This window comes from Paracoccus sp. NFXS7, assembly GCF_040148865.1.
Taxonomy (GTDB): domain Bacteria; phylum Pseudomonadota; class Alphaproteobacteria; order Rhodobacterales; family Rhodobacteraceae; genus Paracoccus; species Paracoccus marcusii.
Map to the genome: position 1 here is coordinate 785,371 of NZ_JAKEKV010000001.1, position 111,229 is coordinate 896,599.

Annotated in this window: 110 protein-coding genes and 1 tRNA gene (2 of these 111 running past the window's edge); 53 read left to right on the forward strand and 58 right to left on the reverse strand. The window is 68.7% G+C overall.

The genetic code is table 11. The annotated features are described in order from the left end of the window. The 6 genes from LZ686_RS03870 to LZ686_RS03895 form a co-directional block, all read right to left on the reverse strand. On the reverse strand, positions 1 to 604 hold the 5' portion of the coding sequence (locus tag LZ686_RS03870; protein ID WP_046001028.1) for a carbohydrate ABC transporter permease. The gene continues 266 nt to the left of window position 1, outside the view; 604 of the gene's 870 nt are visible here — the first part of the coding sequence; its start codon is at positions 602 to 604; its stop codon lies off the left edge, out of view. A gap of 69 nt (positions 605 to 673) precedes the next feature. After that, a complete protein-coding gene (locus LZ686_RS03875) occupies positions 674 to 1,999 on the reverse strand; it encodes an ABC transporter substrate-binding protein (RefSeq protein ID WP_127898966.1) in 1,326 nt (441 codons plus the stop codon). Between the two features lie 132 nt (positions 2,000 to 2,131). Next, positions 2,132 to 3,088, reverse strand: a complete 957-nt coding sequence (locus LZ686_RS03880) for a sugar-binding transcriptional regulator (RefSeq protein WP_046001030.1) — start codon at positions 3,086 to 3,088, stop codon at positions 2,132 to 2,134. Beyond that, positions 3,085 to 3,735 (reverse strand): HAD family hydrolase, encoded by a 651-nt coding sequence (locus LZ686_RS03885; RefSeq protein WP_045982113.1) that lies wholly within the window; start codon positions 3,733 to 3,735, stop codon positions 3,085 to 3,087. The genes LZ686_RS03880 and LZ686_RS03885 overlap by 4 nt, the downstream gene beginning before the upstream one ends. 63 nt (positions 3,736 to 3,798) lie before the next feature. Next, positions 3,799 to 8,418 (reverse strand): DUF3320 domain-containing protein, encoded by a 4,620-nt coding sequence (locus tag LZ686_RS03890; protein WP_349547041.1) that lies wholly within the window; start codon positions 8,416 to 8,418, stop codon positions 3,799 to 3,801. A gap of 156 nt (positions 8,419 to 8,574) precedes the next feature. Beyond that, positions 8,575 to 10,509, reverse strand: a complete 1,935-nt coding sequence (locus LZ686_RS03895; RefSeq protein ID WP_349547042.1) for a TonB-dependent receptor domain-containing protein — start codon at positions 10,507 to 10,509, stop codon at positions 8,575 to 8,577. 200 nt (positions 10,510 to 10,709) lie between these two features. Between LZ686_RS03895 and phnC the strand changes: the two genes are divergently transcribed. From phnC to phnE (LZ686_RS03915), 4 genes are all read left to right on the forward strand, one after another. Next, positions 10,710 to 11,528 (forward strand): phosphonate ABC transporter ATP-binding protein, encoded by an 819-nt coding sequence (gene phnC, locus LZ686_RS03900; protein ID WP_127898970.1) that lies wholly within the window; start codon positions 10,710 to 10,712, stop codon positions 11,526 to 11,528. A 19-nt stretch (positions 11,529 to 11,547) separates the two neighbouring features. Next, the gene (gene phnD, locus LZ686_RS03905) at positions 11,548 to 12,447 is read left to right on the forward strand and encodes a phosphonate ABC transporter substrate-binding protein (protein ID WP_139598413.1); all 900 of its coding nucleotides are present in this window, start codon (positions 11,548 to 11,550) and stop codon (positions 12,445 to 12,447) included. Positions 12,448 to 12,509: 62 nt separating this feature from the next. Beyond that, a complete protein-coding gene (gene phnE / locus LZ686_RS03910) occupies positions 12,510 to 13,355 on the forward strand; it encodes a phosphonate ABC transporter, permease protein PhnE (RefSeq protein ID WP_349547043.1) in 846 nt (281 codons plus the stop codon). Further along, positions 13,352 to 14,665 (forward strand): phosphonate ABC transporter, permease protein PhnE, encoded by a 1,314-nt coding sequence (gene phnE, locus LZ686_RS03915; RefSeq protein WP_349547044.1) that lies wholly within the window; start codon positions 13,352 to 13,354, stop codon positions 14,663 to 14,665. The genes phnE (LZ686_RS03910) and phnE (LZ686_RS03915) overlap by 4 nt, the downstream gene beginning before the upstream one ends. Here phnE (LZ686_RS03915) and phnF read toward each other — a convergent pair. Continuing rightward, complete coding sequence (gene phnF / locus LZ686_RS03920; RefSeq protein ID WP_127898974.1) at positions 14,662 to 15,369, reverse strand: phosphonate metabolism transcriptional regulator PhnF; 708 nt, start codon at positions 15,367 to 15,369, stop codon at positions 14,662 to 14,664. The two genes, phnE (LZ686_RS03915) and phnF, sit on opposite strands and share 4 nt — an antisense overlap. 87 nt (positions 15,370 to 15,456) lie before the next feature. Between phnF and phnG the strand changes: the two genes are divergently transcribed. From phnG to phnN, 8 genes are read left to right on the forward strand one after another with little or no spacing between them, the layout of a single operon-like run. Next, a complete protein-coding gene (phnG, locus tag LZ686_RS03925) occupies positions 15,457 to 15,894 on the forward strand; it encodes a phosphonate C-P lyase system protein PhnG (protein ID WP_349547045.1) in 438 nt (145 codons plus the stop codon). Continuing rightward, complete coding sequence (gene phnH, locus LZ686_RS03930; RefSeq protein WP_349547046.1) at positions 15,891 to 16,439, forward strand: phosphonate C-P lyase system protein PhnH; 549 nt, start codon at positions 15,891 to 15,893, stop codon at positions 16,437 to 16,439. Before phnG ends, phnH begins: the two co-directional genes overlap by 4 nt. Further along, complete coding sequence (locus tag LZ686_RS03935; protein ID WP_349547047.1) at positions 16,439 to 17,506, forward strand: carbon-phosphorus lyase complex subunit; 1,068 nt, start codon at positions 16,439 to 16,441, stop codon at positions 17,504 to 17,506. Before phnH ends, LZ686_RS03935 begins: the two co-directional genes overlap by 1 nt. Continuing rightward, complete coding sequence (locus LZ686_RS03940) at positions 17,503 to 18,102, forward strand: HAD family hydrolase (protein ID WP_339817056.1); 600 nt, start codon at positions 17,503 to 17,505, stop codon at positions 18,100 to 18,102. Before LZ686_RS03935 ends, LZ686_RS03940 begins: the two co-directional genes overlap by 4 nt. After that, the gene (locus LZ686_RS03945) at positions 18,099 to 18,959 is read left to right on the forward strand and encodes an alpha-D-ribose 1-methylphosphonate 5-phosphate C-P-lyase PhnJ (RefSeq protein ID WP_349547048.1); all 861 of its coding nucleotides are present in this window, start codon (positions 18,099 to 18,101) and stop codon (positions 18,957 to 18,959) included. Before LZ686_RS03940 ends, LZ686_RS03945 begins: the two co-directional genes overlap by 4 nt. Beyond that, positions 18,956 to 19,714, forward strand: coding sequence for a phosphonate C-P lyase system protein PhnK (phnK, locus tag LZ686_RS03950; RefSeq protein WP_349547049.1), 759 nt, complete (start codon positions 18,956 to 18,958; stop codon positions 19,712 to 19,714). Before LZ686_RS03945 ends, phnK begins: the two co-directional genes overlap by 4 nt. A 2-nt stretch (positions 19,715 to 19,716) precedes the next feature. Further along, the gene (gene phnL / locus LZ686_RS03955) at positions 19,717 to 20,400 is read left to right on the forward strand and encodes a phosphonate C-P lyase system protein PhnL (RefSeq protein ID WP_349547050.1); all 684 of its coding nucleotides are present in this window, start codon (positions 19,717 to 19,719) and stop codon (positions 20,398 to 20,400) included. Beyond that, positions 20,397 to 20,924: a phosphonate metabolism protein/1,5-bisphosphokinase (PRPP-forming) PhnN gene (phnN, locus tag LZ686_RS03960; protein WP_349547051.1), complete on the forward strand. Its 528-nt coding sequence runs from the start codon at positions 20,397 to 20,399 to the stop codon at positions 20,922 to 20,924. Before phnL ends, phnN begins: the two co-directional genes overlap by 4 nt. On the opposite strand, the gene LZ686_RS03965 is transcribed toward phnN, so the two are convergent. Continuing rightward, the gene (locus tag LZ686_RS03965) at positions 20,900 to 21,565 is read right to left on the reverse strand and encodes a DUF1045 domain-containing protein (RefSeq protein ID WP_349547052.1); all 666 of its coding nucleotides are present in this window, start codon (positions 21,563 to 21,565) and stop codon (positions 20,900 to 20,902) included. The two genes, phnN and LZ686_RS03965, sit on opposite strands and share 25 nt — an antisense overlap. 95 nt (positions 21,566 to 21,660) lie before the next feature. On the opposite strand from LZ686_RS03965, the gene LZ686_RS03970 reads away from it, so the two are divergent. Continuing rightward, positions 21,661 to 22,797 carry an alpha-D-ribose 1-methylphosphonate 5-triphosphate diphosphatase gene (locus LZ686_RS03970; protein ID WP_046001046.1) on the forward strand — a complete coding sequence of 379 codons (1,137 nt, stop codon included), beginning with the start codon at positions 21,661 to 21,663 and terminating at the stop codon, positions 22,795 to 22,797. A gap of 33 nt (positions 22,798 to 22,830) precedes the next feature. Here LZ686_RS03970 and LZ686_RS03975 read toward each other — a convergent pair whose 3' ends face one another. After that, positions 22,831 to 24,336, reverse strand: coding sequence for an ABC transporter substrate-binding protein (locus LZ686_RS03975; RefSeq protein WP_349547053.1), 1,506 nt, complete (start codon positions 24,334 to 24,336; stop codon positions 22,831 to 22,833). Positions 24,337 to 24,557: 221 nt separating this feature from the next. Here LZ686_RS03975 and LZ686_RS03980 point away from each other — a divergent pair, with 221 nt between their 5' ends. From LZ686_RS03980 to LZ686_RS03995, 4 genes are all read left to right on the forward strand, one after another. Then, positions 24,558 to 24,986: a MarR family winged helix-turn-helix transcriptional regulator gene (locus LZ686_RS03980; protein WP_045983896.1), complete on the forward strand. Its 429-nt coding sequence runs from the start codon at positions 24,558 to 24,560 to the stop codon at positions 24,984 to 24,986. After that, entirely contained in the window at positions 24,983 to 26,590 is a 1,608-nt protein-coding gene (locus LZ686_RS03985) for an efflux MFS transporter permease (RefSeq protein ID WP_349547054.1), read from the forward strand. Before LZ686_RS03980 ends, LZ686_RS03985 begins: the two co-directional genes overlap by 4 nt. Further along, the gene (locus LZ686_RS03990; protein WP_127898987.1) at positions 26,587 to 27,612 is read left to right on the forward strand and encodes an HlyD family secretion protein; all 1,026 of its coding nucleotides are present in this window, start codon (positions 26,587 to 26,589) and stop codon (positions 27,610 to 27,612) included. The genes LZ686_RS03985 and LZ686_RS03990 overlap by 4 nt, the downstream gene beginning before the upstream one ends. Positions 27,613 to 27,877: 265 nt before the next feature. Then, complete coding sequence (locus tag LZ686_RS03995; RefSeq protein ID WP_139598401.1) at positions 27,878 to 28,807, forward strand: bile acid:sodium symporter family protein; 930 nt, start codon at positions 27,878 to 27,880, stop codon at positions 28,805 to 28,807. 7 nt (positions 28,808 to 28,814) lie between these two features. Here the strand turns inward: LZ686_RS03995 and LZ686_RS04000 are convergent, their stop codons facing one another. Continuing rightward, positions 28,815 to 29,300, reverse strand: coding sequence for a cell wall hydrolase (locus LZ686_RS04000; protein ID WP_304614124.1), 486 nt, complete (start codon positions 29,298 to 29,300; stop codon positions 28,815 to 28,817). A gap of 217 nt (positions 29,301 to 29,517) precedes the next feature. Here LZ686_RS04000 and LZ686_RS04005 point away from each other — a divergent pair, with 217 nt between their 5' ends. The 11 genes from LZ686_RS04005 to recR all read left to right on the forward strand — a co-directional run bounded on the left by LZ686_RS04005 (position 29,518) and on the right by recR (position 41,959). Further along, positions 29,518 to 30,999, forward strand: a complete 1,482-nt coding sequence (locus LZ686_RS04005) for a sugar ABC transporter ATP-binding protein (RefSeq protein WP_349547055.1) — start codon at positions 29,518 to 29,520, stop codon at positions 30,997 to 30,999. Positions 31,000 to 31,049: 50 nt separating this feature from the next. Continuing rightward, a complete protein-coding gene (locus tag LZ686_RS04010) occupies positions 31,050 to 32,057 on the forward strand; it encodes an ABC transporter permease (protein WP_337960264.1) in 1,008 nt (335 codons plus the stop codon). Positions 32,058 to 32,103: 46 nt separating this feature from the next. After that, complete coding sequence (locus LZ686_RS04015) at positions 32,104 to 33,096, forward strand: substrate-binding domain-containing protein (RefSeq protein ID WP_127898990.1); 993 nt, start codon at positions 32,104 to 32,106, stop codon at positions 33,094 to 33,096. A gap of 62 nt (positions 33,097 to 33,158) precedes the next feature. Further along, on the forward strand, positions 33,159 to 33,914 hold the full coding sequence (locus LZ686_RS04020; protein ID WP_304613605.1) for a GolD/DthD family dehydrogenase: 756 nt from the start codon (positions 33,159 to 33,161) through the stop codon (positions 33,912 to 33,914). Beyond that, positions 33,911 to 35,677, forward strand: a complete 1,767-nt coding sequence (gene dhaL / locus LZ686_RS04025; protein ID WP_349547056.1) for a dihydroxyacetone kinase subunit DhaL — start codon at positions 33,911 to 33,913, stop codon at positions 35,675 to 35,677. Before LZ686_RS04020 ends, dhaL (LZ686_RS04025) begins: the two co-directional genes overlap by 4 nt. A 57-nt stretch (positions 35,678 to 35,734) precedes the next feature. Beyond that, on the forward strand, positions 35,735 to 36,397 hold the full coding sequence (gene dhaL / locus LZ686_RS04030) for a dihydroxyacetone kinase subunit DhaL (protein ID WP_217845553.1): 663 nt from the start codon (positions 35,735 to 35,737) through the stop codon (positions 36,395 to 36,397). Then, on the forward strand, positions 36,394 to 38,415 hold the full coding sequence (locus tag LZ686_RS04035) for a bifunctional sugar-binding transcriptional regulator/dihydroxyacetone kinase subunit DhaK (protein ID WP_349547057.1): 2,022 nt from the start codon (positions 36,394 to 36,396) through the stop codon (positions 38,413 to 38,415). Before dhaL (LZ686_RS04030) ends, LZ686_RS04035 begins: the two co-directional genes overlap by 4 nt. A 91-nt stretch (positions 38,416 to 38,506) precedes the next feature. Next, positions 38,507 to 39,166, forward strand: coding sequence for an HAD family hydrolase (locus tag LZ686_RS04040; RefSeq protein WP_349547058.1), 660 nt, complete (start codon positions 38,507 to 38,509; stop codon positions 39,164 to 39,166). A 55-nt stretch (positions 39,167 to 39,221) separates the two neighbouring features. Beyond that, complete coding sequence (locus LZ686_RS04045; RefSeq protein WP_349547059.1) at positions 39,222 to 41,006, forward strand: DNA polymerase III subunit gamma/tau; 1,785 nt, start codon at positions 39,222 to 39,224, stop codon at positions 41,004 to 41,006. 3 nt (positions 41,007 to 41,009) lie between these two features. Then, positions 41,010 to 41,354 carry a YbaB/EbfC family nucleoid-associated protein gene (locus tag LZ686_RS04050; protein ID WP_045982936.1) on the forward strand — a complete coding sequence of 115 codons (345 nt, stop codon included), beginning with the start codon at positions 41,010 to 41,012 and terminating at the stop codon, positions 41,352 to 41,354. Positions 41,355 to 41,359: 5 nt separating this feature from the next. Next, positions 41,360 to 41,959 (forward strand): recombination mediator RecR, encoded by a 600-nt coding sequence (gene recR / locus LZ686_RS04055; protein ID WP_349547060.1) that lies wholly within the window; start codon positions 41,360 to 41,362, stop codon positions 41,957 to 41,959. Between the two features lie 96 nt (positions 41,960 to 42,055). Here the strand turns inward: recR and LZ686_RS04060 are convergent, their stop codons facing one another. The 4 genes from LZ686_RS04060 to LZ686_RS04075 form a co-directional block, all read right to left on the reverse strand. Beyond that, positions 42,056 to 42,508 (reverse strand): Hsp20 family protein, encoded by a 453-nt coding sequence (locus tag LZ686_RS04060; protein WP_045982934.1) that lies wholly within the window; start codon positions 42,506 to 42,508, stop codon positions 42,056 to 42,058. Between the two features lie 114 nt (positions 42,509 to 42,622). Beyond that, positions 42,623 to 43,918: a glycolate oxidase subunit GlcF gene (glcF, locus tag LZ686_RS04065; RefSeq protein ID WP_046001058.1), complete on the reverse strand. Its 1,296-nt coding sequence runs from the start codon at positions 43,916 to 43,918 to the stop codon at positions 42,623 to 42,625. Then, positions 43,918 to 44,955, reverse strand: coding sequence for an FAD-binding protein (locus LZ686_RS04070; RefSeq protein WP_349547061.1), 1,038 nt, complete (start codon positions 44,953 to 44,955; stop codon positions 43,918 to 43,920). Before LZ686_RS04070 ends, glcF begins: the two co-directional genes overlap by 1 nt. After that, a complete protein-coding gene (locus LZ686_RS04075) occupies positions 44,945 to 46,402 on the reverse strand; it encodes an FAD-linked oxidase C-terminal domain-containing protein (protein ID WP_349547120.1) in 1,458 nt (485 codons plus the stop codon). Before LZ686_RS04075 ends, LZ686_RS04070 begins: the two co-directional genes overlap by 11 nt. Positions 46,403 to 46,493: 91 nt before the next feature. Between LZ686_RS04075 and LZ686_RS04080 the strand changes: the two genes are divergently transcribed. After that, entirely contained in the window at positions 46,494 to 47,270 is a 777-nt protein-coding gene (locus LZ686_RS04080; protein WP_046001060.1) for a DUF599 domain-containing protein, read from the forward strand. Here LZ686_RS04080 and LZ686_RS04085 read toward each other — a convergent pair. Together LZ686_RS04085 and LZ686_RS04090 are read right to left on the reverse strand one after the other, a co-directional pair. Next, positions 47,176 to 48,375: an MFS transporter gene (locus tag LZ686_RS04085; RefSeq protein WP_045982930.1), complete on the reverse strand. Its 1,200-nt coding sequence runs from the start codon at positions 48,373 to 48,375 to the stop codon at positions 47,176 to 47,178. The genes LZ686_RS04080 and LZ686_RS04085 overlap by 95 nt on opposite strands. Before the next feature lie 99 nt (positions 48,376 to 48,474). Next, complete coding sequence (locus LZ686_RS04090; RefSeq protein WP_245008437.1) at positions 48,475 to 48,873, reverse strand: hypothetical protein; 399 nt, start codon at positions 48,871 to 48,873, stop codon at positions 48,475 to 48,477. 54 nt (positions 48,874 to 48,927) lie between these two features. Here LZ686_RS04090 and LZ686_RS04095 point away from each other — a divergent pair, with 54 nt between their 5' ends. Further along, a complete protein-coding gene (locus tag LZ686_RS04095; RefSeq protein ID WP_347917217.1) occupies positions 48,928 to 49,704 on the forward strand; it encodes an alpha/beta fold hydrolase in 777 nt (258 codons plus the stop codon). Here LZ686_RS04095 and LZ686_RS04100 read toward each other — a convergent pair. The 4 genes from LZ686_RS04100 to LZ686_RS04115 form a co-directional block, all read right to left on the reverse strand. After that, a complete protein-coding gene (locus LZ686_RS04100) occupies positions 49,701 to 50,000 on the reverse strand; it encodes a hypothetical protein (RefSeq protein WP_349547062.1) in 300 nt (99 codons plus the stop codon). The two genes, LZ686_RS04095 and LZ686_RS04100, sit on opposite strands and share 4 nt — an antisense overlap. 43 nt (positions 50,001 to 50,043) lie before the next feature. After that, positions 50,044 to 50,406, reverse strand: a complete 363-nt coding sequence (locus LZ686_RS04105) for a cell division protein ZapA (RefSeq protein ID WP_045982928.1) — start codon at positions 50,404 to 50,406, stop codon at positions 50,044 to 50,046. A gap of 1 nt (position 50,407) precedes the next feature. Further along, on the reverse strand, positions 50,408 to 50,878 hold the full coding sequence (locus tag LZ686_RS04110; RefSeq protein ID WP_052715294.1) for a hypothetical protein: 471 nt from the start codon (positions 50,876 to 50,878) through the stop codon (positions 50,408 to 50,410). Between the two features lie 104 nt (positions 50,879 to 50,982). Beyond that, positions 50,983 to 52,752, reverse strand: a complete 1,770-nt coding sequence (locus LZ686_RS04115) for a BCCT family transporter (protein ID WP_349547063.1) — start codon at positions 52,750 to 52,752, stop codon at positions 50,983 to 50,985. Positions 52,753 to 52,957: 205 nt separating this feature from the next. Here LZ686_RS04115 and LZ686_RS04120 point away from each other — a divergent pair, with 205 nt between their 5' ends. From LZ686_RS04120 to ade, 5 genes are all read left to right on the forward strand, one after another. Beyond that, positions 52,958 to 53,614: a potassium channel family protein gene (locus LZ686_RS04120; protein ID WP_045982927.1), complete on the forward strand. Its 657-nt coding sequence runs from the start codon at positions 52,958 to 52,960 to the stop codon at positions 53,612 to 53,614. After that, positions 53,611 to 54,957, forward strand: a complete 1,347-nt coding sequence (locus LZ686_RS04125) for a TrkH family potassium uptake protein (protein WP_349547064.1) — start codon at positions 53,611 to 53,613, stop codon at positions 54,955 to 54,957. The genes LZ686_RS04120 and LZ686_RS04125 overlap by 4 nt, the downstream gene beginning before the upstream one ends. Before the next feature lie 45 nt (positions 54,958 to 55,002). Continuing rightward, positions 55,003 to 55,590 carry an imidazoleglycerol-phosphate dehydratase HisB gene (gene hisB, locus LZ686_RS04130; RefSeq protein ID WP_349547065.1) on the forward strand — a complete coding sequence of 196 codons (588 nt, stop codon included), beginning with the start codon at positions 55,003 to 55,005 and terminating at the stop codon, positions 55,588 to 55,590. Further along, complete coding sequence (gene hisH, locus LZ686_RS04135; protein ID WP_349547067.1) at positions 55,590 to 56,219, forward strand: imidazole glycerol phosphate synthase subunit HisH; 630 nt, start codon at positions 55,590 to 55,592, stop codon at positions 56,217 to 56,219. The genes hisB and hisH overlap by 1 nt, the downstream gene beginning before the upstream one ends. A 61-nt stretch (positions 56,220 to 56,280) precedes the next feature. Beyond that, a complete protein-coding gene (gene ade, locus LZ686_RS04140) occupies positions 56,281 to 57,975 on the forward strand; it encodes an adenine deaminase (protein WP_349547068.1) in 1,695 nt (564 codons plus the stop codon). Between the two features lie 37 nt (positions 57,976 to 58,012). Here ade and LZ686_RS04145 read toward each other — a convergent pair whose 3' ends face one another. Beyond that, entirely contained in the window at positions 58,013 to 58,600 is a 588-nt protein-coding gene (locus tag LZ686_RS04145) for a (d)CMP kinase (protein WP_349547069.1), read from the reverse strand. Between the two features lie 276 nt (positions 58,601 to 58,876). On the opposite strand from LZ686_RS04145, the gene LZ686_RS04150 reads away from it, so the two are divergent. Continuing rightward, on the forward strand, positions 58,877 to 59,569 hold the full coding sequence (locus tag LZ686_RS04150; RefSeq protein ID WP_349547121.1) for a helix-turn-helix transcriptional regulator: 693 nt from the start codon (positions 58,877 to 58,879) through the stop codon (positions 59,567 to 59,569). Between the two features lie 187 nt (positions 59,570 to 59,756). Here the strand turns inward: LZ686_RS04150 and tsf are convergent, their stop codons facing one another. After that, entirely contained in the window at positions 59,757 to 60,668 is a 912-nt protein-coding gene (gene tsf / locus LZ686_RS04155) for a translation elongation factor Ts (protein WP_127899006.1), read from the reverse strand. Between the two features lie 83 nt (positions 60,669 to 60,751). Continuing rightward, positions 60,752 to 61,534, reverse strand: a complete 783-nt coding sequence (gene rpsB / locus LZ686_RS04160; RefSeq protein ID WP_045982920.1) for a 30S ribosomal protein S2 — start codon at positions 61,532 to 61,534, stop codon at positions 60,752 to 60,754. 261 nt (positions 61,535 to 61,795) lie between these two features. Between rpsB and eda the strand changes: the two genes are divergently transcribed. Both eda and LZ686_RS04170 read left to right on the forward strand, forming a co-directional pair. After that, a complete protein-coding gene (gene eda, locus LZ686_RS04165; RefSeq protein ID WP_045982919.1) occupies positions 61,796 to 62,437 on the forward strand; it encodes a bifunctional 4-hydroxy-2-oxoglutarate aldolase/2-dehydro-3-deoxy-phosphogluconate aldolase in 642 nt (213 codons plus the stop codon). Positions 62,438 to 62,439: 2 nt separating this feature from the next. After that, complete coding sequence (locus tag LZ686_RS04170) at positions 62,440 to 63,636, forward strand: MFS transporter (protein ID WP_349547070.1); 1,197 nt, start codon at positions 62,440 to 62,442, stop codon at positions 63,634 to 63,636. 2 nt (positions 63,637 to 63,638) lie between these two features. On the opposite strand, the gene xseA is transcribed toward LZ686_RS04170, so the two are convergent. Next, positions 63,639 to 65,222: an exodeoxyribonuclease VII large subunit gene (xseA, locus tag LZ686_RS04175; RefSeq protein WP_349547071.1), complete on the reverse strand. Its 1,584-nt coding sequence runs from the start codon at positions 65,220 to 65,222 to the stop codon at positions 63,639 to 63,641. 62 nt (positions 65,223 to 65,284) lie between these two features. Here xseA and purD point away from each other — a divergent pair, with 62 nt between their 5' ends. Further along, positions 65,285 to 66,541: a phosphoribosylamine--glycine ligase gene (gene purD, locus LZ686_RS04180; RefSeq protein WP_349547072.1), complete on the forward strand. Its 1,257-nt coding sequence runs from the start codon at positions 65,285 to 65,287 to the stop codon at positions 66,539 to 66,541. 63 nt (positions 66,542 to 66,604) lie between these two features. On the opposite strand, the gene LZ686_RS04185 is transcribed toward purD, so the two are convergent. After that, a complete protein-coding gene (locus LZ686_RS04185; protein ID WP_045982951.1) occupies positions 66,605 to 67,624 on the reverse strand; it encodes a ribose-phosphate pyrophosphokinase in 1,020 nt (339 codons plus the stop codon). A gap of 84 nt (positions 67,625 to 67,708) precedes the next feature. Between LZ686_RS04185 and LZ686_RS04190 the strand changes: the two genes are divergently transcribed. Both LZ686_RS04190 and LZ686_RS04195 read left to right on the forward strand, forming a co-directional pair. Next, positions 67,709 to 68,305 (forward strand): 2-hydroxychromene-2-carboxylate isomerase, encoded by a 597-nt coding sequence (locus LZ686_RS04190; protein ID WP_045982952.1) that lies wholly within the window; start codon positions 67,709 to 67,711, stop codon positions 68,303 to 68,305. After that, positions 68,302 to 69,078 carry an alpha/beta fold hydrolase gene (locus tag LZ686_RS04195; RefSeq protein ID WP_349547073.1) on the forward strand — a complete coding sequence of 259 codons (777 nt, stop codon included), beginning with the start codon at positions 68,302 to 68,304 and terminating at the stop codon, positions 69,076 to 69,078. Before LZ686_RS04190 ends, LZ686_RS04195 begins: the two co-directional genes overlap by 4 nt. Here the strand turns inward: LZ686_RS04195 and LZ686_RS04200 are convergent. The 7 genes from LZ686_RS04200 to LZ686_RS04230 form a co-directional block, all read right to left on the reverse strand. Further along, the gene (locus LZ686_RS04200; protein ID WP_045982954.1) at positions 69,075 to 69,422 is read right to left on the reverse strand and encodes an H-type lectin domain-containing protein; all 348 of its coding nucleotides are present in this window, start codon (positions 69,420 to 69,422) and stop codon (positions 69,075 to 69,077) included. The genes LZ686_RS04195 and LZ686_RS04200 overlap by 4 nt on opposite strands. A gap of 102 nt (positions 69,423 to 69,524) precedes the next feature. After that, a complete protein-coding gene (locus LZ686_RS04205) occupies positions 69,525 to 69,974 on the reverse strand; it encodes a F0F1 ATP synthase subunit epsilon (RefSeq protein ID WP_045982955.1) in 450 nt (149 codons plus the stop codon). Positions 69,975 to 69,983: 9 nt separating this feature from the next. After that, on the reverse strand, positions 69,984 to 71,408 hold the full coding sequence (gene atpD, locus LZ686_RS04210; protein WP_045982956.1) for a F0F1 ATP synthase subunit beta: 1,425 nt from the start codon (positions 71,406 to 71,408) through the stop codon (positions 69,984 to 69,986). A 21-nt stretch (positions 71,409 to 71,429) separates the two neighbouring features. After that, positions 71,430 to 72,302 carry a F0F1 ATP synthase subunit gamma gene (locus LZ686_RS04215; RefSeq protein WP_349547075.1) on the reverse strand — a complete coding sequence of 291 codons (873 nt, stop codon included), beginning with the start codon at positions 72,300 to 72,302 and terminating at the stop codon, positions 71,430 to 71,432. Positions 72,303 to 72,313: 11 nt separating this feature from the next. After that, the gene (atpA, locus tag LZ686_RS04220; protein ID WP_045982958.1) at positions 72,314 to 73,849 is read right to left on the reverse strand and encodes a F0F1 ATP synthase subunit alpha; all 1,536 of its coding nucleotides are present in this window, start codon (positions 73,847 to 73,849) and stop codon (positions 72,314 to 72,316) included. Beyond that, on the reverse strand, positions 73,849 to 74,415 hold the full coding sequence (locus tag LZ686_RS04225; RefSeq protein WP_045982959.1) for a F0F1 ATP synthase subunit delta: 567 nt from the start codon (positions 74,413 to 74,415) through the stop codon (positions 73,849 to 73,851). Before LZ686_RS04225 ends, atpA begins: the two co-directional genes overlap by 1 nt. A gap of 114 nt (positions 74,416 to 74,529) precedes the next feature. Beyond that, positions 74,530 to 75,462 carry a methyltransferase domain-containing protein gene (locus tag LZ686_RS04230; RefSeq protein ID WP_349547076.1) on the reverse strand — a complete coding sequence of 311 codons (933 nt, stop codon included), beginning with the start codon at positions 75,460 to 75,462 and terminating at the stop codon, positions 74,530 to 74,532. Between the two features lie 57 nt (positions 75,463 to 75,519). On the opposite strand from LZ686_RS04230, the gene gloB reads away from it, so the two are divergent. Both gloB and clpA read left to right on the forward strand, forming a co-directional pair. Next, on the forward strand, positions 75,520 to 76,266 hold the full coding sequence (gloB, locus tag LZ686_RS04235) for a hydroxyacylglutathione hydrolase (RefSeq protein ID WP_349547077.1): 747 nt from the start codon (positions 75,520 to 75,522) through the stop codon (positions 76,264 to 76,266). A gap of 216 nt (positions 76,267 to 76,482) precedes the next feature. Continuing rightward, complete coding sequence (clpA, locus tag LZ686_RS04240; RefSeq protein WP_127899013.1) at positions 76,483 to 78,807, forward strand: ATP-dependent Clp protease ATP-binding subunit ClpA; 2,325 nt, start codon at positions 76,483 to 76,485, stop codon at positions 78,805 to 78,807. A 163-nt stretch (positions 78,808 to 78,970) separates the two neighbouring features. Here the strand turns inward: clpA and LZ686_RS04245 are convergent, their stop codons facing one another. The 4 genes from LZ686_RS04245 to LZ686_RS04260 are packed head-to-tail and all read right to left on the reverse strand — an operon-like array spanning position 78,971 to position 84,795. Beyond that, the gene (locus LZ686_RS04245) at positions 78,971 to 79,612 is read right to left on the reverse strand and encodes an aminotransferase class IV (RefSeq protein ID WP_349547078.1); all 642 of its coding nucleotides are present in this window, start codon (positions 79,610 to 79,612) and stop codon (positions 78,971 to 78,973) included. Then, the gene (locus tag LZ686_RS04250) at positions 79,573 to 80,703 is read right to left on the reverse strand and encodes an aminodeoxychorismate synthase component I (RefSeq protein WP_349547079.1); all 1,131 of its coding nucleotides are present in this window, start codon (positions 80,701 to 80,703) and stop codon (positions 79,573 to 79,575) included. Before LZ686_RS04250 ends, LZ686_RS04245 begins: the two co-directional genes overlap by 40 nt. After that, complete coding sequence (mfd, locus tag LZ686_RS04255; protein ID WP_349547080.1) at positions 80,700 to 84,182, reverse strand: transcription-repair coupling factor; 3,483 nt, start codon at positions 84,180 to 84,182, stop codon at positions 80,700 to 80,702. The genes LZ686_RS04250 and mfd overlap by 4 nt, the downstream gene beginning before the upstream one ends. 40 nt (positions 84,183 to 84,222) lie before the next feature. Further along, a complete protein-coding gene (locus LZ686_RS04260) occupies positions 84,223 to 84,795 on the reverse strand; it encodes a hypothetical protein (protein ID WP_046001078.1) in 573 nt (190 codons plus the stop codon). Between the two features lie 94 nt (positions 84,796 to 84,889). On the opposite strand from LZ686_RS04260, the gene hemB reads away from it, so the two are divergent. Both hemB and LZ686_RS04270 read left to right on the forward strand, forming a co-directional pair. Next, positions 84,890 to 85,885 carry a porphobilinogen synthase gene (gene hemB / locus LZ686_RS04265; protein ID WP_252929511.1) on the forward strand — a complete coding sequence of 332 codons (996 nt, stop codon included), beginning with the start codon at positions 84,890 to 84,892 and terminating at the stop codon, positions 85,883 to 85,885. A 70-nt stretch (positions 85,886 to 85,955) separates the two neighbouring features. Then, positions 85,956 to 86,582 carry a lipid-binding SYLF domain-containing protein gene (locus LZ686_RS04270; RefSeq protein WP_349547081.1) on the forward strand — a complete coding sequence of 209 codons (627 nt, stop codon included), beginning with the start codon at positions 85,956 to 85,958 and terminating at the stop codon, positions 86,580 to 86,582. On the opposite strand, the gene LZ686_RS04275 is transcribed toward LZ686_RS04270, so the two are convergent. From LZ686_RS04275 to LZ686_RS04285, 3 genes are all read right to left on the reverse strand, one after another. Further along, on the reverse strand, positions 86,579 to 87,292 hold the full coding sequence (locus LZ686_RS04275) for an intradiol ring-cleavage dioxygenase (protein WP_295169990.1): 714 nt from the start codon (positions 87,290 to 87,292) through the stop codon (positions 86,579 to 86,581). The two genes, LZ686_RS04270 and LZ686_RS04275, sit on opposite strands and share 4 nt — an antisense overlap. A 66-nt stretch (positions 87,293 to 87,358) precedes the next feature. Beyond that, entirely contained in the window at positions 87,359 to 88,009 is a 651-nt protein-coding gene (locus LZ686_RS04280) for a GntR family transcriptional regulator (RefSeq protein ID WP_045982968.1), read from the reverse strand. 25 nt (positions 88,010 to 88,034) lie between these two features. Beyond that, positions 88,035 to 88,730, reverse strand: coding sequence for a M48 family metallopeptidase (locus tag LZ686_RS04285; RefSeq protein WP_349547082.1), 696 nt, complete (start codon positions 88,728 to 88,730; stop codon positions 88,035 to 88,037). Positions 88,731 to 88,827: 97 nt separating this feature from the next. On the opposite strand from LZ686_RS04285, the gene LZ686_RS04290 reads away from it, so the two are divergent. Together LZ686_RS04290 and LZ686_RS04295 are read left to right on the forward strand one after the other, a co-directional pair. Further along, a complete protein-coding gene (locus tag LZ686_RS04290) occupies positions 88,828 to 89,145 on the forward strand; it encodes an FYDLN acid domain-containing protein (RefSeq protein ID WP_045982970.1) in 318 nt (105 codons plus the stop codon). A 190-nt stretch (positions 89,146 to 89,335) separates the two neighbouring features. Next, a tRNA-Ala gene (locus LZ686_RS04295) sits at positions 89,336 to 89,411 on the forward strand. Between the two features lie 44 nt (positions 89,412 to 89,455). On the opposite strand, the gene LZ686_RS04300 is transcribed toward LZ686_RS04295, so the two are convergent. From LZ686_RS04300 to LZ686_RS04315, 4 genes are all read right to left on the reverse strand, one after another. Beyond that, a complete protein-coding gene (locus tag LZ686_RS04300; RefSeq protein ID WP_349547083.1) occupies positions 89,456 to 91,258 on the reverse strand; it encodes a hypothetical protein in 1,803 nt (600 codons plus the stop codon). 106 nt (positions 91,259 to 91,364) lie between these two features. Then, positions 91,365 to 92,495 (reverse strand): glycosyltransferase 61 family protein, encoded by a 1,131-nt coding sequence (locus LZ686_RS04305; protein WP_217845530.1) that lies wholly within the window; start codon positions 92,493 to 92,495, stop codon positions 91,365 to 91,367. Positions 92,496 to 92,707: 212 nt separating this feature from the next. Next, a complete protein-coding gene (locus LZ686_RS04310; protein WP_349547084.1) occupies positions 92,708 to 93,220 on the reverse strand; it encodes a GNAT family N-acetyltransferase in 513 nt (170 codons plus the stop codon). A 110-nt stretch (positions 93,221 to 93,330) separates the two neighbouring features. After that, positions 93,331 to 94,038: a GntR family transcriptional regulator gene (locus LZ686_RS04315; protein ID WP_349547085.1), complete on the reverse strand. Its 708-nt coding sequence runs from the start codon at positions 94,036 to 94,038 to the stop codon at positions 93,331 to 93,333. A gap of 198 nt (positions 94,039 to 94,236) precedes the next feature. Between LZ686_RS04315 and LZ686_RS04320 the strand changes: the two genes are divergently transcribed. Then, complete coding sequence (locus LZ686_RS04320; protein ID WP_148911941.1) at positions 94,237 to 95,448, forward strand: CaiB/BaiF CoA transferase family protein; 1,212 nt, start codon at positions 94,237 to 94,239, stop codon at positions 95,446 to 95,448. Next, the gene (locus LZ686_RS04325) at positions 95,445 to 96,335 is read left to right on the forward strand and encodes a hydroxymethylglutaryl-CoA lyase (protein ID WP_349547086.1); all 891 of its coding nucleotides are present in this window, start codon (positions 95,445 to 95,447) and stop codon (positions 96,333 to 96,335) included. Before LZ686_RS04320 ends, LZ686_RS04325 begins: the two co-directional genes overlap by 4 nt. Positions 96,336 to 96,374: 39 nt before the next feature. Here LZ686_RS04325 and LZ686_RS04330 read toward each other — a convergent pair whose 3' ends face one another. Genes LZ686_RS04330 through dctP form a run of 3 tightly spaced genes read right to left on the reverse strand, consistent with a single transcriptional unit; the run spans position 96,375 to position 99,203 of the window. Continuing rightward, positions 96,375 to 97,643: a TRAP transporter large permease gene (locus tag LZ686_RS04330; protein ID WP_349547087.1), complete on the reverse strand. Its 1,269-nt coding sequence runs from the start codon at positions 97,641 to 97,643 to the stop codon at positions 96,375 to 96,377. After that, entirely contained in the window at positions 97,640 to 98,197 is a 558-nt protein-coding gene (locus tag LZ686_RS04335) for a TRAP transporter small permease (RefSeq protein ID WP_045982976.1), read from the reverse strand. Before LZ686_RS04335 ends, LZ686_RS04330 begins: the two co-directional genes overlap by 4 nt. Before the next feature lie 10 nt (positions 98,198 to 98,207). Next, complete coding sequence (gene dctP, locus LZ686_RS04340) at positions 98,208 to 99,203, reverse strand: TRAP transporter substrate-binding protein DctP (protein WP_127899028.1); 996 nt, start codon at positions 99,201 to 99,203, stop codon at positions 98,208 to 98,210. Positions 99,204 to 99,555: 352 nt separating this feature from the next. Here dctP and LZ686_RS04345 point away from each other — a divergent pair, with 352 nt between their 5' ends. Continuing rightward, positions 99,556 to 99,834 (forward strand): SH3 domain-containing protein, encoded by a 279-nt coding sequence (locus tag LZ686_RS04345; RefSeq protein ID WP_045982978.1) that lies wholly within the window; start codon positions 99,556 to 99,558, stop codon positions 99,832 to 99,834. Positions 99,835 to 99,840: 6 nt separating this feature from the next. On the opposite strand, the gene LZ686_RS04350 is transcribed toward LZ686_RS04345, so the two are convergent. The 11 genes from LZ686_RS04350 to purC form a co-directional block, all read right to left on the reverse strand. Then, positions 99,841 to 100,827, reverse strand: a complete 987-nt coding sequence (locus LZ686_RS04350) for a methylenetetrahydrofolate reductase (protein ID WP_349547088.1) — start codon at positions 100,825 to 100,827, stop codon at positions 99,841 to 99,843. Next, on the reverse strand, positions 100,824 to 101,399 hold the full coding sequence (locus tag LZ686_RS04355; RefSeq protein ID WP_349547089.1) for a methylenetetrahydrofolate reductase C-terminal domain-containing protein: 576 nt from the start codon (positions 101,397 to 101,399) through the stop codon (positions 100,824 to 100,826). The genes LZ686_RS04350 and LZ686_RS04355 overlap by 4 nt, the downstream gene beginning before the upstream one ends. Before the next feature lie 385 nt (positions 101,400 to 101,784). Further along, positions 101,785 to 102,927: a glycine cleavage T C-terminal barrel domain-containing protein gene (locus LZ686_RS04360; protein ID WP_349547090.1), complete on the reverse strand. Its 1,143-nt coding sequence runs from the start codon at positions 102,925 to 102,927 to the stop codon at positions 101,785 to 101,787. Positions 102,928 to 103,097: 170 nt separating this feature from the next. After that, positions 103,098 to 103,595, reverse strand: a complete 498-nt coding sequence (locus tag LZ686_RS04365; RefSeq protein WP_127899031.1) for an Lrp/AsnC family transcriptional regulator — start codon at positions 103,593 to 103,595, stop codon at positions 103,098 to 103,100. A gap of 84 nt (positions 103,596 to 103,679) precedes the next feature. Further along, positions 103,680 to 105,011 carry a glutamine synthetase family protein gene (locus LZ686_RS04370; RefSeq protein WP_046001093.1) on the reverse strand — a complete coding sequence of 444 codons (1,332 nt, stop codon included), beginning with the start codon at positions 105,009 to 105,011 and terminating at the stop codon, positions 103,680 to 103,682. Positions 105,012 to 105,015: 4 nt separating this feature from the next. Further along, on the reverse strand, positions 105,016 to 105,840 hold the full coding sequence (locus LZ686_RS04375; protein ID WP_349547091.1) for an ABC transporter permease: 825 nt from the start codon (positions 105,838 to 105,840) through the stop codon (positions 105,016 to 105,018). After that, complete coding sequence (locus LZ686_RS04380; protein WP_045981982.1) at positions 105,837 to 106,718, reverse strand: ABC transporter permease; 882 nt, start codon at positions 106,716 to 106,718, stop codon at positions 105,837 to 105,839. Before LZ686_RS04380 ends, LZ686_RS04375 begins: the two co-directional genes overlap by 4 nt. 50 nt (positions 106,719 to 106,768) lie before the next feature. Next, positions 106,769 to 107,503, reverse strand: coding sequence for a transporter substrate-binding domain-containing protein (locus LZ686_RS04385; protein WP_045981983.1), 735 nt, complete (start codon positions 107,501 to 107,503; stop codon positions 106,769 to 106,771). 23 nt (positions 107,504 to 107,526) lie between these two features. Next, entirely contained in the window at positions 107,527 to 108,324 is a 798-nt protein-coding gene (locus LZ686_RS04390) for an ABC transporter ATP-binding protein (RefSeq protein WP_127899034.1), read from the reverse strand. A gap of 93 nt (positions 108,325 to 108,417) precedes the next feature. Next, complete coding sequence (gene purS / locus LZ686_RS04395) at positions 108,418 to 108,657, reverse strand: phosphoribosylformylglycinamidine synthase subunit PurS (RefSeq protein WP_045981985.1); 240 nt, start codon at positions 108,655 to 108,657, stop codon at positions 108,418 to 108,420. Between the two features lie 14 nt (positions 108,658 to 108,671). Then, positions 108,672 to 109,433 (reverse strand): phosphoribosylaminoimidazolesuccinocarboxamide synthase, encoded by a 762-nt coding sequence (gene purC, locus LZ686_RS04400; RefSeq protein ID WP_045981986.1) that lies wholly within the window; start codon positions 109,431 to 109,433, stop codon positions 108,672 to 108,674. Positions 109,434 to 109,564: 131 nt separating this feature from the next. On the opposite strand from purC, the gene LZ686_RS04405 reads away from it, so the two are divergent. The 3 genes from LZ686_RS04405 to LZ686_RS04415 all read left to right on the forward strand — a co-directional run bounded on the left by LZ686_RS04405 (position 109,565) and on the right by LZ686_RS04415 (position 110,594). Further along, on the forward strand, positions 109,565 to 109,879 hold the full coding sequence (locus LZ686_RS04405; protein WP_046001099.1) for a DUF1476 domain-containing protein: 315 nt from the start codon (positions 109,565 to 109,567) through the stop codon (positions 109,877 to 109,879). Between the two features lie 172 nt (positions 109,880 to 110,051). Continuing rightward, complete coding sequence (locus LZ686_RS04410) at positions 110,052 to 110,210, forward strand: hypothetical protein (RefSeq protein WP_349547092.1); 159 nt, start codon at positions 110,052 to 110,054, stop codon at positions 110,208 to 110,210. Positions 110,211 to 110,222: 12 nt separating this feature from the next. After that, a complete protein-coding gene (locus tag LZ686_RS04415; RefSeq protein WP_349547122.1) occupies positions 110,223 to 110,594 on the forward strand; it encodes a cytochrome b in 372 nt (123 codons plus the stop codon). On the opposite strand, the gene LZ686_RS04420 is transcribed toward LZ686_RS04415, so the two are convergent. Beyond that, positions 110,591 to 111,229 carry the end of an MATE family efflux transporter gene (locus LZ686_RS04420; protein ID WP_349547093.1) on the reverse strand. Its footprint extends 660 nt past the window's final position, so the window shows 639 of its 1,299 coding nt (coding positions 661–1,299); the start codon falls outside the window, past its right edge; its stop codon occupies positions 110,591 to 110,593. The genes LZ686_RS04415 and LZ686_RS04420 overlap by 4 nt on opposite strands.

Here is a 111,229-nt window from a genome sequence, read left to right on the forward strand (position 1 = left end):
GGATGAACCGGCTGACGGCGCCCGCGCCGTCCATCTCGGCCGCCTCCATCTGTTCGCCGTCCAGCGATTGCAGGGCGGTCAGCAGGATCAGCGTCGCGAAGGGCAGCCATTGCCAGGCCACGATGATGATGATCGAGGTCAGCGGATATTGCGCGAACCAGTCCACCGGCTGCACGCCGATGGCGCGCGCGATGTCGGCAAAGACCCCATAGGACGGGTGCATGATCATGTTCTTCCAGATCAGCGCGGCCACCGGCGGCATCACGAAGAACGGAGAGATGATCAGGATCCGCACGATCCCCTGCCCGAAGATCGGCTTGTCGATCAGCAGGGCGATCGCGATGCCGCCGATGACGGTGATCGCCAGCACGCCCAGCACCAGGGCCAGCGTGTTCCAGATCGCGTCGAAGAAGGCCGGATCGGTGTAGAAATACTGATAGTTGAACCACCCTGCCCAGCTGACGGAGGCCGGGTTCAGCAGGTTGTAATTCAGGAACGAGTAGTAAAGCGTCATCCCCAACGGGACGATCATCCAGATCAGCAGCAGGATGATGGCAGGTGCGCGCATCAGGCGCGCAAGACTTGCGGTCTGGCGGGTGGCCATGGCTTGCGTCCTTTTGGGGGAAAGCGGGGGTGCGCCGCCCCGCATGTCGGGGGCGGCGCGGGTCGCGGCTTATTTGGGATAGCCCGCGCGCGCCATTTCACGGGCGGTGCTGGACTGCGCCGCCGCAAGGGCGTCCTCGGCCGACATCTGGCCTGCCAGCGCCGCCGAGAAGGTCTGTCCGACCGCCGTGCCGATGCCCTGGAATTCCGGGATCGCGACGAACTGGCCGCCGGTATAGGGAATGTCCTGGACCGACGATTTCTGCGTGTCGGCGGCGTTGATCGATTCCAGCGTCATCGCCGCGAACGGAGCCTCGGCCTGATAGTCGGGGTTCTCGTACAGCGACGTGCGCGTGCCCGGAGGTGCGGCGCGCCAGCCCTCGGCCTCGGCCACCATGTTGGTGTATTCCTGGCTGGTCGCCCAGGCCACGAAGGTCTTGGCCGCGTCCTGCTTCTGGCTGGAGGCCGGGATGGCCAGGTTCCACGCCCACAGCCAGTTGCCGTGGTTGTCGACGCCTTCCTTGTTGGGGAACTGCGCAAAGCCCACGCTGTCCGCGACGGTCGAATCCTCGGGGTCGGTCACGAAGCTTGCGGCGACGGTCGCGTCGATCCACATGCCGCACTTGCCCTGCTGGAACAGCGACAGGTTCTCGTTGAAGCCGTTCGACGACGCGCCCGGAGGTCCGTATTCGTTCATCAGCGTCAGATAGTCGGTCAGCGTCGCCTGCCATTCGGGGCTGTCGAACTGGGGCGCCCATTCCATGTCGAACCAGCGCGCGCCATAGCTGTTGGCCATGGCGGTCAGGAAGGCCATGTTCTCGCCCCAGCCCGGCTTGCCGCGCAGGCAGATGCCATAGACCTCGTTCTCCTTGTCCGTCATCGCCTTGGCGGCGGCGGTGATGTCGGTCCAGGTCGGGTTGTCGGGAATGGTCACGCCCGCAGCCTCGGCCAAGTCGGTGCGGTACATCACCATTGCCGATTCGGCATAGAACGGCGCGGCGTACAGCGTGTCGTTCACCGACAGGGCGGCGCGCACGGCGGGGACCAGGTCGTCCACGTTGTAGCTTTCGGGAAGGTCGTCCAGGGGCGTCAGCCAGTCCTGCGCCGCCCAGATCGGAACCTCGTAGGTGCCGATGGTCAGCACGTCATACTGCCCGCCGCTGGTGGCGATGTCGGTGGTGACGCGCTCGCGCAGGATGTTCTCCTCCAGCGTGACCCATTCCAGCTGGATGTTCGGGTTCGCCTCGGTGAAGGGCGCGGTCATCTGCTGCATGCGGATCATGTCGCCGTTGTTCACGGTCGCGATCGTCAGGGTCACGTTGTCCTGCGCGGCGGCCATGCTGCCGACGGCGCACAGGGCCGTAGCGCCCAGAAGGGCGCGGAATGTCGTGGTCATGTAGTCCTCCCTTGGCAGTTGGGCATTTGCCCTTCCGATGGGCATATACTCGCGCCGTATTGCGAATCTGTCAACGCAGATTCCCCGCCGCAGTGCAGCGAGGGTGTAAAGGCTTGACGACAGTGCAGTTCTTCAGGCCAGCAGGCGTTCCGCCGTCGCCTCCGAGGTGATCAGGCCGTTGATCAGCCCCCCCACCATCGCCGCGCGGATGGCCGGCAGCTTGGCCTGTCCCGAGGCGACGGCGATCACCGGACGGTCGCTCCCGCAGGGCAGCGGCGCCGACGCCACGCGGCGGTTGAAGTCGCAATCGATCACCTGGCCCCGGGCGTCATAGACCCAGCTGGTGATCTCGCCCACGGCACCGGCGCGGGCCAGCTGCGCCATTTCGGCCTCGCTCAGGAAGCCGTCGACATGCAGCGGCGCGGTCATGTCCATCTGTCCGATGCCCACCAGCGACAGGTCGGCGCGGGCGCACAGGTCGATGGTGTTGCGGGCGGCCTGCTGTCCCTGCATCGCCGCCAGTTCCGCCGCGTCGCGCGCCAGCACCGGCAGCGGATAGGGAAAGTGCGGCGCGCCGATGCGCTCTGCCAGCCGGATGGTGGCGTTGTAGGGGGTGGCCGACCCGTCCTCCATCATGTTGCCGAGGCGGGACACGACGACATGCTGGGGACAGGTCATGCGGGGCAGCTGTTCCACCGTGGCGCGCAGGTTGCGCCCGGTGCCCAGGCTGACGATCCGCCGTTCGGGCGATTTCAGCACGCGTTCCAGATGCGCGGCGGCGGCGATGGCGATGCCCGCCAACAGGTCCGGCGCCTCGGGGTCCGAGGGCGCAACCTCGGCGGTCAACAGGCCGAACCGGTCCTGCAGCGCGCGCGCCAGGTCCATGCAGCGTCCGATCGGGTGATCCAGGCGGACCTTGACCAGCCGTTCGGCCAGCGCCATCGCGACCAAACGTTGCGCGGTCTGGCGGCTGACGCCCAGCTTGCGCGCGATCTCGTCCTGGGTGTTTCCGGCGACGTAGTACAGCCAGCCGGCGCGGGCGGCATCGTCCAGGCGGGTCGTTTCGGGGGTGAAGTGGTTCTGGCTCATGCCGGCACCTGGATGCGCGCCAGCAGATCGGGGAACTGCGACCAGCAGTCAAAGCCCTCGTCCGTTGCGGGCTGTCCCGCTAGATGGGCGCCGCCGCGATACTGCAGGACCCGCATCCCCGCCGCGCGGGCCGCCTGCAGGCCGGGCTGGCTGTCCTCGATCACCAGGGCATGGGCGGGATCGACGCCCATCCGTTCTGCCGCGAACAGGAACAGGTCGGGCGCGGGCTTGCCGCGCGCCACCTGGCTGGCCGTGAAGACGTCCGCGCCGAACCGCTGCGCAAGGTCCAGCACCGCCAGCGTCCGCGCCACCCGCGGCGGGCTGGACGAGGTCGCGACGCAGACCGGCAGCCGGATCTGCGCCAGCGCATCGGCAAAGCCCGGCGTCGTGCGCAGATCGGTGTCGAACCGCGCCAGCAGGCGGGCCCGATAGGTGGCCTCGAAATCGGCGGGCAGGGTCAGGGCAAAGCGGTCGCGGATCGACGCCGCGACCGTGGGAAAGCTGCGCCCCAGGAAATCGCGGCGCACGTCGTCGGGCGTCACGACGATGTCCAGACGCGCCAGCTGGTCGATCAGCACCTGCGCGGACAGCACCTCGCTGTCGGCGATGACGCCGTCGCAGTCGAAGATGATCAGGTCCACGCGCATCGGTCCGGCTCCCTTGCCTTGTGCGGCAGCCATAATCGCATTCCGCCCGGCGGGGAATAGGCCTCAGGCCGCGGCCATGCCCAGCAGCACCCCCGATATCGCCTCCGACAGGTCCGGCCCCACGCGCTGAAAGCCCAGAAGGCGCGCCACGGCGCGGGTCAGCTGGTCGGGCGTCATGCCGCCGTTCTCGGTCCGGATCATCCGCGCGGCGGCGGCGATCTCTTGCGGGGGCAGGCAGGCGGCCTTCAGCAGGCTGCCCGTCTCGGCGCTGCGGTCGCGGACGGGCGGGCTGTCGGCCTGCGCCCGGGTCATCAGGAAATCGCCCTGCCGCATCAGGTCGGCATCGCGGCGCAGGGCCAGTGCGGTGGCCCGGGCCACGGCCTCTCCGATCCGGCTGCCGGTGCGCGCCTTGCCGAAGGCCGCGGCGATGCGCCGCGACACCTCGTCGGCATGGACCGGTCCCTCCGTGCGGATAACGGCCGCGGCCAGGTCGGCCAGGACGGCGTCGGGCTGGTCATGGGGCTCTCCCTCGGGCGGGGCCTGCAGGTCTGCGCGGCGATAGGGCGGCGCCGACAGCGACGGCTGCGCCAGCTCCAGGACCGGTTCGGGGTCGTCTTGGACGACGGGCCCTGCCCCATGGTTCGCGCCGAGCGGGCGGATGCCGTCCTGCGCCGCATCGCGGGCCTGCGACAGTGCGTCGCGCAGCCGCGCGATCTCCGCCTCGCGACGGTGGAACCAGTCGGTGCTCCAGATGCGGTGGAACCGCCAGCCCAGAGTCTCCAGGATGTCCTGGCGCAGACGGTCGCGTTCGCGCGCCCACAGCGCACCGTGATAGGCGGCGCCGTCGCATTCGACCGCCGCCAGGTACTGGCCCGGACGGTCGGGATGGCGCACGCCCAGATCGATGCGGAACCCGGCACTACCGACCTGCGGATCGGCCAGATAGCCCAGATCGCGGATAACGCGCGCGACATCCTCCTCGAACGGGCTGTCGGGGGCCAGACCGGTGGGGCGGCGTTCCTCGATGATGCCCGACTGCGCAAAATCCAGGAACCGCTTCAGGACGCGCGGCCCCTCGCGGGTGGTCCGCGACGGGTCGATCTGGCCCGGGTCAAAGGACGCGAACACCTCGCACCGGATCCGCGCGCGCGAAAACAGCACGTTCAGCCGCCGTTCGCCCCCCTCGCCGTTCACCGGTCCGAACTGCATCCGCGTCAGCGGCCCGTCGGGTTCGGACGGGCCGTAGCCGACCGAGATCAGGATCACGTCGCGTTCGTCGCCCTGCACGTTCTCGATGTTCTTGACGAACACGTCCTCGGCCCCGCCCTCGCGCAGCAGCGCGTCCAGCGCCGGGTCGCGGCGGCGGGCGGCATCCGCCACCTCGGTCAGCATGTCGGCCTGCGCCTTGGAGAAGGCGACCACGCCCAGGGACAGGCCCGGCCAGTTGCGGGCGTGATCGGCCATGGCGGCGACGACGGCCTCGGCCTCGATCCGGTTCGTCCCCGCGCGCCCCCGCCCGCTGCCGCGCGCGGCATAGGCGCCGGACACGCGACGGAACTTCAGCCCGTAATCGGGGTCCAGCTGCAGGGGCGACGGCGGCAGGACCAGCCGGTCGTCATAGAATTCCGCGTTCGACACCCGGATCAGCGACGGGTCGCGCGACCGGTAATGCCATTCCAGCATCCGCGACCGCAGCCCGCGCGCCTCGCACAGCGACAGGATGCTCTCCATGTCAGCCACGTTCGCGCCCTGGGGGCCGTCCTCGGGTTCGTCCTGGTCTTCGGCATCGTCGACCAGCCGGTCGAAGAACGATGTCGGCGGCAGCTGCTTCTGGTCGCCCACCACCACGATCTGGCGCGCACGCGCGATGACGCCCAAGGCATCCTCGGGGCGGATCTGCGACGCCTCGTCGATGACCAGCAGATCAAAGCTGACCGCATCGGGCGGCAGGAACTGGGCGACCGAGATCGGGCTCATCAGCATCACCGGCTTGATGCGCTGGACCATCGCGCCCGCGTTGCGCATCAGCCAGCGCACCGGCTTGTGCGCGCGGCGGCGGGCGATCTCTCCGCGGATCAGGCCCATCTCTCCCTGTGTGCCGCGGGGCAGCTGGTCGAAATGTCGCGACAGGATCAGCGTCTTGGTGGCCTCGATCCGCTCGGCCTCCAGCTGGCGGAACAGGCCGACCAGGTCGTGGCGATCCAGCATCGGCAGATCGTTCAGCGCGGGACGCGCCTGGCGGGCGGCGTTCCAGCGCGCCTCGGCGCAGGCATAGGCGAACTCGGTCGCGGCGTCCTGCGGGGCCAGATGCCCGGCGCGCACAGCCTCGACCACCGCGGCCGCGCCGTGGCGGCCGGCCACCTGCGCGTCGCGCGCCAGATCGGCCCATTCGGCATAGCGGGCGGGCGCGTCGGCCATGCCCGACAGCGCCGCCTGCCAATCCGCGATCGGCGCATCGCCCGCAAGGCCCGCGGCCTCCGCGTCCAGGTCCAGCCTGTCGCGAACCCGCGCCAGCGCCGCCCGCGCATCCTGCACGGCGGCCGCAAGCGCATCGCCCTGTGCCGCGGGGTCGGGAATGTCGGTCAGCGCCTGCACCACCGCCGCCCCATCCGGCAGGCAGCCGTCCAACTCTCCCAGCCAGCCCGCCACCGCCGCCAGCCGCGCAAAGGGCGTCCGCTCGCCCCGCCAGTCGGTCCCCAGGGTCGCCGTCAGATAGGCCTCGTCCTCGGCCAGGACACGGCGCAGGCGGCGCAGCGCCACCAGCTCATCCGCCAGCGCCAGCCGGTCGGCGGCCGCAGACGGCATCAAGCCTACCAGCAGCGTCTGCAGCTGTGCCGACGCCCCGCGATAGGGGCCGAACAGCCGGCCCAGGAATGACCCTACCCCGCGCGCCAGCCCGGCCCGCAGGGGCGCGGGGTCAAGATCCGGCGCGGCGGGGGTGAAACGGGTCAACACCTGTTCCTGGGCCGCCGCCCATTCGGCGCCCGCCTGCAGCGCCTGCACCAGGCGGAGATCGCGGGCGGCCGCGAACAGGGTCGCGGCGTGATCCGCCGCCCCCTGGGGGGCGCGCGCCAGCAGACGCAGCATCCGCACCCGCGCCTCGGCCCGGTCCAGCGTCGGCTGGCCCTGTGCCGCGACCGCCTGCAGCGCCGCCAGCGCGGCGCGCAGGTCGTCGACAAGCCGCGCCAGATCGGTCGGCTGCAGGTCCAGCGCCCGCGCGCCGCGGAACGGATGGGCCTGGGGCGAACCGGCCCGGTCGCGCGCCGCCACGAACCGGGCAATGGCCTGCGCCGCTTGTTCACGTGCGGTGGCGTCCAGCGCCTCCAGGCCGTCCAGCGGGATGGCCGGCGGGCGGGCGCCCTGCCCGATGAACCCGATGATCCGCGACAGCGCCGCATAGGGCGCCTCGTCCCAGGGCGGCAACGGGTCGTGCAGCAGGCCCGTGACCGCGTTCAGCATGTCGCGCGTCTGGCGCAGGCGCGCGGGGTCCGCCGTGGCGGGCAACGGATGCGCCCCGGCCATCAGGGTCCGGCCCAGCTCCTGCGCCAGGGCCTTCTTGTTGGCGCTGCGCGAATGCAGCTCAAGGCAGATGTCGCGCAGGCCCGCGCGGGCAAGGCGGTCGTGGACGACCGACAGGGCGGCCATCTTCTCGGCCACGAACAGCACCGTCTTGCCGTCATGGGCGGCGGCGGCGATGATGTTCGTGATGGTCTGCGACTTGCCCGTGCCCGGCGGGCCCTGCACGACCAGGCTGGCGCCCGCGCGGACCTCCTCGATGACCTTGGTCTGGGATGCGTCGGCGTCGATCACCTGGATGATGCGCGCCGGGTCCAGACGGTCGTCCAGACGGTCGCGATCGCCGAACAGCGGCGCGTCGCCCGCGAACCCCTGCGCCAGCAGCCCGTCCAGCAGCGGGTTGCCGTTGAACTCCCCCTCAGGCCAGTTGGCGGGGTCCAGGTCGCGGTGCATCAGCAGCTTCGCGAAGGAAAAGAACCCCAGCTGCATCCCGTCGCGGTCCACCTGCCAGTCCTGCTGCCCGGACACGGCGTCTTGGACCAAGCTCAGATAGTCGCCGGGCGTCCAGTTGTCGTCCTCCTCGATCTCGGGCAGCTGGATGCCGAAATCCTGGCGCAGACGCTCCTGCAACGGCAGGTTGGCGGTCAGGTCGTCCTCGCGCGCCATCAGGTCGAAGGTCGAGCTGCGGTCGTTGCGCACCAGCTGCACCGGCAGCAGGATCAGCGGCGCCTCGCGCAGGACCTGCGATCCGGGCGCCTCGCGCCAGCGCAGGAACCCCATCGCCAGGTACAGCACGTTCAGGCCCTGCTCCTCCTCCGCGGTGCGGGCGTCGTGGGACAGGCGCAGCAGGCGGCGGGCCAGCGCCTCGGGGCCAAGGGGGGTCTCCAGCTGGCTGTCGGACTGGGTCTGTGCACCGGGCGCGGCCAACAGCAGCACGCCCTCGGGCGTGGCCGTGTCGCTGCCCATGGCGCGAAAGCGCATGCGTTTGCCCTGGATGCGCAGCAGGCGCCAGACCTCGTCGCTGCGTTCGTGGATGATGTTCAGGCAGCTGGCGCGCTGATTGTCGCGGTTCACATGGATCAGGCGGTTGCGCGTCCCCGTCTCCAGCAGCTTGCGGCGGGCGGCATCCAGGGTGCGGGTCAGGGCGGCGGGCTGGGATTGGGTCATCGGTCCAGGTCTTCTCGTTGCGCGTCCGACCCTAGGGGGGCGGAAGGGGAACATAACCGCAACCTGAACGAAAGACGAGGGATTCCAGACGGAAAACGCCACTTCCTCGGGATATTTCGAGGGGTGCGGCCCGGTTTCCCGGACCGCGGGGGGCCATCAGAACCGCAGATCGGCCGTCAGCGCGATGCTGCGTCCGGGTTCCAGCTGCTGCACGACGGTGCTGAAATCCGCCCCATAGGTCGCCCGGTCGGCATAGGCGCGGTCGAACAGGTTGTTGACCTCGGCGCGCAGGGTCACGTTGCGGAACGCGGCCGGTTCGTATTCGGCAAAGACGTCCACGACGGTATAGCCGGGCCAGTCGCCGTCGACATCCACGCCCTGCCCGTCCTCCTCGATCGCGTGCTGGATGACGCCGCCCAGGGTCAGCCCGGCCATGACGGCATGGCGCGCCTCCAGCGACAGCATGCCGCCCGGCACGGTGCCCAGTTCGCGCAGGTCAAAGCTGGAGGCCGGCTGGCCGTCCAGCTCGACCTTTGTGTCGCTGTAGCGCAGCGCGGCAAAGCCGCCCTGCCAGTCGCGGCGGGCGGACAGACGGAACCCCCGGCTTTCCAGATCGCGCGACACCAGCCCCTTGCGGACCCCGTCGATGCGGGTCTGGAACAGCTCGGCCCCCAGGGTCGTCGCACCCGGCTGCCATTCGACGCCCATCACCACGTTGCGCGCCCGCGTGGGCTCCAGCGCGTCATAGGCCTCGGGCGCGACATAGGGCGCGTCCAGCTCATAGACCGAGGCCAGCTGCGTGCCGCCGAACACCGTCGACCAGCCCGCGTTCAGACGCAGCGTATCGGTGGCGTGCCAGGTGGCCGCGGCGTTCGCGCTGGTCCCGTCGGTGTCCAGGCGCTGCCCCCCAGCACCGGTGAACCGGCTGAAGTCATGGCGCAGCCCCGCGCTGTAGTCGATGTCCCCCGCCGTGCCCCGCCCCTGCAGGAACAGTCCGGTCGTGGTTCGGTCCTCGCGGAACGCGGCGGCCGTGCCGCGGAACACCCCGTCATAGGTCGCGCGCGTGCGATAGTTGTCCAGGCCCGCGGTCAGTTCGACCCCGTGCACGGTCATGCGGTTCTGGAGGACGACGCTGACGGTATCCGCATCGCCATTGTTGAAATCGGGAACGGGGGCGTCGGGCGTGGGCAGGTCGACGGTGTCCAGCTGGTTGCGGCTGCGTGCGATGCGGATCTCGGGGTCCAGCAGGCCGTCCGCGACCGTGCGGCGCAGGGTCAACGTCTGGGTCGACTGTTCCAGCGCATAGCGGCGCGTCTCGGGGACCGGGCGGCCCCCGATCGTGCCGGTGAAGTTCGCGCGATAGGGGCGCAGCGCGTCGTCCCGGAACCGGATGGCACCCAGCTCCGCCCGCCAGTCGCCGAACTCGGCCCCCAGCTTCAGCGCCTCGCTGTTCAGGTCGGCCCCCGTGCGGGCCACGGTGCGGCCGTTCCCGTCCTGATAGGCGTCGCCCGTCGCCCGCTTGGCATAGATCAGCGCGTCGACCGGCCCCTGGCGCCCGTACAGCGTCACCGCCCCCGTCGCCGTGCCGCCGTTGTCGCCATAGCCGTTGGTGACACGCCCGCCGCGGTCGCGCCCGTCCTCCAGCATGTCGATGGCCGATTTCGTCTCATACGCGATGCTGCCGCCCAGCGCGGCAAAGCCCGCATCCGCCGGCGCCACGCCCGGATCGACGCGCGCGGCCTTCAACAGGCCCGGATCGATCATGTTGGTGCCGGTATGGTGGAACATGCGGTTGTTCTGCGCGGCCCCGTCGACGCTGACCGACAGCTGCTGTTCGTCGATGCCGTTGACAAAGACGCGTTCCGCGATGGCGATGCCGCTGCTGACGGTCACGCTGGGTTCGGCGCGGAACACGTCCTCGATGGTGCCGGTGCGGGCATCCTCGATCTGTTCCGCGCTGGGGGCGATGCGGGCCGGGGCCTCGCCTTCGGCCGTCAGGGTGATCTCGTCCAGCAGGATCGGCTGGGACAGGGCGGGCAAGGGGGCAAGCGCGGTGCCCAGCATCAGGGCGGCCAAGGGGTGTCGCGTCATCGGGTTCTCCATCCATCGGGTCAATGGCTGGCGATGGCGCGGGGCCGGGCTGGCAACGCCACCCTCATAGGGGCAAAGCCGCCGCCTGTTAAGCCCGGATCGCGCGCGGGCACGCCACCCCTGTCACCCGATCGTCACCGCACCGTCGGATGGCTGTCACGCCCCGCCGCTAGACGGCCCCCATGACATCGAGAGGCCCCATGCTGGACATTCGCGACGCCACCCGCATCTTCGGCCGCAAGGCGGCGGTCGACCACGTTTCCTTCCGTATCGACGGCCCGGCCTTCGTCGGCATCATCGGCCGGTCCGGCGCGGGAAAATCGACGCTGCTGCGCATGATGAACGGGCTGACCCCCGCCACCAGCGGCCGGATCCTGGTCGAAGGGCGCGACGTCGCCGCCCTGACCGGCGCCGCCGCCCGCCAGTGGCAAAGCCAATGCGCGATGATCTTTCAGCAGTTCAACCTGGTGCCGCGCATGGACGTGGTGTCGAACGTGCTGCACGGCATCCTGAACCGGCGCGGCACGCTGCAGACGGTGCTGAACCTGTGGCCGCGCGCCGACATCCTCCGCGCGCTGGAGATCCTGGACCGCCTCGGCATCGCCGAACAGGCGCCCAAGCGCGCCGAGGCCCTGTCCGGCGGCCAGCAGCAGCGCGTGGCGATCGCCCGCGCGCTGATGCAGGACCCCCGCATCATTCTGGCGGACGAACCCATCGCCAGCCTGGACCCGATGAACGCGCAGATCGTGATGGACACCCTGCGCCGCATCAACGTCGAGGATGGCCGCATGGTCATCGCCAACCTGCACACGCTGGACACCGCGCGGCGCTATTGCGACCGGGTGATCGGCATGCGCGACGGGCGCGTGGTGTTCGACGGGCTGCCGTCGCAGCTGACCACGGGCGTGGCCCGCGACATCTATGGCGCCGACGCGGATTTCAACGAAAGCGCGACCTCGACCGCCATGCCCACCGATACCAGCGCGGATGTCGAATACGCCGCCCGCATGCTGGCCTGATCCCGAACCGGAGAGCACCATGACCCGACTGCTGAGCCTGCTGGCCGCCACCGCCGCCCTGACCACCCCCCTGCACGCGCAGGAGATCACCGAATTCCGCATCGGCCTTTTGGGCGGAGAGAACGCCCAGGACCGCATGGCGTCGAACGAATGCCTGCGCGACTATGCCGAACAGGCCCTGGGCGTCCCCGTCCGCCTGTTCACCCCCGCCGATTACAACGGCGTCATCCAGGGGCTGCTGGGCGGGTCGCTGGACATGGCGTGGCTGGGCGCGTCGGCTTATGCCGCCGTGTACGTCGCCGACCCCGAGGCGGTCGAGCCGGTGCTGGTCAAGACCAACCTGGACGGCAGCTATACCTATCATTCGATCGGCTTCGCGCGCGCCGACAGCGGCATCACCTCGCTGGACGACATGGAGGGCAAGAGCTTTGCCTTTGCCGACCCGAACTCGACCTCGGGGTTCCTGATCCCGAACGTGGAACTGCCCGAGGCGGGCTATTCGATGACCGAGGGCGAGTATTTCAGCCGCATCGCGTTTTCGGGCGGTCATGAACAGTCGATCATCGGCGTCGTCAACGGCGATTTCGATGCGGGCGTGACCTGGGCCGACGGCCAGGGCGCGTGGGAGGACGGCTACAACTCCGGCGCGCTGCGCAAGGCGGCCGATGCGGGCATCGTCGACATGAACGACATCGTCGAGATCTGGAAATCCTCGCCCATTCCAGAAGGCCCGGTGGTCGTCCGAAAGGATCTGCCCCAGGACGTGCGCCAGACGATGATCGACCTGGTCGCAGGCCTGCACGCATCAGACCCCGAATGCGCCTATGGCGTCGCCGCCGGAGAGACCGCGGGCTTCAGCCCCGTCACCCACGCGGAATACGAGACGATTATCGCCATCCGCCGCGCCGAGATGAACTGATCGCCACCCTTTCCGGGCCGGGCCCCGCACAGGGCCCGGCCTTCGCATATCCAGGAGGCAGCATGGCACTGGCCGAAATCCAGCACGACTATCTGGCGCTGACGCGGCGGCGACGCCTCTATGGCGGGTTGCTGGTCGTCATCTTCGTGGCGATGATGGTGTCGGGATTCCGCGTGGCCGACGCCCGCAATGCCGGCGGGTTCTGGCAGGGGCTGCACCAGGTGGGCGATTTCCCCGCAGCCCTTGTGTCCGAGGCGGTGCAGAAATCGGCCAACCTGCCCGGCCACATGATCCGCGCCCTGCCCGCCCTGGTCGAGACGCTGAACATCGCGCTGGTCGCCACGCTTCTGGGTTGCATCGCGGGCACCGCCCTGTCGCTGGCGGCCACGCGTGGCCTGGCCCGGTGGCCGCGCCTGGTGCCGGTGGCGCGGCGGGTGTCGGACGTCTGCCGCGCCATCCCGGAAATCGTCATCGCGCTGGTGCTGATCTTCATCCTGGGCGGCGGCCCGGTCCCCGCCGTCATCGCCATCGCGATCCACACCGCGGGCGCGATGGGCAAGCTGTTCTCCGAAGTGAACGAGAACGTCGACCTGAAACCGGTCGAGGGTCTGGCATCCGTCGGCGCCACCTGGTCGCAGCGCATCTGGCTGGGCGTGTTCCCGCAGGTGGCGCCGAACTATCTGTCCTATGGCCTGCTGCGGCTGGAGGTGAACATCCGCGCATCGGCCATCCTGGGCTTCGTCGGCGCGGGCGGCATCGGATACGAGCTGCGCAACGCGATGACCTTCGGTCAGGGCAAGTTCGATCAGGCGGCGGCGATCTTCCTGCTGCTGTTCATGACCATCGTGGTGGTGGACCAGATCTCGGGCCTGGCCCGCAACCGCCTGACGCATGGGGCCCCCACATGACCACGATGACGCTGCAGGACCGCACCATCCGTATCATGGACCGCAGGCGGCGCATGGCGCTGGCGGTGCCGGCGCTGATCCTGGCCTATCTGGTCTATGCCGCGATCAGCTTCGATCTGGCGGGGCTGGCGCAGCGGGCGCGGCTGGACAACGCGGCCGTGCTGATGGCCGACACGGTCACCCACAAGATCCACGTGACCCGCGACAACCGCCGCGACGCCCTGTCCGTCAGCGTCGAGGGCAGCGCCCGCGCCACCTTTGCCCCCGACCGTCTGCCGGACTGGGTCGCGGCGCAGGGGTCGCGGACGGTGATCGACCTGGGCGCGGGCCATGTCGTCACCTATGACGGGCCGCGCACCACCTATGACATTCCCGCTTACGGCCCCGTCACGCTGACCGTGGGCGACGGCGTGACGCTGGACACGCCCGACGGGCAGGTCCCCGCGTTCATCAACGCCAGCCCCGCCCGCGTAACCATCAGCACCGATCAGGGCCGCGTCACCGCCACCCGCGCCCGCACGGAAACCCTGCGCTATTTCTGGGGGTGGGAGATGTTCTTCTTCGACCTGTCCAGCCCGCTGGCAGGCCTGTCCGCGGGACAGGTCGCGGCGGCGGTCCTGTGGGGCGACCGGATCGACCCGGCGCGGTCCAACCTGTCGCTTGCCCTGTCGGAATTCTGGACGAACGACATCTGGCAGCACGGAGCCGTGGCCTGGGCCCTGTTCGAGACGATCCTGATGGCGTTCCTGGGCACCTTCGGCGCGGCCTTCGTGGCGCTGCCGCTGGCCTTCCTTGCGGCGCAGAACTTTGCCCCGTCGCGCATGCTGCGCTTTGCGGTGCGGCGCGTGTTCGATTTCGTGCGCGGCGTTGACGCGCTAATTTTCACGATCATCCTGTCGCGGGCCTTTGGTCCCGGTCCGCTGACCGGGGCGCTGGCGATCCTGCTGACCGATACCGGCAGCTTCGGCAAGCTGTTCTCCGAGGCGCTGGAGAACGTGGACGCCAAGCCGATCGAGGGCATCCGCTCGACCGGCGCGGGCGCGCTGCAGCGCTACCGCTTCGGCGTCATCCCCCAGGTGATGCCGGTCCTGCTGTCGCAGATGCTGTACTTTCTGGAAAGCAACACCCGCAGCGCGACGATCATCGGCGCGATCACCGGGGGCGGCATCGGACTGATGCTGACGCAGGCGATCCAGACCACGCAGGATTGGGAAAAGGTCGCCTATTACATCTTGCTGATCGTGGTGCTGGTCATCGCGATGGACGGCCTGTCGGGCTGGCTGCGGCGCCGCCTGATCCGCGGGTCCTAGTCCGCCAGCACCAGCGAGACCCGGTCGCCCGCGAACCACGTCCGCCCGTATTCCACGGGCCGGCCTCGGTCATCCAGGTTCACCGCCACCGAGCGGAGCACCGGCGCGCCCTGCGGGATCTGCAGGGCCACCGCCTGCGTGGCATTGGCCAGCTTGGCCGTGATGCGGGTGCTGGCCCGCGTATAGTCAGCCACCCCGCAGGCGGCCAGCGCCGCGGTGATCGACTGATGGTCGCGGGCCTGGTCGCAGAACCCCGCCAGCCATCCCGGCAGCACCGACCGGAACAGCGCCAGCGGCTGGCCGTCGGCCAGCGACAGCCCCTCGACCACGTGGACCGGATCGCCGGGGGACAGGTCCAGCATCTGCGCCTCGACCGCGTCGCAGGGGCGGGTTTCCAGCCGGGTGAAGCGGTGCGACCCCGTGCGCCCCGCCGCCGCCAGGTTCTGCGAAAACCGCACCCGGCGGCCCAGGGCATAGTCGGTCGGTCGCGCGGTCACGAAGACCCCCGCCCCGCGCCGCGCATGGACCAGCCCCGCGTCGGCCAGCTGCGCCAGCGCGTGGCGCACCGTGTGGCGGTTGACCCCGAAACGGGTGGCCAGCGCCGCCTCGGACGGCAGGCGGTCGCCGGGGGGATAGTGGCCCGAGGTGATCTCGGCCCGCAGGGTGTCGGCGATGGCCTGCCACAGGGGGGTCTTGTCCGTCATCAAAAATTCACACGGTTCCGGTTGAGAAGATGGCGCGGGCGCGGTATCACATGTCTAGTTGTATAGATAACGGGACACCCCGGCAAGATGTCAGCTTCCCCCCTTCCCCATCGCCGCGACTGGCTGTCGATCCTGGCCCGCAGCGCCCCCGACCGGCTGGCGCAGCTGCTGCCCGACCTGCCCGATCACGCCCTGCTGCGCGCGCCCGAAACCGGCACCGTGATGGTCCAGGGCCGCATCGGCGCCACCGGCGCGCCCTTCAACGTCGGAGAGATGACCGTGACCCGCTGCGCCCTGCGCCTGCCCTGCGGCACGCGGGGCCACGGCCATGTGCAGGGGCGGTCGCACGCCCATGCGCGGCGGGCCGCGGCGATGGACGCGCTGATGCAGACCGACCCCGACGCCCACGCCCCCCTGATCGCCGCGCTGCGCGACGACGCGCAGGCCGCCCGCGACACCCGCGCCGCCAAGGCCGCCGCCACCCGGGTCGAGTTCTTCACCCTGCAACGCGGAGAGGACGCATGACCGGCCACGGATTTACCGATCCCGCCCGCCAATCGGCCCAGGGGTTCCGCGTGCTGATGGAGGCCATGGCCCAGCCCGGCACGATCCACCGCCTGGATCAGGCCCATGCCCCCGGGGTCGGCCCTGCCGCCGCGACGGTGCTGCTGTTGCTGGCTGATCCGACGACGCCGGTGCATCTGGCGGGCGCGCTGCCCGACCTGGCCCCGTGGTTGCGGTTTCACGCGGGCTGCCCGCTGGCGGATGCACCGTCGGCCGCGTTGGCGGTGGGGCGCTGGCCCGACCTGCTGCCGCTGGACCGCTTTGCGGTGGGCCTGCCCGATTATCCCGACCGTTCGGCCACGCTGATCGTCGAGCTGGACCGGCTGGACGCGGACGGTCCCGTCCTGCGCGGGCCGGGCATCCGCGACCGCGCGACGCTGTCCCTGCCCGCGACCGCGCCGTTCCGCGCCAACCGCGCCCTGTTCCCGATGGGGCTGGACTTCATCCTGACCTGCGGCGACCGGCTGGCCTGCCTGCCGCGCAGCACCCGCGTGGAGGCCGCCTGATGTATGTCGCCGTCAAGGGTGGCGAACGCGCCATCGAGAACGCCCATGCCTGGCTGGCCGAGGAGCGACGCGGCGACCCCGACCTGCCGCTGATGTCGGTCGACCAGATCAAGGCGCAGATGGCCCTGGCCGTGAACCGCGTCATGGCCGAGGGCTCGCTCTACGACCCCGACCTGGCCGCGCTGGCGATCCGCCAGGCACGGGGCGACCTGATCGAGGCGGTGTTCCTGATCCGCGCCTATCGCACCACGCTGCCGCGGTTCGGTGCCTCCGTGCCCGTGGACACGGGCGCGATGGCGGTGGACCGGCGCGTCTCGGCCACGTTCAAGGATGTGCCGGGCGGTCAGGTGCTGGGACCGACCTTCGATTACACGCACCGCCTGCTGGACTTTGCAGATCAGGCGGCGGCGGACCCCGCGCCGCTGGCCGCGCCCGACGCCGGCGCCATGCCCCACGTCATGGCGATCCTGGACCGCGACGGGCTGATCGAACCCAGCCCGCGCGACGACACCCCCGCCCCCGACCTGACCCGCGAGCCGCTGGAACTGCCCGCGAACCGCTCGCTGCGCCTGCAGGCGCTGGCCCGCGCGGACGAGGGGTTCGTGCTGGGCCTGGCCTATTCCACCCAGCGTGGCTACGGGCGCACCCATGCCTTTGTCGGCGAACTGCGCATCGGCCGCGTCCCCGTGCAGATGCACATCCCCGAGCTGGACCTGACCATCGACATCGGAGAGATCGCGCTGACCGAATGCGAGACCGTGAACCAGTTCAAGGGCTCGCGCACCGAACCCGCGCAGTTCACGCGCGGATACGGGCTTGTCATGGGACAGTCGGAACGCAAGGCCATCGCCGTCAGCCTGGTCGACCGCGCCCTGCGCTGGCAGGAACTGGGCGAGGATTTCACCGGCGCCCCCGCTCAGGACCAGGAATTTGTGCTGTCGCATTGCGACAACATCCAGGCGACGGGGTTCCTGGAGCACATCAAGCTGCCCCATTACGTCGATTTCCAGGCCGAACTGGAGCTGGTGCGCCGGCTGCGGGACGACAACGCAAAGGATGCGCAATGATCAAGGCGATCGTCTTCGACATCGGCAACGTGCTGGTCCGGTGGGACCCGGTGGCCGCCTTCCTGCCCCTGCTGGGCGACCGTGCGTCGGTCTTGGCCTTCCTGGATCGCGTGGATTTCGCCACCCTGAACCAGCGCGCGGACGGGGGCGCGTGCTTCGACGATCTGGCCGAGGCGATCGCCGATCCCCGCGACCGTGCGGCCTTTCTGGCCTATCGGGCTGGACACGCGGCCTCGATCCGCGAGCCGATCGAGGGGACATGGGCGCTTCTGGACCGCCTGCGGGCGCGGGGCCACGCGGTCCACGCGATCACCAACTGGTCCGCGCAGACATGGCCCATCGGCCTTGCCACCCACCCGCGGCTGGCCACAGCCTTTGGCGTCACCATCGTGTCGGGGATCGAGGGCGTGCTGAAGCCCGACCCGCGCATCTTTGCCACGCTGTGCGACCGGGCGGGCGTGGCGCCCGACCAGTGCCTGTTCATCGACGACAGCCCCCGCAACGTCGCCGGCGCGCGCGACGCAGGCATGGCCGCGCATCATTTCACCGATCCCGCCACGCTGGAGGACGATCTGATCCGACGGGGGCTGCTATGAGCGAATACAACTTTGCCTATCTGGACGAACAGACCAAGCGGATGATCCGCCGCGCCATCCTCAAGGCGCTGGCGATCCCCGGATACCAGGTGCCCTTTGCCAGCCGCGAGATGCCCATGCCCTATGGCTGGGGCACCGGAGGGGTGCAGCTGACCGCCGCCTGCCTGACCCCCGACGACCGCCTGAAGGTCATCGACCAGGGCGCCGACGACACCACCAACGCGGTCAGCATCCGCACGTTCTTTCAGCGCACGTCGGGGGTCGCCGTCACCACCGCCACCGCCGACGCGACGCTGATCCAGACCCGCCACCGCATCCCCGAGACGCCCCTGACCCAGGGCCAGATCCTGGTCTATCAGGTGCCCATCCCCGAACCGCTGCGCTTTCTGGAGCCGCGCGAGACCGAGACCCGCAAGATGCACGAGCTGGAGGAATACGGCCTGATGCACGTCAAGCTGTACGAGGACATCGCCCGGCACGGCCGCATCGCGACCTCCTATGCCTATCCGGTCAAGGTCGAGGGGCGCTATGTCATGGACCCGTCGCCGATCCCGAAATTCGACAACCCGAAACTGTCGGACAGTCCGGCGATCCAGCTGTTCGGGGCGGGGCGCGAACAGCGCATCTATGCCCTGCCCCCGCATACCCATGTCGTCAGCCTGGATTTCGACGACCACCCGTTCAGCCCCTCGAAGGCCAATCACGCCTGCGACCTGTGCGGCGCTGACGCCAGCTATCTGGACGAGGTGGTGACCGATGACGCGGGCGGGCGGATGTTCGTCTGTTCCGACACCGATTTCTGCACCGCGCGGGTCGCCGCCGAGCACAGGGGCCGCCTGGCCGCGGAGGCCGCATGAGCGCCCCCATCCTGTCCGTCCGGAACCTGGAACGCCGCTATGGCGCGCGGATCGGCTGCACCGGCGTCGGCTTTGATCTGTGGCCCGGAGAGGTCCTGGGCATTGTCGGGGAAAGCGGGTCGGGCAAATCGACGCTGCTGTCCTGTCTGGCCGGGCATCAGCGCCCCGATGCGGGCACCGTCACCTATGACGGGCGCGACGTTCTGGCGATGGCCGAAACCGAACGCCGCCGGCTGGCGCGCACCGAATGGGCCTATGTCCACCAGCATGCCCGCGATGGGCTGCGCATGGGCGTCAGCGCCGGGGCCAATGTCGGCGAACGGCTGATGGCCGTGGGCCAGCGCCATTACGGCGACATCCGCGCCGCCGCCATCGACTGGCTGGACCGGGTCGAGATCGCCCAGGACCGCGTCGACGATCGCCCGCAGGCCTTTTCCGGTGGGATGCAGCAGCGGCTGCAGATCGCGCGCAACCTGGTGACCGGGCCGCGGCTGGTGTTCATGGACGAACCCACGGGCGGGCTGGATGTCAGCGTCCAGGCGCGGCTGCTGGACCTGCTGCGCGGGCTGGTGCGCGACATGGGCCTGTCGGTCGTGATCGTCACGCATGACCTGGCGGTGGTGCGCCTGCTGGCCGACCGCCTGATGGTGATGAAATCGGGCCGCGTGGTCGAACAGGGCCTGACCGACCAGGTGCTGGACGATCCGCAGTACGGCTATACCCAGCTTCTTGTCTCCTCCGTCCTGCAGGTGTGACGATGATCCAGGTCGAAAACCTTTCCAAGTCCTTCACCCTGCACAATCAGGGCGGCACGGTCATCCCGGTCATGGCCGGGGCCGCGCTGCACGTGGATCCCGGCGAATGCGTGGGGCTGGTGGGCCAGTCCGGGGCGGGCAAATCCACGCTGATGCGGATGATCCACGGCAACTATCTGCCGAACGGCGGCAGCATCCGCATCGCCGGCACGGAACTGGTAGGCGCCGCGCCCCGCACCGTGACCGCACTGCGGCGGGGCACCTTGGGCCATGTCAGCCAGTTTCTGCGCGTGCTGCCGCGGGTGCCTGCGGTGGACGTGGTGGCCGAACCGCTGCGCGCGCTTGGGGTGCCCGCCGCGACAGCGCGTGCGCAGGCCGAAGGCCTGCTGTGGCGGCTGAACATTCCGCGCCGGCTGTGGGGCCTGTCGCCCACCACGTTTTCCGGCGGCGAACAGCAGCGCATCAACATCGCCCGCGGCTTCGTCCATCCCTATCCCGTGCTGCTGCTGGACGAACCCACGGCCAGCCTGGACGCCGCGAACCGGCAGGTCGTCCTGTCCCTGATCGCCGAGGCCAAGGCCCGCGGCGCCGCGATCCTGGGCATCTTTCACGACGCCGAGGCGCGCGACGCGGCCTGCGACCGGTTGGTGGACGTGACCGGATTCACGCCGGGACGCGCGGCATGATCGCGGCGGTCGTCGGACCATCCGGCGCGGGCAAGGACACACTGATCGCCGCGGCTTGCGCCGCGCGGCCCGATCTGCGCCTGGCGCGGCGGGTGATCACCCGCCCCTCCGACGCCGGAGGAGAGGATTTCGACGGCGTCACCCCGGCACGCTTCGCGGCCCTGCGCGACGGCGGGCATTTCGCGCTGGACTGGCGGGCGCATGGCCTGTGCTACGGCATCCCCCACGATCAGCTGACGGGGCCGTCGGTGATCTTCAACGGCAGCCGCGCGGCCCTGCCGCAGGCGCAGGCCCGGCTGCCCGACCTGCGGGTGATCCTGATCACCGCCCCGGCGGAGGTGCTGGCGCGCCGCCTGGCCGACCGCGGCCGCGAGGGGTCGGCCGACATCGCTGCCCGCCTGCGCCGCGCCGCCTTCGCCATGCCGCCGGGCATCGCCCACCTGACCGTGTGCAACGATGCCTGCCTTGCGCAGGGGACCGCGCGCCTTCTGGCCGCGCTTCAGCCCGACAGGGGCGCGCGATGACGCAGGTGGAACCGGCCCTGCGCATCCTGGGCCACCAGGCACAGGTCGGCGATCACGAAAGGCCGCGGCAGGACAGGGCCCAGCCAGGCCTGAGCCGCGGCCTGCACCGCGGGTCGTTCCGCGGCGGACAGCCGGTCGGTCAGGGTCAGGTGAAACCGGAACTCCTCCATCACGAAGGGATAGCCCCACCGGTCCAGCAGGGCGCGCTGGCGCGGGGTCAAGCTGTCGGGGCGCCGCCGCGCGACCTCTTCGGCCGTCAGTGGCGCGCGCAGCGGATCGGTGGCGCGCACCACCGCATCGGCCAGCGCGATCAGGTCGGGCTGGCCCCCGGTGGGCATCAGCGCCAGGAACCCGCCCAGATCGCGCAGCGCCAACGTCCCGCAGGTCACCGCCGGACGGTTGCTGGCCAGCGCGTCGACGGCCGCGATCAGGTCCGCTTCGGGGACGACGGGACGGAAGGGCGCGCGGATGGTGCCGTGGAACCCGTATCGGCGCGGCTGGCCCACCGGGCGCGCCGGCAGGGACGGATCATCGACCGCATGGCCGCCCGCCAGGTCCCAGCCCAGCCACGCCGCCGCACGGTCCGCGAAGATGCCGGGTTGCGGCGCGTAGTAGACGGCATATCGTGTGAAATCCTGCATGCGCGGCACCCTAAGCCCGTTGTGTCACACGGCTGTGACAGCCGTCTGCCAGATGACGCCCTTCGACATGATCCTTCAAGACGGAACCCGACCGCATGACCGACATCATCCTTGCCAACGCCCGCCTGGTCCTGCCGACCGAGGTGATCCACGGCCACCTGGTCCTGCGCGACGGGCTGATCGCCGAGATCGGCCAGGGCCGCGCCCTCCCCGCGGGCGCGCTGGATTGTCAGGGCGACCTGCTGATGCCGGGCCTGATCGAATTGCACACCGACAACCTGGAACGCCATATCGAGCCGCGCCCCGGCGTCGACTGGCCCCATGCCCATGCGATCATCGCCCATGACGCCGAACTGGCCAGCGTGGGCATCACCACCGTCTTCGACGCGCTGCGCGTGGGGTCGGTCGTGACGTCGAACAATGCAGGCTACGGCGAATATGCCCGCGCCCTGGCCGACGAGATCCTGGGCCTGCGTGCCCAGGGGGCGCTGCGGATTAGCCATTTCCTGCACCTGCGCGCCGAGATCTGTTCCCAGACCCTGCCCGAGGAGATGGCCAAGTTCGGCCCCCGGGACCGCATCGGCATCGTCAGCCTGATGGACCACACCCCCGGCGAACGCCAGTTCCGCGACATCGGCAAGCTGCGCGACTATGTCTGCGGCAAGAAGGGCCTGTCGGATGCCCAGTTCCTGGACCATGTCGCCGACCAGCAGGCCCTGCGCGCCCGCGTGGGCGAGCTGCACGAGGCGACCGCCGTGGCCGAGGCGCGCCGCTATGGCGCGGTGCTGGCCAGCCACGACGACACCACCGCGCCCCAGGTCGCGGTCAGCGCGGCGCATGGCTGTCATTTTGCGGAATTCCCCACCACGGCGGATGCCGCGCAGGCCTGCCGCGACCACGACATCCGCGTGATGATGGGCGCGCCCAACCTGATCCGCGGCGGATCGCACAGCGGCAATGTCGCGGCCAGCGACCTGGCGCGGGCCGACCTGCTGGACATCCTGTCGTCGGATTACGTGCCGTCGTCGCTGCTGTCGGGGGCGATGATGCTGGGCGATCTGTGGGGCGATCTGGCGCGCGGCATCGCAACCGTGACGCAGGCGCCCGCCCAGGCCGTGGGCCTGCACGATCGCGGCAGGCTGGCACCGGGCGCGCGGGCCGACGTCATCCGCGTGGCGCAGATCGGCGGCGCCGCGGCCGTGCGGGGCCTGTGGACACGGACCGCCGCCTGAGCCGCGCGCCCCGCCGGGGGCGCGCGGCCGCGATCAGCCCGACACGCCGCGCAGCCGGATGATGCCGTTGGCATAGGGCTCGAACCCCTCGATCCCCTGGCGCATCGTGTAGAAGTACTTGATGTGGTACAGATAGATCAGCGGCAGATCCTGTTTCAGGATGTCGCGCGTCTGGTCGTACAGCGCCTTGCGGACCGCGGTGTCGGGTTCAGACCGGGCCTGTGCCAGCAGGGCATCGATCTCCGCATTGCGGTAATGCTGGTCGTTGTTGGCCCCGTCCGACCCGACAAAGGGGTGGATGTTGGCATCCGGGTCGATCCGGCCCGACCAGCCCTGCAGCGACATGTCGAAATTGCCGGCGACGTTCTCGGACAGCAGCGTCGCGAACTCCGTCGCGCGCAGAGAGATGTCGAACCCCGTCTCGGCCGCCATGGCCTGGATCACCTGGCCGACCTGCTGGGCGATGGGGTTGTTTCCGATCTGCATCTCGACGCGGATGGGGGTCTGGACACCCGCCTCGGCCAGCAGGGCGCGGGCGGCATCGGGATCGCGCGCGGGGATCGGATCGCGGTCGTCGTAATAAGGGGTGCCCGGCGCGGCCCATTGATTGCCGACCACGTATTCCCCCTCGAACACGACCTGGTTCAGCGCCTGGCGGTCGATGGACAGCGACAGCGCCTGGCGGACGCGGGCATCGGCGCCAAGCGGTGCCTCTGCGCGGGGTCCGTTGCCGACGTTGATGGTGATGCCCTGATACCCGATGTTGGGCACCTCGAACAGCTGCAGGCGGTCGTCGGCCCGCACGCCCGGCACGTCGGCGGGGGCGGTGCGTTCGATGATGTCCAGATCGCCCGACCGCACGTTGGCCAGCCGCACCGTCGTGTCCGGGATCGGCAGATAGATCACCCGGTCATAATGGAACTGGTCGGCGTCCCAGTGATCGGCAAAGCGTTCCAGCACGATCCGGTCGCCCTCGACCCGGTCGACAAAGGCATAGGGGCCCGAACAGACCGGGGCCCGGCCAAAGGCGGCGCCCGCCGCATCGGCGGCATCGGGCGAATACATCCGCCCCGCGTGATGCGCCAGCTGCGCCAGCAGCGTCACGTCGGGCGCGGTCAGCGTGATGGTCAGTTCATGATCGCCCGTCGCCTCGACCCGGTCGATCGATCCCAGCTCCGCCTTGCGGCGGCTTTCCTGCATCGTCATGTTCCGCTCCAGCACGCGGCGGGCGGATTGCGCGTCAAAAGGCGTGCCGTCGTGATGCGTCACCCCCTCGCGCAGCGTCAGGGTCAGCGTCCTGCCGTCATCGGACCAGGCCCAGTCGGTGGCCAGTTCGGGGATGATCTCCATGTCAGCATTGGTGTTCAGCAACCGGTCGCACAGCGATTCATAGACCAGCGAGGACACGAAGGTCCGCGACTGTGCGGGATCCAGCGAATCCGGGTCCTCGTTCAGGCCGATGCGCAGATCGGCCGCGGCGGCCATGCCGCCGATGGCGGCGGTGCCCAGGGCCGTTGCCAGAAAGGTGGTCAGCTTCATCGATGTCTCCCGATCGGTTCCGGCGCTTGGCGACGCCCTGTGCGGCCAGCCCAAGAAGGGACCGGATCATTAGTGTATACTAAGGTTCACGATCCACGGCTGGCAACCGTGATGCGTCTGCGCCTCGAATTTGCACATCCTGCAAATTTCTTTCGGTCAGGGCATTGATGCCGACCGACGATATCCTTAGCTAGCTAACGAACCAGCCGAAAGGACGAGTCATGCCCCGCGAAAGCCCGATCCTTGACACCCTGCTGCGGGTCATGCGGACCCTGCGGCGCAGCTATGACCGCAGGGCGCGAGACGTGGGCCTGACCCTGTCACGGGCGCGCGCGCTGACGACGCTGGCGCATCACGACGGCATCACCCAGACCGAACTGGCCGCCGAACTGGCGATCGAGGCGCCGACCCTGAAACGCCAGATCGATGCCCTGGTCGCCGGCGGTTTCGTCGAACGGCGTCCTCTGGACGGCGACGGCCGCAAGAACGGTCTGGTCGTGACCGAACGCGGTCGCGACAGCGCCATCGTCGAATTCACGCACCGCCTGCGCGGCGAAGTGCTAGAGGGAATCGATCCCCAGGACCTGGACCGCGCGGCCCAGGTGCTGGACCGGATCGCCCGCAACATCGAACGGATGGACCGGACATGAGCGCCCCTGCCGCACCCCCGCCGCCGCATCCGCCGCTGCCCGGATTGCAGGCCGTGGCCTATATGCTGGCCGCCACCGTGATCGGCCTGTCGCAGGGCCTGCAGCAGGGCTTCGTGTCCACCAGCCTGCCCCAGCTTGCGGGCGATCTGGGCATCACCACGACCAGCGCGGCCTGGCTGCTGGCGGTCTACATGATCCCGCGCGCGGCGCTGCCGGTGCTGCTGATCAAGATCCGCACCCAGTACGGGCTGCGGCGGTTCGCGGAGCTGGGGATCATCCTCTATGCGCTGGTGGCGCTGGCGTCGCTGTGGGCGGTCGATTTCCGCTCGGCGCTGGTGCTGCAGTTTCTGGCGGGTGCCGCCGCGGCGCCCCTGTCGACGCTGGCCTTCCTCTACATGCTGGAACCCCTGTCCCCGCAGGCCAAGATGACCTTGGGCCTGCCCTTGGCGATGACGGTGCTGATGACCGGACCGACGCTGGCCCGGGTCGTGGGGCCGTACCTGATCGGCGACGGCGGCATGACGGCGGTCCACGTGACGGGCCTGGGCATGGCGCTGGTGTCGCTGATGCTGGTCTTTTGCCTGCCCCTGCGCCCCATCCCCCGCCAGAAGGTGATCGAGCCGCTGGACTTTGCCAGCTTCGTGCTGATCGGCGCAGGCTTCGGCGGGCTGATCGTGGCCTTTGTCATGGGGCCGATCTACAACTGGACGGATGTCGCGTGGATCGGCTGGCTGCTGGCCGGCGCGGCGCTGTCGCTGACCCTGGCGGTGGTCGTAGAGCTGAACCGCACCGCCCCCCTGCTGGACATCCGCTGGCTGGCCAGCCCGGCCATCCTGCACCTGACCGGCACGCTGTTCCTGTTCCGGCTGATCCTGTCGGAACAGTCGGCGGGCGCGCCGCGCATGTTCCAGGTGCTGGGTGTCGCGCCCCAGCAGATGACCGTCCTGTTTGCCGTGATCGCCCTGGCAAGCCTGATGGGCGCGCTGGCCTGCATCGCCTGGATGCGGCCCACCCGCGTGCCCCAGTTCCACCTGGCCGCCCTGCTGCTGATCGCCGCCGGCGCCTGGCTGGACAGCGGCGCCGGGGTGCTGACCCGGCCCGCGCAGATGGTGGTCAGCCAGGCGCTGATCGGCTTTGCCGCGATGCTGTTCATGCCGCCCGCGATGATGGCGGGCCTGCTGTCGGCCCTGGCCAAGGGGCCGCAATACATCCTGTCCTTCGTCATCGTCTTCATCTCGACCCAAAGCCTGGGCGGCGTGCTGGGGTCGGGCCTGTTCAACACCTTCACCACCCGTCGCGAGGCGCTGCACCTGCAGGACCTGTCCGTCCAGCTGACCGCCACCGATCCGGCCGCGGTCGCGACTCTGGCGGGCCGGGCCGCGATGCTGGCCGCCCAGATCCCCGATGCCGCCGCGCGCCGCGCGCAGGCGGCGACTGATCTGGGCCAGCAGGTCGCGGCCCAGGCCTGGGTCAGCGCCTATGCCGATGCCTATGCGCTGACCGCGCTGGCCGCCCTGCTGGCAGCGGCCGTGCTGCTGCTTCACCTTTTGCGCGACGTGATGGCCCGCCGGGCCGCCGTCCAGAACACCGGAACCACGCCATGAAGAAAGAGAACCTTGTCCCGACCGCCATTGCCCTGATCCTGGGCCTGGCGGGCACGCTGCTGCTGCTGTTCGCATGGGGCCTGCCGCCCTTCTCGACCGCCGCCCCCCAGACCGAGAACGCCTATCTGCGCGCCGAGGTCACGATGATCGCCCCGCAGCTGTCGGGCTATGTCACCGCGGTCGAGGTCGAGGACTATCAGACCGTCGCGAAGGGCGACGTGATCGCCCGCATCGACGACCGCATCCCCCGCCAGAAGCTGGCCCAGGCCGAGGCCCTGCTGCAAGGCGCCCAGGCCGCGCTGAAGGTCGCCGAACAGGACGTCGTGTCGGCCGAGGCCGTGGCCCGCGCCGAACAGGCGGGCGTCGAGGCCGCCGACGGCGCGCTGGAGAATGCCCGGTCGCAGGCCGACCGCGCGGGGCAGCTGCTGGACCGGGGCGTGACGTCGCAGTCGTCGTCCGACCAGGTCCGCCTGGCTCTGCAGCAGGCCCAGGCCGCCCGCATCCAGGCCGGCGCCCGCCTGGACGTCCAGACCGAGGCGATCCGTTCGGCCAATGTCGCGCTGGACGCCCGCCGCGCCGACATCGCCAGCGCCGAGGCCGCCGTCCAGCTGGCCCGGATCGAGGTCGACAACACCGTCATCCATGCCCCCGCCGACGGCAGCCTGGGCCAGATCGCCGTCCATGTCGGCCAGTACGTGACCCCCGGCACCGCGCTGGTCCCCCATGTCGGCACCGACTTGTGGGTCATCGCCAACTTTCGTGAAACCGCGATGCGTGGCCTGGCGCCGGGTTCGTCGGTCAGCTTTACCGTGGACGCGCTGCAGGACCGCCGGTTCACCGGTCAGGTCGAATCGCTGTCGCCCGCGACCGCATCGGAATTCAGCCTGATGGCGGGCACCGCAAGCGCCGGCAACTTCACCAAGATCGCCCAGCGCCTGCCGGTGCGCATCACCATCGATCCCGACCAGGACCGCGCCGCCCTGCGCCCCGGCATGTCTGTCGTGGTCCGCGCCGGGTCCTGACCCGCCGACGGCCCGGCACAGACCGGGCCGCACAGGGGGGCAGCCGGCCCGGGGGCGCGACAAGGACGCAGTCGGCGCGCACGCGCAGCCGGGCCGGGACGCAACCGGAGTGCCTCCAGGCCGGGATGATGCAGCGGCGCGGACCAGACCACTCACGGCGCCGGGCCGGTTTTTCCGCCACCACGGGTTGAAGCCCGCCACGGGCGGCACTATGGCCCATGCCGAAACGTCAGGGCGCAGGAAAGCTGTGCCAGAGGAGGCATCGGTGAAATCATTGGCATCGCTTTCGCGGTTCGTCGGCAATACCTTTGCGGCCTGGGTCGTCCTGTTCGCGGTCCTGGGCTTTCTGCTGCCCGACCTGTTCCGCCAGCTGACACCCTGGATCGTCACACTGCTGGGGATCATCATGTTCGGGATGGGGCTGACCATCTCGGGGCGCGACTTTGCCGAGGTGCTGCGCCGCCCGGTCAATGTCGGCGTGGGCGTCGCGTCGCAGTTCCTGATCATGCCGCTGCTGGCGGTGGCGCTGACCATGATCATCCCGATGTCCCCCGAGGTCGCCGCGGGCGTGATCCTGGTCGGCTGCTGCCCCGGCGGCACGTCGTCGAATGTGATGACCTATCTGGCCAAGGGCGACGTGGCGCTGTCGGTCGCCTGCACCAGCGTGACAACGCTGATGGCGCCGATCGTGACACCCTTCCTGATGCTGATGCTGGCCAGCGAATACCTGCCCGTGGATGCTTGGGCGATGTTCCAGTCCATCGTCAAGGTCGTGCTGTTCCCGCTGGCCCTGGGCTTTGCGGCGCAAAAGCTGTTGCCGGCCTTCGTGCGCGCGGCGGTGCCCGCCCTGCCCTTGGTCAGCGTGACGGGCATCGTGTTGATCGTGGCCGCCGTCGTGGGCGCCTCCAAGGGCGCGATCGTCCAGTCGGGGCTGATGATCTTTGCGGTCGTCGTGCTGCACAACATGCTGGGCTATCTGATCGGGTTCATCGCGGCGCGGCTGGCCGGGCTGGACCTGGCCGCGCGCAAGGCCATCGCGATCGAGACCGGCATGCAGAATTCGGGCCTGGCGGCGGCACTGGCTACTGCCTATTTCTCGCCGCTGACGGCGGTGCCGGCGGCGATCTTCAGCGTGTGGCACAACATTTCAGGCGCGCTGGTAGCCAACATCCTGTCGCGGATGAAGGCCCGCTAGATCCGCCTCAGCGCCCCGTGATGCCCTCGATCTGCGGCAGCACGCGGGGCTGGGTCACCAGTTCCGGGCGGCGGCGTTCATAGAACGCGTTGCCGCCCGCCGTCACGACGTAATGCATGTTGTTGTAGGACGCGCGATAGCTGGCCGCGTGAAAGAACTGGGCGTTCTGGATCATCGGGTGGCGTTCGCCGCGCAGCACGGACACGGCCGCCTCGCGCAGGCGCGGGGCCGACGCGCGGTCCATCCGCTTGGTCAGGACGCCGGGCGCGAACTGGTTCTTCTGGCCCACCACGCCGCAGACCGACCGCGGATAGTTGCCTGACTGGACGCGGTTCATCACCACGCTGCCCACCGCGATCATCCCGTCCCGGCTAGACCGGTTCGATTCGAAATACATGGCGCGTTCCATGCATTCCAGTTCGCTCTGACGCTTGAAACCGCCGCAGGCGGCCACCGACGACAGCACCGCCAGCAGCGCGGCGCCGCGCAGCATCCCCTTCGAAAAACCCATGCCTGCCCCTGCCCTTGCAGCCTTGTTGTTTCGCAAGGCTTAGCAGCAGGCGGGCCGCGCGGACAACTGCCAGATCGCATCTGAACTATGTCACATCCCTGTTGACAGAAGTCACCCGCGCCGCTTAGCGTGCAAAAGTCAGAGGGAGACTGACATATGTATCGGCACGCCTGGTGGGCGTCCGGCATGGGGGGACGACATGACCACGCCGCTGTTGGAGGCCTCGGGCTTTCGCAAATCCTTCGATGGCGTTCCCGCGCTGAAGCTGGGCCAGTTCCGGCTGGAGCCGGGATCGGTGCATGCGCTGTGCGGGGGTAACGGCGCGGGCAAGTCGACCTTCCTCAAGATCCTAATGGGCATCCATCACCGCGATGCGGGCACCCTGCTGCGCAACGGCCAGCCGGTGGTGTTCGACAACCCGTCCCAGGCCCTGGCGCACGGCATCTCGATCATCGAGCAGGAGCTGAGCCCCGTCCCGGCCATGACCGTGGCCGAGAACATCTATCTGGGCCGCGAACCGGTGGGGATGTTCGGACGCATCGCGTTCCGCGAGATGAACAGCCGCGCCCAGGCGCTGCTGGACGGGTTCCAGTTCGGCATCCGCGCGGACAGCCTGATGATGGACCTGACCGTGGCCCAGACCCAGCTGGTCGAGATCGCCAAGGCGCTGAGCTATGACGCCGAGGTCATCATCATGGACGAGCCGACCTCTGCCCTGGGCGAGGCCGAGGCCGACCAGCTGTTCGCCGCCATTGACACGCTGAAGGCGCGCGGCAAGGGGGTGATCTATGTCAGCCACCGCCTGTCCGAGATCTTCGGCGTCTGCGACAGCTATACCGTGTTCCGCGACGGCAGCTTCGTCGAGACGGGCAGCCTGGCCGACATCGACAAGGACCACCTGATCCAGCTGGTCGTGGGCCGCCCCCTGACCGAGGAATTCGTCAAGGAGAACACCCCGCAGGCGCGCCGCCTGCTGTCGGTCGTGGGTCTTGCCGCCGATCGCGGCGTCCGGGACGTCAGCTTCGATCTGCACGAGGGCGAGATCCTGGCGCTGTACGGCCTGATGGGGTCGGGCCGGACCGAGATCTTCGACCGCCTGTTCGGCCTGTCGGCCGAGACGGCCGGCACCGTGACCATCGACGGGCGCCCCGCCCGCATCACCACCCCGCGCGAGGCGATCGAGGCCGGGCTGGCCTATGTGACCGAGGATCGCAAGCGGTCTGGCCTGGTCCTGACCGGCGACGTGCGCGAGAACCTGTGCCTGGCCACGCTGGACCGCATGTCCGCGGGCCCGGTGATGAACGCCCGCGCCGAGGGCCGTGCCGCCACCCGGATGATCGACACGCTGAACATCCGCACCGCGTCGGACCGGCTGAACGTGGCGCATCTGTCGGGCGGCAACCAGCAGAAGGTCGTGCTGGGCAAGTGGTTCCTGACCGAGCCGCGCATCCTGCTGCTGGACGAACCCACGCGCGGCGTCGACGTGGGCGCGAAGCGCGAGATCTATCGCGTGATGTCCGATTTCGCCCGCGCGGGCGGGGCGGTCATCATGGTCTCGTCCGAGACGGACGAGGTGCTGGGCATGGCCGACCGCGCGGTCGTCATGCGGGACGGGCGCGTGGCGGGCGAGTTGGATCGCGCCGCGATGTCGGCCGAGAAACTGCTGCATCTGGCGGCCTGACGCGCCGGGACGGACGCCGTCGACGGATGCATGAACGGGAGAGAGACAGGGTGGAAGACCAGATCAAGACCGCAGCGCAGCCGCGCCGCATGATCCCGGCGCGGATCGGACGTGACGCGCAGCGATACGGCATCCTGATCGCGCTGGCGCTGCTGTGCATCGTGCTGTCGATCGTCAGCGAGAATTTCCTGACCTCGCGCAACATCATCAACGTGCTGCGCCAGACCTCGATCAACGGGATCCTGGCGATCGGGATGACCTTCGTCATCCTGACGCGCGGCATCGACCTGTCGGTCGGATCGGTGGTCGCGCTGGTGGGCGTGGTCTCGGCCAGCTTCGCCACGACCTCGGCGGCGGGGTTCATTCCCGGCGCGCCCTACATGCCGCTGATCCCGATCGCGGTGGGCCTGATCACCGGCACCGCGATGGGCGCGCTGTCGGGGATCGCGGTCGCGCGCTTTGCGGTCCCGGCCTTCGTCGCGACGCTTGGCATGCTGTCGGCGGCGCGCGGGCTGACGCTGATCTATTCGGGCGGGCGGCCGGTCCCGGCGCTGACCGACGGCTATCGCTGGATCGGGACGGGCGACATCGCGGGCATCCCGGTGCCGATCATCCTGTTCGGCATGGTCTTTGCGTTGTCGCATTTCGTGCTGACCCGGACCCGCTTTGGCCGCCACGTCTATGCGGTGGGCGGCAACCCCCATGCGGCCAAGGTGTCGGGCCTGCCCGTCCGCGCCATCCGGTTTTCGGTCTATGCCATATCGGGCGCGCTGGCGGGCATCGCGGGGATGATCCTGGCCGCGCGGACCGGCTCGGCCCTGCCCCAGGCGGGTGTCGCCTATGAGCTGGACGCCATCGCGGCGGTCGTGATCGGCGGCACCAGCCTGGCGGGCGGCGTGGGCCGGGTCACCGGCACTGTCATCGGCGCGCTGCTGATCGGGGTGATGAACAACGGCCTCGATCTGCTTGGGGTCGAATCCTATTACCAGCAGGTGATCAAGGGGGCGCTGATCGTGGCCGCCGTCATGCTGGACCGGTCCCGCAAGACCGAAGACTGAGATCCGGCGCGTGCCGGGACATGGTGTCACCGAGGGAGGAAACCAGATGACGACGAAGATGATGATGACGGCCAGCGCATTGGCGCTTGGCCTGGGTCTGGGCGCGGCGCAGGCGCAGGACGACCCGATCAAGATCGGCATGGCCGCCTATGGCCTGAATGCCGAGTTCATGCAGCTGTGGTCGGCGGCGGGCGAAAAGCACCCGGCGGTCGAATCCGGCATGGTCGAGCTGACCATCTTTGACGGCCGCTATGACGCGCTGGTGCAGCAGGACCAGTTCGAGACGATGATCACCCAAGGCTTCGACGCGATCGTCTTTGCGCCGATGGACGTCGAGGCCGGCGCCACCGCCGTCCAGCTGGCCGTCGATGCGGGCATCCCCGTCGTCGGATCGAACGCGCGGGTCAACAGCGACCTGCTGACCGCCTATGTCGGATCGAACGACGTCGAGGCCGGCTATCTGGAGGCCAAGGCCGTCCTGGACAAGATGGGCTGCCAGGGTGCGGTGGTCATCATCGAGGGCCCGATCGGCCAGTCCGGCGAAATCCAGCGCGGCGAGGGCAACGAGAAGGCCCTGGCCGAATGCCCCGACGTCAAGATCCTGGAACGCCAGACCGGCAACTGGTCGCGCGCCGAGGCGCAGGCCCTGATGGAGAACTGGCTGACTGCGCATGGCAACGACATCAAGGGCGTGATCGGCCAGAACGACGAGATGGCCCTGGGTGCCATCGAGGCGATCAAGGCCGCCGGCATGGACGTGGCCGATTTCGCGATCGCGGGCGTGGACGGGGTGACCGACGCGCTGAACGCGGTCAAGGCGGGCCAGATGGATTCGATCCTGCAGGACGGCGAGGCCCAGGCCCTGGGCTCGATCGACGTGGCGATCAAGGCGGTCAAGCCCGACTATGAGCCCATGTCCGCGATCTGGGAACAGTATCCCGACATGCCGTGGAACAACGGCGCGGACAAGGAATACAACGTGCCCTGGACCCCGGTGACGGCCGAGAACGTCGACGCACTGCTGGCCACGCGCCAGTAACGACCACCCCCTTCGGCGGCACGCCTGCCGGAGGGGCCACCTGACCCACGAAAGGACTGCGGATGGCCGCTTCACTTGATTTCAGCCTGGGCGGCCGGACCGCCGTGGTGACGGGTGCCGGATCGGGCATCGGCGCCGCCATCGCGCAGGCCTTTGCCGCCCAGGGCGCGCGCGTCGCGCTGCTGGACATGAACCTGGCCGCCGCGACGAATGCCGCGGCCGCCCTGCCCGACGCGCAGGCCTTTGCCTGCGACGTGACCGACGCGGCCAGCATCGGCGCGGCCGTCGATGCGGTGACGCAGGCCTTTGACGGCATCGACATTCTGGTCAATTCCGCGGGCATCGTGGACCTGGCCCCGGCCGAGGATCTGAGCGACGGCGCCTGGACGCGCACCATCGCCGTCAACCTGACCGGCAGCTTCCTGATGGCGCAGGCCGTGGGCCGCGGGATGATCGCGCGGGCCAAGGGCGGGCGCATCATCAACCTTGCCAGCCAGGCGGGCTCGGTCGCGATCGAGGGGCATGTGGCCTATTGCGCGTCAAAGTTCGGCATCGTCGGCGTGACCAAGACGCTGGCGCTGGAATGGGGCGGGCACGGGATCACCGTCAATTCCATCTCTCCCACCGTGGTGATGACCGATCTGGGCCGCAAGGCCTGGGAGGGCCCCAAGGGCGAGGCGATGAAGGCGCTTATCCCCGCCGGCCGCTTTGCCGAACCCCACGAGATCGCCGCTGCGGCGGTGTTCCTGGCATCGGACGCGGCGGCGATGATCAACGGCGCCGACCTGCTGGTCGACGGCGGATACACGGTGCGATGATGGGGGACGACATGGCGACCAAGGCGATGCAGCGTTTCGTCAACGACCCCGACGACATCGTCGACGAGACGGTGGCGGGCTTCATCAAGGCGCATCGCGACCTGGTGCGCAAGGACCCGGCCAACCCGCGCGTGGTCCTGTCGCGCTTTGCGCCCCAGGACGGCAAGGTCGGCATCGTGACCGGCGGCGGGTCGGGGCATGAACCGGCCTTCATCGGCTATGCGGGCCGTAACCTGGTCGATGCCGTGGCCGTCGGAGAGCTGTTCTCGTCGCCCACCGCGAAAAGCTTTGCCGATGCGATCCGGGCCGCCGATGGCGGTGCCGGAGTCGCGGTCCTCTACGGCAACTATGCGGGCGACAACATGAACGTGCGCATGGCCGCGGGCATGGTGGCCGAGGACGGGATCGAGGTCGCGACCGTGGTGGCCAATGACGACGTCTGTTCCGCCCCCGCGTCCGAACGCGCCAAGCGCCGCGGCGTGGCCGGAGAGATCTTCATGTGGAAGATCGGCGGCGCCAAGGCCGCGCTTGGCGGCACCCTGGCCGAGGTTCGGGCCGCGGCCCAGCAGGCGATCGACGCCTGCCGGTCGGTGGGCGTGGGCCTGGGCCCCTGCACCCTGCCCGCGGTGGGCCATCCGAACTTCCAGATCGCGCCTGGCACGATGGAGGTCGGCATCGGCCATCACGGCGAACCCGGCACGCGGGTCGAGGCGCTGAAGACCGCCGACCAGGTCGCCGACGACATGGTCCGGATCGTGCTGGACGATCACGCCCTGCCCGAGGGAACAGAGGTCGCGGTGCTGGTTTCGGGCCTGGGCGCGACGCCCGTGAACGAACTCTATGTGCTGTACGACCGGATTGAGGTCGGGCTGGAACGCGCGGGCCTGCGGGTGCACCGGGCGTTCGTCGGAAACTATTTCACCTCGCTGGAGATGGTGGGGGCCACGCTGACGGTCATGGCGCTGGACGACGACCTGAAGCCCCTGCTGGACATGGACTGCGCGGCGCCCGGCCTGACCGTCGCGGGCACCCGGCCCGCGCCGGTGGGCGCTTTGTCGGGCGGTCCGCGTCACCGCGCCGCCGCCGTGGCCGCCGACACCGCCCCCCGCGCGCCCGAGGCCGCGGGCCATCCCCGCCTGTCCGTCGCGCAATCGGGCGACATCGTGGCCGAACTGGCCGCGGTGATCGTCGCCAACAAGGCGCACCTGTCCGAGGTGGACGGCCTGATCGGCGACGGCGATCACGGGATCAACATGGCCAAGGGCTTTGGCCGCGCGGCCGAACGCCTGTCGGGCCAGCCGCTGGACGGGGCCTTCCTGGTGCTGTCGGACGTGCTGATGTCCGAGATCGGCGGATCGATGGGGCCGCTTTACGGTTTTATGTTCCGCGACATGGGCCGCACCATCCGCGACCGCGCCGCCATCGACGCGGACGGGTTCCTGACCATGCTGCAGGCGGGGCTGTCCGCCGTCACCGCCACCGGCGCCGCCAAGGTCGGCGACAAGACCCTGATCGACTGCCTGGACCCGGCCATCGCGGCCTTCGACGCGGCACGACCCGACGGGTTCGCCGCGGCCTTGCGGGCGATGGCGCGGGCGGCGCAGCAGGGGCGCGACAGCACTGTCGACATGGTCGCCAAGCTGGGCCGCGCGGCGCGGTTGGGCGAACGGTCGCGGGGGGTGCCCGATGCCGGGGCGACGTCCTGCTGCCTGATCCTGACGACGCTGGCCGACAGCGTGGAACGCCGCCTGTCGCAGCCGTGACGTGCCGTTCCGGGACCGCTTGCAACCCTGCGGCGGGCCGTGCCAATGAGGTCCGACATGCAGACCTTCTCGCGCCATGATCTGACCGACCTGTTCCGCAGCCTGGCCGAGCGCATGGCCGCGGAACAATCCTATCTGGCCGAACTGGACGGAGAGATCGGCGATGCCGATCACGGCGTGGCGATGGCCGGGGGCTTTGCCGCCGCGGCGCGCGCCCTGGGCGAGGCGGGCGGGGCGGACCAGACGCTGGCACAGGGGCTGACCCTGGCCGCGTCGTCCCTGCACAATGCGGTGGGCGCCACGACTGGCCCGCTTTATGCCAGCGCCCTGCTGCGCGCCGCCTCGGCGCTTGGCGCCGAGACGCAGGTGCCCCTGTCCCGCCTGCCCGAGGTCATCGTCGCGATGGCCGAGGGGATCGCCGCCCGCGGCCAGGGCAAGCCCGGCGACAAGACCATGGTCGATGCCTGGGCGCCCGCCGCCCATGCCGCCCGCGCGGGCCTGCAGGCGGGCCAGCCCGCGACCGAGGTGCTGGCCGCCGCGGCACGCGCCGCCGCCGACGGCGCACAGGCGACGCGCGCGATGATGGCAAGCCGCGGCCGCGCCGCCCGCCTTGGACCGCGCAGCGTGGGCCATCTGGACCCCGGCGCGGTATCGGCCGCGGCGCTGCTGGACAGCCTGGCGCACTGGGCCCGGCGCCGCGCGGAGGGGTCGCGCCCATGACCACCACCCCCCGCCAGCCCCTGCGCTTTGGCGAGGACCCGCTGCTGTGGGCGTCCTGGCTGTATTATCAGGAGGGCCTGACCCAAGGCGACATCGCAACCCAGATGGGCGTCTCCCGCGCCTCGGTGAACGCCTATCTGGCGGATGCGCGCACCCGCGGCATCGTCTCGATCGAGATCGACCCCGAACGGTTCCGCGCGCTGAGCCTGGCGCAGGCGATGCAGGACCATTTCGGCCTGACCGACTGCCTGGTGATCCCGTCCGAAGGCGGCGACAGCCCGCTGATCGACCGGCTTGGCGCGGCCGCGGCGCAGGTGCTGTCGCGTCTGGCGCGGTCGGCCGACACCATCGCGGTGACCTGGGGACGGACCGTCCTGTCGATGGCCAGCCGCGTCGACCGCGCCGGACTGCAGGACCTGCGCGTGGTGCAGGCGACGGGCGGCACCACCGCCAAGATCCCCTGGACGCCCGAGGCCTGTGCGACGCGGCTGGCGGAATCGATGGGCGCGCGGTGCATCCCGATCTCGGCCCCGGCGATCGTGTCGTCGCCCGACATGCGCGCGCTGCTGCTGCGAGAGCCGGTGGTGGCAGAACAGATGGCGGTGCTGGCACAGGCCAACCGGATCGTGCTGGGCATTTCCTCGCTGCGGCCGGAAAGCACCATCCACAGCAGCGGCTTTTTCGACGACGTGGCCATGCACGCCCATTACCACGCCGCGGTGGGCAGCATCGCGGGGCGGCTGATCGACGCCCAGGGCCAGCCCGTCGACGGTCCGCTGGAGGGGCGGACCATCGGCATCGACCTGGGCGGCCTGCGGTCCGTGCCCTGCCGGATCGGGGTCGCAGGGGGCATGGACAAGGTCCAGGCGATCCTGGCCGCGCTGCGCGGGAACTACATCAACGTGATGGTGACCGATGCCGACACCGCCCGCGCCATCCTGACCTCCGAAGGGCATGACGACACACCCGCGCGGCGCCGCGACCAGGCAGCCCAGCCCCTGCCCGAACGCCTGCGGGTCAAGAAGTTCATCAACCGCCCCCAGGACGCCGTGAACGAGACGGTGGCCGGCGCCCTGCTGGCGCATGAGGACATGCTGGCCCCCGTCACCGGTGCGCCGCGCGCCCTGCGGGCCACGGGCGCCCCCCGGGCCGGCAAGGTCGGCCTGGTCATCGGCGGCGGGTCGGGGCACGAGCCGGGGTTCTTCGGTTATGTCGGGCGCGGATTGGCGGATGCGGTGGCGATCGGCAACGTCTTTGCCGCACCGCCGCCCGACCCGATCCTGGCGGCGACGCTGGCCGCGGATGGTGGGGCGGGCGTGCTGCACATCTTCGGCAACTTCTCGGGCGATCTGATGAACTTCGAGATGGCGGCCGAGATGGCCGCCGCCCGCGGCGTGCCGGTGCGCACCATCGTGACCACCGACGACATCGCCTCGGCCCCCGTCGACACGCGGGCGGCGCGGCGCGGGGTGGCGGGCAATGTCTTCGTCTTCAAGGTCGCGGGGGCCGCCTGCGACCGGATGCTGCCGCTGGAGGCCTGCGCGGGGCTGGCGCTGCGCGCCAACCAGCGCTGCTACACGATGGGGATCGCGCTAGAACCGGGCGCCTCGGTCGACAGCCAGAAGCCCAGCTTTCGCCTTGGCGCCGATGATATGGAGATCGGCGTGGGCGTGCATGGCGAACGCGGCATCGCCCGTGCGCCCCTGGCCAGCGCGGACGGCGCCGCCGACCTGATCGTGGACCGCATCCTGGACGAGATGCGCCCCGCCGAGGGCGACCGGGTCGCCCTGTTGGTGAATTCGCTTGGCGGCACACCCAAGATGGAGCTGTACATCCTGAACCGCCGGCTGCGTGAACGTCTGCGCGCGCGGGGCGTGCAGGTGCATCGCACGTTGATCGGACATTACTACACCTCGCTGGACATGGCAGGCGTGTCGATCACCGCGCTGCACCTGGACGAGGAGCTGACCGCCCTGATCGACCACCCCTGCCATTCCCCGGCCTGGACCCAGCCCTAGGCGGCCCATCGCGGCCTGCAACCCAGCCATGCCTTGCCGATCGCCGCGCAAATCGCCATGTTAGCGCCTGACAGACCTGAAAGGATGACCCATGACCGCCCGCCGTTTCGATGCCGTGATCTTTGATCTGGATGGCACCCTGCTGGCCACCGAACAGATGACCATCGAGACCGGAGAGGCGGCGCTGGCCCGCATGGGGCGCGTGGCCCCCGACGGGCTGCTGGCATCGCTGGTGGGCATAGACGAGCCGACCTCGCGCGGGATCCTGCGCGACCACCTGGGCGCGGATTTCGACTTTCCGCACCTGGACCGGATGTGGGCCGAGGCGATGATGGAACGGCGCGACCGCGACGGCATCCCGCTGCGCCCGCATGTCCACACGCTGCTGGACGCGCTGCGGGCGGCGGGTCTGCCCTTTGCCATTGCGACCTCCAGCACCGGCGATCAGGCGCGCGAAAAGCTGGCGGCGGCGGGGCTGACCGACCGCTTCGACATCGTGGTGACGCGCAGCGACGTGCCCAGCCCCAAGCCCGCCCCCGACGTCTATCTGCTGGCGGCCCGCCGGCTTGGGATCGAGCCCGCCCGCTGCCTGGCCTTCGAGGACAGCGATGTCGGCGCCATTGCCGCACGTGCGGCCGGGATGACGGTCGTGCAGGTGCCCGACATGGTGCCCCTGTCGGGAGAGAATGCCGACTTTCTGGCGACCGACCTGATCGCGGGCGCCCGGGGCATCGGCCTGCTGGCTGCCTGACCCGGTTGTGGCCCCCGCGGCGCCCCGCTAAGGTGGCGCTGTGCCCGAGGGATCGATGACCGACACCAAGCCCGCCTACCAGGTTCTGGCCCGGAAATACCGGCCCGAAACGTTCGCCGACCTGGTCGGACAGGACGCGATGGTCCGCACGCTGAAGAACGCGTTCGCCGCCGACCGCATCGCGCAGGCCTTCATCATGACGGGCATCCGCGGCACCGGAAAGACGACCACCGCGCGCATCATCGCCAAGGGCATGAACTGCATCGGCCCAGATGGCCAGGGCGGCCCCACGACCGAACCCTGCGGCGTGTGCGAGCATTGCGTGGCGATCGCCGAAGGCCGCCATGTCGACGTGATGGAGATGGATGCCGCGTCCCGCACCGGCGTGGGCGATATCCGCGAGATCATCGAATCGGTGCATTACCGGGCGGCGTCCGCGCGCTACAAGATCTACATCATCGACGAGGTCCACATGCTGTCGACCAGCGCGTTCAACGCGCTGTTGAAGACGCTGGAGGAGCCACCCCCGCATGTGAAGTTCATCTTTGCCACGACCGAGATCCGCAAGGTGCCGGTGACCGTCCTGTCACGCTGCCAGCGCTTCGACCTGCGCCGGATCGAGCCCGAGGTGATGATCGCCCTGTTGCGCCGGATCGCCGCGGCCGAGGGTGCGACGATCACCGACGACGCGCTGGCGCTGATCACCCGCGCCGCCGAAGGGTCGGCCCGCGACGCGACCAGCCTGCTGGACCAGTCGATCAGCCATGGCGCGGGCGAGACCACCGCAGACCAGGTGCGCGCGATGCTGGGCCTGGCCGACCGCGGCCGCGTGATCGACCTGTTCGAGATGGTGATGCGCGGCGACGCTGCATCGGCGCTGACCGAGCTGCAGTCGCAATATGCCGATGGCGCCGATCCGGTCGCGGTGCTGCGCGACATGGCCGAGATCGTGCACTGGATTTCCGTCGTGAAGATCACGCCGGACGCGCTGGCAGATCCGACGATCTCTCCGGACGAACGGTCACGAGGCAAGGACCTGGCCGACCGGCTGCCGATGCGGGTCATGTCGCGGATGTGGCAGCTGTTGCTGAAGGCGCTGGAGGAAGTGTCCGCCGCGCCCAACGCGATGATGGCCGCCGAGATGGCGATCATCCGCCTGACCCATGTCGCCGACCTGCCCGACCCCGAGGCCCTGATCCGCCGCGTCCAGCAGGCACAGACGGCAGGAGAGTTCGCGCGCGGACCTTCGGTGGCGGGCGCGCCCGCGGCCCAAGCCCCACAGGCGATGCGCCGCGCCCGCCCGGCGCCGGCGGTCCAGGCGCACGGCGCCGCGGCGCATGCCCTGGCCGTGACGCCCGAACTGGTCGAGAGCTGTCCCGATTTCGCGTCCGTCATCGAGCTGATCACCCGGATGCGCGACATGACGCTGCTGGTCTTGGTGGAACGCCACGTGTCGCTGGTTCGCTACAGCCCCGGGCGGATCGAGTATCAGCCCCGCGACAACCCGCCCGCCGATCTGGCGCAGCGGCTGGCCGAGCGCCTGCGCGGCTGGACCGCCGGACAGCGGTGGGCCGTCATCATCACGAACGAGGCCGGCGCCCCCACCATCGCCGAAACCCGCGAGGCGCAGGCCCGTGCCGACCGCGACCGTGCCCTGGCCCTGCCCATCGTGCAGCAGGTGCTGGCCGCCTTTCCCGGCGCGACCCTGACCGGCATCACCCGCGTCGCCCCGGAGGCCCAGGTCGCCGACCTGCCCGAGGGTGCGGCCAATCCCCATGACGGAACCGAAGGCCCGGTGGCCGAGGTTGAGGAATGGGACCCCTTTGAGGATGAGGACTGAACGATGATCAAGGGATTGGGCGGCTTTGGCGACATGGCCAAGATGATGAAGGCCGCCAAGGACATGCAGGACAAGATGGGCCAGATGCAGGAGGACATGGCCCGCATCACCGTGACCGGCGAATCCGGCGCGGGCCTGGTGCGCGCGACCTGCACCGCCAAGGGCGAGTTGACCGCGCTGGAGATCGACCCGTCGATCTTCGTGCCGTCGGAAAAGGAGGTGGTCGAGGACCTAATCCTGGCCGCCATCAAGGACGCCCAACGCGCCGCCGAGGAGAAGATGCAGGCCGAGATGTCGCGCATGACCGAAGGCCTGGGCCTGCCCCCCGGCATGAAGCTGCCCTTCTGAGCGGCATGGAGCAGGGCAGCGACGACATCCAGGCGCTGATCGCGCTGATGGCGCGGCTGCCTGGGCTGGGCCCGCGATCCGCCCGCCGCATCGTGCTGCAGCTGGTGCGTCGGCGCAGCCAGCATATGGTGCAGCTGTCGCAACTGCTGGACCGGGTGGCGCAGAACTCGCGCGAATGCGTGGTCTGCGGCAACATCACCGACCGTGACGAATGCGCGATCTGCACCGATCCGGCCCGCGCGACCGGAGAGATCTGCGTGGTTCAGGACGTGGCCGACCTGTGGGCGCTGGAACGCGGTCGGGCCTTTCGCGGCCGCTATCACGTGCTGGGCGGCACGCTGTCGGCGCTGGACGATGTGGGACCGGAGGATCTGGGGATCCCCACCCTTCTGGCGCGCATTGATGACGAAAGCATCACTGAGGTGATCCTGGCGCTGAACGCCACCGTCGACGGCCAGACCACCGCGCATTACATCGCCGATGCGCTGGAGGGGTCACCGGTGACGGTGACGGGCCTGGCCCAGGGCGTGCCCATCGGCGGAGAGCTGGATTACCTCGACGACGGTACCATCACCGCCGCCTTGCGCGCGCGCCGCAGGCTGTAACCACAAAAGGCCGCGTCGGGGGACGCGGCCTTTCCATCGGATCTTGGGCGGACGGAGGGTCCGGGGGGCTGGCCCCCCGGCCGTCGCGGGACGCGATCAGGCGTCCAGCTTGCCGACACGTGCCGGGGTCTTGGCGATCTCGATCCGGCGCGGCTTCAGCGCCTCGGGGATCTCGCGGACCAGGTCGATATGCAGCATCCCGTCGACATGGCTGGCGCCATCGACGCGGACATGGTCGGCCAGCGTGAACTTGCGCTCGAACGCACGCGTGGCGATGCCGCGATGCAGGAAGGTCCGGCCCTCGTCCTCGTCCGCCTTGCGGGCCGACACGATCACGGCGCCGTCGCGGACCTCGACGTTCAGGTCGTCGGCGGCAAAGCCGGCCACCGCGATCGAGATGCGATAGGCGTCCTCGCCGGTCTTCTCGATGTTGTAGGGGGGATAGGTGGTGCTGGCCACGTCGGCGGTCATGGCGCGGTCCATGACGTCGGCCAGACGGTCGAAGCCGACAGATGCCCGGTACAGCGGGGTCAGGTCGAAATTACGCATGTGTCACATCCTGTTCAAAGCGATGTCAGAGTTGCCCCCCGAAACCGGGCGGGCAGGGAAACCGACGCCGTCATGGCCGCCGGCTTCCTGAATCTAGATCGCTCGAACCGCGTTTCAAGACCCCAATGCGGCAGGTTTCGGCCCGCCCGTGGCCCAGTCCAGCAGCTCGACCGTATGCACCACCGGCACCTGCGTCCCGCCGCCGATCTGCATCATGCAGCCGATATTGCCCGCCGCGATCACCTCGGGCGCGACCGCCTCCAGCGTCTCGACCTTGCGCGCCTTCAGCTCCGACGACAGTTCCGGCTGCAGCAGGTTATATGTCCCCGCCGACCCGCAGCACAGATGCGGGTTCGCGGGCTCCAGCACGGTGAAGCCCATTCCCGACAGCAGGTCCTTGGGCGCCGACCGGATCTGCTGGCCGTGCTGCAGCGAACAGGCCGAATGATAGGCAACGCGCATTCCCTGCCCCTGATCGCCCGCCCGCGCGGGCAGGCCCAGCCCGACCAGGAACTCGGTCACGTCACGGGCCAGGCCCGCGACACGGCGCGCGTCGGCCTCCATCGGGTCGCCCTTGAACAGATGGCCGTAATCCTTGATCGTCGTCCCGCAGCCCGAGGTGTTGATGATCACCGCGTCCAGCGCCCCCCCCTCTTCGGCCGCAAGCAGGCGGCGGATGCTGTCGCGGGCGCGGGCCTTGCCGTCGGCCTCCTGCCCCATATGCAGGGTCAGCGCGCCGCAGCAGCCGAAATCCTGCGGGATCACCACCTCGACCCCCGCCCGCTGCAGCAGGCGGATGGTGGCATCATTGATGTCGGTGTTCAGCGCCCGCTGCGCGCAGCCGACCATCAGCGCGACCCGCGCGCGACGGGTGCCCTGCGCCGGGAAGGTCTGGCCGTCGTCGTTTCGGCTGACCGGGGGGATCGACCTGGGCGCCATGTCCAGCATCGCGCGCAGGCGGCGGTCCGGCATCAGCCCCTTGAAAGGCCGCGCGATCCGCGCCCCCATCAGCGCCAGCCGGAACCGGCCCGGATGCGGCAGCACGAATTTCAGCACCCACCGCAGAAAGCGGTCAGCGACGGGACGGCGATAGGTCTCCTCGATATGTTCGCGTGCATGTTCCAGCAGGTGACCGTAATGCACGCCCGACGGACAGGTCGTCATGCAGGACAGGCAGCCCAGACAGCGGTCGATGTGCTTGACCGTCTTTTCATCCGCCGGCCGGCCGGATTCCAGCATCTCCTTGATCAAGTAGATACGGCCGCGGGGGCTGTCCAACTCGTCCCCCAGCACCTGATAGGTCGGGCAGGTCGCCGTGCAAAAGCCACAATGCACGCAGGTCCGCAGGATCTTGTTCGACCGCGCGGTCAGCGGGTCGGACAGCTGTTCGGGCGAGAAATGGGTCTGCATCAGGCAAGGTTTCCAAACAGGCCGCGCGGGTCGAACCGTGCCCGCAGGTCACGCTCCAGCCGGTCGGTCAGGGGGTCGGGGGCGGGCAGGATGCCCGGCGCGCCGCTGATGCGGCGGGCATGGCCCGAAAAGGTCGGCAGGTCGGGCATCTGCCCGCGCGGCAGGCGGACATGGATCAATGCCCCGCCCCAGTCCAGCGACCGGGGTTCCGGCAGGCGCGCCAGCAGGGCCGGCGCCTCGCTTGGCCGACAGGTGATGCGCCATGTGTCCAGGTCGGGGTGGTGGCTGGTCCGGCACAGCAGATCCCAGGCCTCCGGGTCGCCCTCCTGCACGGTACCGAAGGCGGACAGGCGCGCGGTCAGGTCCGCCGCGCGTGCCTTGACCGATGCAGCCAGCCCCTCGACCCGGATCAGCGCGCCGTGGCCGGGCAGCCACGCCGCTCCGGACACGTCGAAGGGGCCGCCAAGCGCGCTGGACAGGGCCGGGATGGCGGCCGCGCCGTCCAGGTCCGGCAAAGCCAGGGTCGCGGTCACGGGCGGGATGGGGGCCGTGCGAAAGCTGATCTCGGTCAGCGCGCCCAAGGTGCCCCGGCTGCCGGCCATCAGCTTGACCAGGTCATAGCCGGTGACATTCTTCATCACCCGCCCGCCATTGCTGACGATCTGGCCCTGCCCGTCCACGAAGCGGACGCCGATCATCGCGTCGCGCGCGGCCCCGGCCTGAACCCGGCGCGGGCCGCTGGCATTCGTCGCAGCCACGCCACCGATGGTCGAGCCGGTCGTGACCGGTGGTTCGAACCCCAGCATCTGGCCTTCGGCGGCCAAGGTCTGGCGCACTTCCTCCACCGGGGTGCCCGCACGGACGACCAGCGTCAGCGCCTCGGGTTCGTACAGCGTCACGCCAGTCAGGGCGGTCGTGTCGATCCGGTCCCCCTGCCCCTCTCCGGGCCACAGGCGCGTGGCGCCACCGGTCACGGCGATCGGGCCGCGGGCGTCGCGGATCATCTGGGCCAGCTGGCCCTCGGTCTCAGGCTGCATCGGCGGGCCGGTTCAGGCGGCGGTCGCGGCGCGGGGCGCTGACGTCCAGGGGAAAGACCTTGGCCGCGTTCAACAGCCAGTGTGGATCGAACGCATCCTTGACCAGCATCTGCGCCTCGAGGTCGTTGGGGGCGAACTGTTCGCTCATCAGGTCTCTCTTTTCGATGCCCACGCCATGTTCGCCGGTCAGGCAGCCGCCGACCTTGATGCACAGCCGCAGGATGTCGGCGCCAAGCGCCTCGGCCAGGTCCAGGTCGCCCGGCTTGTTCGCGTCATAGATGATCAGGGGATGCATGTTGCCGTCGCCCGCGTGGAACACGTTCGACACGGCCAGCCCGTATTGCCGCGACAGATCGCCGATGCCCGCCAGGACCGTGGGCAGGGCCGTCACCGGGATCGTCCCGTCCAGGCAGATATAGTCGCCCATGCTGCCCATCGCGCCAAAGGCCGATTTCCGGCCCTTCCAGATGCGGGCGGATTCGTCGTCGGACCGGCTCTCGCGGAACTCGACCGGGTCGAATGTCATGGCGATGTCGCGGATCAGGGTCAGCTGTTCGTCGATCTCGGGGCCCGTGCCCTCGACCTCGACGATCAGCAACGCCTCGCAGTCGGGATAGCCCGCGCCCGAAAACTCCTCGGTCGCCTTGATGCAGGGGGCGTCCATGAACTCGATCGCGACCGGGATGATGCCCGCCCGGATGATCGCCGCCACGCAGGCGCCCGCGGTCTCGGCTGCGGCAAAGCCGATCAGCGCGGGCCGCGCGCCTGCGGGCTTGGGGAGGATGCGCAGGGTCGCCTCGGTCACGATGCCCAGCTGGCCCTCGGACCCGCAGACGACGCCCAGAAGATCAAGCCCCGGCCCCTCGCCCATCGGGCCGCCCAGATGCACGACAGACCCGTCCATCAGCACGACCGTGACGCCCAGGAGGTTGTTGGTGGTGACCCCGTATTTCAGGCAATGCGCGCCGCCCGAATTCATGGCGATGTTGCCGCCGATGGCGCAGGCCAGCTGGCTGGACGGATCGGGCGCATAGAAGAAGCCCAGCCCGTCCACCGCACCCGATACCGACAGGTTCGTGCGCCCCGCCTGGACCCGGATCAGCCGATCCTCGGGGGCGATCTCCAGCACGTCGGTCATGCGCGACAGGCCGATGACGACCGCGTCGGCGGTGGGCATGGACCCGCCCGCAAGGCTTGTCCCCGCGCCGCGCGGCACCACCGGCACGCGCAGGTCGTGGCACAGGCGCAGCAGGCGCGACACCTCCTCGGTGCTGCGGGGCAGGACCACCGCCAGCGGCGCGCAGCGATAGGCCGACAGCGCATCGCATTCATAGGCCCGCGTTTCCGCCGGGTCGTCGATGACCGCGTCGGGCAGCGCCTGCCGCAACGCCTGGGTGATCACCTGCCTGCGCGCCAGGATGGACGCGTCGGGTGGGGGCATCTGCATCATGGCCGGTTCTCCTCCCTGCCTGTCGTCCCGACGGTATGCCGCGTCACGGGGGGTTTCAAGGCGCGACGTCCGGCCCTAATGTCGCGTCATGAACCTGCTGGACCAGATTTCCGCCGCTCCGATGGCCCTGCGCGACATGGCCGCGCTGGCGTTCCTGTTCGTCGCTTGGCTGGGGATCGGCTGGTTCACCGAACGCCCGCCGGCGGGGCGGCCGTCGGTCTCGGTGCTGATGACGCGCTATCGCCGGGAATGGATGCGACATTTCGTCGAGCGCGACCCGCGCATCTTCGACGGCAACATCCTGGCCAGCCTGCGCGAGGGGACGGCGTTCTTTGCCAGCGCCTGCATGATCGCCACGGGCGGCCTGCTGGCGCTGATCGGCAACGGCGAGCGGCTGCGCAGCGTCGCCAGCGGGCTGGAGCTGACGCCCACCGCCGGCACAGGGTGGGAACTGCGCCTGCTGGTGCCGATGTTCTTCGTGGTGAACGCGTTCCTGAAGTTCGTCTGGGCGCACCGGCTGTTCGGCTATTGCGCGGTGATGATGGCGGCGGTCCCGAACCGCGCCGACCACCCCGAGACGATGGACCGCGCCATGCAGGCGGCCGATCTGAACATCACCGCCGCCCGCAGCTTCAACGCCGGGCTGCGCAGCGTCTATTTCGCGCTTGGCGCGCTTGGCTGGCTGACCGGCGCCTGGACGCTGATGCTGGGCACGGCGATCGTGCTGTGGGTCACGTGGCGGCGCGAATTCGCGTCGACCTCGCGCCAGGTCATCCTGCGGTCGCTGCCGCCCCCGATGCTGTCCGCCGGGCTTTCCGGTCCTGTCGGACAGCGATCGTCAGCACCACCGCCCCCGCGGCCGTAAGCGCCACGCCCACCAGCCCCGGCGCGCGCCAGCCCCATCCGGCCGCCAGCGCCAGCCCGGCCAGGAAGGGTCCAAGCGCGTTGGCCGCGTTGAAGGCCGCGTGATTCATCGCCGCCGCCATGTTCTGGGCCGACCCCGCCACGTCCATCAGCCGCGTCTGCAGCGGAATGACCAGCCCCGCACCGGCGGCGATCAGGAAGGACGACAGCACCATCAGCGGCCAGCTGCCCACGACCAGGGCTGCGAACCCCTGGGTCGCGGCCATCGCGGCCAGGCTGGCAAATGCCGCACGGTCGATGCCCAGGATCTCGGTCAGGCGGCCGGCGCCCCAGGTGCCCAAGGTGCCGCCCACGCCAAAGGCCGCCAGCGTCAGCGGGATCACGTATCCCGGCGCGTCGGTGGTGGCCAGGATCGCCGCCGTCAGGAAGGCATAGACCGCGAACAGCCCGCCGAACCCGATGGCCCCCACGGCCAGCACCCACAGGACGCGCGGGTTGCGCAGCGCCGCCAGTTCGTCCCACGGGCGGGCGTCGGGATTGCCGCCGACGCGGGGCGCCACGCGAAGGATCAGCCAAGCCGACAGCAGCGCGATCACGCCAGGCAGCGCAAAGCCCCACCGCCAACCGATGCTTTGCCCCATCCAGCCCGCCAACGGCACGCCGACGATGTTGGCGATGGTCAGCCCCAGCAGCACCCGTGCCGCGCCCCTCGCCCGCTGTCCCACGGGCAGCGCGTCCGCCGCGTAAAGCATCGCGACCCCCAGAAAGCCGCCATGCGGCAGGCCGGCCAGGAACCGCACCCCGACCAGCGTCGCCAGCCCCGGCATGAAGGCCGCCAGCAGGTTCACGACGCCGTAAAAGGCCATCAGCGCCGCCAGATAGCGCCTGCGCGGCAGCCGCGCGCCCAGCATCGCGGTGACCGGCGCACCGACCACGACGCCAAGGGCATAGGCGCTGATGACGTGACCGGCCTGCGGCTCGGTCAGGGCCAGGTCGGCGGCGAAATAGGGCAGCAGGCCCATGGCCGCGAATTCGGACGTGCCGATGGCGAACGCGCCAAGCGCCAGCGCCAGGATCGCGGCGCGAAAATCAGGGGTAGAGGTCATGCGGTGTTCCTGGGACGGGGGTGTTAGCCCTCACACCAGCTTGGGCGGGGTTTGGCAAGCCCTGCGCGGACAGGTCAGCCTTGCATCATGTGCAAGGCGTCACAGCAGCCCGCGCTGAACCGCGACCCAGATCGCCAGCGCGGCCACCACCAGCACCCCGAACGCGACCGAGGCGCCAAAGCTGACCGCCCTTCCCTGCCAGCGGGTGATCTCGCCCAAGGGGCGCAGATGCGCGGCCAGCGCGGCGTGATCGCGCGCCAGACGCTCGGCGGGCAGCTGCCGCGCGACCTTGGGCTGGGACGACAGGCGGTCGGCCTCGGCCAGGCGGGCCGCACGGCGGCGCAGGCGCGCCGGCAGCGCCCCCCCGCGGCGGTTCAGCATCACGGAAAGCGGCGGCCGTTCGCCGCGCCGTGCGCCGCCGAACCGGGACGCGATCAGGACCGCGATCTCGTCGGCCATGACGGGAATGTCTTCGAAGCTGTGACCCTTGCGCATCATCGGGTCAGGATAGACGGGATGGCAGCCGCGCGCCAGACGCCGTAAGCTGCCCGCATGAAGCTGAATCACACCATCGCGGGCCCCGAGGGCGCCCTTCCCGTCCTGCTGGTGCACGGACTGTACGGCCAGGGCCGCAACCTGGGCGCGCAGGCCCGCAGGCTGGCACAGACGCGCCGCGTGGTCACGGTCGACCTGCGCAACCACGGCGACAGCCCCCAGGACATGGATGCCGACTATGCCGCGCTGGCGAACGATCTGGCCCGACTGATCGGCGATCTGGGCGGGCGGGTCGATCTTGTCGGCCATTCGATGGGCGGCAAGGCGGCGATGGTGCTGGCGCTGACGCAGCCCGACCTGGTGCGGCGGCTGGTGATCATGGACATCGCGCCCGTCGCTTACGACCATGACCAGACCCGCTATATCGACGCGATGGAGGCGCTGGATCTGTCCGCGATCACCCGCCGCAGCCAGGCCGATGCGGCGATGGCCGCGGACGTGCCCGAACCGGGCGTGCGGGCGTTCCTGCTGCAGAACCTGGACTTCAAGGCCACGCCGCCCGCGTGGAAGCTGAACCTGCCCGCGCTGCGCGCGGCGATGCCGCAGATCGTGGGCTGGCCCGACGACCTGCCGCAAGGCAGCTTTCCCGGCAAGGTCATGGCCCTGCGCGGGGCCCGGTCCGATTATGTCGCCGATGCCGGAGAGGCCGCCCTGCGCGCCCATTTTCCGCAGGTGCGCATCGTCACGCTGAAGGATGCCGGGCACTGGCTGCATGCCGACGCGCCAGAGGCCGTGGCCGAAACGCTGGTCAGCTTTCTGGGCGACGGCCGCTAGCAGCGCAGATCGACCAGTGCGACGGCCGAATGGGGGCCGCCCTGCGGCGTCAGGCTGTTGTCGATGGGCCGGCATCCGGTGGCTTGGGCGGCCGCGCGCATCATCAGGTCGGGCATACGGCCGCGATCGGCGCGGCGGAGGTGGTCCAGCCTGATCACCTGCGCCTCGGTCCCGCGGGGATAGACGGCAAAGCGCATGCCGTCGACCGTCACGTCCTGACGCGCGGCGGCCGGGAAGCCCGGCGACGGGGTGGTGCAGCCCGACAGGGCCAGCATCAGGACAAGGGGGACCGTCATGCGCATCATGCCCCCATCATCGCCCGGCAAGGTTAACGGCAGGTTAATCCTGCCGCTGCTCCTCCAGCCGATCGGCCAGCGATTCGGCCCGGGCGGCCAGTTCGGCCATCGCCTCTCGCAGGTCAGAGGGAATCACCGGAACCTCGACGCGGGGCGGGTTCTGCTGCAGCCGATTGATGTGGCGTTCGGCCTTTTCGGCGCGATCCTCCAGCGTGGCGAAACGGTCGGCCAGCATCAGCCCGGCCAACAGCAGCAGGCGCGGCTCGGGGACGCGACCGGCCTGTTCCAGGATCTGGCGCGCCTCTCCGTCCAGGATGGCGGCGGCGCGTTGCAGCAGGCGCTCCTCGCCATCGGCGGCGCCGACGCGGTATTCCTTGTGTCCGATGGTGAATTCAACCTCGGCCATGTCAGCGCTCCTCGTGGTTGGGCGGCAGATCCTCGGGCAGACCGCCCGCATCGCCCCCGGCCTCGTCCGGCACGGCGCCGTCCAGGATCGGCGGTTCGTCGGCCAGCAGGCGCTCCAGCTCTGCCATGATCTCGCTCATCTGCGCCATCTCGGCGGCGCGGGCGGCGCGCAGGGCGGACAGTTCGGCCTGCAGGGCGGCCATCTGTTCGTCGGCCCCGATGCCGCCGGTCTCCTGCGCCTCCAGAAGGTCGCGGTTGGCGGTGATCAGTTCCTCGTTGGCGGCGGACAGGCCCGCGGCCTGTTCCGTCGCGGCGTCCAGACGGGCCTGCAGCTCGGCCAGGGCGCCGTCATCGGCGGCGCTGGACGGGGCTGGTGCCGCCGCTTCGGCCGGACGTGGGGGCACGTCAAGCATCTTGTCCATCCGGTCAAGCGCGGCGCGCAGCCTGCGTTCGCTGGCAGTGATGTCGCTCATGGCGCGGGTCCTTTGGTGGCGTCTGAAAGACGTTTTCGCATTGCGGGCCCGGTAAGACAAGAACGGGCGGGAAAACCCGCCCGTTCCTTTCGACTATCCGGGGGTCAGCGCAGCTCTCGATGCTCGGCCATCAGGCCCTTGACCAGGGCATAGCACGCGCCCAGCAGCACGATGGCGAAGGGAAAGCCCGTCGACACCGCCATCGCCTGCAACGCGACCAGGCCGCCGCCCACCAGCAGGGCGATGGCGACCGCCCCCTCGATGGCAACCCAGAAGATGCGCTGCGGGACGGGGGCGTTGATCTTGCCGCCCGCCGCGATCGTGTCGATGACCAGCGATCCGCTGTCCGACGAGGTCACGAAGAACACGATCACCAGCACGATCCCCACCAGCGAGGTGATGGAGGCCAGGGGCAGCTGCCCCAGCATGGTGAACAGCTCCAGTTCCAGCGGCGCATCCAGGATGCCCGAGAAGCCGCTGACGGTCAGGTCGATGGCCGTGCCGCCAAGCGCCGTCATCCACAGGATCGAGATCAGCGACGGCACGATCAGCACCGCGATCAGGAACTGCCGCACGGTGCGGCCGCGGCTGACGCGGGCGATGAACATGCCGACGAAGGGCGACCAGCTGATCCACCATGCCCAATAGAACGCGGTCCAGCCGTGGCGGAAGTTGTCGTCCGTGCGACCGAAGGGATTCGACAGCGGGATCAGCTCCGCACCATAGGCGCCCAGGTTGCTGAAGAAGCCGCCCAGGATGGCCATGGTCGGGCCCACCGCGATGATGAAGATCAGCAGCACGATGGCCAGGATCATGTTCAGCTCGGACAGGCGCTTGACGCCCTTTTCCACGCCCAGGACGACCGAGGCCCCGGCGACGAAGGTGATGCCGACGATCAGCAGGATCTTGTTCAGGCCGGTGTTCTGGAACCCGAACAGATAGGCCAGCCCGGCCATCGCCTGTTCCGCGCCCAGACCCAGCGAGGTCGCAAGGCCGAAGATCGTGGCCAGCACCGCCAGGATGTCGATGACGTGGCCCGGCCAGCCCCAGATCCGTTCGCCGAAGATCGGATAGAAGACCGAGCGCAGCGTCAGCGGCAGCCCCTTGTTATAGGCGAACAGGCCCAGTGCCAGCGCCACCACCGCATAGATCGCCCAGGGGTGCAGACCCCAGTGGAAGATCGTCGCGGCCATGCCGATGCGGCGGGCGGCCTCGGGGTCGTCGACGGCGCCGCCCAGCGGGGCCCAGTCGGTGCGCACGCCCCCCTCGGTCACCGGACCGCCCAACGCGGCCTCGAAATGGCCCAGCGGTTCGCTGACCCCATAGAACATCAGTCCGATGCCCATGCCCGCCGCAAACAGCATCGCGAACCAGCCGGTCAGGCTGAAATCGGGCGTGGCTTCGGGTCCGCCAAGACGGATCCGGCCAAGCGGCGACACGATCAGCGCCAGGCACAACAGCACGAAGACGTTGCCGGCCAGCATGAAGAACCAGTCCAGGTTCGATGTCAGCCCGTCGCGGATGCCCCCGAACAGGGGTTCCAGCTGGCCGGGAAACATCAGCGTGGCGACGGTGAACAGCACCACCGCCGCGGCAGAGATGCCGAAGACCGGGTTGTGGATGTCGAAGGGCACCTTGCCCTGATGCTCGATGTTGTCCTGACCGATGGTATAGTCGGTCTCGATGATCTCTGTCGGGCCTTCGGGCTCGGGCAGCGGCTCGATGCCGTCATCGGGGGCGGGTGCAGGCTCTGCCTTGGGCGGCGGGGCCTTGGGGGCATGGGGCGGGTAACGGCCGCTCAGGGCGTCCTGTTCGCGCGTCCGGTCGCGGGGGGTGCCCGGCGTTCCCGGACCTTTCGGTGGTGTTTGTGACATCTGTCCCTTTCAGATTTGGTCTCGAACGGGTGGCAGGTCCTTGGACCCTTGGCGGAAATCCGCCGCGGAGGCTCACTCCTTCTCACATTTCGGTCAGAAAGGCCACTGCCGGACATTTGGTTCCCATTGGCCTGCCCGGCCCGACCGTTGACTTTGCCGGCAACCGTGACCAAGCATTCGCGTTTTGCGCCGTGGCGAGGACCCGATGGGAAAAGTGAACCGCAGCTTTGTCGTGATCGGGCTTGGCGCCTTCGGCAGCGTCGTGGCCGCCGAACTGGCGCGCTTCGGCAACCAGGTCATGGGCATCGACAAGGACCCGCGGCGGGTGGCGGCGCTGGCCGAACAACTGCCCGCGTCGCTGATCCTGGACGCCACCGACGAAGGCGCGCTGCGCGAGGCGGGCGTCGACCGCTATGACGTGGGGCTGGTGTCGATCGGCAACAACCTGGAAAGCAACGTGATCGCCGCGATGAACCTGCGGCTGGTGGGCGTGGGCACGGTCTGGGCCAAGGCCGACAACCGCACCCATCACCGCATCCTGTCCAAGATCGGCGCCGACCGCGTCGTCATGCCGGGGCTGGAGATGGGCCGCCACACCGCGCAGATGCTGAACAACCCGGCGGTCCAGGACTATGTCAGCCTGGGCAACGGCTATTCGGTGGTGAACCTGATGATCCCGCACCGCCTGTCGGGCCGTACCCTGTCGCAGCTGAACCCCGGCCCGGGGATCGAGATCCTGGGCATGATGCGCGGCACCGAATATCGCGACATCCGCGGAGAGGACCCGGTCCTGCAGGCCAACGACCGCCTGCTGCTGCTGGGCAAGCGGGTGGACCTGACCGGTTTCGGCGACCGGCTGTGAAGCGGCCCCGCCCCTCGGCGCTGCGGCGCTGGCTGGCGCGCACGCCCCCGCCGGCCGTGCTGGCGGTGGGGTACCTGACCCTGATCGCGGTGGGCGGGCTGCTGCTGATGCTGCCACCGATGACGCACACGCCGATCACGCTGTCGGATGCGCTGTTCACCTCGACCTCGGCGGTGACGGTGACCGGGCTGAACGTGGTCGACACCGAACTGGTCTATGCGTTCTGGGGACAGCTGGTCATCGCGGTGCTGATCCAGCTGGGCGGGCTGGGCCTGATGACCTTCGCGGTGCTGATCTGGTCGGCCCTGGGCCGCCCCCTGGGCATCACCCAGGGCACCTATCTGCGCGAGGACCTGAACCAGACCTCGTACGGCAAGCTGACGCGGCTGGTCTGGACCATCCTGCGCATCGTCGTCATGGCCGAGGTCGCGGGCGCGATGCTGCTGTGCCTGTCCTTCATGCCCCATCACGGGCTGGGCCCGGGGCTGTGGCATGCGATCTTCCATTCCGTCTCGGCGTTCAACAACGCGGGCTTCTCGACCTTCTCTCCGGGGCTGACGGGATACGCGCTGGACCCGGTGGTCAACGTGGTGATCCCGGTCCTGTTCATCGCGGGCGGCATCGGCTACGTCGTCATCGCCGACCTGTACCAGCGCACGTTCTGGCGCGGCTGGTCGCTGCACACGCGGATGATGATGGTCGGCACCGCCATCCTGATCGTGGGCGGCGTCGCCATGACCGCGATCCTGGAATGGGACAACCCCAACACGTTGGCACAGTATCACAGCATCACCGCCCGCCTGACCGTCGCATGGTTCCAGGGCGTGACCACCCGCACCGCGGGGTTCAATTCGACCGACATCGCGGGGTTGGAGGAATCCACCTCGTTCATGTACATGATCCTGATGATCATCGGCGCCGGCCCCACCTCGACGGGCGGCGGGCTCAAGGTGACGACCGTCTTCGTGATGCTGCTGGCGACCTGGGCGTTCCTGCGCCGCCGGACCGAGGTGACGGGGTTCGGCCGGTCCATCCCCCTTGGCGACGTGCTCAAGGCGATGGCGCTGATGGCGATGGCCTCGGCCGTCATCGTCACCGCGATCTTTCTGCTGCTGATCAGCGAGGGCGGCGATTTCGTCGACATCGCGTTCGAGGTGTCGTCGGCCTTCGGCACGGTCGGCCTGTCGCGGGCCTATACGCCGGAACTGTCCGAATTCGGGCGCGCGGTCATCATGGTGGTGATGTTCCTGGGCCGGGTCGGGCCGCTGACCCTGGGGTTCTTCCTGGCCACACGGATGGTGCCGCGGGTGCGCTATCCCGCGGGCCAAGTGCACCTTGGCTGATGCGCCCGCCGCCCCTATAAGGCGCCCTGACAGGAAGGACATCCCATGCGCCAGGCGACCATCACCCGCAAGACCTCGGAAACCTCGATCGAGGTGACGCTGAACCTCGACGGCACCGGGGTCTATGACAACCGGACCGGCGTGGGCTTCTTCGATCACATGCTGGACCAGCTGTCGCGCCATTCGCTGATCGACATGACCATCCGCGCCGAGGGCGACCTGCATATCGACGACCACCACACGGTCGAGGATACCGGCATCGCCATCGGCCAGGCCCTGGTCGCGGCACTGGGCGACAAGAAGGGCATCCGCCGTTACGGCAGCTTCCTGCTGGCCATGGACGATTCGCTGGTCCGCGCGGCGCTGGACCTGTCGGCGCGGCCCTATCTGGTATGGAACGTCGAATTTCCGTCGGAAAAGATCGGCACGTTCGACACCGAACTGGTGCGCGAATTCTTCCAGGCGCTGTCCACGCATGGCGGCATCACGCTGCATGTCGACCGCCTGCACGGGCTGAACAGCCACCACCTCGCCGAGGCCGCCTTCAAGGCTGTCGCCCGCGCGCTGCGCGAGGCGGTCGAGCCCGATCCGCGCATGGCGGGGGTGCTGCCCTCGACCAAGGGGGCGCTGTGATGCGGGTCGCGCTGGTCGATTACGACAGCGGCAACCTGCATTCGGCCGAAAAGGCGTTCCAACTGATGGGCCGTGACGCGGGCGCCGAGGTCGTCGTGACCTCCGACCCCGAGGTCGCCGCCCGCGCCGACCGCATCGTGCTGCCCGGCGACGGGGCCTTCCCCGCCTGCCGCACCGCCCTTGGCGAGGTGGACGGCATGGCCGAGGCCATCCAGGACGCGGTGATCACCCGCGGCGTGCCCTTCATGGGGATCTGCGTCGGCATGCAGATGCTGGCCACTACCGGCCACGAATATCGCGAGACCCCCGGCCTGGACTGGATCGGCGGAGAGATCCGCGCCATTGCCGCCCCGGGCCTCAAGGTGCCGCATATGGGCTGGAACGATCTGGTCATCGACCGCCCCCACCCCGTGCTGGAGGGGATCGCGACCGGCGATCACGCCTATTTCGTTCACAGCTGGCAGTTCCAGGTTACCGACCCCGCCCATCTGCTGGCGAATGTCGATTACGGCGGGCCGGTGACCGCGGTGGTCGGACGCGACAACATTGTCGGCACCCAGTTCCACCCCGAGAAATCCCAGGCCGTGGGCCTGCGCCTGATCGCCAACTTCCTGCGCTGGAACCCCTGAGGGGTCACTGGACCTCCGCCGCCGTTTGCGGTCATGTGCCGCAAACGGACAGGAGAGAGTGATGGATGATCTGGAACGCCGCATCGCCGTGGCCCGGGGCGATCAGCCCGCCGACCTGATCCTGCGCGGCGGCCGGGTCTTCGATCTGATCACCGGCACGATGATGGCGGGCGACGTGGCGATCTGCGGCGACCGGATCGCAGGGATCGGCGATTACGACGGCACCCGCGTGATCGACGTCACCGGGCTGATCCTGGTGCCGGGCTTCATCGACACGCATCTGCATGTCGAAAGCAGCCTGGTCACGCCCTTCGAGTTCGACCGCTGCGTGACGCCCCGCGGCGTGACCACGGCCATCTGCGACCCGCATGAGATCGCCAATGTCATCGGCCTGGAGGGCATCCGGTATTTCCAGGCCGCGTCCGAGCATCTGCTGATAGACCTGCGGGTGCAGCTGTCCTCCTGCGTGCCGTCCACGGAGATGGAGACGTCGGGCGCGCGGATCGAGGCCGGGGATCTGGCGCAGGTGATGGGCCACCCCTCGGCCATCGGGCTGGCAGAGTTCATGAACTATCCCGGCATCATCCACCGCGACCCGGGCGCCATGGCCAAGCTGCGCCTGTTCGCGGGCGGCCATGTCGACGGGCACTGCCCGCAGCTGACGGGTCTGGACCTGAACGCCTATGTCGCCGCCGGCATCCGCACCGAGCATGAGGCCACGACCGCCGAGGAGGCGCTGGAAAAGCTGCGCAAGGGAATGCGCGTCCTGATCCGCGAAGGCTCGGTCAGCAAGGATCTGGATGCGCTGCAGCCCATCCTGACCGAGGCCACCAGCGCCTATCTGTGCCTGTGCACCGACGACCGCAACCCGCTGGACATCGGAGAGCATGGGCATCTGGACTACATGATCCGCCGGCTGATCGCGCTTGGCACCTCGCCGCTGGCGGCCTATCGCGCGGCGTCGCTGTCGGCGGCCGAGGCCTTCGGGCTGAAGGATCGCGGGCTGATCGCGCCGGGGTTGCGCGCCGACATCGTGGCCATCGACAGCCTCGAGGGGTGCCACGCGCAGCTGGTCCTGACCGGCGGGCGGGTCGTGGATGACGCGGCCTTCGCCGCGCGCGGGACGGTGGCGCCGGTGGGACGCGCCTCGGTCAAGGCGCCCAAGGTGACGCCGCAGGATTTCCGCTGCACAGGCAACCGCGCGGAAACCCCGGTGATCGGCATCTTGGAAGGCAAGATCATCACCGAACACCTGACCCATGACATCCCGCCGCAGGACGGCGACAAGCGCCCCGATCCGTCGCGCGATCTGTCCCGCATCGCGGTGATCGAACGGCATGGGCGCAACGGCAACATCGCCACGGGCTTCGTGCAGGGGTTCGGCCTAGCGCGCGGGGCCATCGCATCGACGCTGTGCCATGACCATCACAACATCGCCGTGGTGGGCGTCGATTACGCCGACATGGCGCTGGCGGCCAACCGGCTGACCGATCTGGAAGGGGGCTTCGTCGTGGCCTGCGACGGCCGCATCCTGGCCGAGCTGCCCCTGCCGGTCGCGGGGCTGATGAGCCTTGAGCCGTTCGAGACCGTGCGCGACACGCTGATCGCCCTGCGGGAGGCGGCCCGGACCCTGGGCACGACGCTGGAGGAGCCGTTCCTGCAGCTGGCCTTCCTGGCCCTGCCGGTCATTCCCGCGCTGAAGATCACCGATCGCGGCATGGTCGATGTCGCGAAATTCGAGATCATCGCCCCCTGACCCCGCCGGCATCGGTCCGGGACGGGCACCAGGCCCGTCAGTCGCCCCGAACGCGCAACACCTCGGCCACGGCGCGCGCCACGGCATCGTCGATGCTCAGCGTGCTGGTGTCCAGCACGACCGCATCCGCGGCCGGGCGCAGCGGCGCCGTCGCCCGCTGGCTGTCGCGCAGGTCGCGTTCGCGCAGCTGGGCCAGCATCTCCTCGGGGTCGGCGCCCAGTTCAGCCGCACGACGCGCCGCCCGCACCTCGTCCGAGGCGACCACGTACAGCTTGACCGCCGCATCGGGACAGATGACCGTGCCGATGTCGCGCCCGTCCAATACGGCACCGGGGTCCTGCGCGGCAAAGCGGTGCTGGAACGCGACCAGGGCCGCGCGGACGTCGGGAATGGCCGCGATGCGGCTGGCAGCCTGACCCGCCTCGGCGCTGCGCAGGTCCGGGCGGGCCAGATCCTCCGCGTTCAGCGAATGGGCCGCCGCGACAGGATCGCCCCCCTTGGCGCCGGTCGCCCGGTACAGCAGACCCGTGTCCAGGTGGTGAAATCCGAACCGGTCGGCCAGCGCGCGGGCGATGGTGCCCTTGCCCGATGCGGCCGGTCCGTCGATAGCGATGATGAAGGGCATGGCAGGCGATCTGTCGGTTGGCGTTGAGAACGGAACGTCCCGCACCCTTCGCATGCCCGGGGCCACGCGTCCAGCACCCCCGCCCCCGGACCGCCACGCGCAATATTCAGATCACCGGCCATCGCGATATTTTCACGACATTACCCCTTGGCAATCTCTGCGCTGCGCCGTCCTATGGGACTTTAAGAACGCATTGAGTTTTAGATATAGATTTTATCAGGTTTTATCGAACGTCTTCTGGACGCCCCGACCATTGCCGACATCCGCGCCGTATTTCTGGAAGCGGTCGGCCAGCTTGGCTACGATCACGCCCTTTATGCCGCGCGTTTCATGCTGACGGTGCCCAGGGCGCTGTTGCGCGACAACCCCGTGGTCTTCAGCAACCTACCCCCCGATCTGATCGAACAAGCCCAGCGGCTGCGCGATCTGGATCAGGACCCCTGGGTCGAATGGGTGCGCGACAATGACGGCGACATCGCGTCCGACGCGTTGCAGGACCAATTCGGCCCGTCGCGGTCCTTCGGGCTGGCGGCGGAACACGGGCTGGGCCATGCCCGCATCATCAGCCTGCGCGACAAGGTCCTCCACAGCGTGGGCGCGGTGGTGGTAATGCCGCGGCAGGGTGCCGATGCGCAGGACCTGCAGGCGTCCTGGGCGCGGTCGGGCCGCGAGGTCCGGGTGCTGTCCTGGGTGATGCACATGCGCATCGCGACGATGCAGCGCAACCTGCCCAAGGCCACCCTGACCCCGCGCCAACGCGAGGTCCTGGGCTGGCGCTCGGCCGGCAAGACCGTCGGAGAGATCGCGGTGATCCTGGGCATCACCGCCGCCACCGTGGAAAAGCACATGCGTCTGGCCCGCGAGGCCCTGGGGGTCGAGACGACGCCCCAGGCCGTGCTCAAGGCCCATGTAACGCATCAGCTGTTCCAGCCTGCCGCCGCCTCGCTGAGGCTGGGGGGCCAGGGGTAGGGTTTTCCACCGTTTCGCCCGCCCCCGAAACCGCGTCACATCGCGGCGTTCCGTGAGTGGTGACACGCATGTGTCAGGAACAGGCGGCGTGCGGCAAGGTTGCCTTGGCCGGGCGCCGCCACCAAGGTCCGGAACGCGAAATGCCGGCCCAGGGGGCCGGCATTCGTGTCGTTCGATCAAGAAAGGATCAGGCGCCGCTGAGGGTCTTGGCGACCTCGGCTGCGAAATCCTCTTCCTTCTTCTCGATGCCTTCGCCGACCATCACGCGGGCATAGCCGGTGATCTGGACGCCGGCCTCGGCCGCGGCCTGCTCGACCGTCAGGTCGGGGTTCATCACGAAGGCCTGACCCAGCAGCGTGTTCTCGGCCACGAACTTCTTCATCCGGCCCGGGATGATGTTGTTCTGGATGACGGCCTCGGGCTTCGGCTTGGCCGAGGAAGCATTCTCTTCCAGCGCCTTGGCGGTCTGGACCTGCAGCTCGCGCTCCAGCGCGGCGGGGTCCATGGTCGCTTCCGACAGCGAGACGGGGTTCGTCGCCGCGATGTGCATCGCGAACTGCTTGCCCACGGTCTGCGCCTTGTCCGCCGGACCCGACAGCGCGACCAGCACGCCGATCTTGCCCAGGCCGTCGGCGGCGGCGTTGTGCACGTAGGACACGACGGTCTCGCCTTCCAGCACCTGCACGCGGCGCAGGGTCAGGTTCTCGCCGATGCGGGCGATGGCGCCGGTCACGACGTCCGAGACGGGCTTACCGTCCAGATCGGCGGCCTTCAGGGCCTCGATCTCGCCCGCGCCGTTCAGCGCGACGCCGGTGATATCACGGACCAGCTGCTGGAAATCGGCGTTCTTGGCGACGAAGTCGGTCTCCGAGTTGATCTCGACGGCGACGCCGCGGCCACCCGAGACCTGGACGCCCACCAGACCTTCGGCGGCAACGCGATCGGCCTTCTTGGCGGCTTTCGCCAGACCCTTGGTGCGCAGCCAGTCGATGGCCGCTTCCATGTTGCCGTCGTTCTCGGTCAGGGCCTTCTTGGCGTCCATCATGCCTGCGCCGGTGGTCTCGCGCAGTTCCTTCACCATCGCTGCGGTGATTGCCATATCCGTCTCCTATCTGTTCAACGCGTCAGGCGGGGCATATCCCCGCCTGACGACAATCCGATGAATGGGTGGTCCGGGGCGGATCAGGCCTCGGCTGCGGCCTCTTCGGTCGCCGGCTCGTCCAGCAGCTCTTCCGGCGCTTCGGCCAGCGAACCCAGGTCGACGCCCGACGCACCCATGTGCGCGGTCATGCCGTCCAGGGCCGCACGGCTGACCAGGTCGCAGTACAGCGCGATGGCGCGGGCCGCGTCGTCGTTGCCCGGGATGATGTAGTCGATGCCGTCGGGCGAGCAGTTGGTGTCGACCACGGCCACGACCGGGATGCCCAGCTTCTTGGCTTCCAGGATGGCCAGGTCTTCCTTGTTCACGTCGATGACGAACAGAAGGTCGGGAAGGCCGCCCATGTCGCGGATGCCGCCCAGCGAGGCTTGCAGTTTGGTCTGCTCGCGCTCCAGCTGCAGGCGCTCTTTCTTGGTCAGGCCCTCGGCGCCGCCGGCCATCGTCTCGTCGATCGCCTTCAGGCGATTGATCGACTGGCTGACGGTCTTCCAGTTGGTCAGCGTACCGCCCAGCCAACGGTGGTTCATGTAGAACTGTGCCGACTTTTCAGCCGCTTCCGCGATGGAACGCTGTGCCTGACGCTTGGTGCCGACGAACAGCACGCGGCCGCCCTTGGCGACGGTGTCGCGCACGACCTGCAGGGCCGCGTCCAGCATCGGCACGGTCTGCGTCAGGTCCAGGATGTGGATGCCGTTGCGGTCGCCATAGATGAACTCGCCCATGCGGGGGTTCCAGCGTTGGGTCTGGTGACCGTAGTGGACGCCAGCTTCAAGAAGCTGACGCAGCGAGAATTCGGGAAGCGCCATGAGGAGTTCCTTTCCGGTTTGCGCCTTGGCAGGGGGTCTCAGGGCGGATGCCCCAACCGGTGGACCGTTGCGGATATGTCCCGCAAGGCCCTCCCCTGCCTGTGAAGTAGGCGCGCGATAGCCCCTGCGCGGGTGAAAGGCAAGCAGATTCGCTGTGGCATTCCTGCAGATAGCGGTAACATCGGCATGGCGGCACCCTTGCATCGGGCGGGGCTTGGGTTCAGGTTCGCAGCAGTTCCATTCATAAGCGATAGGCCCGCCATGACCCCCCAAGATCAGTCCCGGCAGACGAAAGCCCTGTGCCAGCTTGCGCCGGTGATCCCGGTCATCGTCATCAAGGACGTGGCCCATGCTGAGGGGCTGGCCCGTGCGCTGGTCGCGGGCGGGTTGCCTGTGCTGGAGGTGACGCTGCGCTCGGACGCCGCGCTTGACGCGATCCGCGCCATGAGCGGTGTCGCGGGCGGCCATGTCGGCGCGGGCACCGTGCTGACCCCGGACGACGCCAAGCGCGCCAAGGACGCGGGCGCCAGCTTCGCGGTCTCTCCGGGCCTGACCGACCGGCTGATCGCGGCCTGCGAGGACCTGGCCCTGCCGCTGCTGCCCGGCGCCGTCACGGCCTCCGAGGTCATGCGCGCCGCCGATGCGGGCTTTGACATGCTGAAGTTCTTCCCGGCCGAGGCCGTGGGCGGCGCGCCTGCGCTGAAATCGCTGGCAGGCCCCCTGCCCCGCATCAGCTTCTGTCCCACGGGCGGCGTGACACCCCAGAACGCCGGCAGCTATCTGTCCTTGCCCAACGTGATCTGCGTCGGCGGCAGCTGGATCGTAACCGATGCCGACATGGCCGCCGGCAACTGGCAGGCGATCGAGGATCGCGCCCGCACCGCCGCCGCCCTGCGCGGCTGACCATGGACCTGGCGCGCGCCCGGAGGAACGTCACGGTCCTCGTGCTGGCACAGGCGATCCTGGGCGCGCAGATGTCGGTCATCTTCATCGTGGGCGGGCTTGCGGGACAGATCCTGTCCCCGCATCCCTGCCTGGTGACGCTGCCGCTGTCGATGATCATCCTGGGCTCGACCCTGTCGGCACGGCCGCTGGCGCGCTTCATGCAGGCGCGCGGGCGGCAGGCGGGGTTCCTGCTGGCCGTGGCGGCGGGGGCCTTGGGCGCGGCGATCGCGGCGGCGGGGCTGTGGCTGGGCTCGTTCGCGCTGTTCATGGTGGGGTCTGGGCTGACCGGCATCTACATGTCGGCGCAGGGCTTCTACCGCTTTGCCGCGACCGACACCGCGCCCGAGGATTACGCCCCAAAGGCCATCAGCCTGGTCATGGCCGGGGGCTTGGCCGCCGCCATCATCGGCCCGGCGCTGGTGCGCATGACCAGCGACCTGACCGCCGTGCCGTTCCTGGCGACCTATCTGGCGGTGATCGGCCTAAACCTGGCCGGACCGCTGCTGTTCTCCTTCCTGGACATCCCCAAGCCGCCCGCGCCGGTGGCGGGCGCATCCACGGGGCGCCCGATGGGGCAGATCCTGCGGACCCCCGCCATTGCCGTGGCGATGGTCTGCGGCATGGTGTCCTATGCGCTGATGAACCTGGTGATGACCTCGACGCCCCTGGCCGTGGTGGGCTGCGGCTATGACACGGCGGATGCCGCCAATATCGTCAGCGCGCATGTGCTGGCCATGTTCGCGCCCAGCTTCGTCACCGGCCACCTGATCGCGCGCTTCGGGGCCGAGACGATCGTGGGGCTGGGCCTGGCGATCCTGGCCGCCGCGGGGGCCGTCGCCCTGTCGGGGGTGGAACTGGAGCAGTTCTTCATCGCCCTGATCCTCTTGGGGATCGGCTGGAACTTCGGCTATATCGGCGCCACGACCATGCTGACCCGCGCCCATGCCCCCGACGAACGCGGCCGCGTGCAGGGCATGAACGATTTCGTGGTCTTCGGCGGGGTGTTCCTGGCGTCGCTGTCGTCGGGCGGGCTGATGAACTGTTCGGGCGGGTCCATCGTCGCGGGCTGGAACGCGGTGAACCTGGCGATGCTGCCGTTTCTGGCGCTGGCGGGCGGGGCGCTGCTCTGGCTGATCAGGCGCCCTCGTCCCGCCTGAGGTCAGATCAGCGTCTTCTGCTCGGGCGGCGCGGGCTTGCGACGTTTGGGCTTCTCGGGGGCCGCGTCGAGGCGCACGGCCACGCGGCGGTCGCCCGCGAATTGCAGCTCCATCCGCGGGGTCCGGGCGGCGACCTCGGGCGTGGTGATCACCCCGCCCTCCGCGTCGCGCAGGATCACGAAGCCGCGCCGCAGCGTCTGTTCGTGCCCCAGGGACAGCCGCATCCGGTCCAGCCGGACCAGCGCATCCTGCCGCTGACGGCGGATGCGGGCCGTCGCCGCGACCAGCCGCCGGTCCAGATCCCCCAGACGCGCATCCTGCTGCGCCGTCACGCGCCGCGTATCGGCCAGGACCCGCACCAACGAATTGTCCAGCCGCTGGCGCAGCTGCGCCAGCCGGTCGCGCGGACGCTCCAGCCGCCGGGCGCGCGCGCCCTCCAGCCGCATCAGCGCGCGGTCCATCCCGGCGCGCTTGCCTTGGGTGAACTGGCGCAACATCGCCGCGGGCATGGGCCGCGAGGCCAGCTGCTGCCGTCGCGCCCGCGCCAGCTGCCGCAGCGCGGGCTCTAGCCGCCCGCCCCACAGGTCCAGCCGCTGCCGCGCGCCTTCCGTCAGCGCCGCAGGACGACCAAGCGCGCGGGCCAGATCGCGCAGACGCTGACGCGGGCGTTGGATCGCCTGCGCATTGCTGCGCGCCATCCGCGCCCCGGCCTCGGCCAGGCGCGCGGCCAGGTCGGCGCGGACCGGGACGGCCATCTCGGCCGCAGCCGTCGGCGTCGGCGCGCGCCGGTCCGAGGCGAAGTCGATCAGCGTCGTGTCCGTCTCATGCCCCACGGCCGAGATCAGGGGGATGGCGCTGTCCGCCGCCGCCCGCACGACCGATTCCTCGTTGAAGCCCCACAGATCCTCCAGCGACCCGCCGCCGCGCGCCACGATGATCAGGTCCGGCCGGGGGATCGGCCCGCCCGGCGACAGCGCGTTGAAGCCCCGGATCGCGGCCGTCACCTGCGGCGCGCAACCCTCCCCCTGCACGGCCACCGGCCAGATGATCACGCGGGTCGGAAAGCGGTCGCGCAGCCGGTGCAGGATGTCGCGGATCACCGCACCGGACGGCGAGGTCACCACCCCGATCACCCGCGGCAGGAACGGCAGCGCGCGCTTGCGGTCCTGATCGAACAGCCCCTCGGCCGCCAGGGCCTTGCGACGCTTCTCCAGCATGGCCATCAGCGCGCCCGCACCGGCGGGCTCGATCTGATCGACGATCATCTGGTATTTCGACTGGCCCGGAAAGGTCGTCAGGCGGCCGGTGGCGATGACCTCCATCCCCTCCTCGGGGCGCTGGATCAGGCGGGCGGCCTGCCCCTTCCAGGTGACGGCGGCCAGCACGGCGCGGTCGTCCTTCAGGTCGAAATACAGATGCCCCGATCCGGGACGGGACACGCGCCCGACCTCGGCCCGCACGCGGACGCGGCCGAACTGGTCCTCGATGCTGCGCTTGACCGCGCCGGACAGTTCGGACACGGTGAATTCATGCGCGTTGCTGCCCGGCTCTGGGGCATCGTCCATGTCGTCGTCCAGCAGGTCCATGCGTCTTGTTCCCTTGTCCCGGCCAGACTAGAACGCCGCAAGGTCAAGCGAAAGGGCGGCAGATGAATATCCTGATCCTGGGCGGCGGCGGGCGCGAACATGCGCTGGCCTGGGCGATCCGGCAGAACCCGAAATGCGACCGCCTGATCGTGGCGCCGGGCAATGCGGGCATCGCGGGCGTCGCCGAATGCGCCGATCTAGACGTGCTGTCCCGCGCCGATGTGCTGGAATTCGCCCAAGGCAACGCCATCGACTTCGTCATCGTCGGCCCCGAGGCGCCCCTGGCCGCGGGCGTGTCCGACGCGCTGCGGGACGCGGGCTTCCTGGTCTTCGGCCCGTCCCAGGCCGCGGCCCAGCTGGAGGCCTCCAAGACCTTCACCAAGGAGATCTGCGACGCCTGCGCCGCCCCCACCGCGGCCTGGGCGCGCTTTACCGATGCCGCCGCCGCGCGCGATTACGTGACCGCCCAGGGCGCGCCCATCGTGGTCAAGGCCGACGGGCTGGCCGCCGGCAAGGGCGTTACCGTGGCCGAGACGTTGGACCAGGCCCATGCCGCCATCGACGACATCTTCGACGGGGCGTTCGGCGACATGTCCGTCGTCATCGAGGAGTTCATGGACGGAGAGGAGGCCAGCTTCTTCATCCTGTCCGACGGCACCGACTGCCTGGCCATCGGCACCGCCCAGGACCACAAGCGCGTGGGCGATGGCGATACCGGCCCGAATACTGGCGGCATGGGCGCCTACAGCCCCGCCCCGGTGCTGACGCAGGCGATCCAGGACCAGGTGATGGCGCGCATCGTGCGCCCGACCATCGCGGAAATGGCCCGGCGCGGCATGCCCTTCCAGGGGGTGCTCTATGCCGGGCTGATGATCGCGGACGGACAGGCGCGGCTGGTCGAATACAACGTCCGCTTCGGCGACCCGGAATGCCAGGTGCTGATGATGCGGCTTGGCGGGCAGGTGCTGGACCTGCTGCTGGCCTGCGCCGAGGGGCGGCTGGCCCAAACCCCCGTGACCTGGGCCGACGATCACGCCCTGACGGTGGTCATGGCGGCCCAGGGATATCCCGGCAGCTATGCCAAGGGGACCGTCATCGGCGGCCTGCAGGCCCTGCCCGAAACCAGCTTTCAGATGACCTTTCACGCGGGCACGGCCGACCGCGATGGCGCGGTTGTCGCCACCGGAGGGCGCGTGCTGGCCTGCACCGGGCGCGGCGCGACCCTGGCCGAGGCGCATCAGCGCGCCTATGCGCTGGTCGACGCGATCGACTGGCCGCAGGGCTTCTGCCGCCGCGACATCGGCTGGCGCGCGCTGTGAACCCATGACAAAGGGCCGGCCCCGCGACGGGGCCGGCCCTTGGACGCCGTCGGGACGATCCGGTCAGATCGGCGAATACAGCCCTTCGTAGATCGGCAGAAGGGTGTCCGTCTCGAACAGGCTGCTGACCGAGGTGCCGTTCCAGATATTCAAAATCGCCTGCGTGAACATCGGTGCGGTAGGCACGATGCGGATGTTGGGCGCGTTCCTGACCGCATCGGTGGGCTGGATCGAATCGGTGATGACCAGCGATTTCATCACCGAATTGGTGACCCGCTCGACCGCCGGGCCAGAAAGGACGCCGTGGGTGATGTAGGCATGGACCTCGGTCGCGCCGTTGTCGGTCAGCACCTGCGCCGCCTTGACCAGCGTGCCGGCGGTGTCGCAGATGTCGTCCACGATAATGCAGGCCTTGCCCGCCACGTCACCGATCACGGTCATCTCGGCGATCTCTCCGGCCTTCTCGCGGCGCTTGTCGACGATGGACAGGGGCGCACCGATCCGGGTGGCCAGTTCGCGGGCCCGGGCCACACCGCCGACGTCGGGCGACACGACCATCAGGTCGTTCATCCGCCCCTTGAAGTGATGCTGCACGTCCAGCGCAAAGACCGGCGCCGCATAGAGGTTGTCCACCGGCACGTCGAAGAAGCCCTGGATCTGGGCCGCGTGCAGGTCCAGCGTCAGGACGCGGTCCACGCCCGCCTCGGTCAGCAGGTTCGCGACCAGCTTGGCGCTGATCGGGGTGCGGGCCTTGGCGCGGCGGTCCTGGCGGGCATAGCCGAAATAGGGAATCACCGCCGTGATGCGCGCGGCCGACGACCGGCGCAGCGCGTCGGTCATGATCAGCAGCTCCATCAGGTTGTCGTTGGCCGGGTTCGACGTGGGCTGGATGATGTACATGTCCTCGCCGCGGACGTTCTCGTAGACCTCGACGAAGATCTCCTGGTCGTTGAAGCGTTCGACGCGGGCGTCCAGCAGGTTGACGCTCATGCCGCGATGCAGGGACATGCGCCGCGCGATGGACTGGGCCAGCGGTCGGTTGGCGTTTCCGGAAATCAGCTTGGGTTCGGTCATGACGGGCATGGGGCGGGCCTTTGGCGGTTGCGTCAGATTGCGGTTGCCTTAGCACCGGGCTAGCCTGCGGGCAAACCCGGAAAGGACAAGGCCATGGCCCATATCGACTATTATCTGGGGACGATCAGCCCCTGGTGCTATCTTGCCGGCGACCGCCTGGAACAGATCGCCGCCCGGCACGGTGCGCAGATCACCTACAAGCCCCTGGACCTGCTGCAACTGTTCGACCGGACCGGCGGGGTGCGCCCGGCGCAGCGCCATGCCAGCCGGATGGACTACCGCAACCAGGAACTGCCCCGGTGGGCCGACCATCTGGACATGCCCCTGAACCTCAAGCCCGCGCATTGGCCGGTGAACATGGCGCCGTCGTCCTATGCCATCATCGCCGCGCAGGCGGCGGGGGGCGATGCCGGCGCGCTGGTCCAGGGCTTTCTGCGGGCGGTCTGGGCCGAGGAACGCGACATCAGCGACGACGCGGTGATCCGCGACATCCTGGGCGCCAACGGGTTCGACCCGTCCCTAGCCGACACGGGCCTCTTCGTGGGCGCCGAGACCTATGGCCGCAACCTGGAACAGGCGGTGGCCGCCGGGGCCTTCGGCGCCCCCTTCTATGTCGTGCGCGAGACCAATCAGCGGTTCTGGGGCCAGGACCGGCTGGACTTTCTGGACCGCCATCTGGCCGCGCTATGAGCGGACTGCACCTGCGGCACTGGCCGGGCGATCAGGATCGCCCGGCACTGGCGCTGCATTGCATGATGGGCAGCGGGTCGGCCTGGGGTCCGATCGCGCGGCTGCTGGAAGGGCGCGTCGATCTGCGGGGCTTCGACATGCCGGGCCACGGGCGCAGCGACGACTGGCAGCCCCAGCCCGACGGCCCCGACTATCACACCGCGGTCACGCGTCTGGCCGCGGCGATGATCGACAGGCCGCTGGACCTGATTGGTCACAGCTTCGGCGCGACCGTGGCGCTGCGCATCGCGGTCGCGGCGCCCGATGCCGTGCGCAGCCTGACCCTGATCGAACCGGTGCTGTTCGCCGCCTGCCCAGACCCGGCCCAGGACGCGCTGGATGCCCGCATGGCCGACCTTCTGGACCAGGGCCAGGACGACCAGGCCATGGCGGCCTTCCTGTCGGTCTGGGGCGCGCAGGACCCCGACCGCCTGCCCCCCGAGGCCCGCGCCCAGATGGTGCGCCAGATCGGGCTGGTGGCCGGGACCGGCGACGCGCTTCGCCATGACAGCGCACGCATCCTGCGCGAGGGCGGGTTGGAGCAGGTCGACGCCCCGGTGCTGCTGGTCCAGGGGGCCGACAGCCCGGCGGTGATCGGCGGCATCATCGACGCGCTGGCGGGCCGGTTGCCCGATGTCGGGCGCGCCACGATCCCCGGTGCCGGCCACATGGCGCCCCTGACCCATCCGGAACAGGTCGCGGGACTGATCGGGGTCAACCTGGACCGCGCCTAGAGGATGAAGTCCTGTTCGTCGGGCACAGCCCCGATGGCCATCCACTCCACCCGCATCCGCGCGATGCGGGTGTCACCCCAGGTGCGGAAGAGGATGTCGAACCCCGTCAGGGTCACGTTCTCGACCTGCAGGTCGCCGCGCTGATTGCGATCGCTGTCCAGGTCCCACATCCCGACGCCAAGATGCACGACAGGCGGCGCCACGAAGCGGTCGCCGAACTCGACACGCTGGCGGTGCGACCGATCGCCCGTCTCGGTCCACATCGGCCCCTGCGTGTCGAAATCAGAGACCATCGTGACTGCACCGCGTGCGATCCCGATCTCGTGGGTTGCAAATCGTATCATCCGGTCCTTCCCGTCACCCGCGCGGCGATGCTAGCGGCGGCCAGGGTGAAAAAAAAGCCCCGGCAGTGCCGGGGCCTTTCAAGATGTCGATGGTCGGACGGATCAGTCCGGAACCGTCGACTGATTGGGGTCCAGCCCGATATGGGTGCCAAGCGCCTGCATGTCGCCCAGAAGCTTGACGGCGGCGGTCACGACCTCTTCGCCGACATGTTCGCGCCGATCCTTGGCGCTGCGATGGGCGCGGTGGGCGTCCTTCATCATGTCGTTGTAGACGTCCTGCGTGATCTCCTCGCGCGGGTGTCCGCGTTCGGCCAGCAGGCTGACGCTGTCCTGGTTGATCTCGGCAAAGCCGCCGGTGACGGCGAATTCGCTGGTGGTGCCGTCGGCACCCACCAGGATCACCATGCCCGGACGCAGGGTCACGATCGTGGGCGCATGGCCGGGCATGGCGGTCAGATCGCCATCGCTGCCCGGCAGGCGCACCTCGCGCACGGGAACGGAGGCGAGGCTCCGTTCCGGCGACACGAGGTCGAACTGCATGGTATCGGCCATTCTGCCCCCTTACGCCGCTTCTGCGGCCAGACGCTCTGCCTTGGCCTTCACGTCGTCAATGTCGCCGACCATGTAGAAGGCCGATTCCGGCAGGTGGTCGTACTCACCCGCGACGACCGCCTTGAACGAGGCGATGGTCTTCTCCAGCGGCACCTGGACGCCGTCGGAACCGGTGAAGACCTTGGCGACGTCGAAGGGCTGCGACAGGAAGCGCTGGATCTTGCGCGCACGGGTCACGGTCAGCTTGTCCTCTTCGGACAGTTCGTCCATGCCCAGGATCGCGATGATGTCCTGCAGCGACTTGTACTTCTGCAGGATGCCCTGCACATCGCGCGCCACCTGATAGTGCTCCTCGCCGACGACGGCGGGGTCCAAAATGCGGCTGTTGGAGTCCAGCGGGTCCACGGCCGGGTAGATGCCCAGTTCCGAGATCGCGCGCGACAGAACCGTCGTGGCGTCCAGGTGGGCGAAGGTCGTGGCGGGCGCCGGGTCGGTAAGGTCGTCGGCCGGGACGTAGACGGCCTGGATCGAGGTGATCGAGCCGTTCTTGGTCGAGGTGATGCGTTCCTGCATCGCGCCCATGTCGGTGGCCAGCGTCGGCTGATAGCCCACGGCGGACGGGATGCGGCCCAGCAGAGCCGACACTTCGGACCCGGCCTGGGTAAAGCGGAAGATGTTGTCCACGAAGAACAGCACGTCCGTGCCCGACGCGTCGCGGAACTGCTCCGCCAGGGTCAGGCCGGTCAGGGCGACGCGCATGCGGGCGCCCGGCGGCTCGTTCATCTGGCCATAGACCAGGGCCACTTTCGAATCGACCAGGTTGTCGGGAACGATGACGCCCGATTCGACCATCTCGTGGTACAGGTCGTTGCCCTCGCGGGTGCGCTCACCCACGCCGGCGAACACCGAATAGCCCGAGTGCACCTTGGCGATGTTGTTGATCAGTTCCATGATCAGAACCGTCTTGCCCACACCGGCGCCGCCGAACAGGCCGATCTTGCCGCCCTTGGAATAGGGGGCCAGCAGGTCGATGACCTTGATGCCGGTCACCAGGATCTCCGAGCTGGTCGCCTGTGCGGCGAAGTCGGGGGCGGCCTGATGGATGGCGCGGGTCTCGCTGGTGGCCAGGGCTTCGCCCTCGTCCACGGGCTCGCCCACGACGTTCAGGATGCGGCCCAGGGTCACGTCGCCCACGGGCACCATGATCGGGTTGCCGGTGTCGGTCACGACCTCGCCGCGGACCAGACCTTCGGTCGCGTCCATGGCGATGGTGCGGACGGTGTTCTCGCCCAGATGCTGGGCAACTTCCAGCACCAGCGTCTTGCCGTTGTTTTGGGTTACCAGCGCGTTCAGAATCGCGGGAAGCCGGTCCTCGAACTGCACGTCAACGACGGCGCCGATCACCTGCGTAATTTTACCAGTGGCCTCTGCCATGTTGTCACCTTTGCTTTACGGTCAGAGCGCCTCGGCGCCCGCAATGATTTCGATCAGCTCCGTGGTGATCGCAGCCTGACGCGAGCGGTTGTACTGCGTCGTCAGCCTGTCGATCATGTCGCCCGCGTTGCGCGTGGCGTTGTCCATGGCACTCATCCGCGCGCCCTGCTCGGACGCCGCATTCTCCAGAAGCGCCGCAAAGATCTGCGTGGCCACCGAACGGGGCAGCAGATCGGCCAGCAGTTCTTCCTCGCCCGGTTCGTAGTCGTAGAGGGCGTTCGTCTCGGACGCGCCCTCGGGGACTTCGGCGGGGATGATCTGGCGCGCGGTCGGAACCTGGCTGATCACCGATTCGAACCGGTTGTAGAAGATCGTCGCCACGTCGAAATCGCCGGTGTCGAAGCGGGTCAGCACCTCGTCGGCGATGGCACGGGCCGTGTCATAGCCCATGCGCTTGACCTCGGAGAGGTCGACATGGTGCACGAACAGGCTGCCATAGTCGCGCTTGAGCTGCTCGCGGCCCTTCTTGCCGACGGTCAGGATCGCGACGTCCTTGCCCTCGGCGCGCAGCCGGTCGGCGTGCTGGCGGGCCAGACGCACGATCGAGCTATTGAAGCCGCCGGCCAAGCCGCGTTCCGCCGTCATCACGACCAGCAGATGACGCTTGTCGTCGCCCGTTCCGGCCAGCAGGCGGGGCGCGCCGGACTGGCCTGCCGCATTCGCTTTCAGGCCGGCCATGACGGCCGCCATGCGGTCGGCATAGGGACGCGCGGCTTCCGCCGCGTCCTGCGCCCGGCGCAGTTTTGCGGCGGCGACCATCTGCATCGCCTTGGTGATCTTCCGCGTGTTCTTGACGCTTCCGATCCGGTTCTTGAGATCCTTGAGACTGGGCATCTATTCCCCCCTCAGGCGCGGGTGCGGTTGTATTCGTCCAGCGCCGCCTTGATCGAGGCTTCCAGCTCGCCGCTGACCTTGCGGTCGTTGCGGGTCATGTCGTCCAGCAGGTCGGACTTCTGGCCGCGCAGGAAGTGGATCAGACCGTCTTCCCAGGCAACGACGTCGCGCACAGGCACGTTGTCGATATAGCCCTTGGTGCCGGCATAGATCACGATGACGATCTCGGCGTTGGTCAGGGGACGGTACTGCGGCTGCTTCATCAGCTCGGTCAGGCGCGAACCGCGGTTCAGCAGGCGCTGCGTCGCGGCGTCCAGATCCGAACCGAACTGGGCGAAGGCTGCCATCTCGCGGTACTGCGCCAGTTCCAGCTTGACCGGACCAGCGACGGATTTCATCGCCTTGGTCTGGGCGGCCGAACCCACGCGGCTGACCGACAGACCGGTGTTCACGGCAGGGCGGACGCCCTGGAAGAACAGTTCGGTCTCCAGGAAGATCTGGCCGTCGGTGATCGAGATCACGTTGGTCGGGATATAGGCCGACACGTCGCCCGCCTGCGTCTCGATGATCGGCAGCGCGGTCAGCGAGCCCGAGCCGTTGGCCTCGTTCAGCTTGGCCGAACGCTCCAGCAGACGCGAGTGCAGATAGAAGACGTCGCCCGGATAGGCTTCGCGTCCGGGCGGACGGCGCAGCAGCAGCGACATCTGGCGATAGGCCACGGCCTGCTTGGACAGGTCGTCATAGATGATCAGCGCGTCCATGCCGTTGTCGCGGAAGTATTCGCCGATCGCGGTGCCCGAATAGGGCGCCAGGAACTGCATCGGCGCCGGGTCGGACGCGGTCGCGGCCACCACGGTGGTGTAGGCCATGGCGCCGGTTTCTTCCAGCTTCTTGACCAGCTGGGCCACGGTCGAGCGCTTCTGGCCGACGGCGACATAGATGCAGTGCAGGGTCTTCATGCCCTCGGCCTCGCGGCCGTTGTAGCTCATCTGGTTCAGGATCGTGTCCAGCGCGATCGCGGTCTTGCCGGTTTGACGGTCGCCGATGATCAGCTCGCGCTGGCCGCGGCCGACGGGGATCATGGCGTCGACCGACTTCAGGCCGGTCGCCATCGGCTCGTGGACCGACTTGCGCGGCATGATGCCGGGGGCCTTCATGTCGGCGATGCGGCGCTCGGTCGTCTCGATCGGGCCCTTGCCGTCGATCGGGTTGCCAAGGCCGTCCACGACGCGACCCAGCAGGGCCTTGCCGACAGGAACGTCCACGATCGAGCGCGTGCGCTTGACGGTGTCGCCTTCCTTGATCGAGCGGTCGTCGCCGAAGATCACGATACCGACGTTGTCGGTCTCGAGGTTCAGCACCATGCCGCGGATTCCGCCGGGGAACTCGACCATCTCGCCGGCCTGGACCTTGTCCAGACCATAGACGCGCGCGATGCCGTCACCGACGGACAGGACCTGACCAACTTCGGCAACTTCGGCGTCCTGGCCGAAGTTCTTGATCTGCTCCTTGAGGATCGCCGAAATTTCGGCAGCCTGGATTCCCATTATCCGACCTCTTTCATGACATTCTGCAGGGAAGCGAGCTTCGAGCGGACCGAACTGTCGATCATCTGCGAGCCCAACTTGACAATCATGCCGCCGATGAGGGTCTCATCGACGCGCGTGTTCAGCTTGACCGTCTTGCCGGATTTCTCGGCCAGGGTCTGTTTCAGGCGGTCCATCTGCGCATCGGTCAGCGCGATGGCGCTGGTGACGTCGGCGGTGACCTCGCCCCGCTCCGTAGCGATTAGCTCCGCCAGGCGGGCGGTCAGCTGCGGCAGCACGAACAGGCGGCGATTCTTCGCCATCAGCTGCAGCGTGTTGGCCAGCACCGGCGACAGGCCCATGCGGGTTGACAGCGCGCCGATCGCGGCCGCCTGCTGGTCACGGGAATAGATCGGGCTGGCGATCAGGTCGCGCAGCTCGGCGCTGTCGTGCAGGGCGGCGTTCAGATCGTCGGTCTGGGTGGCCAGGGCGTCCATGCCCCCGCTTTCCTTCGCGATCTCGAAGACGGCCTGCGCATAGCGTCCGGCGATGCTCTGGGAGATGGAAACAGAGTTGGCCACGGTCATCCTTTACGGTTTGCGCAAACCCCGCTGGCGGGCCGGGCTGCTGCCTGGTCTGTCGCGGGGTGCGGGTCGCGGTCGCGCGGCTGATGGAAGGTCGCGCGCAAATCTGGGGCGTCTCTAGCAGGTGATTTGACGCCCGGCAACCGTCCAGGGCCCTGAAACGCGGGCCTTTGCGACAAACGGCGCAGGATCGACGAAACCCCACGGGGACAGCGCTAACACCCCGCATCCCGGGCCCGCGCACCGTGCGGCAGGATGTCGCATCAGGGGCCGGTTTAAGTCGATTTCGCGGGCCGTCGGGGCGGCTTGCGGACGCGGACGGGCCACTCCGTCCAGGATCTCCAGCGGACTGGGCACATGGATTCGCACCCCGGGGCCGACCGGCGCGCGGGCATGCTTGGACAGTTCGACCATGATGACGCCGGCGATCAGCACCCGGCTGATCCGCGCGCCGGTGCGTTCCCAGAACTGGGCGCTGCGCAGCCAGAATCGCCGGTCCGAGGGCGGGATGTAGATGGCGCTGCCATGCCAATCGGGCTGGAACCCCGCGCGGCGCATCTGCGCCTCGATCTGACCGGTGGTGTAGGACCGCCCAAAGCCGAAGGGCGTGCGGTCCGATGCGGCCCACAGGCCCGCCCGGTTCGGCACCATCAGCATCATCCGCCCGCCGGGACCCAGGCAGCGCCATGCCTCGGTCAGCAGTTCGCGGGGATGCTCGCTGGTCTCCAGCCCGTGCAGCATCACCAACCGGTCCAGGCTGCCGGTCTGGATGGGCCAGGCGGTCTCATCGCACAGGACGGCATGGTTGGGCATGCCCGCGGGCCAGCCCATCACCCCCTGCGGGCCGGGCATCAGCGCGGTCACCCGCCGCGCGGTCGGCAGATAGGGCCGCAGCATCGGCGCTGCGAACCCGAACCCCGCCACGGTCATGCCGCTGCTGCGCGCAGGGTCCCACCGCGCCGTCAGCCGGTCGCGCAGGATCCGCTGGACCACGCGCCCCAACGCCCGCTGGTAATAGAACCGTCGCAGCTGGTCGATGTCGTGGTGCATTGCGCGCAGGTCCCGGTTTTGACAGGCTCAGGTGAACACATGGTCAAGGATTTGCCAATGCCGCTGGAACTGGTCACGCTGCGCTGTCTCAAGGACAACTATGCCTATCTGCTGCATTCCGACGCGGGCACCGTTCTGATCGACGCCCCCGAGGCCATGCCGGTCCTGACCGAGCTGGAGGCGCGGGGCTGGGGGCTGGACGCGATCCTGCTGACCCATCACCACGACGACCACATCCAGGCCGTGCCGGAGATCGTCGCCGCCACCGGTGCCCGGGTCATCGGGGCCGCCGCCGATGCGCATCGCCTGCCGCCGCTGGACGTCAGCGTCGTGCCAGGAGAGCCGCTGGAGGTTCTGGGCGAACCCGTCCACGTGATCGACGTGTCGGGCCATACCGTGGGCCACGTGGCGTTTCATTTTCCGGACAGTGCGATGGCCTTCACCGCCGACAGCCTGATGGCCCTGGGCTGCGGTCGCCTGTTCGAGGGCGACCCCGCGATGATGTGGGACAGCCTGTCGCGGCTGAACGCCCTGCCCGGCGACACGCTGATCTGTTCGGGGCACGACTATTGCACGGGCAACGGCGCCTTTGCCCTGTCGGTCGATCCCGACAACGCGGCGCTGCAGGACCGCTTGTCAGCCATCGCCGAAGCGCGCATCCCTTGCGCCCCCGCCACGCTGGAGGTGGAGCGCGCCACGAACCCCTTCCTGCGCGCCGCCGCGCTGGCACCGGCGCTTGGGATGGCGGAGGCGGACGACGCGCAGGTCTTTGCCCGCCTCCGCCGGATGAAGGACGATTTCTGAGGCCTGCGGCATCGGCGCGCGGGGGCGTGCCGGCCCCGCGCTTGAAATGCGGGCTTTGCGACATCACATCTGCCTCAAGCGTGGGAAAATCGTGGCACCTGTCTGAAAAATCACTTGAAGCCGAACGAAATCCACCAAATCTTAACCCTACCGTGACAGTCTGGGCAGGTGGGCCGCGAACAGCCCATACCGCCAGCCGACTGACAGGAGACGACCGTGCCAAGTTTCTCGACCTCCCTGGAACAGGCCATTCACCAGGCGCTTGCGCTGGCGAACGAACATCGACACGAGCTTGCGACGCTGGAACACCTGTTGCTGGCGCTGACCGAGGAGCCCGATGCGGTCAAGGTCATGCGCGCCTGCAACGTGGACCTCGAGGATCTGCGCAAGACGCTGGTCGATTTCATCGAGGATGACCTGTCGACCCTGATCACCGACGTCGAAGGTTCGGAGGCCGTGCCCACGGCCGCGTTCCAGCGCGTCATCCAGCGCGCGGCGATCCACGTGCAAAGCTCGGGCCGGCAGGAGGTCACCGGCGCGAACGTGCTGGTCGCGATCTTTGCCGAGCGCGAATCGAATGCGGCCTTCTTCCTGCAGGAGATGGACATGACCCGTTACGACGCGGTCAACTTCATCGCCCATGGCGTGGCCAAGAACCCGTCCTTCAACGAGCCCCGCAAGGTGGTCGGATCGGAGGAGCCGGTCGAGCAGAGCAAGGCCGAGGCCGCCCCCGACCCCAAGGACGAGACCGCGCTTGGCAAGTACTGCGTCGATCTGAACGTCAAATCCAAGAAGGGCGACGTGGACCCGTTGATCGGACGCGAATCCGAGGTCGAGCGGGCCATTCAGGTCCTGTGCCGCCGGCGCAAGAACAATCCGCTGCTGGTGGGTGATCCGGGCGTGGGCAAGACCGCCATCGCCGAGGGGCTGGCGCTGAAGATCACCCGCGGCGAGACCCCCGAGGTCCTGGCCGGTGCGACGATCTTCTCGCTGGACATGGGCGCGCTGCTGGCCGGCACACGCTATCGCGGCGACTTCGAGGAGCGGCTGAAGGCCGTCGTCAAGGAACTGGAGGCGCATCCCGACGCCATCCTGTTCATCGACGAGATCCACACCGTGATCGGTGCGGGCGCGACCTCGGGCGGGGCGATGGATGCGTCGAACCTGCTGAAACCCGCGTTGGCGGGCGGCAAGCTGCGCTGCATGGGCTCGACGACCTACAAGGAGTATCGCCAGCACTTCGAGAAGGACCGCGCGCTGAGCCGCCGGTTCCAGAAGATCGACGTGAACGAGCCTTCGGTGCCGGACACCATCAAAATCCTGATGGGTCTGAAGCCGCATTTCGAGGCGCATCACGACCTGCGCTATACCAATGACGCGATCAAGTCGGCGGTGGAGCTGGCGGCACGCTACATCAACGACCGCAAGCTGCCCGACAGCGCGATCGACGTCATCGACGAGGCCGGTGCCGCCCAGCATTTGGTCAGCGAGAGCAAGCGCCGCAAGACGATCAGCCCCAAGGAGATCGAGGCCGTCGTGGCCAAGATCGCCCGCATCCCGCCCAAGAACGTCAGCAAGAACGACGCAGAGGTCCTGCGCGATCTGGATGCCGGTCTGAAGCGCGTCGTGTTTGGCCAGGACAACGCCATCGAGATGCTGTCCAGCGCCATCAAGCTGGCCCGTGCGGGCCTGCGCGAGCCCGAGAAGCCCATCGGCAACTACCTGTTCGCGGGCCCGACCGGTGTCGGCAAGACCGAGGTGGCCAAGCAGCTGGCCTCCAGCCTGGGGGTCGAGCTGATCCGCTTCGACATGTCGGAGTACATGGAGAAGCATGCCGTCAGCCGCCTGATCGGCGCGCCTCCGGGCTATGTCGGCTTCGACCAGGGCGGCCTGCTGACCGACGGCGTGGATCAGCACCCGCATTGCGTGCTGCTGCTGGACGAGATCGAGAAGGCGCATCCGGATGTGTTCAACATCCTGCTGCAGATCATGGATGCGGGTCGCCTGACCGACCATAACGGGCGGACCGTCGATTTCCGCAACGTGATCCTGATCATGACCTCGAATGCGGGCGCCGCGGATCAGGCCAAGGCCGCGATCGGCTTCGGCCGCGACCGGCGCGAGGGCGAGGACACGGCCGCGATCGAGCGGACCTTCACGCCCGAGTTCCGCAACCGTCTGGACGCGATCATCAGCTTCGCACCGCTGTCGCGCGACGTCGTGGTCCACGTCGTTGAGAAGTTCGTGCTGCAACTGGAAGCGCAGCTGATGGACCGCAATGTCCATATCGAGCTGACCCCCGAGGCTGCAAACTGGCTGGCCGAAAAGGGATACGACGACCGCATGGGCGCCCGCCCCCTGGGCCGCGTGATCCAGGAAAGCATCAAGAAGCCCCTGGCCGAGGAACTGCTGTTCGGCCGCCTGACCAAGGGCGGCGTGGTGCGCGTCAAGATCGAGGACGACAAGCCGGCCTTCGACATCACCGGCCCCGATGCCCCACGGATCGGCAAGTCCAAGACACCCTTGCTGACTGCTGAATAAGCGCGAAAGGCCCCGCCACCACGGCGGGGCCTTTTTCGTCATGGGCCGACGTTCCTGAATGCCGCCGCCCATGAACCAGAACCGACGATCGCGACAAGGGATGCGGGGGCGACGCCCCCCGCGCGGGGCGGGCCCCCTCGATTGGGGTCCGCCCCGCTCCCGATCAAGGTGTAATCAGCCGTGCCGGGATCAAGCCGCGTAAGGCATTGCCGCAGTAAAGCTGGCCGTGCTGCAGATCCGCCACCGTCAGCACGGCGTCCTGTGCCCGACCATCGGCCAGCAGCGTCTCGCGCAGGACGCCCGGCAGCAACCCGCTGCGCGACGGCGGCGTCAGCAGTCGACCATCGCGGCGCAGGAAGATGTTGGTGATCGTGCCCTCGCACAGCTCCCCGTCGGCGTTCCTCAGCAACCCTTCGTCGATGCCGGGTGGCAGCGCCGCGCGGGCGGCGTCATAGATCGGTCGATGCGATGTCTTGATCCGCAACCATGGGTCGCCCGCCTCAAGGCGCATGTCCGACAGGACCACCCGCCAGACCGCCGGGTTCGGCGGCAGCGGTGCATGGGTCAGAGCGACCTGCCCCCCCTGATCCACCGACAGCCGCGCCCGAAGAACCGCACCACGCGGCAGCCCCGCCAACGCCGCCGTGACGCTGTCTTCGTCCAGCGCGATCCCGGTGGCTGCGCAGCCGCGGCGCAGACGTGCCAAGTGGCGCGGCCACAGGGGGATACGGCCGTCCGCCTCGGCGCGCATGGTCTCGAAGACGGTCAGACCGTCGGGGATCTGCCCAAGAATGCGGCCTTGCACAGTGCTTCCTCCCATTCGGACCCGGCTTGGCTGTCATGCACGATGCCGCCGCCGACATTCAGGCGCAACCGCCCCGGCGTTTCCACCCAAGGCGACCGGATCGCCACGTTGAACCGCATTGGCCCCGCCGGATCGACCCATCCGATGGCCCCGCAATAAACCTCGCGCGCGGCGCCCTCCAGATCGGCGATGATCTGCATCGACCGGACCTTGGGCGCTCCGGTGATCGACCCGCAGGGAAACAGCGCCGCCAGGATCTGAGCCAGCCCCGCGTCGGGCACCAGCTGACCCTGCACTGTCGAGACCATCTGATGCACGGTGGCATAGGTCTCGACATGGAACAGCTGCGGGACGCGAACGGTGCCAGGCAGGCAGATGCGGCTGATGTCGTTGCGCAGCAGGTCGACGATCATCAGGTTCTCGGCCCGGTTCTTGGCCGATCCGTGCAGCGCCTGCGCGGCCTGCGCGTCATTTGCCGGGGTGTCGCCGCGTGCGGCCGTGCCCTTCATCGGTCGGGTGGTGATGCGCCTGTCGGCATCGACGGCAAAGAACAGCTCGGGCGAGCGTGACAGGACGACCGGCCCACCCAGATCGACAAAGGCCCCCTCGCCCACCGGCTGTCGGGCGGCCAGCGCGGCATAGATCGCCAAGGGATCGCCCTCAACCTTGGCCTGCAGTGGGAATGTCAGGTTGATCTGATAGGTGTCGCCTGATTCGATCAGTCCGTGCACGGCCGCGATGGCCGCGTCATAGCGCGCGCGATCCCACAGGGGGCGCACCGCGCCGATGGCGACGCCGTCAGGCGACGGCAGGGGATCCGCCGGGTGCGGGCCGTCAAAGACCCCCATCAGGATCAGCGGCATCTGCCGGTCCGCAGGCATCAGCCCGGCCAGCCGCGGGATCAGCGCGTGACCCAGTTCGTAGGACAGATACCCCGCCAGCCAGCAACCCCGCTCGGTCGCCGCCTGCATCGCGGCCAGGGCCGGGCCCACGCCCGCCGCGCTGTCCGCCCGGATGATCGCCTGCGGGGCGCGGAACAGCGTGCCATCGCCCAGGGGCCCGGTGTCGAACCGGATCTGCCCGCCCGTCACGTGGCGGCCTTTTTCGCGGCGGCGCGGCCTTCCTTTATCTTGGCCGCCAGATCGCGCGCCACGGCGAAGGCGCCCTTGATGCGTTCGCCGTCGGTGGCAAAGTCGCGCTTCAGCACGATCTTGTTGTCGGTGACCTTGGCGGTGCCGCGTTCATCGGACAGGAAATCGACCAGCCCGGCGGGGTTGGGGAACTTGTCCTGATGGAACTGGACCGTGATGCCCTTGGGGCCCACGTCCAGCTTGGCGATGTTGGCGCGCTTTGCCATCGCCTTGATGCGGATCACCAGCAGCAGCGTGTTGACCTCGCGCGGCAGCGGGCCGAAGCGGTCGATCAGTTCCGCCGCAAAGCCCTCCAGCTCGACCTTGGTCGTCAGGTCGGCCAGGCGTCGATACAGACCCAGCCGCACGTCCAGATCGGGGATATAGCTGTCGGGAATGGTCACCGGCACACCCAGGTTCAGCTGCGGCGCCCATTCATCCTCGGGCGTGCCCTCCAGCTCTCCGGATTTCAGCTTGGCGATCGTCTCCTCCAGCATAGCCTGGTACAGCTCGAACCCGACCTCCTTGATGTGGCCCGACTGCTCCTCTCCCAGAAGGTTGCCGGCACCGCGCAGGTCAAGGTCCTGGGACGCCAGGTTGAAGCCCGCGCCCAGGCCGTCGATGTTGCCCAGGAACTTCAGCCGCCGCATCGCCTGCGGCGTCAGCGGCGCACGCGGCTTGGTGGTCAGGTACGCATAGGCCCGCGCCTTGGAACGACCCACGCGACCGCGGATCTGGTACAGCTGCGACAGGCCGAACATGTCGGCACGCCAGACGATCATCGTGTTCGCGGTCGGGATATCCAGCCCCGATTCGACGATGGTCGTCGCCAGCAGGATGTCGTGGCTGCCGTCGTAGAAGGCGTTCATGCGGCTGTCCAGGTCGCCCGCCGCCAGCTGGCCATGCGCCACGATATAGGACAGCTCGGGCATGTTCTCGGTCAGCCAGTGCTCGATCTCGGGCAGGTCGGTCAGGCGGGGCACGACAAAGAACGACTGCCCGCCGCGATACTTCTCGCGCAGCAGCGCCTCGCGGATGGTGACGGTGTCGAATTCGCTGACATAGGTGCGGATCGCCAGGCGGTCGACCGGCGGCGTGCCGATCACAGACAGGTCGCGCACCCCCGTCAGCGACAGCTGCAGCGTGCGCGGAATGGGCGTCGCGGTCAGGGTCAGCACGTGGATGTCGCTGCGCAGCTCCTTGAGCCGCTCCTTGTGGCCGACGCCGAAATGCTGCTCCTCGTCGATGATGAGCAGGCCCAGGTTCTTGAACCGCACGCCCTTGGCCAGCACTGCATGAGTGCCCACGACGATGTCCACGCTGCCGTCCGACAGGCCGGTGCGGGTGGCCGACGCGTCCTTGGCGCTGACAAAGCGCGACAGCGGGCGGACGGTGATGGCGGTACCGCGAAACCGTTCGACGAAGCTGCGGTAATGCTGGCGGGCCAGCAGGGTCGTGGGGGCCACCACGGCGACCTGCATCCCCTGGCTGGCCGCGATGAAGGCCGCGCGCATGGCGACCTCGGTCTTGCCGAACCCCACGTCGCCCACGATCAGGCGGTCCATCGGGCGACCGATGGCCAGATCGCCGGCCACGTCCTCGATGGCGGACAGTTGGTCGTCGGTCTCGCTGTAGGGGAAGCGCGCGGCAAAGGCCTGCCAGTCGTGGTCGTCGGGCTCCAGCACCGGGGCAGGACGCAGCAGGCGTTCGGCGGCGACGCGCATCAGCTTGTCGGCGATCAGCTTGATGCGTTCCTTCAGCTTGGCCTTGCGGGCCTGCCAGGCTCCGCCGCCAAGCCGGTCCAGCAGGCCCTCCTCGTGGCCGTACCGCGACAGCAGCTCGATGTTCTCGACCGGCACAAACAGCCGGTCGCCGCCTGCATATTCCAGCGCCACGCAGTCATGCGGGACCTTCATCGCCATGATCGTCTCGATGCCGGTGTATCGGCCGATGCCGTGTTCGACATGCACGACCAGATCGCCCGGCGACAGGGTCTGGGTGTCCTTCAGGAAATTGTCGGCCTTGCGCCGTTTCTTGGCGCCACGGATCAGCCGGTCGCCCAGCACATCCTGTTCCGAGATCACCGCCAGCCGCCCCAAGGCGCTGCCGTCGGCCACGAAACCCTCATCCAGGGGCCAGACCGTCAGGCCGATGCTGCCCGGCTGGTCCGGCAGGTCGCGGATGTCCGCGATGGGCTTGGCCCCGGCCAGCCCCTCGTCCGTCAGAAGACCGGACAGGCGTTCGCGTGCACCGTCGGAAAAGCTGGCGATGATGACGCGGTGGGTGCGCGCCAGCGCCTTGACGTGATCGGCAAGCGCGCCGAACAGGTTGATCTGCTCGGCCTGGCGTTCGGGGGCAAAGTTGCGCCCCTGGCGGCCGCCCGCGTCCAGCACGCCCGGCCCGGGCGGCTGCTGCAGGACCGATAGGCGCAGTACCCGGTGCGGGGCCAGCCAAGCGGCCCATTCGGCATCGGTCGGAAACATCGCGTCGGGTGGCACGGGCTTGTAGACCGTGTCGGCCCGCCCCTTGGCGGCCATCGCGGCGCGACGCGCCTCGAACTGTTCGCGGATCATCGTGCGGCGGGCGTCGATCACCTGGCCGATGTGATCGTCCAGCACCACCGACGCGCCGGGGGCATAGTCGAACAGGCTCTCCATCCGGTCGTGAAACCACGGCAGCCAATGTTCCATGCCGGCCGTCTTGCGGCCCGCGCTGACGCTTTCGTACAGCGGATCGCTGGTCCCGCCGCCGTATTCGGTGCGATAGCTTTGCCGGAACCGGGTGATCGAGGGTTCGTCCAGGATGACCTCGGACATCGGCGCCAGCTCGATCCGGTCCAGCTTTTCGGTGGTGCGCTGCGTGTCGGGATCGAACCGCCGCGCGCCGTCCAGCACGTCGCCGAACAGGTCCATGCGGATCGGGCCGGTGGTGCCGGGGGGATAGATGTCGATGATGCCCCCGCGGATCGCGTAATCGCCCGGGTCGGTCACGGTCGCGGTCTGCGCGAACCCCATGCGCACCAGGAACTCGCGCAGGGCGACCTCGTCGATGCGGTCGCCCACGCGCGCGATGAAGGCCGTGCCGCGGACCAGATCGCGGGCCGGCACACGCTGCAGCACCGCATTCAGCGTGGTCAGCAGGACGAACGGTCCCTTGATGCGCCCCTGCGCCAGACCCGCCAGCGTCGCCATGCGCGCGGCCTGAACCTCGGGCGCCGGAGAGATGCGGTCATAGGGCGTCGTGTCCCAGGCCGGGAAATCCAGCACCGGCAGATGCGGTGCCATGAAGGCCAGCGCCTGGCGCATCGCCTCCATGCGGCGGTCGTCGCGGGCCACGTGGATCACGGGCGCGCCACGGTTCTCGGGTCGCGCCGCCTCGCGCGCGATCAGCGCGGCGTCATAGCCTTCGGGCGCACCGGACAGGATCAGCTTGTCGGACATGGATGCTGACCTAAGCGGCTGCGCGGGGAAGTCAAGCGGGCTAGAAGCCAACGGGATGCAGGACCGTCCACAATGCCCCCCACAACGCCGTCACCGCGACCGCGATCATCGACAGGATCGTCACGAAGCGCTTGTGCCAGACCATCGCGCGGGCCGCATCGCCCGCCGCCTGCGACACGGGGGCGCGCCCCTCCTGCGCGGCATGGACCAGCGGCACCAGACGCCGTGCCAGGCGCACGCGCATCCAGAACAGCACCCAGAACGGCAGCAGCAGCAGCGTCAGCGCCTGTGCCATCTCCAGCCAGAAGACGAAACCCAGCACCGCCAGCGAGGTCATCAGGAAGCTGGTGACGCCCAGAAAGGCTGCCCCCTCGCGCGGGCGCAGCTGCCAGCGGGGCAGGATCAGCGACAGCCAGTCCAGCAGCGTGATGACCGCCGGTCCCTGCGCATCGTCGCCCGCCAGCGACGCCCGGGCGCGGGCCAGGACCTCGGTCGGGATGCCCAGCACGCTGCGGCCGGCTACCGACCACATGCCGATCAGCACAAGCCAGAACCAGATCGTCGAAAAGGACCGGCTGCCCAGAAGCCCGATCAGGTTGTCGAATTGCGGCACGGGCAGTTCCTTGTCCTTGTCTGTGCGCGACCTTAGAACGGGTTTCAACCAAGGAAAAGCGGCACGGTTGCCCCACCCCAGACAGGAGGCCCCCATGGCCAGTCCCATCATCGCCCCCTTCCCCGCCGGCCGCCTGCGCCGGCTGCGCCGCAACGCCAACATCCGCGCGATGGTGTCGGAACGGAACCTGACCCCCGCCAACCTGATCTGGCCGATCTTCGTGACCGAGGTCTCCGGCGCCGAGGGCGAGATCGCCTCGATGCCCGGGGTCGAACGCCTGACCCTGGACGGCGCGCGCCGGGCGGCGGAACGGGCGGCGCGGCTGAACATCCCCGCGATCTGCATCTTTCCCCATTCCGACCAGGCCAGCCGCACCGACGACTGCGCGCGTGCATGGGATCCCGACAATATCGGCAACCTGGCCATCCGCGCGGTCAAAGAGGAGGTCCCCGACTTGGTCGTGATGACCGACATCGCGCTGGACCCCTATAACGCCAACGGCCATGACGGGCTGGTCCGGGACGGAGAGATCCTGAACGACGAGACCATCGAGGCGCTGGTGCGCATGGCGCTGGTCCAGGCCGATTGCGGCGCGGACATCCTGGGGCCAAGCGACATGATGGACGGGCGCATCGCCGCCCTGCGCGCCGCCCTGGAACGCCATGACCACAAGAACGTCGCGATCCTGTCCTATGCCGCGAAATTCGCCAGCGCGTTCTACGGGCCGTTCCGCGACGCGGTGGGTGCATCGGGCCGGCTGGTGGGCGACAAGAAGACCTATCAGATCAACCCCGCCAACCGCGGCGAGGCGATCCGCTGCGTCGCGCGCGACCTGGCCGAGGGCGCGGACATGGTCATGGTGAAACCCGGCATGCCCTATCTGGACATTTGCCGGGCCGTGAAGGACGAATTTGGCGCGCCCACCTTCGCCTATCAGGTCAGCGGCGAATACGCGATGATCGAGGGGGCGATCCGCAACGGCTGGCTGTCGCGCGACGCGATGGTGGAAAGCCTGCTGGGCTTCCGCCGCGCGGGCTGCGACGGGGTGCTTAGCTACTTTGCGCCGACGGTGGCCGAAATGCTGGCATGACGCCGGTGGCTGGCGTATCTTGCGCGCCAACGGGCCGAGACGAGCCCCGCACCCCGACACGAGGCGACACATGACCCACCCGATCCACCTGTCCCGTCGCAACCTGCTGCTGACCGGGGGCGCGGCCCTGCTGGTTGCCGGCTGCAGCAACGCGGTCGGCAGCGACGCGGCCGCCCAGCTGGATGCGCGCGTCGACCAGACGCACCAGTATCTGGTGACCACCTATCCCGCATCCCAACCCCTGCTGCAGAACGCCCGCGGCGTGCTGTACATGCCCCTGATGACCGAGGCCGCGCTTGGCTTTGGCGGCGCCTATGGCCAGGGCGCGCTGCGGATCGGCGGGCAGACCGTCGACTATTACTCGGCCACCCGCGCCACCGTCGGGCTTCAGGCGGGCGCGCAGCAATACGCGCATGTGCTGATCTTCCAGGACGAACAGGCGCTGACCGCGTTCCGTGCGGCACCGGGCTGGACCGCGGGTGCCGGGGCCTATTACGCGCTGCCGTCGGGAGGCATGGCGGTGGGGGCCGATACGTTCAGCGCCCAGTTCCCGGTCGTGGCGATGATCTTCGGCCAGTCGGGCCTGATCGCCGGTGCGGCGATCGAGGGGACGAAATACACCCGCGTCATCCCCTCGGCCCTGCCCATCGTCCAGTTCGGCAATCTGGGCCTGCCGCCGATGGGCGTGCAGGGCTAGGACCGCGACAACAGCGCCCCGCGGTCATCGGCCAGCCCGATGACCATCGCGGCCTCGAACCCGCCCTCGACCTGCGTGACCTCGGCATAGGCGCCCTGCCCCGCGCGGCGCGCGATGCCGTCCTGATCGTTGAAGATCCGCCCCCGCGTGCTGTCGCGGGCGTAATCGGGCAGCTGGTCGAAGACCGCACGGCTGAAGCGGTCGGGAAAGAAGATCTGACCGGTCAGCAGGTCGCGTTCCCCCAGCAGCACCTTGAAATGCACATGCGCCGTGCGGCCCTTATACCATCCGGGCCAGATGGTGCGGAACGCCGCCCGCCCGGCCTGGTTGGTCACCTGCGCGCCGCGCAGGAAGGTCTCTCCGCTCAGGTCGCCCTGCTGCTGGCCGGGATAGCCGCTGTAGTTGCCCTGCGCATCGCAATGCCAGACATCCACCCGCGCGCCCTGGATGGGCCGGCAGGCCGCATCCACCACCTGCAACCGCAGCGCCAGCGGATAGCCGGCACGCCCGTCGCGGATGTCGCCGCGCATCAGGCGCGGATCGAAGTAGAACGGCCCCTGCGTCGTCGCCGGGGTCACCTGGCAGACGTTCGCGGCGATCAGCCGGGCGGCACGGGCATCCTGGGCCAGCGCCTGCCCCACCGCCCCGATGCCCAGGACGGACGGCGCGGCGATGGCCAGGCTTCGCAACAGCTGACGGCGGTCGATCATCGGGCATCTCCTGTGGTCGGGAGGCCATGATGCCCGGCGGGGCGCGCGGGCAAAGTCACATTGCCGTCAGGCGCCCTCGGTCGAGGTCAGGTGCCGCAGGCCGTGCGTCACGTCGGCCCGCACCGCCAGGCGCAGCGCGGGCTCGTCTCCGGCGCGCAGCGCGGCCAGGATCATGCGGTGATGGCGCGGCGGTTCGTTGCGCCGCACACGACCATAAAGCGCGCGCATCGTCGGTCCCAGCTGCAGCCAGATCGTCTCCAGCATGGCCAGCATCGCGGGAGCCTGCGCCCGCAGATACAGCATGCGGTGAAAATCCAGGTTGCAGCGGATATAACCCACGGCATCGTGGCGCTCGACGGCATCCGCGATCCGCCCGTTCATCACCGCCAGACGGTCGATCAGCGCGAAATGCGCCCGCGGCAGGGCGCGGGCGGCCAACTCGGGCTCGATCAGCGCGCGCAGGGCGGCCAGTTCCTCGATCCGGTCGTCGGACAGGGCGGGCGTGGCCACGCGTCCCGATCCCGACAGGGTCAGCGCGCCTTCGGCGACCAGGCGGCGCACGGCCTCGCGCGCGGGGGTCATCGACAGGTTGTGATCGCGCGCGATGCCGCGCAGCGTCAGCGCCTTGCCCGGCGGCAGTTCCCCCAGCATGATCTGGCTGCGCAGGCTGCGATACAGGCGTTCATGGGCGGTGGGGTCGGTCGGGCTCATGGCCATGATGTGATCACAAATCCGGGCTGCGTCAATCGCGGAACCGCCACAGCATCAGATCGCCCCCCTGCGCGCGCAGCCACGCCCGATGCGGGGCGTGACCGGGCATCAGCGCCTCGACCTGGGCCCAGAACCGGGCCGAATGATCCATATGCGCCAGATGCGCGACCTCGTGCGCCGCGACATAGTCCAGCACGACCGGCGGCGCCATCGCCAGGCGCCACGAGAACATCAGCCGCCCGTCATGGGTACAGCTGCCCCACCGGGACCGCGTGTCGCGCAGGGCGATGGCGGCATAGGGGCGCCCCAGTGCCTCCGCAAATCGGTCGCAGGCCACCCGCAGGCGCAGCATCGCCAGATGCTTCAGCCAAGCGGCCGCAACGGCGCCCGCCGGGCGTCCTTCGGGGATCAGCAGGCGGTCGTCCTGAACCTGGGCGCGCCGCACCGGCGCCGGTGTCAGGATCAGCGCCCGCCCCTCGACCGGCAGGGCCGCGCCGGGCACCGCCGCCTGTCGCAGGGGCAGCCGGCCCACCGCCGCGCGCAGCCAGTCCCGGCGCGACCGCGCGAAATCCTGCCCCTCGGCCAGGGGCACCCCCACGGGCAGGGTCAGCACCGCGCCCGACCCGTCGCGGGGCACGCGCAGGGTCATCCGCCGTGCGCGCGACGACCGTCGCAGACGCACCACCAGCCCCTCTTCGATGATGATCCGCTGATCGCCGCTTGCCATGCCCGCCTTGGCCTGCCAGATAAAGCCTTTGACACCCCTTGGCCTCTGTGGCAGGGGATCACCCGATTTCCCCTAATCGCGGCTGAAGGAGAATACCATGCCCAAAGAGGAATGGGGCACCAAACGCCTGTGCCCGCATTGCGCCACCCGCTTTTACGACCTGAAGGCAGATCCGATGACCTGCCCGGCCTGCGGGAACACGTTCACGGTGACCAGCCTGACCGACGGTCGTGGCAAGACGCTTGTGACCGAGAAGACGGCCGCGGCGAACGATGACGACGAACTGGTCGACGACGAAGAGGATATCGCCGACGACGCGGGCGAGATCGACGACGACCTGCTGGAAGAGGACGACGACGACGGCGACGTGTCGCTGGACGACATCGCCGATGTCGCGGGCGACGAAGAGGAATAAGACCCAAGGCCGCGCCCGAAATGGCGCGGCCTTCTTCGTTGCGGCGCATCGATGCGGAGCGCCGCGCAGGCCTGCCGGGGGAATTTCCGGAAACTGCACGACGCCGCCGATTTTCCGCTTGCACCCCGCCGCGCCCCCTCCTATAGACCCCACACGCGGCGGCGCAGACGCGCTTCGCGGACCTCACGGTGGGGCCATAGCTCAGTTGGTAGAGCGCTTGAATGGCATTCAAGAGGTCAGGGGTTCGATTCCCCTTGGCTCCACCATTAGACATTCCAGACAGCTGATCCGACCCGCAAGGCCGACCTGTCTAGACGTCGATCTCGAAGCCTGGCAGCCAGCGGTGCAGCATCGTCCCCGGCAGGTGAACGGCCGGGCGCGACAGCGTCGTGCGCAACAGGCCGCGGCGGGCCGGATGGGCATTCCCCTCGACCCGCATGTTCTGGCGCTGCATCGCATAGCGCACGCCGGTAACCGGCCCGTCGATGGTCAGGTGCAGATCATGGCCGTCAAGGGCCAGCGCGGTGATCGTGCCGCCGCCGGTGACCTCGACGCCCAGAAACGCGTCGATGCCCCGGCCGCCATAAGGCGAGGCCTGATGGCCCGCCAGGGCTTCGTCCGGGCGCAGGGCAAAGCGCAATGTGATCCGGTCGCCCTGACGCCGTGCGGTCGGGCGCGGGATCGTCCAGCCGCGCCCTGCCATGGTTTCTTGCAGGGCCCATGCCGCCAGCTCTCCCATGATGCGGGAATGATGCAGGTCCGGGTGCACGCGGTCGGACAGGGCCGAGGGATAGATCGGCCCCACCATCACGGCATCGTCGCGCCCGGCCACGAAGGCCAGCTGATCGGCGGCGGCATGGTTCGTGTCGCTGCCGTGATGCGACTGGTCCGACCCCGCGGTCTGCATCAACAGGATCATCTTGCGCGCGGCGGGGTAAAGATCGTCCAGCCGGGCCCGGATGCGGTTCCAGTGCGCCTGCAAGGCGTTCAGATACACACCCGGCGCGGCCTGGCGGTCGGCTTCTCCCTGGATCCAGAAATAGACGACCGTCTCTGGGGCGCTCCCCTCCCGCAGATACGCAAGGTGCGTGCCGTCGATGATCATGTCCATGTTGTGACGGACCAACCCGTCGGGGTCCTCCAACAGCGCGATCGACTGACCGGCGACGGGATTTCCGGAGATGCTGATCGGCGCGAAACGCTGAACGTCCTCTGCCTCTTCCCCGTGTCCAACCAGGGCCTGCGCCATTGGCAGGGCCGGCGGAACCGGCTTGGATATCCTGACACGCGTGAACTCGGCCTCAGACAGCGCAACAGGACCGCTGCGCTTCTGCAAACCCTGCAGCTCAATGATGCGACGCTCGGGCCCGGTGTGGATTCCGCTCAGCATTTGCACATTCAGACGGGCGATGTCAGCCAGCGCAAGCTTGTCGACAGCCGGGACATCGGGACCAAGGGCCAAGGATTGGCCATTGAAATGAATCAGCAACGGTGATCCGCTCACCGCTTCGTCTGCACTGCCCCGGCGGGACGAAAGCCAGTCGCGCAGTGCACCGATATCGGTTTCGTTCAGAACCTGAAGCGTCAGATCATGAAGTGTCACGGCGGCCTTGGTACCGGCGTGAATCTGTCGAATCTGCAACAGCGGCATTGCATCGAAGGCTGCGGCCTCTTCGATCAGGCCATCCTCATGACAGGTCAGCAGATGGCCGGACGCCGTCAATACAAAGCAGACCGTCCGCCGCGTGTTCAGCTTGCTTGCGAAATCAACCCGGGCGGTTCCGACCCTCGCAACCCAATGGGTTCCCATATCGCGGAACGACAAACTCAGCCCGCTCTGATCGATCAATGACAGCAGGGTGCCGTGCGGAGATGGCTCTTTCTGTGAAAAGCATATTTCGACCAGAATGGCCTCTGCCTGCAGCAACGCCGTCGCAGGGAGGACGCATCGCAGGCTGGTGCCCCGGACAATATTGATCCCATCCGGCCCGGCGGACAGAACCGTGCCGGGCGGATGCGCCCTGAGCGAAAGGTCGCGCTGGCCCCGCAGCGTAACTGCGGCGACCTGACTGTCCGGAGTGGCAGGCAGCGTCAGGACCGTGGGCGCGGGCACCGATGCGCCATCCGACCCCGGGGTCGAGCCGTCGGACGCGTTGCTGCCGGTCATCGGGGCAGCGACAACCGGCCGGACCTGCCCGATGCCGAGAGATCATGGCCCCTCATGCCGACGCCTTGGCCGTTCTTCTGGCGTGACGTTCCAGATTTTCGTCCAACGGGTTGAAGGCCTGACCGTGCAGGTCGGCGATTCGCTGCAGATCCGCGTCGCGCTGGCTGTCGGTCAGCGCGGGCCAGGGCGTGTCGCCGCTGATCATGCCCCGGTCGCGCAGCATCCGCCAGGTCCGCGGAAAGTCCATCTCGCCGAACGACCCACGTCCGGGGCGCAGCGCGCCGCCCTGAACCCAGTCGCGTTCCAAGGTGTTGATCTCGAACGCGGTCATGCCGGTGAAGGTCTGCAGCTGGCGCACGAAGCCGGGTGCAAAATCCATGCTGCGCCGGGTCAGGATCGCCACCCGCTGCGCGGCATTGCCGACATAGGCCATCATGTGCAGCGGAGAGCAGTCGACCGTGATGATGTCCCGCGCGGCCTTGTAGTGCGCGATCTGGACCGCCGCAGGGTGCTTTTGCGGATGGAACATCTGATAGCCTTCCTGGGCCAGATACCCTTCCAGCAAGCTTTCGGCGATCAGGCCGCCGCGCTGCGCGGGCAGGAGGCTGCGCGAGACATAGATCCGTTCGGGCCCCGCCGGGTCGATCCCCGCGCCGGCATGCGCGCCGACAAAGTCGCGGAACTTGGCGCTGCCGACGGTCAGATCGCCCATGCCGACGCCTTGGCGCGGCACGTGCAGACGCTCGACCCGGGTGGGCGTGGTGATGCAGCGGACCGGCACATCCAGTCCAAGCGAATCCATCAGCGGCCGCAGGGCCTTGAGCATCGGTTCCAGGTTGGCCGAGCTTTGCTTGGGCGTGAACAGCACGCCATCGATCTGGCCCCGCAGCGCGTCCAGCGCCCATGCACGGGCAAAGCTTTCGGTGATGAAATGGCCGAAATGGCCGTACAGCGTCCCCCCGAACATCCAGCAGCCGGACAGGGTTTCGACCGTGTCGGGCATGGCGGGCGCAGCGTTCACGGGCTCCCGGCTGTTCGACCAGCTGATCGAGTTTTCGACCATCCGCCCGTCGGGTGTCAGAACGCCCGACGCCTGCTGGCGGCCCCGCCCGTCAACGGGCGGTGGCACCAGGATCGCGTCCTGAACAAGAACCAGATCGTCGGGGGCTTCGAGGTCGAACATCGTCAAACGCTCCGATGGCTGCAAATCTTCGGGATGAAATGGTACATGATGCTTCAACTTAGGAGAGAACGGTACAGGACCGGAACGATCCGGTCCAGCCGCTACACGCCCCGGCCACGCTCAAATGCAGCAAATGCCGTTCGGACGGACGGGATGACCGCGGCAATCCACCCCGGCGGCATTCCCGTCCGGCGCGCCGTGGTGTCGTGGCCCTATCGGGCGATGGCCCGGCTGAACACGTCGTTCGGATAGGTCTGATCGGCGATCCGGAACGCCGTGGTGCCGACCCTGTCGAACCCGTTTCCTTGATAGAAGGCGATCGCCGGGGCGTTCTCGGCATTCGTGGTCAGCCAGACCGAACCGGCGCCCTTGCCCGCCGCATGGTCCAATCCCTGGTGGAGAAGCGCCCGACCCAGACCGCGGCCTTGGTGCCGCGGCTGGACATAGAGGGTGGATATCTCGGTCGTGGAGCAGCCAGCGACGGGCGCCGCCTTTCCGCTGCTGATGCGGATGAACGCGTCCGGCCCGTCGTCGTTCTGAGAGACGATGACATGTTCGTCCGGGTCGCCGATCACCGCGGCCAGCCTTGCGGGTGTGAACTGTGTCAGGGCGTAGGTGGCAAAAGCGTCGCTGACGCCGCGACGGATGTATGTGCCCAGCCAGACCTCGATCGAGATGGCGGCAAGCATCGGGGCATCGGAAGGTTCGGCAAGGCGAAATCTCATGCCATCGCCTTTGATCGGGACGTTGCGTGCGGCAACCTGCTCATGCGCCGCAAATCCGGCAGGATATCGGCGCCGCAGATGGCCGCGTTCCGATGGTTGGTCGGGTGCGATCAGTCATCGCCGCCAGCCTGGAACAGGCTTTCGGCGGACGCGTCCGGGGCGGGATCGCTGTCCATCGTATCCTCGGCGGACAGGATGTGGACCTGCATCATGCGTTCTGCCCAGTGCGGCTTGCGGGCGGCGATGGCGGCGGCGATCTCCAGGTGATGCTGTGCCGAACGGCGCCGCTGCTGGGGCGTGAAGCGGCGGAAGGTGCGCGTGACCAGCGCCACGTCGACCGTCGCGCGGATCAGGTGCATCAGCCTGGGGGACTGCGTCGCCTCGGCGATCAGCGCGTGGAACCGGGCGTTTTCCTGGTCGATGCCGGCGATCAGGGCCTCGCTGTCCTCGGCGACCTGCGCCAGCGCCTGCATGCGGTGGGCGGAGGCGGTCAGCGCCTCGATCTGGGCAGGCGTCGCGCGTTCGGCGGCCTTGGCGGCGGCATAGGATTCCAGCCGCAACCGCAGTTCGAAGATCTCGCGGACCTCGTCGGCGTCGGGGACCACGCACCACAGCCCCTGCCCCTTGCGACGCTCCAGCAGTCCCTCCAGCAGCAGGCGCTTGATCGCCTCGCGGATGGGCGTGCGCGAGATGCCCAGGTCCTCGGCCAGCCCGACCTCGGTCACCTTGCGGTCGGACGGCAGGCGTCGCTCCAGAATCGCCTGGCGCAGTTCGCGATAGGCCCGCCTGGACGCACTTTCGGCTGATTCCGGCTGCATCTCGAACCCTTCCGCCACGTGCTGCTGGGGCGCAGTTCATCATCTGGTCGGGGGCATTACAATCCCCGGCAATGAGTGCAGGAAAGCAGGCATGCTTCACTGGAACCATAGAAAATCGATCTTCAGCCATAAAAAATGGATACAAATTTCAGGCCGCGCGGATTAAACCCGTCATGAACGCATCAGGGAGGGATGGCGATGACAGGGAAAGCACCGTTCGGGCCGCTGCAGGGCCTGCGGGTCGTCGAGATGGGGCAGCTTTTGGCGGGACCGTTCGTCGGCAGCCGCTGCGCCGATTTCGGGGCCGAGGTCATCAAGGTCGAGGCGCCGGGCAGCGGCGATCCGATCCGCAGCTGGGGCCGCCTGCAGCACGAGGGCAAGACGCTGTGGTGGCCGATCATGGCACGCAACAAGAAATCCGTCTCGATCAACCTGCGTGCCGCCGAGGGGCAGGAGCTGGCGCGGTCGCTGATCGCGCAGGCCGATGTCCTGATCGAGAACTTCAAGCCCGGCACCCTGGAACGCTGGGGCATGAGCCCGGAGCAGCTGCACGCCCTGAACCCCGGGCTGGTGATCGTGCGGGTCTCGGGCTTTGGCCAGACTGGCCCCTATGCGGCGCGACCCGGCTTTGCGTCGGTGGGCGAGGCGATGTCGGGGCTGCGCTATATCAACGGCTATCCGGACATGCCGCCGCCGCGCTATGGCATCTCGCTTGGCGACACGCTGACGGCGCTGTTCGCGTTCGAGGGGATGATGATGGCGCTGTATCACCGCGACCGGAACGGCGGGCGCGGCCAGGTGGTGGACGCGGCCATCACCGAAAGCTGCTTTGCGATGCTGGAAAGCACGGTCACGGAATATTCCAAGGCCGGAGAGGTCCGCCAGCCGTCCGGCACCGGGCTTGCCAAGATCGCGCCGTCGAACATCTATCCGGCCAGGGACGGCACCTATGTGGTGATCGCGGCCAATGTGGATGCGATGTTCCGCCGTCTGACGCAGGCGATGGGCCAGCCGCATCTGGCGGACGATCCGCGCTTCGTGACCCATATCGCGCGGGGCGAGAACGCGGAGCTGCTGGATTCGATGATTGCGACCTGGTCCGCGTCGCTGGACGTGGCCGACCTGACCGCGCGGCTGGAGCAGTTCGGCGTGGTCTTCGGCCCGATCAACTCGATCGCCGAGGTGGTCCAGGACCCGCATTTCCGCGAACGCGGCATGGTGCGTGACCATCACGACGACGACTTCGGCACGATCACCGTCCCCGGCGTCTTCCCGGTCCTGTCCGAGACGCCCGGCGACATCGCCTGGCTGGGCCCGCAGCAGGTGGGCGCGCACAACGCCGAGATCTATGCCCGGATCGGCCTTGGCGAGGAGACGATCGAGGATCTCAAGGCGCGGGGCGTGATATGAGCGTCACGATCTGCGAGGTCGGCCCGCGCGACGGGCTGCAGAACCTGCCGCGCCTGTTCTCGGTCCAGGAACGGGCGCATCTGATCGCCGAACTGGCGGCCGCGGGGCTGCGCCAGATCGAAGCCGTCAGCATGGTGAACCCGGCCCGCGTCCCGCAGATGGCGGATGCCGAGGCGGTGCTGGACGCGCTGCCGCCCCTGCCGGCGGTCCAGCTGTCGGCCCTGGTCCTGAACCGCAGGGGGGCCGAACGGGTCCTGGCGACCGGGGTGCGCGAACTGCGCTTTGCGGTCGTCGCGTCGGACACGTTCTGCCGGCGCAACCAGAACATGGGCAGCGACGACAGCCTCGCGGCCTTTGCCGCCGTGGCGCCGATGGTCGGCCAGGCCGGGCGGCAGCTGACCGGCGTGATCGCCACCGCCTATGGCTGCCCGTTCGAGGGAGAGATCGCGCCCGCGCGGATCGCGCAGATGGCAGAGGCGCTGCGCGCGGCGGGCGCCGACCGGATCGTGCTGGCCGACACGATCGGCGTCGCCGCCCCCCGCGACATCGCGCGGGTCCATGACGCCTGCCGCGACGCGCTGGACGGCATTGCCTGGGGCGTGCACCTGCACAACACCCGCAACACTGGCTTTGCCAACCTGATGACCGCGCTGGAACGCGGCGCCGGCATCATCGATGCGTCCATCGGGGGGCTTGGCGGCTGTCCCTTCGCGCCCCGCGCCACCGGCAACATCGCGACCGAGGACGTGCATTACCTGCTGCACCGCGAGGGGATCGACACCGGCCTGGATCACGACCGGCTGGCCCTGCTGGTGGAGTGGCTGGCCGAACGCGTGCCGGACAAGATCACCGGCCAGCTGGCCCGCGCAGGCTGGTTCGGCGCCTGACCTGCATCGGCGCCCGGCCGTCCGGCCGGGCGCCGATCACTACAGCCCCGGTATCGCCAGGACGATCTGCGGGAACAGCGCGATCAGGAACACCGACCCCAGCATGATCGCGACAAAGGGCAGCGCGCCCTTGGCCACCACCGACAATGGCGCGCGGTCCAGCGACTGGATCACGAACAGGTTCAGCCCGACCGGCGGGGTGATCAGCGCGACCTCGATCAGCAGCACGAAGAAGATGCCGAACCAGATCGGATCGATGCCAAGCGCGATCACCGTCGGCATCAGCACCGGCACCATGATCAGCAGCATCGACATGCTCTCCAGGAAGAAGCCGATGAAGATCAGCATGACCGCGATCAGCAGCAGCGCCAGCGTCGCCGTGTTGAAGTAGTCCTCGAACAGCCAGGCCAGTTGCGCGGGCAGCTGATAGAGGGTGATCGCCTGGCCGAAGATCTTGGCGCCGATGACGATCAGGAAGATGACCGTCGTCGTCTTGACCGTGTCGCGCACCGCGCCCAGGAACACCGCACGGCTGAGCCGCCCGCCTGCCCCCAGGATCAGCAACGCGACGGACGCGCCGATGCCCGAGGCCTCGGTCGGGGTGAAGATCCCGCCATAGATGCCGCCCAGGATCGTGCCCGCCAGCAGCAGCGTCGGCAGGGCGCGCCGCGTCGCGGCCAGACGTTCGGGCCATGTCGCGCGCGGCATCGCCTGATGCGTGCCCTGGATCGCCGATGCGATGACGACATAGATGCCGAACAGCACGATCAGCAGGATGCCCGGACCGACGCCGGCCAGAAACAGCTGGCCGATGCTTTGTTCGGTGATCGCGCCATAGATGATCAGCGGAACCGAGGGCGGAATGATGATCCCCAGCGTGCCGCCTGCCGCCATCAGGCCCAATGTCAGGCTGCGCGAATAGCCGCGCTTGACCATCTCGGGGATGGCAACGGTGCCGACGGTCGCGGCCGTGGTGATCGAGCTGCCCGAAATGGCCGAGAAGACTCCGCAGGACAGCAGCGCCGCGATGCCCAGGCCGCCGGGCCAATGCCCGACCCAGCTCTGCATCGCGACGAACAGGTCGCGCCCGATCCCCCCGCGCAGCAGCAGGTTCGACATCAGCAGGAACAGCGGGATGGCCAGCAGCACGAAATCGTTGATGCCGCCGAACAGCGTGCTGGCGACCATCGACAGCGGCAACCCGTCGATGGCCAGCAGGCCCGCACCCAGGATGCCCAGCGTGAAGGCCACCGGAATGCCGGTCATCAGCAGCGCCAGAAGCGCGCCGAAGATCAGGAACGGGGTCATCGTCCGGCCTCCCCAGGGGCGTTGTGCGACAGCTCCTGTTCGGCGCTGCTGGCGAAATCGGGGGCGGGACGGCCCGGCAGCCGGATCAGGTCCGCCAGCGCCTGCAAGGCCAGGATCGCAAAGCCAAGGATGATCGGCAGTTCGGCGATCCAGGTCGGCATCCGCAGCATCGAGGGCTGGCGCCGCCCGAAGGCGATCGAATCGAGCATCGACCCCGTGGCGACCCACAGAACAAAGATCGAGAACCCGAGGATCGCCACAAGGCTCAGCGCCTCGGCCGCCTTGCGGCCTGCGGGGGGCAGTTGCCCGATGACGGCAGTGATGCGGATCATGTGCCCGTCGCGCAGGCAATAGCCCATCGCCAGGAAGGTGAGCCAGATCATCACCGTGGTCGCGACGTCCGATGTCCAATGCGTGGGGGCGCGAAAGACATAGCGCGCCACCACCTCATAGGTCAGCAGCATCGTCATGGCGACGATGCCCACCTCGGACAGGCGCGCCGCGATCAGCGACAGCCCGTCCGCCAGGCGCAGCGCGCCACGGGATGCAGTCATGCCCCTGCCCTCAGCGCAGCGCGTCCAGCGCCGTCAGAAGCTGGTCTCCCGCCTCGCCCGCCTCCTGGCGGAACTGCTCGACCGCGGGGCGGGTGGCCTCCTGCCAGACGGCGATCTGCTCGGGCGTCAGTTCGGTGACGGTCGCATGGCCGTTCTCGGCCAGCCACTGCGCGGCCTCGACATTCTCGGCCTCGGTCTCGGCGCGCATCTTCTCCTCGGCGCGGATGGCGGCCTCGGTCATCCAGGCCTGCTCCTGTTCGGACATGCTGTCCCACAGGGCCGGGTTGATGACCGCGATGAATTCGGCCAGGCCGTGGCTGGTCATGGTGACATGATCCATCACCTCATAAAGCGCGCGCGACTTGACCGCGGTGGTCCCGCTCATCCCGATATCGACCAAGCCGCGCTGATAGGCCACGAACTGCTCGGCGCCGCCGACAACCACGGCCGATCCGCCCACGGCCTCGATCAGATCGCCGGTCGGCTTGCCGGTCGCACGCACCATCTTGCCGCGCATGTCCTCCGGAGAGACGACCGGCGCGCCCTTGGACAGCATCTGCACGGGACCGTAGTCCTGCCACCACAGCACCTTGGACCCGGCCTCCAGCAGCAGGTTGTCAAAGGTCGTGCGGAACGCGCCCTCACGGTCGGCGGCGCGCGCCAGGATCTGATAGTCCGGGAACATGAACGCGACCGAGAAAATGCCGGCTGCCGGGACGGACCCCGCATATTCGTCGGCCAGCACGATGCCCATGTCGATCGCGCCGCTGGAGATCGCCTGCGGCACCTCCTGCCCCTTGAATAGCGACGCGCTGTCAAAGACGCGCACGGTCATCTCGCCGCCGGAAATCTCGTTCAGCTGTTCGGCGAAATAATGGGTGTTCGCGCCGACGGGATGGTTGGCACCGACCTGGACGGTCATGCGCAAGGTCCGCTCGGCCGATGCATCCCCGGCCATCAGGCACATCGCGCCGCTCATGACGGCAGCCGCTATCGCGTGTTTCATCACTTCCTCCCTGATATTCCCGGCCCCTCGCCGTGATCCGGCCGCTCCTCCCCGAGCGCCGACACCTTCAGATAATGCATACAATATTTTTACTGTAAAGTCGCGCAGGTATGCTGATGACGCGGTTCACGGCGCAAAAAGCAGGTTAATGAATAAAAGTATCGGCCGCCCAACATGCCTTGCACACAATTTTTGGCGGTGGTTCGTCCATTGACGGATGACCCCAATGCTTTGGGCAACGCCACCTTTCCAGCATCCAAAGCAGCGTCAATCGACCGCGACCGGTGCGAACCCGATTGCCGTCATGGGCGCGATGGTGTCGTATCGGCGGCGAAACGATCAGGGACCTACAATGCGACCATATCTTGCCGCCTTTCTTGCGCTCATGACGGTCACGGCCTGCGCGGTCGGCTCCGGCGCGGTGGTGCAGGGTGCCGGCCCCGACGACCTTCTCAAGCTGCGCGAGGGGCCGGGGCTGAACCACAGGATCATCATCGGCCTGCCCGACGGCACGCGCCTGACGCGCCAGAACTGCGTGACCACCGACGGCAAGGTCTGGTGCAGGGTGATGCTTGCCGACCGGCCCAGCGTCTCGGGCTATGTGGCGGCAGAATACCTGGCGCATCGCTGACGACGATCAGTCTGCCGGGCGCCCCTCGCGCACACCGGACTGGGCGATGATCTCGGACACCAGGTGTTCCCGGCGATAGGCCATGACATGCACGCCGCTGACGCCCGCAATCGCGCGGATCTGCTGGATCAGCTCGATGCACAGGCGTTTGCCCTCCTCGCCGGGATCGGCGGCCCGCTCCATCCGGGCGATCACCGCGTCCGGGATATGGACGCCGGGAACGTTGCTGCGCATCCAGCGCGCGGCCTTGGCCGAGGCCAGCGGGCCGACCCCGGCCAGGATGAACACCCGCCGGTCCAGGCCCAGGTCGCGGACCCGCGCCATGAAGCGCGCGAAGGTCGGGACGTCGAAGATATAGTTCGTCTGGATGAAATCCGCGCCAGCCTCGACCTTCTTGGCCAGGCGGTCGGGACGCCAGTCCAACGGCGCGATGCAGGGGTTCTCGGCCGCGCCTAGGAACATGCGCGGCGGGCTGGTGATGCGGCGGCCCGACAAAAACATGCCATCGTCGCGCATCGTCCGGATGGTGCGCAGCAGCGAGATCGAATCCAGATCGAAGACCGGTCGCGCGCCGGGCTGATCGCCCACCCCCACCCCGTCGCCGGTCAGGCACAGCACGTTGCGCACCCCCATCGCCGCCGCCCCCAGCACGTCCCCCTGGATCGCGATGCGGTTCCGGTCGCGGCAGGATATCTGATAGACCGTCCCGATCCCCGCCCGCGTCAGCAGGGCCGAGATGCCGATCGACGACATGTGGCAGTTGGCCCCCGACGCATCCGTCGCGTTGATCGCGTCGGCGACCCGGGCCAGCGGGCGCGCGGCGGCAAAGACATCCGCGGGGTCTGCGCTGTCGGGCGGGTTCAGTTCGGCGGTGACCGCGAAATGACCCTGGCGCAGCACCCGCTCCAACCGGCTGCCCGACACATGGCCGGGCGGCGGCGGGTCATAGGACGGCTGCCAGCGGTCAAAATCGACGGGCGGGAGGTCGGTCATCGGCGCGGCCCCCGGTCAGCTGGTCGCGGCTCGACCGCCAGGGGCGCGGCCGCCGGTTCATGGGCGCGGGCCTGCGGAAAGGCGCAGGCGATGGTGGCGCGGGGGGCGTCGGACGGCCCGGCCGGGTGCGCCGCCTTTTCGCGCGCCACGCGCAGCCAGGACGACGACCCCTGCAGGCTGCGGTCCACGGGCGGCTGGACGTCGCCGATCCGCGCGCCGTCGCGCATCCGGGCGGCCCCCTCCCACGCCATCACCCAGACACAGCGCATCTGCGGATCGACCTCGCAGAAGCCGCCGGGGCGCACGCCGCCGCAGGGACCGTTCCGCAATGTCTTGGGGCAGTTCATCGGGCAGGACATGCCGGTCGAGGACAGCACGCATTGCCCGCACATCCGACAGTCGAACAGCAGGCCCTTGGTCAACCGCTCGACCGCGGCGACGGGGCGTTCCAGCCGGTGATACCCGATGCGCCGGAACAGCGGGTCGAGGGCGACCAGAGCGGCCTCGAACCGGACATAGACCCATTCGAAGGCGCGGGCATGACGGACGGCAAGACGGCGAAGGTGGTACATGCTATCCGCCCCGCCGCAGGGAAGGCCGGTTGCCCATCATGTCGCCGCGTTCAGTCGCCCGACCCGATCGCGCAGCACGCGCATTCCGATCGGGCGGGGTGATTGAACTGGTCGGGCGTGTTCGCCGGGTGCCAGACCGGCGACGCACCGGGGCAACCCTGATCACCCGCCCGCATGCGACCAGCCCCTTGCGGGCGCAGGGCGACAATGCACCACGCGTCGCCGGAAAGGTGCGCCCTGCCCCGGGGGGCTGGAACGACATCGCCTTACCGGGCATCTGCATCCCCAGGCATCAGCACGCGGCGGTCCCCGGACAGAGGCACCATCCGCGTCGGGGGGCAGGACAGATCGGACATGTCTGAGGCTCCGTGATCCGGGGGCAGGGTCAGGCGACGGCGATGGTCTTCTTGGGGTCGTGAAAGGGCCGTTCGACGATGGTCGCGGACCGCGTGCCGTCCGGGGTCCGGACCTGAACCTGGGCGCCCATCTGTGCCGATCCGGCCGACAGCATCGCCAGCGCGATGTTGCGATCCAGCCGTGGCGAATGGATCGCCGAGGTGACCTTGCCCACGACCTGGCCGTCACGGGTGACGGGCCAGAAGGTCGTGTTCGGCCCCTTCAGCGGCGCGCCGTCGATCACCAGGCCGACCTGGCGGCGGGCGGGGCCGTCGGCCTTGATCCGGCGCAGCGCGTCCTTGCCGATGAAATCGGCCTCGATGTCCAGATCGACCAGCCGATCCAGACCCAGCTCATAGGGATTGGTGTCGATGTCGGCATCGGCGTGATAGGACAGCATCGCCCCCTCGATCCGGCGGATCGACGAGGTGTGGCCCGCCTTCAGCCCCAGGGGCGCACCCGCGGCCATGATCCGCTCCCACAGCGCGTCGCCACGACTGCCGTCCTGCAGATACAGCTCGTATCCCAACTCGCTGGACCAGCCGGTGCGCGACACGATCAGCGGGATGCCGTCCAGATCTACGCGGCGCAACCAGTAATAGCGCAGGTCCATGATCGCGTCGCCGAACAGCGCCCGCATCACCGCACCCGATTTCGGCCCCTGCAGCTGCAGGGGCGACACGTCCGGTTCCCTGATCGTGACGTCCATTCCCGAATGCACCGCGACCCCCTGCGCCCACAGCAGGATGTCACTGTCGGCCAGCGATATCCAGAAATGGTTTTCCGCCAGCCGCAGCAGGACCGGGTCGTTCAGGATGCCGCCCTGGGCATTCGTGATCAGCACATATTTGCACTGTCCGACCGCCATCTTGGACAGGTCGCGCGGGGTCAGCATCTGGACGAACCGCGCCGCGTCGGGGCCGGTGATCTCGACCTGACGCTCGACGGCGACGTCGCACAGGATCGCGTCGTTGATCAGGTTCCAGAAGTTCTGCACCGGATCGCCGAAGTCGCGCGGGATGTACATGTGGTTATAGACCGAGAACCCCGTGGCGCCCCATCGGACGGTCGCGTCGAAATAGGGGGACTTGCGGATCTGGGTTCCGAAACCGAAATCTTGGATCTGGGTCATCTGACGTCTTCTTCCACGAAAATGGGCCGGTGGCCGAGGCGGGACATCTGCCATCTAAGCGCGGATGCGGACGACGCACGGGCCAAATCCGGCGCGCAAACAGGCCGGTCGGGCTGTTCTTGGGGTGGACTGCAGACCGGACGGTTTTGGCCGGAGAATCCCGCGCCGGGTCAGGCGGGGTGCGCGGGCGCGCGCGTCAGCGCCTTGAGGTCGGGCTGTGCCGCCTTGACCTGTCGCGTCACGATATAGGTCATATAGCGCTGGATCCCCAGATCGGCCTCCAGCAGCGATTCCATCAGGGTCTGGAACGCCGTCAGGCTTTGGGTGACGACCTTGAGGACATAATCCATCCCGCCGCCGGTCGCGATGCATTCGGTGATCTCCGGCAGGGCGCCGATATGGCCTTCGAACCGGTCGAAATCGACCTTGCGGTGCTGCGCCAGCGATACGGTGACGACGACCTGGGTGACATTGGCAATGCGCTCCAGCGCGATGTCGGCCCGGTATCCCCGGATCAGCCCGGCCTCGCGCAGCCGCGTCAGGCGCGCCCAGCAGGGTGTGGGCGACAGGTTCACCAGCTCGGCCAGTCGCGCCTTGCTCAGCTGCCCGTGCTGCTGCACGGCCGCAAGGATGCGGATGTCGGTCGCATCAAGGCCTGGCCTGCTCATCCACCGCCTCACTTGCCGTCACGGACGGCGAACATTGCCCACGGCCCTGCTGCCCGGAAACAGGCGGGCGGCCCATCGTCGCGATCAGACCGTGTCCAGGTACAGCTCGACCGTCTCCTCGTCGGACAGCTCGGCCATGTAATGCAGTTCCTGGCGCTTGGTCATCAGATAGTTGTCGACCAGATGCGCGGGCAGGATGCGGCGGATCTCGGGGCAGCTGTCGAACGCCTCGATCGCGGCGCCCCAGTCGCCGGGCAGCTGCGCCAGCTTCTGGTCATAGGCGTTGCCCTTGAAGGGCGCGGGGGCGACCAGCTGGTCCTCGATCCCGTTCAGCGCGGCCCCCAGGATGGCGGCGATGGTCAGATAGGGGTTCACGTCGCCGCCGGCCACGCGATGCTCGATCCGCCGGGCCTTGGGGCCCGAGGAGGGGATGCGGATCGCGGCGGTGCGGTTCTCATAGGCCCAGCCGATGCCGGTCGGGGCATGGGCGTTGGGAACCAGGCGGTCAAAGCTGTTCTCGTGCGGGGCAAAGAGCAGGGTCGATCCGGGCATGGCGCGCAGGCAGCCGGCGACAGCCTGGCGCAGCGCCTCGGTCCCCTCCTCTCCGCCATTGTCGAAGATGTTTCGCCCGGCCCGGTCCAGGATCGAGAAATGCATGTGCATCCCGTTGCCTGCGAACATCTCGTAGGGCTTGGCCATGAAGCTGGCGGCAAAGCCGTAGGTCCGGGCGATGCCCTTGACCAGCATCTTGAACAGCCAGGTGTCGTCGGCGGCCTTCAGCGGATCGGCCTGATGCATCAGGTTGATCTCGAACTGTCCCGGCCCCGCCTCCGAGATGGCGGTGTCGGCGGGAATGTCCATCGCCTCGCAGGCGTCATAGAGCGTGGTGAAGAACTGGTCGAACGCGTCCAGCGCGCGCAGCGACAGGACCTCGCCGCCGGTGCGCCGCTTGCCGGATTTCGGGCTGGGCGGCACGCGCAGCGTCTTTCCGCTGTCGTCGATCAGAAAGAATTCCAGCTCGGTCGCCACCACCGGCACCAGCCCGGCCGCGACATAGCGTTCGGCCACGCGGGCCAGCGCCTGGCGCGGATCGCCGTCATAGGGGGTGCCGTCGGGATGGAACATCCACAGGGGCAGCAGTCCCGTGGGCGCGTCCAGCCACGGCATGGGCAGGAACCCCCGTTCGGTCGGCAGCAGCAGCCCGTCAGGGTCGCCGGATTCGAAGACCAGCGGGCTGTCCTCGACATCCTCGCCCCAGATGTCCAGGTTCAGGACCGAATAGGGAAACTTGGTCCCCTCCTCCAGCAGCTTGCCGGCATAGCGGGCGGGCACGCGCTTGCCCCGCGCGACACCGTTCAGGTCTGCTGCCGCGACGCGGATCGTCTTGACCTCGGGGTGTTCGCGCAGCCATTCCATGGGATTATCTCATCAACTGGGGACGGTACCGGACGCGGCTGGTCGCACCCGGCAGATGCCGGTTCAGCCGCCTGTTCACCCTGCCGAAAAGCCAGATCAATGCCAAGGTGGCAGCGATGAAATAAGCGGCGGCAATGGGATAGGCGACAAAGGGGTTGAAGGTCCGGTCGGCGAAGTAGCTGGCATAGTACAGCGCGTCGCCCTTTTGCTGGAACGCCGGAAAGCCGCTGAAATAGACCAGCGTCGTGGCGTGGAACAGGAAGATCGCCTCGTTCGTGTAGCTGGGCCAGGCCAGGCGCAGCATGGTGGGCCAGACGATCCGCCGGAACCGCTTCCAGCCGGTCAGGCCATAGGCGTCGGCGGCCTCGACCTCTCCCTTGGGGACCGACATCAGCGCGCCGTGAAAGATCTGCGCGCTGTAGGCCGCGGTGTTCAGGATCAGCACGATCAGCGCCCCGGCCCAGGCCCGCGTCAGCCAGCTGGTCTGGATGGTCATCCCCAGGACGTCGATGCCCGCCCGCGGCAGCAGCACCAGCGATTCATAGGCGATGAAGAACTGGATGAACAACGGACTGCCGCGGAAGACGAAGATGAAGGCATTCGCGGGCTTGCGCAGCCAGGGGGTGGCACTGGCCTTGGCCAGCGCCACGCCCGTCGCGATGAAGAAGCCGACCGACAACGCCAACACTGCAAAATACAGGTTCCAGATCAGGCCCGACCCGATCAGCACCGCCTGCTGGCACAGGTCATATCCCTCGCGCGGCAACAGCCGTTCGCCATAGCCGATCGAGCGCAGGGCATAGTCCTGGATGGTCTGCACGCAGCTCATGCCGGGGCTCCCTTGCGCTCGGCCTCGCCGCCAAGCGTGGCCTGGCCGCGCGACAGCCGCCGCGTGACGCGGCCCAGCACGCGTTCCGAGATCCAGGTCATGCCCAGATAGAACACCAGGATCGCCAGGAAGTAATACAGCCGCCAGTCCGGATGCGGATAGGTGAAGGCGCTGGTCTTGGAGCCGCCCAACTCGCGCGCCCAATAGACGATGTCCTCGACCCCCAGCAGGAACAGAAGCGGCGTGGCCTTGATCAGGATCATCCACAGGTTCGACAGGCCCGGCAGGGCATAGGTCCACATCTGGGGGATCAGCACGCGGCGGTTCACCTGCGCGGGCGACATGCCATAGGCCTCGGCCGTTTCCAGCTGGGCGCGAGGCACGGCGGCCATGGCGCCGGACAGCACGTTCGCGGCAAAGGCACCGAAGACGATCGAGAAGGCGATGACCGCCAGGAAGATGCCATAGACGTCATGCACCCAGGGCGCGGCATCGTTCAGCGGCAGCTTGGCCGCGGCGCACACGACGAAATCGTTGCCCTGCCGGACGGGCGCATCGCTGTCGCACAGGACCTGATGGCGCACCCATTCGAAGCCCTGGTCCAGCGCGATCGGCACGAACAGGAAGAAGATGATGTCCGGCACGCCCCGCACCATCGAGGTGTAGATCCCCCCGAACCACCGCAGCGGCGCGATGCGCGAGCGGCTGGCCATGGCGCCGCCAAAGCCGAACAGCAGCGCGATGGGCGCGGTGATCGCCAACAGCAGAAGCACCGTCCCGAAGCTGGCATAGAACAGCAGATGCGTGCCCGATGTCAGGTAGCACGACAGCCAGGCAAGCCCCTGCAGCAGGGACGGATCGGTGCAATATGCGAACATGGGACTTCCCGAAGGGCCGCCGCGGCACGGGTCCGCGGCGGCAGGTCAGATCATTCGAACAGCAGCGCGTCGTCGCCGAACCACTTCTTGATCATGTCGTTCAGGCTGCCGTCTTCCTTCATCGCGGTGATCTGCGCGTCGAACTTCTCCAGCAGCTCGGTGTCGGACTGGCGCAGGCCCATGCCGATGCCCTCGCCCAGGGCGACGCGGTCCATGCCCTCGACCCAGACCAGCTCTCCGCCGGATTCCTCGACGATGGGGGCCAGGAAGTCGCGGTCGGCCAGGATCGCGTCGGCCTCGCCGTTGCGGACGGCGGCGACGGCCTGGTCGGGGTTCGGGAACTCGATCAGCGTCGCGCCGCTCTCGGCGACATAGCCGGCCTGGATGGTGCTGGTCTGGGCCGCGACGATGCCGCCCTCGACGTCGACGTCAGCCGCCAGCGCCGCATAGGCCGACGGCGTCGGCGGGGTGTAGGGCTGGGTGAAGGCGATGACTGCCTGGCGTTCGGCGTTGATGTTCATGCCGGCCATGATCGTGTCATAGTTCGACGAGACCAGGTTCGGGATGATCGAATCCCAATCGTTGCGCACCCAGGTGCAGTCCAGCTCGGCGCGCTTGCACAGCTCGTTGCCCAGCTCGATCTCGAAGCCGGTGACCTCGCCGGTGGCGTCGTCGATGAAGTTGTAGGGGGCATAGGCGCCTTCGGTGCCCATGCGGATGGTCTGGGCCTGGGCCAGGCCCGCGGTCAGCATCAGCGCGGCGGCCGCGATCGTCAGGGATTTCATTCGGGGTCTCTCCTGTTGGTTTCTTATGTCGCCATGGTCGCGGACAGGAACTGGCGCAGACGGTCGGTCTGCGGGTTCCCGAACAGGCGATCCGGCGGGCCTTCTTCGCAGACCACGCCCTGATGCAGGAACACGACGTGATCGCTGACATCGGCGGCCAGCCGCATGTCATGGGTGACCAGGATCATCGTGCGATGCTCTCCGGCCAGATCCTTGATGACGCGGACGACCTCCTGCTGCAGCTCGGGGTCCAGCGCGCTGGTGGGTTCGTCGAACAGCAGCGCCTTGGGCTGCATGCACAGCGCGCGGGCAATGGCGGCACGCTGCTGCTGGCCGCCCGACAGCTGTGCGGGCCAGGCGTCCGCCTTGTCGCCGATGCCGACCTTGGCCAAGAGGTCGCGGGCGCGGGCCTCGACGGCGGCGCGATCCTCGCCCAGCACGGTGACCGGGGCCTCCATCACGTTCTGCAGGATCGTCATGTGGGCCCACAGGTTGAACTGCTGGAACACCATGGACAGGTTGGTGCGCATCCGCGTGACCTGGGCGCGGTCGGCGGGATGGCGGCCCTGCCCCTGCCCCTTCCAGCGGACCGGTTCGCCCTCGAACAGGATCTCTCCGGCCTGGCTGTTCTCCAGCAGGTTGCAGCAGCGCAACAGCGTGGACTTGCCCGACCCGGACGACCCGATCAGGCTGACCACATGGCCGCGCGGGGCGGTCATGGACACGCCCTTAAGGACGTCAAGCGGACCATAGGACTTGTGCAACCCGTTGATCGAAATGACCGGGGCGGCGCTGTGAGGGGTCGGGGTCTGGTTCATCATCCGCACATTGGGCGTCAAACGCGCGCGTTTTGCAACGGGGTGCAGGGGGCAACCTGCCGATAAGGGCAGGCTGCCGCAGCGTCAGCCGAACGCTTACGCAATCTCGATCGAGTATTTCTCGATCACGGTGTTGGCCAGCAGGCCCTCGCACATCCTGGCGACCTCGGCCCGGGCCGCCTCGGCGTCGGTGGCGGCCAGGTCCAGCTCGATCAGCTTGCCCTGGCGGACGCCGGTGACGTCCTGGTGGCCAAGCCCGCCCAGGGCATGGCGGATCGCCTCGCCCTGGGGGTCCAGGACGCCGTCCTTCAGCATGATGGTGACACGTGCTTTCATGGCGGCAGTCCCTCTCAGTTGATCGCGGTCGGTTTCAGGCTGGTCGTGTTGGCGGGCATCAGGCCCAGCCGGCGCGCCACCTCGGTATAGGCGTCGGTCAGGTTGCCCAGGTCGCGGCGGAACACGTCCTTGTCCAGCTTCTGCCCGGTCTTGACGTCCCACAGCCGGCAGCTGTCGGGGCTGATCTCGTCGGCCACGATCAGGCGCATGAAATCGTTGTCCCAGACGCGTCCGACCTCGATCTTGAAATCGATCAGCTTGATGCCGGCGCCGTAGAACACCCCCGACAGGAAGTCGTTCACCCGCAGCGCCAGGCTGACGATGTCGTCCAGGTCCTGCTGGGTCGCCCAGCCGAAGGCGATGATGTATTCCTCGGACACCATCGGGTCGCCCAGCTCGTCGTTCTTATAGCTGTATTCGACGATGGGCCGCGGCAGGGCCGTGCCCTCCTCCAGCCCAAGGCGCTTGGACAGCGACCCGGCCGCGAAATTGCGCACGATCACTTCCAGCGGGATGATTTCGACCTGGCGGATCAGCTGCTCGCGCATGTTGATGCGGCGGATGAAGTGGTTCGGGACGCCGATATTCGTCAGCCCGTTCATGAAGAACTCGGACAGGCGGTTGTTCAGCACGCCCTTGCCTTCGATGGTGGCGCGCTTCTGCGCGTTGAAGGCGGTCGCGTCATCCTTGAAGTACTGGATCAGCGTGCCGGGTTCCGTGCCCTCGTAGAGGATCTTGGCCTTGCCTTCGTAAACTTTCTTGCGCCGCGGTGCCATGGGCCCACCGTCCTTTCGCATGTCCCTGAAGATGCCGCTTACCCCGGATTGCCGGTCGGGGGCAATACGAGCCTTGCGACAAGGCATGCCGATGGGCATATCTTGTCCCAGACGCCGCACAGGAGGGCCCGATGACCACGTTCAACGATCGAGAGCGCGCCTACGAATCCAAGTTCGCCCATGACGCCGACCTGCGCTTCAAGGCCGAGGCGCGCCGGAACCGCCTGCTGGGCGAATGGGCGGCCGGACAGCTGGGCAAGACTGGCGACGACGCCCGCGCCTATGCCATGACCGTCGTCAGTGCCGATTTCGCCGAGCCCGGAGAGGAGGACGTCTTCCGCAAGGTCGAGGCCGACCTGACAGGCGTCGCCGATGCCGAAACGATCCGCGCGCAGATGGCCCGCCTGATGGACGAGGCCCGTCGCCAGGTCATCGACGAGACCTGAGCCGCCATCGTCAGCAGACCGGATCAGGGGGGCATCGCGCCCCCCTTTTCCATTCCTGCACGCGCGGAAGGCAGCCGGGGTCAAGCTTTGGTGACCCGGCATTTTTGCCGTCGCGTTCCTGCCGAACCGTGGGATGAAAGGGTCTGCCCTATCAGCGACAGGATGCCGGAACATGCTTTGGGACAATCAGGACCGCTATGGAGCCGTGACCCGGACGCTTCACTGGGGAATCGCCGCCCTGATGGCGTGGCAGTTCGGCGGCATGCTGTCCGAAAGCCTGCTGGGCGACGAGGCGCCCCTGGCCGTCGCACTGACCGCCAACCACACCTAGGTCGGAACCATCCTGTTCGTGCTGATCGTCCTGCGCGTGGTCTGGGCCGCCCTTAACCGTGATCGTCGCCCGCCGCGCCGGGCGGACCTGCTGGGCCATGCGGCAAGGCTGGGGCATGTCGCGCTCTATGCGCTGATGCTGGCGGTTCCCTCGGCGGCGCTGCTGCGGGCCTGGGGCGGGGAACGGGGCTTTGCGCCCTTCGGGTTCCAGATCTTTGCGCCGCGCGCCCCGGACCAGGTCGTCAAGACCGCCACCGACATCGGGTCGAACTTTCATGGAGAGTTGGCCTGGGTGATGGGCGTGCTGATCCTGGGCCATATCGCGATGGCGCTGTTCCACCAGATCGTGCTGCGAGACCGCCTGCTGCGCCGCATGGCAGGCTAGGCGGCCGCGGCCTCGGCATTGGGATAGCGGCGCAGCATCGTCACCGCGCGGGCCAGGTTCAGCGCCATCAGCGCCGCCCACAGGCCGTGGTTGCCACAGAAGGGCGGCAGGATCAGCACGCAGGCCGCGAAAACCGCCACCGAGCGGATCATCGCGTTGCGCATGTCCCGCGTCAGCGTGGCCCCGATGAAGATGCCGTCCAGCATCCAGCCCGCCACCCCGATCAGGGGCGCCAGCGCCAGCCAGGGCAGATAGATCCGCGCCGCCTGCCGAACCGCGTCCGAGGTGGTCAGCAGATCGATGATCGCGCCCCCCGCGACGATGAAGACCAGCCCCATCACGACCGCACCCCCCAGCCCCCAGGCCGAGGTCAGCAGCGACGCCCGCCGCACCCGGTCCGGCCGGCGCGCGCCCACGGCCTGTCCCACCAGGCTTTCGGCGGCAAAGGCGAACCCGTCCAGCGCATAGGCGGTCAGCGCCACGAACTGCAGCAGCACCTGGTTCGCGGCCAGCGGCACGTCGCCCTGCCCCGCCCCCAGGAACAGGAAGCTGGTCATGCAGCCCTGCAGCAGGACCGACCGGATCATGATGTCGCCGTTCACCCGCGCCAGCCGCGTCAGCCGGTCGCGCGCCCA

Bases quoted from the DNA above. Each gene is read 5' to 3' on its own strand.
- LZ686_RS03875 (WP_127898966.1), bottom strand. From the start codon at position 1,999: ATGACCACGACATTCCGCGCCCTTCTGGGCGCTACGGCCCTGTGCGCC.
- LZ686_RS03880 (WP_046001030.1), bottom strand. From the start codon at position 3,088: ATGAGCCAGAACCACTTCACCCCCGAAACGACCCGCCTGGACGATGCC.
- LZ686_RS03885 (WP_045982113.1), bottom strand. From the start codon at position 3,735: ATGCGCGTGGACCTGATCATCTTCGACTGCGACGGCGTCATCGCCGAC.
- LZ686_RS03890 (WP_349547041.1), bottom strand. From the start codon at position 8,418: ATGACCCAATCCCAGCCCGCCGCCCTGACCCGCACCCTGGATGCCGCC.
- LZ686_RS03895 (WP_349547042.1), bottom strand. From the start codon at position 10,509: ATGACGCGACACCCCTTGGCCGCCCTGATGCTGGGCACCGCGCTTGCC.
- phnC (WP_127898970.1), top strand. From the start codon at position 10,710: ATGCTGGACATTCGCGACGCCACCCGCATCTTCGGCCGCAAGGCGGCG.
- phnD (WP_139598413.1), top strand. From the start codon at position 11,548: ATGACCCGACTGCTGAGCCTGCTGGCCGCCACCGCCGCCCTGACCACC.
- phnE (WP_349547043.1), top strand. From the start codon at position 12,510: ATGGCACTGGCCGAAATCCAGCACGACTATCTGGCGCTGACGCGGCGG.
- phnE (WP_349547044.1), top strand. From the start codon at position 13,352: ATGACCACGATGACGCTGCAGGACCGCACCATCCGTATCATGGACCGC.
- phnF (WP_127898974.1), bottom strand. From the start codon at position 15,369: ATGACGGACAAGACCCCCCTGTGGCAGGCCATCGCCGACACCCTGCGG.
- phnG (WP_349547045.1), top strand. From the start codon at position 15,457: ATGTCAGCTTCCCCCCTTCCCCATCGCCGCGACTGGCTGTCGATCCTG.
- phnH (WP_349547046.1), top strand. From the start codon at position 15,891: ATGACCGGCCACGGATTTACCGATCCCGCCCGCCAATCGGCCCAGGGG.
- LZ686_RS03935 (WP_349547047.1), top strand. From the start codon at position 16,439: ATGTATGTCGCCGTCAAGGGTGGCGAACGCGCCATCGAGAACGCCCAT.
- LZ686_RS03940 (WP_339817056.1), top strand. From the start codon at position 17,503: ATGATCAAGGCGATCGTCTTCGACATCGGCAACGTGCTGGTCCGGTGG.
- LZ686_RS03945 (WP_349547048.1), top strand. From the start codon at position 18,099: ATGAGCGAATACAACTTTGCCTATCTGGACGAACAGACCAAGCGGATG.
- phnK (WP_349547049.1), top strand. From the start codon at position 18,956: ATGAGCGCCCCCATCCTGTCCGTCCGGAACCTGGAACGCCGCTATGGC.
- phnL (WP_349547050.1), top strand. From the start codon at position 19,717: ATGATCCAGGTCGAAAACCTTTCCAAGTCCTTCACCCTGCACAATCAG.
- phnN (WP_349547051.1), top strand. From the start codon at position 20,397: ATGATCGCGGCGGTCGTCGGACCATCCGGCGCGGGCAAGGACACACTG.
- LZ686_RS03965 (WP_349547052.1), bottom strand. From the start codon at position 21,565: ATGCAGGATTTCACACGATATGCCGTCTACTACGCGCCGCAACCCGGC.
- LZ686_RS03970 (WP_046001046.1), top strand. From the start codon at position 21,661: ATGACCGACATCATCCTTGCCAACGCCCGCCTGGTCCTGCCGACCGAG.
- LZ686_RS03975 (WP_349547053.1), bottom strand. From the start codon at position 24,336: ATGAAGCTGACCACCTTTCTGGCAACGGCCCTGGGCACCGCCGCCATC.
- LZ686_RS03980 (WP_045983896.1), top strand. From the start codon at position 24,558: ATGCCCCGCGAAAGCCCGATCCTTGACACCCTGCTGCGGGTCATGCGG.
- LZ686_RS03985 (WP_349547054.1), top strand. From the start codon at position 24,983: ATGAGCGCCCCTGCCGCACCCCCGCCGCCGCATCCGCCGCTGCCCGGA.
- LZ686_RS03990 (WP_127898987.1), top strand. From the start codon at position 26,587: ATGAAGAAAGAGAACCTTGTCCCGACCGCCATTGCCCTGATCCTGGGC.
- LZ686_RS04000 (WP_304614124.1), bottom strand. From the start codon at position 29,300: ATGCTGCGCGGCGCCGCGCTGCTGGCGGTGCTGTCGTCGGTGGCCGCC.
- LZ686_RS04005 (WP_349547055.1), top strand. From the start codon at position 29,518: ATGACCACGCCGCTGTTGGAGGCCTCGGGCTTTCGCAAATCCTTCGAT.
- LZ686_RS04015 (WP_127898990.1), top strand. From the start codon at position 32,104: ATGACGACGAAGATGATGATGACGGCCAGCGCATTGGCGCTTGGCCTG.
- LZ686_RS04020 (WP_304613605.1), top strand. From the start codon at position 33,159: ATGGCCGCTTCACTTGATTTCAGCCTGGGCGGCCGGACCGCCGTGGTG.
- dhaL (WP_349547056.1), top strand. From the start codon at position 33,911: ATGATGGGGGACGACATGGCGACCAAGGCGATGCAGCGTTTCGTCAAC.
- dhaL (WP_217845553.1), top strand. From the start codon at position 35,735: ATGCAGACCTTCTCGCGCCATGATCTGACCGACCTGTTCCGCAGCCTG.
- LZ686_RS04035 (WP_349547057.1), top strand. From the start codon at position 36,394: ATGACCACCACCCCCCGCCAGCCCCTGCGCTTTGGCGAGGACCCGCTG.
- LZ686_RS04040 (WP_349547058.1), top strand. From the start codon at position 38,507: ATGACCGCCCGCCGTTTCGATGCCGTGATCTTTGATCTGGATGGCACC.
- LZ686_RS04045 (WP_349547059.1), top strand. From the start codon at position 39,222: ATGACCGACACCAAGCCCGCCTACCAGGTTCTGGCCCGGAAATACCGG.
- LZ686_RS04050 (WP_045982936.1), top strand. From the start codon at position 41,010: ATGATCAAGGGATTGGGCGGCTTTGGCGACATGGCCAAGATGATGAAG.
- recR (WP_349547060.1), top strand. From the start codon at position 41,360: ATGGAGCAGGGCAGCGACGACATCCAGGCGCTGATCGCGCTGATGGCG.
- LZ686_RS04060 (WP_045982934.1), bottom strand. From the start codon at position 42,508: ATGCGTAATTTCGACCTGACCCCGCTGTACCGGGCATCTGTCGGCTTC.
- glcF (WP_046001058.1), bottom strand. From the start codon at position 43,918: ATGCAGACCCATTTCTCGCCCGAACAGCTGTCCGACCCGCTGACCGCG.
- LZ686_RS04070 (WP_349547061.1), bottom strand. From the start codon at position 44,955: ATGCAGCCTGAGACCGAGGGCCAGCTGGCCCAGATGATCCGCGACGCC.
- LZ686_RS04075 (WP_349547120.1), bottom strand. From the start codon at position 46,402: ATGCAGATGCCCCCACCCGACGCGTCCATCCTGGCGCGCAGGCAGGTG.
- LZ686_RS04080 (WP_046001060.1), top strand. From the start codon at position 46,494: ATGAACCTGCTGGACCAGATTTCCGCCGCTCCGATGGCCCTGCGCGAC.
- LZ686_RS04085 (WP_045982930.1), bottom strand. From the start codon at position 48,375: ATGACCTCTACCCCTGATTTTCGCGCCGCGATCCTGGCGCTGGCGCTT.
- LZ686_RS04090 (WP_245008437.1), bottom strand. From the start codon at position 48,873: ATGATGCGCAAGGGTCACAGCTTCGAAGACATTCCCGTCATGGCCGAC.
- LZ686_RS04095 (WP_347917217.1), top strand. From the start codon at position 48,928: ATGAAGCTGAATCACACCATCGCGGGCCCCGAGGGCGCCCTTCCCGTC.
- LZ686_RS04100 (WP_349547062.1), bottom strand. From the start codon at position 50,000: ATGACGGTCCCCCTTGTCCTGATGCTGGCCCTGTCGGGCTGCACCACC.
- LZ686_RS04105 (WP_045982928.1), bottom strand. From the start codon at position 50,406: ATGGCCGAGGTTGAATTCACCATCGGACACAAGGAATACCGCGTCGGC.
- LZ686_RS04110 (WP_052715294.1), bottom strand. From the start codon at position 50,878: ATGAGCGACATCACTGCCAGCGAACGCAGGCTGCGCGCCGCGCTTGAC.
- LZ686_RS04115 (WP_349547063.1), bottom strand. From the start codon at position 52,752: ATGTCACAAACACCACCGAAAGGTCCGGGAACGCCGGGCACCCCCCGC.
- LZ686_RS04120 (WP_045982927.1), top strand. From the start codon at position 52,958: ATGGGAAAAGTGAACCGCAGCTTTGTCGTGATCGGGCTTGGCGCCTTC.
- hisB (WP_349547065.1), top strand. From the start codon at position 55,003: ATGCGCCAGGCGACCATCACCCGCAAGACCTCGGAAACCTCGATCGAG.
- hisH (WP_349547067.1), top strand. From the start codon at position 55,590: ATGCGGGTCGCGCTGGTCGATTACGACAGCGGCAACCTGCATTCGGCC.
- ade (WP_349547068.1), top strand. From the start codon at position 56,281: ATGGATGATCTGGAACGCCGCATCGCCGTGGCCCGGGGCGATCAGCCC.
- LZ686_RS04145 (WP_349547069.1), bottom strand. From the start codon at position 58,600: ATGCCCTTCATCATCGCTATCGACGGACCGGCCGCATCGGGCAAGGGC.
- tsf (WP_127899006.1), bottom strand. From the start codon at position 60,668: ATGGCAATCACCGCAGCGATGGTGAAGGAACTGCGCGAGACCACCGGC.
- rpsB (WP_045982920.1), bottom strand. From the start codon at position 61,534: ATGGCGCTTCCCGAATTCTCGCTGCGTCAGCTTCTTGAAGCTGGCGTC.
- eda (WP_045982919.1), top strand. From the start codon at position 61,796: ATGACCCCCCAAGATCAGTCCCGGCAGACGAAAGCCCTGTGCCAGCTT.
- LZ686_RS04170 (WP_349547070.1), top strand. From the start codon at position 62,440: ATGGACCTGGCGCGCGCCCGGAGGAACGTCACGGTCCTCGTGCTGGCA.
- xseA (WP_349547071.1), bottom strand. From the start codon at position 65,222: ATGGACCTGCTGGACGACGACATGGACGATGCCCCAGAGCCGGGCAGC.
- purD (WP_349547072.1), top strand. From the start codon at position 65,285: ATGAATATCCTGATCCTGGGCGGCGGCGGGCGCGAACATGCGCTGGCC.
- LZ686_RS04185 (WP_045982951.1), bottom strand. From the start codon at position 67,624: ATGCCCGTCATGACCGAACCCAAGCTGATTTCCGGAAACGCCAACCGA.
- LZ686_RS04190 (WP_045982952.1), top strand. From the start codon at position 67,709: ATGGCCCATATCGACTATTATCTGGGGACGATCAGCCCCTGGTGCTAT.
- LZ686_RS04195 (WP_349547073.1), top strand. From the start codon at position 68,302: ATGAGCGGACTGCACCTGCGGCACTGGCCGGGCGATCAGGATCGCCCG.
- LZ686_RS04200 (WP_045982954.1), bottom strand. From the start codon at position 69,422: ATGATACGATTTGCAACCCACGAGATCGGGATCGCACGCGGTGCAGTC.
- LZ686_RS04205 (WP_045982955.1), bottom strand. From the start codon at position 69,974: ATGGCCGATACCATGCAGTTCGACCTCGTGTCGCCGGAACGGAGCCTC.
- atpD (WP_045982956.1), bottom strand. From the start codon at position 71,408: ATGGCAGAGGCCACTGGTAAAATTACGCAGGTGATCGGCGCCGTCGTT.
- LZ686_RS04215 (WP_349547075.1), bottom strand. From the start codon at position 72,302: ATGCCCAGTCTCAAGGATCTCAAGAACCGGATCGGAAGCGTCAAGAAC.
- atpA (WP_045982958.1), bottom strand. From the start codon at position 73,849: ATGGGAATCCAGGCTGCCGAAATTTCGGCGATCCTCAAGGAGCAGATC.
- LZ686_RS04225 (WP_045982959.1), bottom strand. From the start codon at position 74,415: ATGACCGTGGCCAACTCTGTTTCCATCTCCCAGAGCATCGCCGGACGC.
- LZ686_RS04230 (WP_349547076.1), bottom strand. From the start codon at position 75,462: ATGCACCACGACATCGACCAGCTGCGACGGTTCTATTACCAGCGGGCG.
- gloB (WP_349547077.1), top strand. From the start codon at position 75,520: ATGCCGCTGGAACTGGTCACGCTGCGCTGTCTCAAGGACAACTATGCC.
- mfd (WP_349547080.1), bottom strand. From the start codon at position 84,182: ATGTCCGACAAGCTGATCCTGTCCGGTGCGCCCGAAGGCTATGACGCC.
- hemB (WP_252929511.1), top strand. From the start codon at position 84,890: ATGGCCAGTCCCATCATCGCCCCCTTCCCCGCCGGCCGCCTGCGCCGG.
- LZ686_RS04270 (WP_349547081.1), top strand. From the start codon at position 85,956: ATGACCCACCCGATCCACCTGTCCCGTCGCAACCTGCTGCTGACCGGG.
- LZ686_RS04275 (WP_295169990.1), bottom strand. From the start codon at position 87,292: ATGATCGACCGCCGTCAGCTGTTGCGAAGCCTGGCCATCGCCGCGCCG.
- LZ686_RS04280 (WP_045982968.1), bottom strand. From the start codon at position 88,009: ATGGCCATGAGCCCGACCGACCCCACCGCCCATGAACGCCTGTATCGC.
- LZ686_RS04285 (WP_349547082.1), bottom strand. From the start codon at position 88,730: ATGGCAAGCGGCGATCAGCGGATCATCATCGAAGAGGGGCTGGTGGTG.
- LZ686_RS04290 (WP_045982970.1), top strand. From the start codon at position 88,828: ATGCCCAAAGAGGAATGGGGCACCAAACGCCTGTGCCCGCATTGCGCC.
- LZ686_RS04305 (WP_217845530.1), bottom strand. From the start codon at position 92,495: ATGTTCGACCTCGAAGCCCCCGACGATCTGGTTCTTGTTCAGGACGCG.
- LZ686_RS04310 (WP_349547084.1), bottom strand. From the start codon at position 93,220: ATGAGATTTCGCCTTGCCGAACCTTCCGATGCCCCGATGCTTGCCGCC.
- LZ686_RS04315 (WP_349547085.1), bottom strand. From the start codon at position 94,038: ATGCAGCCGGAATCAGCCGAAAGTGCGTCCAGGCGGGCCTATCGCGAA.
- LZ686_RS04320 (WP_148911941.1), top strand. From the start codon at position 94,237: ATGACAGGGAAAGCACCGTTCGGGCCGCTGCAGGGCCTGCGGGTCGTC.
- LZ686_RS04325 (WP_349547086.1), top strand. From the start codon at position 95,445: ATGAGCGTCACGATCTGCGAGGTCGGCCCGCGCGACGGGCTGCAGAAC.
- LZ686_RS04330 (WP_349547087.1), bottom strand. From the start codon at position 97,643: ATGACCCCGTTCCTGATCTTCGGCGCGCTTCTGGCGCTGCTGATGACC.
- LZ686_RS04335 (WP_045982976.1), bottom strand. From the start codon at position 98,197: ATGACTGCATCCCGTGGCGCGCTGCGCCTGGCGGACGGGCTGTCGCTG.
- dctP (WP_127899028.1), bottom strand. From the start codon at position 99,203: ATGAAACACGCGATAGCGGCTGCCGTCATGAGCGGCGCGATGTGCCTG.
- LZ686_RS04345 (WP_045982978.1), top strand. From the start codon at position 99,556: ATGCGACCATATCTTGCCGCCTTTCTTGCGCTCATGACGGTCACGGCC.
- LZ686_RS04350 (WP_349547088.1), bottom strand. From the start codon at position 100,827: ATGACCGACCTCCCGCCCGTCGATTTTGACCGCTGGCAGCCGTCCTAT.
- LZ686_RS04355 (WP_349547089.1), bottom strand. From the start codon at position 101,399: ATGTACCACCTTCGCCGTCTTGCCGTCCGTCATGCCCGCGCCTTCGAA.
- LZ686_RS04360 (WP_349547090.1), bottom strand. From the start codon at position 102,927: ATGACCCAGATCCAAGATTTCGGTTTCGGAACCCAGATCCGCAAGTCC.
- LZ686_RS04365 (WP_127899031.1), bottom strand. From the start codon at position 103,595: ATGAGCAGGCCAGGCCTTGATGCGACCGACATCCGCATCCTTGCGGCC.
- LZ686_RS04370 (WP_046001093.1), bottom strand. From the start codon at position 105,011: ATGGAATGGCTGCGCGAACACCCCGAGGTCAAGACGATCCGCGTCGCG.
- LZ686_RS04375 (WP_349547091.1), bottom strand. From the start codon at position 105,840: ATGAGCTGCGTGCAGACCATCCAGGACTATGCCCTGCGCTCGATCGGC.
- LZ686_RS04380 (WP_045981982.1), bottom strand. From the start codon at position 106,718: ATGTTCGCATATTGCACCGATCCGTCCCTGCTGCAGGGGCTTGCCTGG.
- LZ686_RS04385 (WP_045981983.1), bottom strand. From the start codon at position 107,503: ATGAAATCCCTGACGATCGCGGCCGCCGCGCTGATGCTGACCGCGGGC.
- LZ686_RS04390 (WP_127899034.1), bottom strand. From the start codon at position 108,324: ATGATGAACCAGACCCCGACCCCTCACAGCGCCGCCCCGGTCATTTCG.
- purS (WP_045981985.1), bottom strand. From the start codon at position 108,657: ATGAAAGCACGTGTCACCATCATGCTGAAGGACGGCGTCCTGGACCCC.
- purC (WP_045981986.1), bottom strand. From the start codon at position 109,433: ATGGCACCGCGGCGCAAGAAAGTTTACGAAGGCAAGGCCAAGATCCTC.
- LZ686_RS04405 (WP_046001099.1), top strand. From the start codon at position 109,565: ATGACCACGTTCAACGATCGAGAGCGCGCCTACGAATCCAAGTTCGCC.
- LZ686_RS04410 (WP_349547092.1), top strand. From the start codon at position 110,052: ATGCTTTGGGACAATCAGGACCGCTATGGAGCCGTGACCCGGACGCTT.